A 113,657-nucleotide genomic window follows, 5' to 3' on the forward strand; every position below is an offset into this window, starting at 1 on the left:
CGATCCCCCGCCCACCACGATCAGGTCCCAGGTCTCGCTCGCCGCCCGGCTGATGCGCGGCAATAGGGCCAGTGCCGCCGCCGCGCCCGCCCCCGACAGCAATTCCCGCTTGTTTATCCGCAAGCCGGAATGAGGCCGCATAAGGTCTGTGAACGGCTCATTCATAATCGGTTCCTCGTCTTTGTTGCTCGATTCTACTCACGCTTATTCTCATGAAATTTCATGCCACGGCTTTGCATCGACGAATACTGAAAGATGCTTGACGTTGGTTGTCGCTACAACCACTTTCGCCGAACGAATCGTTGCGGCTTGCGCTGCGAGTATCACGTCGCCATCCAATGCCGCGTCCGCTGCCAGCGGTCGTCCTTGCCGGCGAGCCTGCGCCCAGTACTCTGCCGCCTTCCGCATTGCCGGGGTGGTGATTGCCAGGTAGTCGAGTTGCTCAATCAAGGCGTTCAGGCGCTCAAGACCTTCCTGCTTTCTTGCCCGAATCAATTCGCGACGCACTTCGTAATCTGCGATCTCCGGCACCATGACCGTTGCGCCGTCGCTCGCAACCTTTTGCAGCCATCGCCTGCAATTCACTGCAGCCGGCGATCCGCTGGGACTGGTTGTCAAACCGAGCGGGCCGCTGTCCAGCAATATCGTATGACTCACCAGGTCTTGCCCTTGAGTTCCGGCGGAAAAAGCTTGTAGCCCTCCGGCCGGTTCTCATCCAGGGCGTGAATCAGGTAATCGAGCGTTTCCTTTTGTTCTTCGACATCTCCGTCCTTGGCCCATGAATCCAGCAAGGCAAGAAGACCGTTCATATCCTTGTGCTGAATCAGATTGTTTCCCGCCAGTTCGGCGAGTTGCTGGTTTGTCAGATGCAGGCCGCTCGGCTCCTTGGCTCCCAGCATCCAAATCGCATTGTCAATGAACGCGATTCGTTTGTCCGCAGCATTGGCGATTTCTTCTACTTTGGCCATCGTTTGCCGCAGGATTTCTTTCTTCTTCGCAGGTGCCTCAAATTTTTTTCCCAGCGGCTCGATATCAATCAGACCGAAGACGGCTACGGCGCGGCAAACGTGTCTGTCCGGCTTGGCTACATCAAAGCCGAGATTCTTTAGTGCCTCAGCGGCCAGCGGCACGCCGAGAGACGGGAGCTTGTGCTCGCTGCCTTCCATGCCCAAGCACAATGCGACTTGCTTTGGATCGTCGTCGTGCTTTTTCATTAGCTGCGTAAAGTAGCTGTCCGCAGCCCCGTCATTCTTTTCGCAATGCTTGACGAGAATATCGGCCGCGCCGATCAGTTCGATGAGGCCATCCTTAAGGTAGGGAAATCCCGCTTTTCTCGTTTCGTCTTCGAACCAGGGAACGAGGATGTCGGTGACATAGGATTCCGATCTCCTTGCATATTTTTCTAGATCGAACCCAGAAAACCGTTCTTCGAGATCGGGCTTAATTGACTCAATTTTTGACCAGTCTCCCACCGATAAGACCGCCATCAAAAGGGCTCTAAAGACTTCTTGGTTGCTCCAGGCATTCCCCTCGTTTCTTGATTCGACGGCGCTTACTTGACCAAAGCGCGTAATGTCCTCCCGCCAATCCGGACGATCCTCATTAAGGCGAGACTCTACGTTCCGCCATAGTGTCTGCAGGTTCATCTTTGCTTACCGCAACTCAAAGCGAATCCAACGCCGCTGTCGGACCCGACTATTGATTGATGGTAACGCGCCGGGCGCAGCGAAGCTACTGTCAAATTGCTGCTCGACGCCTACAATTTCAGGTTCGCGCGGAAGAACGACGTAAGGAGTCGGAATTGAAGATAAAGGCGATCAGTTTCGATTGCTACGGGACATTGATCGACTGGGAGAGCGGCATTGCCGAAGAGTTATCGGCATGGGCGCGCCGGTGCGACAAGCAGTTGGACCGTGCCGAGCTGCTGGCGGCGTTCGGCGACGCCGAGCCCCGGGTGCAGAGCGCCCATCCAGAGATGGCGTATCCCGATGTGCTGGCCGAGGTGGCGCGAAGGATCGGTCGGCGATTTGATCTGCCGGTGACAGATGCCGACGCCGCTTCGTTCGGGGCGTCCATAGCTCGCTGGCCGCCATTTCCCGACACGACCTCTGCTCTTTCCCGTTTGCGCCAACGCTACCGCCTTGCGGTCCTATCGAACATTGATCGCAAGTCCTTTGCTGCGACGCGGGAGGCGCTCGGGGTTGAGTTCGACCTGGTTTGTACGGCCGAGGAGATCGGTTCGTACAAACCCGATCCGCGCAATTTCCGATTCCTTCTGGCGCGGCTGGCGGAACTGGGAATCGAACAGGGCGAATTGCTGCACGCCGCGCAAAGCCTTTTTCACGACATTGAGCCCGCCCGCGCGCAAGGGATCCGCACCGCCTGGGTGGACCGCTATGCGGGAGCCGCGGCCGGGGCGGCGCGCGCTCCGCAAGGCCGGATCGAGGCGGATATCCGGGTCTCCAGCCTGGACGAACTTGTCGAGTCGCTCCGGTAGCGCGACAGCACAACGGCGCCCGTCCCGTATCATGCGCGGGTCATGGAAGCGCGCCTGACCGAAGGCCCCGTCGGCCGTCATCTCTGGGAACTGATGGTCCCGATGATGATCGGGCTGCTGGCCATGATCTCGTTCGGACTGGTGGACGCCTGGTTCGTCAGCCGACTCGGTCCCCTGCCGCTGGCCGCCGTCAGTTTTACGCAGCCCGTGGGATTCGTCGTGGCCGCCGTGGCGATGGGCATCGGCGTAGGCGCCAGCTCCGTGATCGCGCGTCTGCTGGGCCAGGGCAACAGGCGCCGGGTGCGGCGCATCGCCACCCACGCGTTCATGCTGAGCGGAATGCTGGGCCTGGTGCTGCTGGCGGCGGGATGGGTCTTCATGGAAGACATCTTCGGCCTGATGGGCGCCGACGAGACCACGATGCCGCTGGTCCGCGACTACATGGAGATCTACCTGGTCGGCCTGGTCTTCGTGATTGGGCCCGCCATAGGCGGTTCGATCCTGCGCGCGCTGGGCGACGCCAAGTCGCCGGGCGTTCTGCTTGCCCTGACCGCCCTGGTCAATGCCGTCCTCGATCCCATCCTGATCTTCGGCCTGTTCGGGTTCCCGCGCATGGAAGTGCAGGGCGCGGCGCTTGCGACCGTGATTGCCAACCTGCTGTCGCTCGCGGCCATGCTGGTCATCGGCATCCGCCGCGACAAGTTCCTGACGCTGCGCGGCATGAAACTGATTCTCGATTCCTGGAAGCGCATCCTGCATGTGGGGCTTTCGGCTACCGCTTCCGGGTTGATGGCGCCCCTGACATCCGCTTTCGTGGTGGCGATGGTGGCGCGCTTCGGCCAGACGGCGGTGGCCGGCTTCGGTGTGGGAATCCGCACCGAGGCGATGGCGCTGTTGCCGTTCATGGCGCTGGGCGCCGCTATCGGTCCGTTCGTGGGCCAGAACGCTGGAGCGGAGCGGATGGACCGGGTGCGGGAGGCGCACAACTGGTGTCTGCGTTTCACGTCCATATACGGCCTGTCCGTGGCCGCCTTGCTGAGCATCTTCGCCGTACCGATCGTCGGACTCTTTACTCATGACGAGGGCGCCATGCGCGCGGCGGTGACGCAGCTTCGCATCCTGCCGTGGACCTATTGCCTGCTGGGCGTGACCATAGTCGCCAACACCTCGCTCAACGCGCTCGGCAAACCCCTGGCGGCGATGATGGTCTCGCTGTGCCGGACGCTGCTGGTTTACGTGCCGCTGTCGTGGCTGCTGGGCCTGTGGTTTGGGTTGATCGGGGTGTTCTTCGGCGGCGCCCTGGGCAACCTGGTGTCCGCGGCCGTCGGCTTTCTGCTCCTGCGGCGCGGGCTGCGCCAGGTGGAACTGACCGGCGCCCTGCCGGACATGGATCGTGGCAAGGCCGTCGCTTAAGGTGCTCGTCACCGCGCTCGCGCTGGCGGCTTGCGCGCCGGCCGCCGGCGAGGAGACGCTGACCCTGGTCAGTTCCTGGAACCGGCAGATCAACTTTTCGCAGCACGCTCAGCACTACATTGACGCGGTCAACGAACGCGGCCGCGGCGTCGTGCAGATCGAGTTCATCGGCGGCCCCGAGGTCATACCGCAGCGCCAGCTCTTTTACGCCCTCAGGCGGGGCGTGATCGACATGGCATTGGGAGGCATCACCTATTACCTCGGGCTGCTGCCGGAGGGCGACGCCATCTTCGCGTCCAACATCGACCCGATGCAGGCGCGCGCCAGCGGCGCGCTTGAGGCCCTGCAGCCATACTGGAAGAAACGCGCCAACGCCCACCTGATCGGCTGGATGCAGTCCGGCATCGGCATCAGCATCTACCTGGCGCGGCGCCCCGAGTTCACGCCCGAGGGAATGCCGGACCTTCGCGGTCTGAAGCTCCGCACCTCGCCGTCCAACCGGGAATTGCTTTACGCCTTCGGGGCCCGCCCGGTGCAGATTGCGCTGCGCGAAACCTATACCGCCCTGCAGCGCGGCATCGTCGATGGCCTGGCCTTTACCAGCGTGGGCCTCGCGGACCTGGGCGTGGAGGAGTTCGTCCGCTACCGCATCGATCCGGAAGTGCTGAACCTCTCCATCTGCCTGCAGATCAATCTTGATCGCTGGAACGCCTTGAGCGAAGAAGCGCGCCACATCCTGACCGACGAGGCGACGAAGTACGCGGTGGAGGCGAACCAATGGTTCCGCGAACTGCGCATTCGCGAATACGCGGAACTGGCCGAGACCGGATTTCAGAGCGTACCGGCGCCGGATCCGGAAGCCTTTCGGGACCTTGCCCACCAGGTGGTCTGGGAGCGCATGCAAAAGCGCGCTCCCGACTCGGTCGAGGCTCTGAAGCCACTGTTTTACCCCCAGAGCGACGAAGGGGCCCGGGCTGGAGGACGTCCCGTCCTCAATGATCCGTAGAGGAATGTCCAGGGATATGATTTCCAGGGCCTGGGACAAGCTCGTGAACGGCATGGTGCTGTTCGCCTGCGCGCTGATCGCCGCCGACTGCCTGCTGATCGTGGTGGACGTGACCCTGCGCAATTTTGGCCGGCAACCGCCTGCCTACACGGTGGCGCTTACCGAGTATTCGTTGCTCTACCTGACCATGGCCGCCGCGCCCTGGCTGGTGCGGGAGCGCGCCTGGATCGTGGTGGAAGTGATCTACCGGCGGACTTCACCGACTTTGCGTGGAAGACTCGACAAACTGATCTTCGGCCTCTGCACCCTCGTCAGCGTCATCGTGGCGGTGATGGCCGGCATCCTTGCGGTAGAGGGGGTCATGCGGGGCGAGGTCGAAATCCGCTCGCTGGACATGCCGCGCTGGGCGCTGTTTGCACCGGTGACGCTGGGCTTCTCCATGATGGCGGTGGAGTTCACGCGGTGCCTCATTCGCGGCGACAGCATGTCCCAGGCCGAGGCCGACCAGGCCTTCTGATCTTCCGCCATGACCGCAGGCCTCGCCGTGTTCTTTCTGGTCCTCGCCTTCATGGCGATGGGCGTGCCGGTGGCTTTCGCCTTCCTGGCCGCCAACCTCCTGGGCGCCTGGATACTCGTTGGCGACTGGTACGGCCCGCTTCAGGTCGTGGACAACTCGACCAGCCTGATCACGAGTTTCACGCTGGTCGCGGTGCCCATGTTCGTGTTCATGGGCGCCCTGCTGTTTCATTCGGGCTTGGCGCTTCGGGTGTTCGACGCGCTCGAGACGCTGTTCGGCCGGCTTCCCGCGCGCCTGAGCTACATCACCGTTGCCGGCGGCTCGACCTTTTCCACGCTCACCGGATCGACGATGGCCAACACCGCCATGCTCGGCTCGCTGATGATCCCCGAAATGACCCGCCGGGGGTATGCGCCGCACATGTCCATCGGACCCATCATAGGGACCGGCGGCCTGGCCATGCTGATTCCGCCCTCTTCTCTGGGCGTGTTGCTCGGCAGCCTCGCGGGACTAAACATCGGCGCGCTGCTGATCGCGGGAATCCTTCCCGGCCTGGTGCTGGCCGTCGGCTACAGCCTGGTCATCTATCTGCAGGCGCGCCTCAATCCGGCCAGCGCGCCCAGTTACGGCGTGCAAAGGGTTCCGGTCAAGCGCCGCGTGCAGCTCGTGGTGTTCAACATCATGCCGCTGGGGCTGGTGGTGTTCTGCGTCGTGGGTTTCATTGTGCTCGGCTGGGCCACGCCCTCGGAAGCCGCGGCCTTCGGCGCGCTCAGCGTGGCCGCGCTTGCGGCTTTTTCCCGCAGGCTCACGGTCAGGGCGCTGCGGGCGGCGCTGGCCAGCACGGTTCGAATCTCCGGCATGGTGTTCCTGCTGATCCTGAGTTCATCGGTGTTCAGCCAGTTGATGGCTTTCTCGGGCGCCAGCACCGCGGTGGTGGAATGGTCGATCGCCCTGGAGGCGGGACCGTACGCCAAGTTGCTGCTGATGTTCGCGTTGATGCTGGTGCTGGGCATGTTCATGGACCAGCTTTCGATCATGCTGCTGACCATCCCGGTGTTCTTTCCGCTGGCCACGCTGATGGGCTTCGACCCCATTTGGTTCGGCGTGGTGGTGCTGCTGGCCCTGGAGATGAGCCTGACGACGCCGCCGTTCGGGCTGCTGCTGTTCCTGATGCAGAGCGTCGCGCCGAAGGGGACGACGCTCGGGCAGGTCATCCGCGCGGCCTTGCCCTACCTGGCCTGCGACGCGCTGCTCCTGGGCGTGCTGATCCTGTTCCCCGCCATCACCCTCCGCTGATACCCGTCAGCCGCCGTTTCCCGTCTCCCGGTCTCGCGGGAGACGCATAAATCCATCCATGGAGCTTGGCGGCGACTCCCTGTCGCCGACACTCCCGCAAGACCGGGAGACGGGAAACGGCTCGTGCGCGCTATTCGACGGTGGGTTTTGTGAGCTTGTAGAGGACGCGGTCGGTTTTTCCGCGAATCGCGGGGTCGAACACCATGATGGTGCGATCGTCGTCGGGATTGCGCAGCAGGTCCGAACTCTCGATCTCAAAGCCCGCGGCCTCGATGATCGGCAGCGCCGTGGCCACGTTCAGGCGATGCAGCTGGGTGTTGTCCTTGTCCGGATCACCGTAGTGGTCGATCACGCCGAGCACGCCGCCCGGTTTGAGCAGGTCCCTGACCGCGGCCAGCAGGATGGCAACGTCCTCGTCGCTTCCGAAGTTGTGGCGGTCATGCAGATTCAGGGCGGTCAGCGCCGCGTCCAGCGAGCCGGGCTCAAGGCCGGTGTCGCCCTCATCGCCATCCACCCGGATCACGTTCGGGAGTCGGTTGTCCGCCAGGCGGGCCGTAATCGCCTTGTCGTAGGCGTTGTCATTGAAGCCCAGCAGCATGGGAGGATTCTGGGCATAGACGGTACCCTCCGGTCCCACGGCCACCGAAAGCACCTCGGTGTACCAGCCGCCCGAAGCCAGCAGGTCCATTACGGTCATTCCCGGCTCAACACCGAGAAAGGCGAGCACTTCGGCCGGCCTTCTGGCCTCGTCCCGCGCCTTGTCCTGATCCGAACGGCCGCTCGCCGCGAGTTGCTCCGCCAGGTCGGCGGACGCGGACATCGAGAACAGGGCCATCAGGGCCACCCCAAGCAGTTTCCTCATTACGGTTCCTCCACTCCCGATCCGGGGGCCGCAAAGTGTAACGCGTTCGTGACGTATATACCCGGAGGCGAAACGCAGCCTGATTGCCGTCAGGGCTGCATGAGCTGGCGGACGAGGTCGGCGTTTTCGAGGGTTGATACGTCCTGGTTGATTTCCTCGCCGCGGGCGATGGAGCGCAGCAGGCGGCGCATGATCTTGCCCGAGCGGGTCTTGGGGAGGGCCTCGACGATACGCAGATCGTCGGGGCGGGCGATGGGGCCGAGCTGTTCGTCGACCCAGGCGCGCAGTTCCTGCTCCATGGTGTTCTGTTTTGAGGGCGGGACGCCCTCGCTCCCGGACTTGAGCACCACGAAGGCGAAGATGGACTCGCCCTTGATCTCGTGCGGCCGGCTGACGACCGCGGCCTCGGCAACTGAAGGATGCGCTACCAGCGCCGATTCGACTTCCATCGTGCCGAGGCGGTGGCCGGACACGTTCACTACGTCGTCCAGCCGGCCCATGATCCAGAAATAGCCGTCGGCATCGCGCCGGGCGCTGTCGCCGGTGATGTAGCAGTCGTTCCCGAACTTGCCGAAGTAGGTCTCGCGGTAGCGCTCGCTGTCGCCCCAGATATTGCGCAGCATCGACGGCCAGGGGTGGCGGATCACGAGGTAGCCGCCGCGGTCGGGTTCGGTGATCTCCTCGCCGTTCTCGTCCACAATGGCCGCCTGCACGCCGGGCAGCGGCCGGGTGCAGGAGCCGGGCTTGGTGGAGGTGACGCCCGGCACCGGCGAAATCATGATGCCGCCGGTCTCGGTCTGCCACCAGGTGTCGACAATGGGGCAGTTGCCGTTGCCGATCACGCGGTGATACCACATCCAGGCTTCGGGGTTGATGGGCTCGCCCACGGTTCCCAGCAGCCGCAGGGCAGAAAGATCGTATTTCCCCGGCAGTTCGTCGCCCAGCTTCATCAGGGCGCGGATCGCGGTAGGCGCGGTATAGAAGACGGTCACGCCGTAGCGCTCGCAGATTTCCCAGAAACGGCCGCCGTGGGGCCAGGTCGGGGCGCCCTCGTAGATCACGACGGTGGCGCCGGAGGCCAGCGGCCCGTAGGCGACGTAGCTGTGGCCGGTGATCCAGCCCACGTCGGCGGTGCACCAGAACACGTCATCCTCGCGCAGGTCGAACACCCAGCGGCAGGTCAGCCTGGTGTGCAGCAGGTAGCCCGCCGTGGAGTGCTGTATGCCCTTGGGCTTGCCGGTGGAGCCGGAGGTGTAGAGCAGGAACAGCGGATGCTCCGCGTTCACGTAATCCGCCGGGCAGTCGCCCGCGGCGGCTTCGGTCAGTTTATGCGCCCAGCGGTCGCGGCTGTCATGCCAGGCGACGTCTTCCCCCGAGTGCCGGAAAACGATCACCCGGCGAACCGGATGCTCGCCGTAATCGAGCGCCCGGTCCACGGCATCCTTCAGGCGCACGAATTTGCCGCCGCGGCGTCCGGCATCGGCGGTAATGACGACTTCGGCGCTGGCGTCCACTACCCGGTCGTAGAGCGAGCGGGCCGAGAAGCCGCCGAACACGACCGAATGCACGGCGCCGATGCGCGCGCAGGCGTGCATGGCGACGATGGCTTCCGGACACATCGGCATGTAGATCACCACGCGGTCGCCGCTGGCCACGCCCTGTCCGCGCAGGGCGGCGCCCAGGCGTTCCACCGCTTCTCCCAGTTCGCGGTAACTGAGCGTGCGGCTGTCGCCCTGCTCGCCCTCGTAAACGATCGCCGGGCGGTCCGGGGCCTTCCGGATCCAGGGACCCAGGCAGGCTTCGCTGGCGTTCAGTTCACCATCGGAGAACCAGGCGAAGTGCGGCGCGTGCGAACGGTCGAGGGTGGCGGCGAACGGCTTGTGCCAGGTCAGCATCTCGCGGGCCAAATCGGCCCAGAGGCTTACCGGGTCGCTGTCGCCCCTCCGGCGAAGTTCGGCAAGCTGTTCCCGCTTGAGTTGTGCGCGGTTGGCGAAAGACTCGCCCGGGTCGAACCGGCGATCCTCGCTTAAGACGGATTCGATATTGCCCGTTGCCACGACGACCCGCCGTCCGGGTGATTCAGGCAGCCTGTTCGAAGCGGCTTTGCAGGCGGCTGTCGCGCGGAAAATGGGCCTTCAGGAACTCCATCTGGTCGGCCAGCACGCGCCGGCCCTTCAGATAGATGTACTCGGCATAGGTCGGCACGAAGGGCACGGCCAGCAACTGCATGCCGGCATCCTCGGGCAGACGGCCGCCCTTGAAATTGTTGCAGCGCTTGCAGGCCGCCACCACGTTGGCCCAGACGTCCGATCCGCCCTGGCTGATCGGGCGCACATGATCGCGCGTCAGGTCGCGCCTGAGGAAGCGCCCGCCGCAGTACATGCAGATCTGCGCATCGCGGCGGAACAGCGTGTGGTTGTTGAGCGGCGGCGTGTAATTGTCGAGACGCTTGTTGAGCCCTGCCGACACGCCCTGGGTGGCCACGATCGTATTCACGTCCACCTCGCTGCGGTTGCCGGTGAGCGCGCAGATACCGCCGCGAATCCGGAAAAGGGGCCGGCCGCAGTGATAGGCGACCTGGCCCGCGTGATAGAGCCGCACGGCATCGCGGTAGTCGATCCAGCCCAGGGGGCGGCCCGCCACGTCGGTGCGCAGCACCCACTGGCGCAAGTCCAAGGCGTCTTCAAGCAGCAGCATCACACGCTCCCTTTCAGGTGGCCTTATACATCTAAATTGCGAAATTTCAATGTCCGACGGGCAAAACCGGCGCGGCCGGTCGGCTAAAATGCGCGCCAACTCCCGCTTGCTGCGCAGTATTTCTTCTCCCAGATGCCCCTGACAATCGGCGTTTTGCGCGAGACCGCGCCAGGCGAAAAGCGCGTGGCCGTGGTGCCCAAGGTCTGGGCGCGAATGCAGGCTGCGGGGCTGCGCGTCGTCATGGAGAAGGGCGCGGGCCTTGCCGCAAGTTTCGCGGACAGCGACTACAAGGACATCGGTCTCGAGTCGTCGCCCGGCGCCGTGACCAGGGCATGCGATGCCCTGTTCTGCGTCGGGCCACCGGAGATCGAGCGCATCGCGGACCTGAAGAAGGGCGCGATGGTGATGGGCCTGCTGAATGCCTACACGCCGTCTGAAACGACCGACGCCCTGCGGGACTCCGGGGTAACGGCGTTTTCGATGGAACTGGTGCCGCGGATTGCCCGCGCCCAATCCATGGACGTGCTGTCCTCGCAGGCCTCGGTAGCGGGCTACAAGGCGGTCCTGATGGCGGCCGACGAATCGCAGAAGTTCCTGCCCATGCTGACCACCGCCGCCGGCACGATCAGTCCCGCGCGGGTCCTGGTTCTGGGCGCCGGCGTCGCGGGACTGCAGGCCATCGCCACCGCCCACCGGCTGGGCGCCGTGGTCGAGGCCTATGACGTGCGCGAGGAAACGCGCGAGCAGGTGGAGTCCCTGGGCGCCCGCTTCGTTGACTCCGGCGTAAGCGCGACCGGCGAAGGCGGCTATGCGCGTGAACTTACGGACGAGGAAAAGGCCATGCAGCAGGAGGCCCTAGATCGCCACATTGCCGCCTCCGACATACTGATCACCACGGCCGCGGTTCCGGGTCGGCCCTCGCCGCGCATCGTCAGCGCCGCCGCGGTGGAGCAGATGCGGCCGGGTTCGGTCATCGTGGACCTCGCCGCCGAGGGGGGCGGCAATTGCGAATTGAGCCGGCCGGGGGAGACGATCGACCACAATGGCGTGCGCATCATGGCGCCGTTGAAAGTGCCGGCGATGATGGCGCGCCACGCCAGCGCCATGTATTCCCGCAACCTGTTCAATTTCATCAAACCCGCCATCAACGGCGACGAGTTTTCGCTCGACCTTGACGACCCTGTATTCGCGGGCACGCTGCTGACCCATGAGGGCGAGATTCGTTACGCGGGAGCGAAGAGGGACTGAACCGCAATGATTGACGGCTTCGTAGCGTTGTACATCTTCATGCTGGCGGCCTTCGTCGGCTACGAGGTCATTTCGCGGGTGCCGGTGATCCTGCACACGCCGCTGATGTCCGGGTCGAACTTCATTCACGGCATCGTCCTGGTCGGCGCGATGGTGGCGCTGGGGTTCGCGGAAACGTTTCTGGAGAAGGCGATCGGCTTCGCGGGCGTGATGCTGGCCTCCGCCAACGCGGTGGGCGGCTATGTGGTCACCGAGCGGATGCTGGAGATGTTCAAGCGCAGCAAGGACGGCGATAGGGAAGACGAAGAGTGAGTCTGAACACTCTCATTGCCGCCAGCTACTTCCTGGCCGCTGTCCTGTTCATTCTTGGGCTGAAGGCGATGAGTTCGCCGGCCGGTGCAAGGCAGGGCATCGTCTGGGCCGGCGTGGGCATGGTGCTGGCCACGGTCGTGACGTTCTTCTGGCCGGGAATGAAGCCCGAGAATCTGCTGCTGATTGGGACGGCGATTGTCATTGGCGGTGCATGGGCCTGGATCAGCGGCCGCAGGGTGGCGATGACCGGCATGCCGCAGATGATCGCGCTCTACAACGGCATGGGCGGCGGCGCGGCGGCGGCGATCGCCTGGGTGGAGCTGCTTCGCGGCGGACATGGCGGCGAGGAGTTCGGCTGGACGGTGATCGCTCTGGCGGTCACCGGTGCGCTGATCGGCGCCGTTTCATTCTCCGGCAGCCTGCTGGCCTTCGCCAAGCTGCAAGGCTGGCTGAAACGCTCGCTGCGTTTCGCCGGACAGAACCTGCTCAACGTCGTGATCCTTCTGGCGGCGGTGGCTGCGGGAGTGCTCGTGATCCTGGGCGTAAGCGGGCCGTGGCTCACGGTGTTCATTGCCCTGGCGCTGTTGCTGGGGGTAACCCTCACCATGCCGATCGGCGGCGCCGACATGCCGGTGGTGATTTCGCTGTACAACGCGCTGACCGGTCTGGCGGTCGGCCTGGAAGGCCTGGTGCTGGATAACGCGGCCATGATCATTGCCGGCACCGTGGTCGGCGCGGCGGGCACGCTGCTGACCCAGTTGATGGCCAAGGCGATGAACCGGTCGCTGGGCAACGTGATGTTCAGCGCGTTCGGAGAGACCGCCGCCGAAGGCGACGAGATCGAGGGAACGATGAAGCCGGTGGAGGCCATAGACGCGGCGGTCATGCTCGGTTTCGCCCGCCAGGTCATCATCATCCCGGGTTACGGCATGGCCGTGGCGCAGGCCCAGCACAAGGTGTGGGAACTGGCCGAGGCGCTGATGAAGCGGGGCGTGCGGGTCAAGTTCGCGATCCACCCGGTGGCCGGCCGCATGCCGGGGCACATGAACGTGCTGCTGGCGGAAGCGGGCGTGCCCTACGACCTCATATTCGACGAGGCGGAAATCAACCCGGAATTTCCCAAGACCGACGTGGCGCTGGTGATCGGCGCCAACGATGTTGTCAACACGGCCGCCCGGACCGACACCGCCAGCCCCATCTACGGCATGCCGATACTGGACGCCGACAAGGCCAGCAACGCCATTGTGATCAAGCGCGGCAAGGGGACCGGCTTTTCCGGCATCGAGAACGCGCTGTTCTACGAGGACCGCACCCGTATGCTCTACGGCGACGGCCAGGCCATGTGCGCCGAACTGATCCGGGCGGTGCACGAAATCTAGCCGCCCGATCCTCAATGGGAGGACCACCGTGAACGACACGCCGCAAGTCAGCCGCCTGGTGCGCACCGCACTCTTTGTTTCCGACCTCGACCGGTCGTCGCGTTTCTACAGGCAGGGCCTGGGCTATCACGAGGTCTACAGCGGCGGGGAACTGACCCACAAGGTCGCGCACGCCCTGCTCGGCGTGCCGGAGGACTCGGCAATTCGCTACGAGATCGTCAAGGCGGAAGGTCCGAACTTCGGGATGATCGGCATGTTCGAGGTCAAGCCGTCGCCGCCGAGGGTCAGCCGCGCCAGCGGGGGCGTGAATATCGGAGAAGGCTGTCTGGTTCTCCTGACCACGGACATTCGCGCGGTCCGCGACCGCCTGGTGGACATGGGCGCGGAGATCGTATGCGAGCCGCAGCGTCTGGTCGTGCGGGGCACCGGTCCCGGGAGCCTGGAAATGACCTGCCGAGACCCCGACGGCATGCTGATCAACCTCATCGAGCGCCCGTCCGACTTCTAGCCAGAGAGCGAAGGCGTCCCGCCTTTCGCTGGGTGTCTTGCCCGGTCCTTCCGGGAGTGTTGGAGGCAGGGATGCCGGAACCAAGCTCCATGGATGGATTCATGCGTCTCCCGGAAGGACCGGGCAAGACACCCAGCGCGCCAGCAGCCGCTCGCTGTTTCGCGTTAATCTGGCGCCCTTGTTCTATGAGGGAGGTCCAACGTGAACGACACGCCACAAGTCAGCCGCATCGTGCGCACCGCCATCTTCGTATCCGACCTGGAAAAATCCGTTCGCTTCTACAGGGAAGCCCTCGGCTACCGCGAGGTCTACGCCAACGGAGTGCTTGAGCACAAGGTGGGGCATGCGCTGATCGGGGTCCCGGAAGACAGCGTGATCCGCTACGAGATCGTGAAGGCCGACGAACTCAACTTCGGAATGGTGGGCCTGTTCGAGGCGAAGCCCTCACCCCCCTCGTTCCGACGCGAGAACCGGGGAGCCAATCTGGGCGAAGGCTGCATGGTGTTCTTCGCAACGGACATTCACGCGGTGCGCGACCGCATCGTGGAACTGGGCGGCGAGGTCGTTTGCGAACCGCAACTGCTCGCGGTGCACACGCTGCGCCAGCTGGAAATGACCTGCCGCGATCCCGACGGCATGATGATCAACATCATCGAGCGTCCGACCGAAAACTGGAACGCGGACGTCGTGCAATAGGACGGAACGCGCCACCTTTTTGAACTGCACCAGCCGCACAGTCCGGGCTATGCTCGGGTCATGTCGTCCGGATCTCTCCTGAGGGTGGCGGTGGGGCCGCGTTTCGCGGCCCCCTTGCTGGACTATCTCGCGCCCGCCGAGGGTCCCGTCCCCCCTGTGGGGGCGCGTGTTTCGGCGCCGCTGGGCAAGGGGAGGCGCACCGGCTTTGTGCTCGAGCACCTCGACGCGTCGGACGTGCCGGCCGAACGACTGCGGCCGGTGCTGGACGTGCTGGATGCCGAGCCGCTCTGGGACCCGGTCACCCTGGACGTGTTGTGCTGGGCTGCGAACTACTACTGCCATCCTCTCGGCCAGGTTCTTGCCTACGCGCTGCCGAAACAGTTGCGCGGCGGCGGCAGGCTGCCATTTCCCCCGCTGCGCTGGCGGGTCTGCGAGAACGTCTCGGGCGAAGTGCCGAAACTGCTGTCGCGCGCGCCCAAGCAGCTTGAGCTACTCGAAGCATTGCTGGCGGCGGGGCGCAACGGCGTGGCGGAAGAAGCGCTTGTTTCGCTTACGTCGGGCTGGCGGAGGATTATTCGGATACTTGAGGAAAAGGAACTCGCCGAGTCTTTCGAGCCCGGGACTCCCGATCATGCGGACATGCTGCGCGAGGAACCGCTTGCGTTGAGCCCCGAGCAGTCCGCCGCGGTGAGCGCCATGCCGATGAGCCAGGGCTATGCCTGTCATCTCCTCGATGGCGTTACGGCCAGCGGCAAGACCGAGGTTTATCTCCACCTCGTGGAACAGGTGCTGGCCTCGGGCCGGCAATGCCTGCTGCTGGCCCCTGAAATCGGTCTGACTCCGCAGCTTGCCGATCGGTTGAAGGCCCGGTTCCGCGTGCCGGCGGCCGTGCTGCATTCGGGCCTGAATGACGGCGAGCGTCTGAACGCCTGGGCGGACGCCCGCGCCGGGCGGGCGCGGCTGGTGGTCGGCACCCGCTCCGCCGTGTTCGTGCCTTGTCGCGAACTCGGCCTGATCGTGGTCGACGAAGAGCACGATCCGTCCTACAAGCAGCAGGACGGCTTCCGCTACCAGGCGCGCGACCTGGCGGTCATGCGCGCGTCCAGGGCCCGGATTCCGGTCGTGCTGGGCTCCGCCACGCCGGCTCTGGAGTCCCTGCTGAACGTGCAAAGAGGGCGCTATACGCACCCGCGGCTGACGAAGAAGGTCACCGGGTCGCGGCCTCCGCTGGCCCGGCTGGTGGACCTCAACCGGCACCCGCCGGAGCATGGACTGAGCGCACCGCTTCTCCAGGCCATGTCCGAACAGCTCGATTCGGGTGCGCAAGTGCTGTTGTACCTCAACCGCCGCGGCTTCGCGCCGGTGCTGATGTGTCCGGATTGCCGTCGGACGGAAGAATGCAGCCATTGCGACGCCCGCCTGGTGTTCTATCGCAGGCGCGACCTGCTGCTCTGTCATCACTGCGGCGCCAGGCGCCGCCCGCCGCCCGTCTGCGAAAACTGCGGCTCGCCGCTTCAGACCATCGGTCGCGGAACGGAGCGGCTGGAGGAAGAACTACAGGCGCGCTTCGAGGACTACCCGGTGGCCCGTATGGACCGCGACAACGTGCGCGGCCGGCGCAGGCTGGAGAGCATCCTGGGCGGCATTCGCGAACGGCATTACCGGATCCTGCTCGGCACCCAGATGCTCACCAAGGGCCATGACTTCCCGAGCCTGGGGCTGGTGGGGGTGATCGACGCCGACCAGGGCATGTTTTCCCAGGAATTCCGCGGGCCCGAACGGCTGGCGCAGACGCTGGTGCAGGTTGCCGGCAGGGCGGGACGGCGCGAGCAGCCCGGCCTGCTGGTATTGCAGACACGCTTTCCCGAGCACCCCCTGCTTCGCCAGCTGCTGAAGGAGGGTTACGGCGGCTTTGCCGCCTCGGCGCTGGACCTGCGCCGGCTCAGCGGCTGGCCGCCGTTCGCGCACCTTGCGGTGCTGCGGGCCAACGCGCCCGAAGCGGCAAGCGTTCGCGAGTTCCTCGATCGAGCCAAAGCGGCCGTACCGGAAAACGCCGCCGGGTCCGCGGTGGAGGTGCTGGGTCCGGCCCCCGCCCTGATGGAGCGCCGGCGCGACCGCAACCACGCGCACCTGCTGGCGCGCTCGCCCGACCGCGCACGCCTTCAGGCTTTCCTGGGACGCTGGATACCGGCTGTTCGCGAACTCAAGCGTCCGCGCCGCGTCAGCTGGTCCGTCGACGTGGACCCCGCGGAAATCGGCTAGCGCGTTTCCTGCTCGAGGTAGTCGATCAATGCCGCGCGATCGGCGCCTCTCTCAATTCCTATGAAGACCATGGCGGTACCCGGAACGAGTTCGTAAGGGTCCGCCAGGAAACGGCTGAGGTTCTGCCGCGACCAGACGATTCCCGAATCCTTCAGGGAGTCCGTGTAGTTGTAGTCCGGCTTGTGGGCGGCCGGAGCCCCGATCACGCGATGAAGGTTGGGACCGACCTTGTGCGCCTCGCCCTCCTTCAGGGAATGACAGGCCGTGCATTGCAGAAACAGGATGCGCCCGCGCCGCATCGCCGCTGGATCCGACTGGGCTTGCGGCTGTTCCGAAGCGGCCTTGGGCGCCTCGGCGGACTCGCCCGCGACCGAATCGGAAGCCTGCCCCAGCGGCCCTGCGGCCGGGCCGGGCGCATCGGCGCCGGCGGTCAGCGCAAAGATCAGTCCGGCAATCAACACCGTCCTGGCGGTTTGGCCGAACACAGTCGGATAACGGTTCTTCTCAGGCATGTCAGCGCTCCCCGCCGGCTATCGCCAGCGCTTCCAGCGACTCGCGGAATTCGTAGCCGTCCCGGTAGCAGTACGCCAGCAGCTCTCCGGTATTCACGGCCAGCGAGCGCGAATCCGGGTCGTTGACGGTAAACACGACCGAAGCGAGTTCTCCCTTGCGGCGGATCGAGAAATAGATGAAATCCGGCCGGGTCGAGTAATACGGGTATTCCTTGTCGCGCATCAGGAGCGTGAACTCCTGGCCATCGCGTTCCCGCGTTACGTCGGCCGATCCACCCTGGCTGTGCAGCGGGATGTCCGTGATTTCCTGGGGCTCGGGGCTGCGCGGGTCGAATGTGATGCCGCAGGTAAAGCGTTTCACGCGGCGCAACTCGAAGGGTTGGTCCGCCGGCATCCCGATGTGGAGGCTGTCGTCGGCGACCAGGAAGGTGGAATCCACCCGCCAGTACTTGGCCTCGGAAAGATAGAGATCGTGGACCGAATAGCGGCGCAACTCGCCCTCGCCGAACACGCAGGCTTTCGGCCGCATGCCGCCTTCGAACTGCCCGGCCACGCGCTTCCAGTAGACGTCGCACTCGTCCAGGAAGAATGCGTCCTCCGCCTTGAGATCGTCGAAGACGCCGGGTTTGTGCTGGGCACCGAGAAAGCGCTCCGGCTCATTGAAGAAGCCCTGCCGCATGCGGATCCCGCCCTCCTCCGGGGCCGAAGAAAAGATCACCAGGCGCTGGCGGTAGACTCTCTCGGGGTCGTCGTGGGTGTACTCCTCCACGTAAAACACGTGCTCGCCGAAGTCCGGCGCGTCGATGCGCTTGTGCGTCGCGTGCACGCGCACATGCCGCTGGTCCTCGGGCGTGTTCGAACGCGGGTCGGCCTGAAACCAGCGCTGCTCCTCGTTGTCGAACTCGCCTTCGAACCAGTCGGTCAGTACGATCAGGTCCCGGGCGAACGGATCATTCTCGGGCGCCGCGGCCGCGGCCAACGGGGCGCACAAGAGCGCAAGAAGCAGAACTCTCATGGCGGGACTCAGGAACGGAGCAGCGCGTCCACCGCGGCGCGCTCGCCCGACTCGAAGGCGCCTTCCATGCCGCGCTCCATCAGGGCCGTGTGTTCTCCGGCGAAATGAATATTGCCGTGGGCTTCGCGCATGTGGGCGGCAAACTGCCCGACCTGGCCGGGACGCCAGAACACCCAGTCCCCGCCGCCGTGGACTTCGCGATGACAGGACTGGATCCCGATCGGTTCGAGCGCGCCCTTGAGCGAAGGCCGGACCCGCTCAAGTTCCCGCATCGTGTATTCGCTGACCTGCTCGTCGCTCATGAAGTCGTACTTGTAGGCCTCGTTGCCGTTGATGAAGGCGACCGCGGAAGTAGCCTCGCCGTTCGGACCGCGGTGATGGACGCCGAAGCGCTCGAACGGTTCGTCGGTCCACATGCTGCCGGGCATTTCGTCGAGCTCCCAGAAGTTCTTCCTGAGCAGGAAATGCACCTGTATGGAGGTGCCGTAGTCGATTTCGTCGATCGCCCGTTCCATCCGCGCCGGCAGGCGTGGCGTGAACTTGACCTTGCGCAGGACCGGCCAGGGCGTCGAACAGATGACCTGGCGGGCGGTATAGCGCGTGCCGTCCATGCAATGCACGGTCACCTCCTTGCCCTTGTCCTCGAAGGCGTAAACGGTCTTGTTCAGTTCCACCGGGTTGTCCAGGGATGCGGCCATGGCTTCCGGCAGGCGCGAGTTGCCGCCCTTGATCTGCACCCAGGCGGGCTGGCCGGCGTTGGCCAGGGCCCGCGAAGCATTGAATTCCCCCACCGCGTAGCGGCGCATTTCGTGCAGGGCCGAGGTGTTGTCCATGTGGTCGGTATGGATCACCACGTTCATGAGGCGGATCGTTTCGTCGTCGAAACCGAGATACTCCTTGAGGTAGTGCGTCTGGGGAATATCGAAGCGCGCGAACTCCGGCGTGATCCAGGCATCCAGGGGCTGGCCCGACAGCGGATTGTTCTTGTGCGACAGCTCGAACAGCATCCGGTGAGGCAGTATCCGGCGGTCATCGCCCTCCGTGGGGTTGAGCGGATGGCTTTCCCAGTCCGAGGCCAGGATGTACTCGCCGCGGATGCGGTAGCACCATTCGCGAATGTCGCTCGCTTCGTCCGGCCCCAGCATTTGCAGCCCGAGCCTTTGGGACGTGTCGATCATGCGGGCATAGTTGGCGCCCATCCATTCGCCGCCGGCTTCCGGCTTGCCCGGCACGTCCATCAGCGTATAAACACGGCCGCCGATCCGGTTGCGGCCTTCCAGCGTCATGACGTCAAGACCCTGTTCCTGCAGGATGCAGGCGGCGTGCAGGCCCGACAGGCCGGCGCCGACAACGATGACGTCATGACCCTTGTAGTTCGTGACCGCACGCGCAGCGGCCGGCAGCCCGGCCACCGCCAGCGCGCCCGCGCCGGCGCCGATGAAGCGCCTGCGCGAATAGCCGCTGGCGTCCATGGGCACCCGACGGGGTTTTCCGGGAAGTGCTTGCTCGGACATTCGCCACCTCCGGCGTAGAGCGATCCTGCGGGAAATATAACTGAAGGCTCCGAATGCCCCGCCGTAAAGCTTCAATTGGAAGGCGAGCCCGGGTTCGGGCGCTGGATTCATATCCGTCCATGGTGCAAACTCGACTCTCGATCATGAGGCCGACGAAGAACAAGGCAGCGCAACAGATCGTCGGGCGCTCTACGCGCCGGCGGTTTCTGGCCGGTGGGACCGCCCTGGCCGGCTCGTGGATGCTGCCGCGTGGCTTGCGGGGCGCGCAGACCGGCGCCGGCCTGGATGCGGAGGTGATCGTGATCGGCGCCGGCCTGGCCGGACTGAACGCGGCGCTGCTGCTTGAAGAACTGGGCGTGAGCGTGATGGTGGTGGAGGCCACGTCGCGTTTCGGCGGACGGCTCCACACCGTTGCCGACGACATCGTTCCCGGGTATCCGGAGCTTGGCGCAAACGGCGCCGGCGGGGGTTATGCGCGGCTGCTGAACGCGGCCCGGCAGTACGGCGTCGAGATCGGGCCCATGCGCCCGCGCACCGAGCCCCGCGAAGGCGAGATGCTGTTCTGCATCCAGGACCAGTTGATCAGCGAGGACGACTGGCCCGGTCATGCCCTGAATCCGTACCGGCAGGAGTGGGCCCGGCAAATGCCGCCGTCGCGGCCTCCCTATCGGATGTATGCCGAACTCAACCCGTTTCCGGAGGGGGACCTGGGCGCCTGGCGGCGGCCGGAGTTCGCCGACTGGGACCGGTCGGTCGGCGAGGTGCTTACGGAAGCGGGCCTGGCGGAGGCCAGCGTCGAACTCGGGTCGGGACTCAATTCGGGTTACGGCACCGATCATCACGACCTGTCCGCCCTGATGATGTTTCACACGATCAGTTTCGCGATCCATCAGGCCAACTGGCCGGGCCAGGGCGGGGCCGCAAAGGGCGGGAACCAGCGGATTCCGGAGGCGATGGCGCTCAATCTGACCGGCGACGTGCTGCTGAACAGCCCCGTTGCGGCGATCGCCGACGAGGGCGGCCGGGTGCGGATCAGCCTGGAGGACGGCCGCCGGCTTCATGCGTCGCGCGCGATCATCGCCATTCCCTTTGCGGCGCTGCGGAGGATCGCGCTCGATCCCGAACCGCCGGCCGTGCAGAGGGCCGCGATCGACAACCTCGGCTATACGCCGTGCACGCAGATCCACTACGCGGTGAAGCAACCCTATTGGGAACAGGACGGCATGGCGCCAAGCATGTGGACGGACGCACTCCCAGGACGGTTCATGGCGCTGAAGAACGACCCGGGCAGCCCCGACGCGGTGACCAGCTGCCTGGCCTACGTCAATGACCATTCGGCGTTGAAGCTTGCGCAGATGGAAGAGGAGGCCGCGATCGCCGAAGTGACGGCAGAGCTGATCCGGCTGCGGCCGTCACTCAAGGACGCGCTGGAACCTATCTACCTCTGGAAATGGTCCAACAATCCCTATGCCGGCGGCGCCTACGCCTACTGGAAGCCCGGTCAGGTCACCGCGTTCGCCCGGACGATCGCCGAGCCGCATGGCCGCATTCACTTTGCCGGAGAGCACACCGCGCAATTGAATCGCGGCATGGAGGGCGCAATGGAGTCCGGCGAACGCGCCGCGATCGAGATCCTCGAATACCTCTAGCCGATGCCGGGGAGGCCGCCGGAGCGGCGGCGCATCCAGTTGCGCAGGTTGGACTGCGATTCATAGAGTCCCGCGCTGGGCAGCAGAAGGACCTCGTCGTTCTCCTCGAGTCCCCCTAGCACGACCGAGTACTCGAAGTCGCTCAAGCCCGTGCGAACCCAGGACGGCGCCGGACCGTCGTCGCGCATGACCAGCACCCAGTATTCCGCCCTGAAGTCGTAATCCGGCCCCTGCTGCAGGAAGCGGCGCCCGGGACCGCCGCCCGGTCTCGCGCCGCCGGTCCAGGGCCGTCCCACGCGCCGCGGCTGATTGCGCATCGCGTCGCCCATGGCCCTGCGCATGGCCTGGCGCTGTTCGGGGCTGAGCTGCGGGCGCTGCCCGGTGCGATTCTGCTGGCGGGCGAAATCCCCGGAATCGAATCCAGAGGATGCCGCCGGATCCGCCTGCCCGCCGTCGCCGGTCTCTTCCCGCTCCTTCATGACCGCGTCGTGAAGATTGCTGTAAGGCCAGTTCAGCATGTGCGCCGTCGCCTCGATGTCGTCGATCGTGCGCAGCGCCGCCATCGGCACGGCGGGCGCTTCGAGTTCCTCGGCGATCTTGATCTGAACCTCGGCGTTCATGCCCGGCAGCAGCAGCGAGTCGGGGTTGTCGAGCAGGATCAGGACCGAGAACATCGTGACGTTCTGTTCGACTACGGCCAGCGGCTCGATCTTCTCCACATAACCGGTGAATTCGCGGGCGGGATAGGCCGCCACCCTGACCTGCGCCTGCATTCCGGCATTGATCTTGCCGATGTCGGTCTCGTCCACGCGGGTGCGCACCAGGACCCGGCCCAGATCGGCCATGCGCAACAGCAATGTGCCGCCCCCCACATCCTGGGTGGGCGATGAAATGACCTGTCCGGGCTCGACATTGCGCTCGATGATGGTTCCGTCGATCGGCGCCAGCACGTCGGTGTCGTCCAGCGCGATGTGGGCGTTTTCCACGTCCACGCGGGCGCGAACCAGTTGCGCCTCGGCTTCCGAGAGCGCCAGCGCCGTCTCTTCGAACTCGCTGTCGGTGATGGTGTTGTCGGCCACCAGCCTCTCCGCCCGCTCCATCTGCAACTTGGCGATGGACTGGCGCGACTCGGCGGCTTTCAGCGCCGCCTCGGCCTGGGCCAGGTTGTTGGTGGGGATGCGCTTGTCGATCCGCACCAGCAGGGCCGAACGCTCAACCGGGTCGCCGTTCTCGGCGTTGATTGCGAGTATCTCGCCGGAAGCCTTGGATTTCAGTTCGACGGTGCGCAGCGGTTCGACAGCGCCGGCGGCCTCCACGAACACGCGGATGTCGCGAAGCTCCACGGGCGCCTGGTCGTAGGCCTGCGGTTCGGGCGCCGGTTCCTCGGCGCAGCCGGCCATGACCAGCATCAGTCCGAAAGCCGCGCCGCCGCGCCACAGCGTTCTCGTGGTCCCTCGCCCGTGCTTGATTCCCCCTTTGCGTGGAGACGCATGAACCCGTCCATGGGGCTCGGCGGCGGCTGTCCTGCCGCCGACGCTCCACGTAAAGGGGGAATCACGCACGGGCTTCCGCTCCTGTGCCGGTGTCGGCCGTGATCCTGCCGTCCAACATCTCGATCCTGCGCTGTGCGCGCGCGGCGATGCCGGCGTCGTGGGTAACCACGATCAGCGTGTGGCCGTCACTGTGCAGGGAATCGAACAATGTCAGGACTTCCGCTCCGGTCGCGGAGTCCAGATTACCCGTGGGTTCGTCCGCCAGCAAGATGCTCGGGCGCGTAACCAGCGCGCGCGCAATCGCCACTCGTTGCCGCTGTCCCCCCGAGAGCTGGCTGGGCCGGTGCGCAAGGCGGTCGGCCAGCCCGACCCGTTCCAGGGCCTCGGTCGCCCGCTTCAGGCGTTCGCGGCGGCGCATCCGGGCATAGATCAGGGGCGCCTCCACGTTCTGCACGGCGCTGCAGCGCTCCAGCAGATTGAAGGTCTGAAACACGAAACCCACCTGCCGGTTGCGCACCCTGGCCAGCTCCCGGCCGCTCATGCGCGACACGTGCACGCCGTTCAGCCAATAGTCTCCCGCGGTGGGCGTCTCCAGGCAGCCGAGCAGGTTCATCAGCGTCGATTTTCCCGATCCGGACGGGCCCGTGACGGCCAGGTACTCGTTCGGCCGCACCGCCAGGCTGACATCGCACAGCGCCACCACCGTATCGGTCCCCATCCGGTAGGTCCGCGTCAACTCGCGCGTACGTATCGCCGAAGTACTCATCTACTACCGCACCCTTGCTCCATCGCTACCGTAGCCCTTCATTGCCCCCTTTTCCTCTGGGGGTATTGGAGCCAGGGATGGCGGAGCAAGCTACATGGATGTATTCATGCGTCCCCCGGAGGAAAAGGGGGCAATGAAGGGCGATATCGAAGCGCAATAGCATGCTGTTAGAGCCGCTCGCGCAGCATTTGATTGACGAGCTGCGGGTTGGCCTGACCCTTGGTCGCGCGCATCACCTGGCCGACCAGGAAACCGAACACCCGGGTATTGCCCTCCCGGTACTGTCGGACCTGTTCGTCGTGCCGCGCAATGACCTCTTCGATGACGCCTTCAAGCGCCCCGGCATCGGAAATCTGGCGCAGTCCGCGCTCTTTGATGACGTCGTCGGCGCTCCCTTCGCCAGCCCACATCGCCTGAAACACCTCCTTGCCCAGTTTGCCCGAAAGCGAACCGTCGCGCAGACGGGACAGCAACACTCCCAGATCGCCGGCGCTCACCCGGCTGTCGGCGATGTCCAGGCCATCGCGGTTCAGCGCGGCCGCCAGTTCGCCGCTGGTCCAGCGCGCCGCCAGCAGCATGTCCCCGCAGGCCTTGCCCGCCGTCTCGAAGTAGTCGGCCGTGGCTCGGCTTTCGCACAGCCGCCGGGCGTCTTCGGCGGGCAGACCGTAGTCGGTCTGGAACCGGTCGCGCCGTTGGTGCGGCAGTTCGGGAAGGGTTCCGCGCAAATCCTCGAGAAAGCCCGGCTCCAGCGCCAGCGGCGGCAGGTCCGGATCGGGAAAATAGCGATAGTCGTTGGCCTGCTCCTTGTCGCGCATCGGCCGGGTCGTATCCAGGGCCGAGTCGTAGAGGCGGGTCTCCTGCGCGATGGTTCCTCCCTGGCGCAGCACCTCGGCCTGGCGCAGGATTTCGCAGCGCAGCGCGCGTTCCACGAACCGGAAGGAATTGAGGTTCTTGATTTCGGTGCGGGTCCCCAGTTCCGTGGCTTCGGGCTTCTTGAGCGAGATATTGGCGTCGCAGCGCAACGAACCCTCCTGCATCGCGCCGTCGGAGATACCGATCCAGGTCACGAGCTGGTGGATGCCGCGCATGCATGCGGAGGCCTCCTCCGGGGACCGCAGTTGCGGCTCGGTCACGATTTCGAGAAGCGGCGCACCCGCACGGTTCAGGTCCACGCCGGTGGCGTTGGGCATGGCGTCGTGCAGGGACTTTCCGGCGTCCTCCTCGAGATGCGCGCGGGTCAGTTCGATCTGCCGGGCCGGCGAGCCGGGAACGGCCACCTTCACCGAACCGCCGCTCACGATGGGCAGCTCGAACTGGGAAATCTGGTAGCCCTTGGGCAGGTCGGGATAGAAGTAGTTCTTGCGCGCAAACACCGAACGGCGCGCAACCTGGCCGCCCGTCGCCAGTCCGAATCGGGCGGCCATGGCCACGGCCTCGCGGTTCGCGACCGGCAGCGTGCCCGGAAAACCGAGGTCCACCAGGCAGGCCTGGGTGTTGGGACTGGCACCGAACACCGTCGATGCGCCCGAGAACATCTTGCTGCGCGTGGCGAGCTGGACGTGTATTTCCAGCCCGATGACCACGTCGAATTCCATCCCGCGATCTCCCGTTAGCAGGGCGCCGACATGCCGGGGGGCCACAGGCGATGCCAGTCGGTCTCCAGTTGATAGGCGTGCGCGGCGCGCAATACGTCCGCTTCGGCAAACGGCCGGCCCATGAGCTGCAATCCCACCGGCAGCCCGTCCACCGTACCGGCGGGAATCGAAATGGCGGGGATTCCGGCCAGACTGGCGCCGATGGTATAGATGTCGTTGAGGTACATCTGGATCGGGTCGTCGATTTTTTCGCCGATTCCGAAAGCGGGCGCGGGCGCGGTCGGTCCCGCCAGCAGGTCCACCGTTTCGAAGGCCTTGCTGAAATCGTCCGCGACCAGCCGGCGCACGCGCTGGGCCTGAAGGTAATAGGCGTCGAAGTATCCCTTGGACAGCACCCAGCCGCCCACCAGTATGCGGCGCCGGACCTCCTCGCCGAAGCCCGCCCGGCGGGTCCTCGTATACAGTTCCTCCAGACTGTCGGCGCCCGCTTCGCGCAGACCGAATCGCACGCCGTCGAAGCGCGACAGGTTGGACGAGCACTCGGCGGGCGCGACGACGTAATAGACCGGAACCGAGAGCGGCAGCCGAGGCAGCGAAACTTCGGTAACGACCGCCCCCAGGCCGCGCAGCGTTTCCATGTTGTCCACGAAAACCTGCCGGCAGCGGGCGTCCAGCCCCTCGTCCATGAACTCCCTTACGATGCCCACGCGCACGCCCTTGAGGGCCTTGCCCTGCAGGTCCTGCAGGGGCCCCGAATAGTCCTCGCCGTCGCGCTCCGCGCAGGTCGAGTCGCGCGGATCGTGGCCAGCCATGCTGTCCAGCAGCAGGGCCGCGTCCTCGGCCGTGCGCGTAATCGAGCCGGCCTGGTCCAGGCTGGATGCGAACGCGATCATTCCGTAGCGCGAAACCCGCCCGTAGCTCGGCCGGAAGCCGGTAAGCCCGCACAGGGCGGCCGGCTGGCGCACCGACCCTCCGGTGTCCGTGCCGGTCGCCGCCGGAACCAGGCCGGCGGCGACGGCGGCGGCCGATCCGCCCGAGGAGCCTCCCGGCGAGCGGGAAAGGTCCCAGGGATTGCGCACCGGACCGGCATAGCTCGTTTCGTTGGACGAGCCCATCGCGAATTCGTCCATGTTGGTCTTGCCGATCAGCAACGCGCCGGCTTCCGCCAGCCGTTCCACGACGGTGGCGTCGTAGGGAGGAAGGAAATTGTCCAGAATTCCCGAACCCGCCGTAGTGCGTACGCCCCGGGTGCAGAAAATGTCCTTGTGGGCTATGGGTATCCCCGCCAGCGCGCCGCCGTTCGCGCGGCCGGCATCGGCCCGGCGCGCCCCGTCGAGCGCCGAGTCGCCGCACACGGTCAGGAAGGCGTTCAGTTCGGGGTTACGGTCCTCTATGCGGTCCAGGCATGCCTGGGTGAGTTCGACGCTGCCGATGTCGCCCGAGTCCAGGGCGCGTCGAAGACCGCTCAGGGAAAACTCGATCATGAGAGTCCGTTCCGGCTATTCGATGACTTTCGGCACACGGTACAGGCCGTCCACGACATCCGGCGCGCAGGCCTGGGCGTCCTCGCGCACGTCGGTCTCCGTCACTTCGTCGGCGCGCAGGGGGAGCACGAGATCCAGCGGGTGCACCATGGGTTCCACGCCCCCGGTGTCGAGTTGCTGCAATACCTGCACGAATCCGATGATCCGGCGCAGGGTGCCGACCAGCTCTTCCTTCTCGTCTTCCTCCAGCGCAAGCCGGGTCAACTGCGCCACGCGCAGCAATTCCTCGTCGGAGAAATCTCCGGCCGGCTGAGGGTCCCTTGGTGTCTGGAGGTTGTTCATTTTGAGGCGAATACTATAGGGCTGTTTTGCCTGATCTGCTATGATTTGCGGGATTTCAAGGGAGTGACCGCTCCCAGGGATGTGCTGCGCCGATGAGCAATTTTGTCCGTGGTTTCGTTGAGCGGCTGGCCGTGGATCTGGCCATAGATCTGGGCACCGCCAATACCCTTGTTTACGTCTGCGGAAGGGGAATCGTCCTGAACGAACCTTCCGTCGTCGCGCTTCGCCGTGGCGCCGATGTCGGTTCGGACGGCGTGCTGGCCATCGGCGCCGAAGCCTTCGGCATGCTGGGACGCACCCCGCGCGATCTGCAGATCGTCAAGCCCCTGAAGGATGGCGTGATCGCCAACTACGAAGTCGCCGAGCAGATGCTCAAGCACTTCATCATCAAGGCCCTGGGCCTGGGTTTCTTTCGCCCGGCCGTCAGGCGCCTGGTGATCTGCGTCCCGCACGGCGGCACGCCGGTGGATCGCCGGGCCATCGAGGAATCGGCCCGCGACGCGGGCGCGCGCGATGTATTCGTGGTGGACGAGCCCATCGTCGCGGCCATCGGCGCCGGTCTGCCGGTGCACCGGCCCTGCGGCAACATGGTGGTGGACATCGGGGGCGGCACCTCCGAAGTCGCGGTCCTGTCGATGTCAAGCGTGGTCTACGCGCGCTCCGTCAAGGCTGGGGGAACCCGGATGGACGACGCCATCGTGCAGTACGTGCGCCGCAACCACGGCATGTCGATCGGACCCAGCCAGGCCGAAGTGATCAAGCGCGAGGTGGCCAGCGCCTACCCGGGCGAGGAAATCAGCGAGATCAAGCTGCACGGACGCAGTCTTTCGCGCGGCCTGCATTCCCAGTTCACGCTGAACAGCAACGAGGTGCGTGACGCCCTGAACGACACCCTGGAGGAAATCGTCCAGGCGGTGCTGGACGTTCTCTCGCATACCCCGCCGGAGCTGGGCGCCGACATCAGCCAGCGGGGCCTGGTGCTGGCCGGCGGCGGCGCGCTGCTGCCCAAGCTGGATTCGCTCATCCGGGAGCGCGCGGCGGTTCCGGCCTTCGTGGCCGAAGATCCGTTGACCTGCGTGGTGCGCGGTTGCGGACACCTGGTGGAAACCCAGGGAACGGTGCGTTTCGCCAGCGAGATCGCCGGCCCGCGGTGGGACTAAGGGGTCAGAGCGGCAGCGTATTGGGTTATGAGGGCCTAGTGCCGTGAGCCGGTGGACCGCAACGCTCAGGGCGGATCGCTTTCGAAGGCGAAAAGGGCCGAGCCGCGCGGGCGAGTGCCTGCTGATCTGTCTTTTGAGTTTCGGCCTGCTGGTCGTGGAGGCGAACTTTCCCGCCGTCCAGAAGGTGCGCGGCATCGGTGAATTGATGCTTGTGCCGGTTCAGGCGACCGTGCGTCTCGTGTCCGGAGGCTTTCGCGGGGTTCAGGACTATTTCCGCGATCAGTCGTCCCTGATGCGCGAAAACCAGGAACTGCGTACGCGGCTGTTGCTCCAGGATGTGGACCTGCAGCAGATGTCGGCGCTGAAATCCGAGAATGAAGAACTGCGATCGCTGCACACGCTGAACGCCCAGCTCGGTTCGAACAATCTGACCGCCGAGACCCTGCCCGGAAATCCGGATCCCTCCCGCCACCGCGTGACGCTGAACAAGGGCAGCCGGCAGGGGGCGTATATCGGTCAGCCGGTCGTCGATTCCGGAGGTGTGCTCGGCCAGGTGACCCGCGACTACCTGGTCACTTCGGAGGCGCTGCTGATCAGCGACGCCAATCATGCCCTGAACGTGATGTTCGAGCGCACGGGACTGCAGGCGATCGCCCTGGGCACCGGCCGCAGGGACCATCGTCTGCTGCTGCCTTTCGTGCCGGCCCATGCCGACGTGATCCAGGGAGATACCGTGGTCAGCTCAGGCACCGGCGGCCTGTTCCCTGCGGGATTGCGGGTCGGCGTGGTGGAGGATGTGCGCAACTCTTCGGGCGAGGCTTTCCTGGAGGCGTTCGTGTCGCCCTCGGCCAACCTCGAAAATCCCCGCCAGGTGTTGTTGCTGCGTTCGGAGCCGCCACCGCCGGACACAGAACCGGGACCGGTCAACGCGGAATCGACCGCCGCCGCCGCAGGATCATGACGGAAGGCGCCGTTGCGCGGAATTACGCGCTGCTAGGCGCGGCCCTGCTGATCAGCGTCGTGCCGCTGCCGCAGCTGGTGGGCTTGTGGCAGCCTCCCTGGCTGGCGGTCGCGCTGATCTGGCTGGTCATTGTCGCTCCCGAGGACGCACGGCTTGCGGTGGCGGCCGTTGCCGGACTGCTTCAGGACCTGCTGGTGGGCTCGCCTCTGGGTCTGCACGCCCTGGCGGCCACCGTGCTGGTTTTTCTTGCCGCCAATATGCGCCACTGGGTCGTCTCCTCGCCTCCCTGGCTCAGGTTTCTCCTGGCGATGCTGATGATGACGGCGTACCTGGGTGTCGTGGCGCTGATCGGGGGCTGGTTCGATTACGCCGGCTCCTGGGCCGGGCTTGCAAGCAGCCTGATGAGCGGGGGCGTGCTGATCCTGATCGCGTTCCTGTTCGTCAGAATCTGAACGCGCATGGCGACCCGGCCGGCAAGCCAGCACGTCGAGCATGGAACGCTCCTCCGGCGGGCCACCTATCTGGTTTTTCTGCTGGGGCTCCTGACGTGCGTGCTGCTGGCCCGGCTGAGCTATCTGCAATTGATCCAGCACGGCTATTACGCCGGTCAGGCCCTGGGCAATCAGGTGCAGGGCCGCAAGGTGGCGCCGCGCCGCGGCGTCATCCTCGACCGCAACGGGGAAGTGATCGTGGCCAACCGGGCCGGATTCCGCCTGACCATGGTGCCGGAACAGGTCGATGACCTGGCCGGCACGCTGGAGCGTCTGGCGCATTCCGGAATCCTCGATGCGGACACCCAGCCCGAGCTGATCGAATCCTCGCGACGTTCACAGCCCTTCGAAGCCATTCCGATACGGACCCGCCTGAGCGACGATCTGGTCGCCAGGTTTGCGGTCGTGCGCCACCGGTACGCGGGCGTGGACATCGAGGGATTGCTGCTCAGGGAATACCCCCTGGGGGCGGCCGGCGCTCACGGACTGGGCTACGTGACCGCGGTGAGCGCCGAGGACAAGGAACGCCTGGAACCGGAGGAGTACGCCGGAATCTCCCACCTCGGCAAGACCGGCGTGGAAGGCAGTTACGAGGACTATCTGCGCGGAAGTGCGGGCAGCGAGCGAGTCGTTACAAACGCATACGGGCGTCCGCTTTCGCGGACGCGCGAACTGGAGCCCGAACCGGGGGCCGACCTGCTGCTGGCGCTGGACAGGGGCCTTCAGGCGGAGGCCTATGCCGCCATGGATTCGCGCCGGGGCGCGGTAGTCGCAATCGATCCCAGGGACGGCGGCGTGCTGGTCCTGGTCAGCAGCCCGGCTTTCGACCCCAATGATTTCGTTGCCGGCATGGACAGCGACGCCTTTGCCGACCTGAACCGCAATACCGACCGGCCCATGTTCAACCGGGCAGTGCGCGGAACTTACCCGCCAGGCTCGACGATCAAGCCGATGCTGGCGTTCTCCGCGCTGGCGGCCGGTCACCGCGAGGCCGACCATACAATCAACTGCTGGGGTAGTTTCCGGCTGCCCGGCGCCCGGCGTCCCTTCCGGGACTGGAAGCGGGAAGGCCATGGCGCGGTGAGCCTTCACGACGCCATCGAGCAGTCCTGCGACGTCTACTTCTACCAACTGGCGCGCGACATGAATGTCGAGGGCTTGCACGACAGTCTCGTTCAATTCGGCTTCGGCACGCCGACCGGCCTGGACGTGGCCGGCGAAAGTGCCGGAATCGTGCCCTCCAGAGCCTGGAAGCGCGCCAATTTCAGCGATCCCGCACAGCAGCCCTGGTTCCCGGGCGACACCGTTGTGGCGGGCATTGGACAAGGCTACCTGACGGTGACGCCCCTGCAGCTCGCGCAGGCGGTCGCGCAGATTGCGATGCGGGGGCGGCGCTACAGGCCGCGGCTGGTGGAAGCCATCCGCGATCCGGCCAGCGGCAACCTGGTGCGGATGCCGCCGGTGCAGACCGGCACGCTCGCACCGGAAGCGGCGGCGCACTGGCGCATGGTCGTCGATTCCATGGTAGCCGTCGTTCACGGTCCGCGCGGAACCGCCAGGGCGACCGGCGCGCAGCTTGACTTCCGGATCGCGGGCAAGACCGGAACCTCGCAGGTGCGGGCGATGCCGGAGGACGACGAGGAGATACCCGAAGAAGTCGAGGAGCGCTTCAGGGACCATTCGCTGTTCGTGGCCTTTGCCCCGGTCCACGATCCCGTTATCGCGATAGCCGTGATCGTGGAGAACGGCGGTTCGGGCTCCGGCCCCGCCGCCGAGGTGGCCAGCCGCCTCCTGGAGACCTACCTGGCGGGCAATGCTCCGCCGGACCTGGTAGCCCGCGGCGAAACCCCGCATCGCGCCGGTCGAACGCAGCGGGACTTTCGCCGCGTGCTGCCAGGGGCCCGCGCGCAATGAACCTGCCGGTGGCTCAGCAGGGCATGGGGGTGCTGCAGCATCTCAAGCTGGACGGCTGGCTGCTGGTGTGGGTCATGCTGCTGATTGCGGGCGGTCTGGCCGTTCTGTACAGCGCGTCCGGCGGCAGCGGCGATATTGTGCTTTTTCAGGCTTCGCGCCTGGTGATCGGGCTCGGGCTGATGCTGGTTCTCGCCCAGATCAGCCCTCGATTCATGATCCGCGCAACGCCCTGGGTATACGGCGCGGTAGTGGTCTTGCTGGCCCTGGTGCTGGTGATCGGTGAAGAAGGCGGCGGGGCCCGCCGCTGGCTTGATCTCGGGATCCGCTTTCAGCCGTCCGAGTTCGCCAAGCTGGCGGTTCCGCTGATGGTGGCCTGCCTGTTCCATGGCTCGCGGGAACGTCCCGGTTTCATGAAGACTCTCGCGGCCCTGCTGCTGATCGTGGCGCCGGCTGTACTGGTCAGTCGTCAGCCCGACCTGGGAACCACCGTCGTGATCGGCTGTTTCGGTTTCATCGCGCTGCTGCTGGCCGGCCTGAACCGCAAGTTCATTTACGGCGGGGCGGCGATGGGCGTTCTGGCGATTCCGGCGCTGTGGGTGAGTCTGCATGACTATCAGCGCCAGAGAATACTGAGCGTGCTGAATCCGGAGTCCGACCCGCTGGGCGCCGGCTACCACATCATTCAGTCGAAGATCGCCATCGGTTCCGGCGGCGCTTTCGGCAAGGGCTTCATGCAGAGCAGCCAGGCGCAGTTCGGTTTTCTCCCCGAACCGACGACGGACTTCATATTCGCGGTGATCAGCGAGGAATTCGGCTTTGTGGGCGTCGTCGTGGCGATGCTGCTGTTCATCGCCATTACGGTGCGCATGCTGCAGATCGCATTCGCCGCGCAATGGCGCTACTCCCGCATCGTGGCCGCCAGCCTGGCACTGGGATTCTTCTTCAGCTTTGCCCTGAACGCGGCCATGACGACCGGGCTGTTGCCGGTGGTAGGATTGCCGCTGCCGCTGGTCAGCGTTGCCGGAAGCGCAAATGTGACTTTCCTGGCCGGCTTCGGTATCCTCATGGCCATTCGTTCCGATAGACGTTATCTCGCCCGTTAGTCAGTCCGTGTTGCGCAAATACTTCCTTCTGGCCGCCCTGTGCGCGCCGCTCGCGGCGGGCGCCATCGACGTGGATGAACCCGAGGTCAGTGCGTTCATCGACGAACTGGTGCGCGATGAGGGCCTGGACCGGGAGGATGCCAGCAAACTGCTCGCGTCGGCGGAGTTCCGCCCCGAAGTGATCGAGGCCATGAGCCGCGCTCCGGAGCGCACGGTCGAATGGAGCGATTACCGGGCGATATTCATGGACTCGGGAAGGATTTCCTCGGGGAAGGCCTTCGGGCGCCTGCACGCCGAGTCGCTGGCGAAGGTGGAAAGCGATACCGGGGTCCCGGCTTCGGTGGTGCTGGGCATTCTCGGTGTCGAAACCCGCTACGGGCGGATCACCGGCAGGCACCTGGTGCTGGACTCGTTGGCCACGCTGGCGTTTCATCATCCCCGGCGCGGCGATTTTTTCCGCCGCGAACTGAAGGACTTTCTGGTGTTGCACAGCGAGAATGCGCTCGATGCGGCGCAGGTCCTGGGGTCTTATGCCGGCGCAATGGGACGCGCCCAGTTCATACCGTCCAGCTACCGCCGCTATGCGGTTGACGGCGACGGCGACGGCCGGCGCGACCTGTTCTCCAACTGGCGCGACGTGCTCAGCAGCGTGGCCGGCTACCTGAGCGATCACGGCTGGCGCCGCGGGGGGGCGGTCGCGATGCCCGCAAGGCTGGCCGCGAACAGCCGGGCCGCGCCCCAGGAACGGGGCCTGTCTCCACCCACGACGCTCGGGGCCCTGCGCTCGGAAGGCGTTCTGTTCGACAGCGACCTGCCGGACGAAACTCCTGCCGGGCTGCTGCTGATGAACGGCGGGTCCGGCCCCGAATACTGGCTGGCGCTGCCCAACTTCTACGTGATCACGCGCTACAACCGCAGCTATATGTATGCCCTCGTCGTGCATCAACTCGGACAGGCAATAGTCTCCGCGGACACAGGATGAAACCCGTCCGCTTGCTGCTCCTTGCGGGCTGCATGAGTCTTGCGGCGGGGTGTTCGGCAATCGTGGGCATGGTCGGCGGACCCTGGGGCGGCTCGTCCGGCGGCCGTCCCGGCCAGGATTGCTACACCCAGTTCGGCAAGACCTATTGCCCGCTGATCTCGGCCGAAGGATTCGTGGAAACCGGGATCGCGTCCTGGTACGGCGAGGACTTTCACGGCAGGCCCACCGCGCTTGGCGAGCCGTACAACATGTACGCGATGACCGCCGCGCACAAGACGCTGCCCCTTCCGACGCGCGTTCGGGTAACCAATCTCGAAAACGGCCGCAGCGCCGAATTGCGGGTGAACGACCGCGGCCCGTTCGTGGACGACAGGGTGATCGACCTGTCGTACAGCGCCGCGAGGGAGCTGGGCGTATATCGGCGCGGAACGGCCAGGGTGCGCGTCGAGGCACTGGAGGCGGGCGGTTCGCCGGCGCCGTCGTCCGCGGCGGGCGGCTACGCCTACCTGCAGACCGGCGCGTTCGCCTATCGCGACAACGCGGACAAGCTCTATAGCCGGATTCGGCAGGCCGGTATATCCGGAGTGTATGTGCGCCGCAAGGGGAATGGCGTGTATGCCGTATGGGTGGGTCCGCTCGAAAACGGAAGCCACACGGCCAGGCTCAGGCGCCAGCTGGCGGAAATCGGCATTTCGAGGACCGTCAGGGTACGGGGCGTCGCGCCGCCCGGCTGAAACGGAAAAAACACATGAGAAGAATTCAATGAAAAGGACCAGCGCATTCGCTATCTTGCTCGCCGCTGTCTTTGCCGCGGGTCCCGCCGCCGCCCAGTCGCCGCGGCCGGTCGCCGGACTGCCCAGCCCGCCCGGCCTGAACGTATCGTCGTTCGTGCTGATGGAGCAGGAAACCGGAACGATTCTGGCCTCGCTGGAACCGGAGCTCCGGGTCGAGCCCGCCAGCATCACCAAGATCATGAGCGCGTACGCCGTGTTCGAGGCGCTGGCCGCGGGCGAAACCTCGATGGACGAAGAGGCGGTCATCAGCGAAACGGCCTGGCGCATGCAGGGCTCGAGGACTTTCCTGGACCTCAACAGCCGGGTCAGCGTGGAGGACCTGCTGCTCGGAATGATCGTCCAGTCCGGCAACGACGCCAGCGTTGCCCTGGCCGAGCATCTCGCCGGCGCCGAGGAGGACTTCGCGGTCCTGATGAACTCGATCGCCCAGCGCCTGGAGATGACCGGCACGAATTTCGAGAACTCCACGGGCTGGCCCGGCGAAAACCATTACACGACCGCGCTGGACACCGCGATTCTTACCCGGGCCATGGTCCGGGACTACCCGACGCTGTACGGCATGCATGCCCTGCGCGAGTTCACCTGGAACGGCATCCGGCAACCGAACCGCAACACGCTGCTGGCCCGCGACGCGACGGTGGACGGCGTCAAGACCGGGCACACCGAGTCGGCCGGCTACTGCCTGGTGGCCTCGTCGGTGCGCGACGGCATGCGCCTGATCGCGGTCGTCATGGGAGCGGCCAGCGAGGCGCAGCGGGCCCAGGACGCGTTGCGGCTGCTGAGCTACGGATTCCGCTACTTCGAGACTCGCAAGCTGCTCGAAGCCGGCGCCGATTTCGGATCGGCGCGCGTATGGAAGGGCGAAGAGACCGTCGTCGGCCTGACGGTGGAGGACGACGTGGTCATGACCCTGCCCAAGCGCGCAAGCGAAGGGATGGAGACCCGGGTGACGGTGAACGAGCCCCTGATTGCGCCGCTGGAGGCGGGCCAGCCGGTCGGTCGGGTGGCACTGATCCGGGACGGCGAGACGCTCGCGGAACTTCCGCTGGTCCCGGAACGCGCCGTGCCGTCCGGAGGCTTGTGGCAGCGCACCCGCGACTCCGTCCTGTTGTGGTTCGAGTAAGCGACGCAGGTACCGCTCGAATCAGGTGGCTGGGGCGCCTGCCCTGGAGGGAAGCCGTCGAGCGCATGCAGCGGTTTACCGGCGAACGGGGCGACCGCACGAACGACGAGATCTGGTTCTGCGAGCATCCGCCGGTCTTCACCCTGGGCGTCAAGACCGAACCTTCCCATCTCCTCGATCCCGGCGATATTCCCGTGGAACAGTCCGATCGCGGCGGTCAGGTGACCTACCACGGCCCCGGGCAATTGATGGTCTACCCGCTGGTGTCGCTGCGTCGCGCCGGGCTTGGGCCACGGACCCTGGTCTGCGCCCTGGAAGCCTCGGTGATGGATTGCGCCGCGGCATACGGAATCGAGGCGTCGCGCCGGCCCGGCGCTCCCGGCGTATACGTGGACGGCGCCAAGCTGGCCGCGATCGGCCTGCGCATACGGCGCGGATGTTCGTATCACGGCATGGCGCTGAATGTCTGTGCCGACCTGGGTCCGTTCTCCCGGATCAATCCCTGCGGCTTTGAGGGTCTGGACGCGGTCAATTTCGCGAGCCTTGGCGGCCCGGATAACCTCGCCGACGCAGCCGCCGAACTGCAGCCTTGGCTGCTGTCCCGCCTCTACGCTTCGGGCGGCCGGCGCCGGATCGCTTCCAGTCGATCGACCGTGCCGGCGTCCGCCCAGTAGCCTTCGTAAAGCGCGCCCGAAACGCGTCCCTCATCGGCGGCTGCGCGCAACAGCGGGGCGAGGCCGAAAATTTCCTCTCCGGCGTCCCGGAACAGTTCGGGGGACAGCACGCTCACGCCGCCGAAGGTGTAGCGGGGGCCGTCCTTTCCGACCCGCTTCTCCCGCAGGTGGAAATCGCCTGCCGGATTGTGCGCGGGATTGGGCACCAGCATCAGCCAGGCCAGATCGCGCGCGCGGCGATTGCTCACCGAAAACGGGAACGACGTCCGGATGTCGGCGTTGACAACCCAAAAGGGCTCCTCTCCAAGCAAGGGCAGCGCCCTCCGTATGCCGCCGCCCGTATCAAGGGCCGTATCGCCCTCTTCGCTGTAGCGAATTCTCAAGCGATGCCGGGAACCGTCGCCGAGCCGGGCGCGGATCATCCCTCCGAGCCAGGAAAGATTGACGACGGCCTCCCGCACGCCCGCGGCGGCCAGGGCCGTCAGCAGATGTTCGATCAGCGGCTTCCCTTCAACCTCCATCAGGACCTTTGGCAAGCGGTCGCTCAAGGGCCGCAGGCGCTGGCCGCGGCCGGCCGCCAGAATCATCGCCCTCGTGGGCCGAAACTCGTTTCGCGCGCTCGTCATGGTCTCCCGGGTGGCGATTTTCGCATGCCGAAAAGCCCGCGCCGCGCCGGAAAGCTGCCTTCGCATCGGCGCCGGCAGACCGCACACGGAGCCGGCTTTTGGTTAAAGTGAGGAGCAGCCCATGAAAGCAAATCCGTATTCCCGCGCCGCTGCGGCGCTGCCTGCCTGACCATCGGGGACCATCCGCGTGCCGGTTTCATTGCTCGCCCCACTGGCCGCAGCCTGCATTGCGCCGGCCCAGGCAGGCATCTGGGAGGAGAGCCCCGGCGCCGACCTGGCCTGCGAGATTGCCGCGCAGCGGTCGGACACCACGATCGTCCTTACCGCGCAGAACGGCATACGCTGGCAGGTCGGCGATCGCGTGGATTTCCTGGGCGATGTGTCCTTCTGCCTGGGCAACAACAGGCTGGACGTGCGGAACGCCAGCCTGTTGCAGGACAGCAACCGGGTGGAATTCGGCGGCGAAGTGGTGTATTCGGGGGACTCGGTCCGGGTGCGGGCCACGGACGCCTTGCTCGACCTGAATCAGGACAGGCTCCGGTTCGGCTCCGCCGAGTACGCGCTGCGGGACAGCCTGGCGCGGGGCAGCGCCGAGGAAATCGTTCTGGACGCGCAGCAGGACCGGGTGCGCATGGAGGAAGTCAGCTATACGAGTTGCCTGCCCGGCCGCAACCATTGGGAACTGCGCGCCGGTTCCATAGAAGTGGAGCAGGAGAGTGGCTTCGGCCAAGCGCGGCGGATCCGCCTGGAATTGCTGGACGTGCCGATCCTGTATCTGCCTTCGCTGTCCTTTTCAGCCCGGGGCGCCCGCAAGTCGGGGTTCCTGGTGCCGGAGATCGGCAGTTCCAGCCGCCGGGGGCTGGAACTGGACGCGCCCTGGTACTGGAACATCGCGCCCAACATGGACGCCACCTTTACGCCGCGTTACCTGTCGCGCCTGGGCTTTTTTGCCGGCGCCGAATACCGTTACCTCACGCGCAATTCGTCCGGCCGCATCGAACTCGGCTACCTGCCCCAGGACAAGCTGCGCAACCGCTCGCGCTACGACGTCAACCTGGAGATGCAGACAACCATTTCCGAGAGATGGAGTGTGCTCGCCGATGGCCGCTGGGTGTCCGACGATCTCTATATCGAGGACATCGGGCGGGGTTTCTGGGAACAGGCTCAGACCCACCTGCGCCGGGAACTGGCGGCCGTCTACAGCGGCGAGCGCATGGATGTGCTGTTCCGGGTGACCGGACACCAGGTCGTGCATCCGGACGTGGAGCGGCTGTTTCGCCCGCATGTGCGGCTGCCCGAGATTCGATTGCATGGCCGGTGGCCGGAACTGCTGCCCCGGGTGGACGGGCGCCTGTGGATGGAATCGGGCTGGTTCGAGCATTCGCAAAGGACTTCGGGCGCCCGGGTCCATTTCGAACCGGAGTTGACCGGCCGCTACCGCGCGGGTCCGGTCGAGATCAATCCGTCGCTGTCCATGATGGTGACCGGCTACCACGTGAAAGAGCCGTTTCGCAATGAGGCCGACAACTACTACCGGTTGCTGCCGATCGCGACCGTGGACGCCAGCGCCGGCCTATGGCGGCGTTTCGGGTCGCAGGCGCTGGACGTGACGCTGCGTCCGCGAGCCATGCTGAGCATCATTCCCACGGTCAACCAGGACTACCTCCCGGTTTTCGACACGATCATTCCGGACTTCAACTACGTTCAGCTTTTCCGTCCCAATCGCTACCTGGGGTTCGACCGGGTCGGCGACTCGGTGCACCTGAGCGCGGGGGTCCAGGGCGTGCTGCAGCGCGGCGCCGACGGCAAGGAACTGTTGCGCTTTACCCTGGGACAGCGCTACAACTTCCGCGGACGCAAGGTCAGTCTCGAAGGGCTGAGTTCCCACGAGGACGCGGCCTCGGATTACATCGCCGAGTTCGCCTACGGCCTGGGCAAGGACTGGCAGGTGGACATGCGCTACCTGTGGGACGCCGAAATCGACAACGCCAGCCGATCCGAAATCGCCGTGCTCTACAGAAAGGACCCGCGCCGGACCGTGCGCCTGGCCTACCGCAGCCGCTGGGCCCGGACCGAAAATCTGGACCTGGCATTCCGGTGGGCCGTCAATGACCGGTGGACCGCGGTGGGCCGCTACAACTATTCCTTTGCCGAGGATGTGGAGCTGGAGCGCTACCTGGGATTCGAATACGAGTCCTGCTGCATTAACGTCGCTTTGCTATGGCGCAGGCATGTCGAGCGCGACGCCACGCTGGGCGGTGCGTCGGTCTATCTGCAGGTCACGCTGAAGGGCCTGACAAGCCTTGGAGGGGACGCCAGGGCGATGATCGAGCGTGGTATGCTCGGCTACCCCAGCCGATGAGTAGTCTTCCGAAACGCGCCGCGCCCGCCATGCTGCTCGCCGTTTGTCTGGCGGTGGTTGCGGGGCCGGTGGGGGCGCAGCTCAGCGATGATGGCGAGTTTCTCGACGGCATCGCCGCCGTCGTCAATGACGGCGTCGTCCTTACCAGCGAACTGGACCAGGAACTGGCCGGCGTGCGCGCCAGCATTCGCGCCCAGGGTCTGCGGTCCCCGCCGTCCGCGGAGCTCGAAAAGCAAGTGCTGGAGCGGCTGGTCCTGCGGGAGATACAGCTGCAGCGCGCCAGCCGGCTGGGCATCGAGATTTCCGACGAGCAGGTCAACCGGGCGCTCGGCTTCGTGGCCCAGCAGAACGGGGTCGAGTTGAGCGATCTTCCGGACGTGCTGGCCGAGCAGGGCATCGAGTACGCCCGCTACCGCGAGGAATTGAGGGCGCAGATCGAACTGGACACGCTCAGGCAGCGCGACGTGCGCGTATTCCTGAACCCCAGGGAAGTGGACGATTTCCTGCGCGGCGCCGAAGGCGGGGAGGAGGCCAACCGGGAATACCTGGTATCGCACATTCTGATCGGCACGCCGCTCAACGCCACCGCGGGTCAGCGCGAAGCGGCCCGCGAGCGTGCGGACAGGTTGCGTGAACGCGTGCTGGAAGGGGAGAGCTTCGCCGAACTGGCAATCGCCTATTCGGAGGCGCAGAACGCTCTGCAGGGCGGCAGCCTGGGCTGGCGCAAACGCAATGCGCTGCCCACCGCATTCGTCGCGCATGTCATTCAACTCGAACCCGGCGACGTGGCCGAGCTGATCACGACGGGCAGCGGAGTAAACGTGGTGCGCCTGGACGAAACGCGCGGCGGGGACGCCATCATTCAGGAGCAGTGGGAACTCAAACACATACTGCTTCAGCCGAACGAGATACGCGACGACGACGCGACTCGCGGCGAGATTGCCGAAATTCGCGAGCAGATCCTGGCAGGAGAAAGCTTCGGCGCCCTGGCCCGCGCTTACTCGGCCGACCCCGGTTCCGCCGGCGAGGGCGGCATGCTCGGCTGGGTTTCTCCCGAGGACCTCGATCCCGCATTCGCCGCCGGCGTGGCGGAACTCGAAAGTGACGAGATCAGCGAACCCATACGCAGCTCCTTCGGCTGGCATATCGCGCAACGCTCCGGCACCCGCATGCAGGACGTGAGCGAGGACGTGCGCCGACGGCGCGCCGAACTGGCCTTGCGGGAACGCAAGGTGCAGGAGGAAACCCAGCTTTGGCTGCAAAGGCTGCGGGCCGAGGCGTTCGTGGAATACAAGAAGTAGCCAGGACCCTGTTTTGACAGGCCCAAGGCTCGCGATCAGCGTGGGCGAACCGGCCGGAATCGGGCCGGACATCGTGATCAAGGCGGCCCGTGAACTGAGCCGGTTCAATACCGTGCTGCTCGCCGATCCGTCGGTGCTGCACGAACGCGCGGAGATGCTGGAACTCGACTTCCCGGCGGATTCGTACGATCCAGGCGACCGCGCACGCGGCCTGAGCATCGCGCCCATGCCGTTGGCTCATCTCTGCCGGGCGGGTCGGGCGGATGCCCGCAACGCGCCGGCCGTGCTCGCGGCCCTGGAACTGGGGGTCAAGGGCTGCCTGAGCGGCGAGTTCGATGCGCTGGTGACCGGCCCGGTCAACAAGGCGCTGATGCGCAAGGCCGGACTCGATTTCATGGGTCATACCGAGTACCTGGCGCGGCTCAGCGGCGCGCCAACGCCCGTCATGGTGCTGGCCGGCGAGACGGGGCCCGGGCGCACGCCGCTGAGGGTGGCCCTGGCCACGACTCATATTCCGTTAAGCGCGGTGCCCGGGGCCGTCACCCGCGAGCGTCTGGCCGCCGTTCTTGAGGTGCTGGTGCAGGGACTGAAGCGCGATTTCGGAATAGGCGAACCGCGGGTCGCCGTTTTCGGCCTCAATCCGCATGCCGGGGAGGATGGCGAACTCGGCAGCGAGGACCGCGATGTCGTGGCGCGGGCGATCGCCGAGTTCGGCGATCCGGGCGTGACCGGTCCCTGGCCGGCCGACACGGCCTTCACGCGGAGCAATCTCGCCGGACAGGACGCTGTGCTGGCGATGTATCACGATCAGGGCCTGCCGGTCGTCAAGCACGCCGGCTTCGGCGCGACCGTGAACGTGACGCTGGGCCTGCCGTTCGTCCGCACGTCTGTGGACCATGGCACGGCGTTCGATCTCGCCGGCACCGGCAGGGCCGACGAAGGCAGCCTGGTCCAGGCCGTGGCGGCGGCCGCGCGAATGGTGCGGCGCAGATCGGGTAATCCGGAACAATGAAGCCCCGGCTCGGGCAGCACTTCCTTACCGACCCCTCGGTCATTCAGCAAATCGTCTCGACGGCGGCGCCCACGGCCGGCGAACACTTCGTGGAGATCGGGCCGGGCCGGGGGGCGCTGACCGGGCCCCTGCTCTCGAAAGGGGCGATCGTTCACGCGGTCGAGATCGATCCGGCGCTGGCGCAGGAACTGCGCGAGCGTTTTCCTCACGAGCGGCTGAGCGTGCACCTGGCGGACGCACTCGAGTTCGACTACTCGGCGCTCGACGGCATCGGGGTTCCCGATGCGGGCCTCCGCCTGATCGGCAATCTGCCCTATTACCTGAGCACGCCACTGCTGTTCCGCCTGCTTGAGAGCGCGGCCGGGTTCCGCGACATGACCGTCATGCTGCAGCGCGAAGTGGCCGAGCGGCTGTGCGCGCCACCAGGCAGCCGCCGCTACGGCCGCCTGTCGGTCACGGCGGCGGTCCGCTGCCGCGCCGAACCATGCTTTTCGGTTGCGCCCGGCGCGTTCGAGCCCCGCCCCAAGGTGCATTCGATGGTGGTCCGGCTGACGCCCGATTCGCGCTACCGCATCCTCCGCCCGGACGTCTTCGAGCGCGTCGTGCGCCAGGCCTTCTCACAACGCCGCAAGACCATCGCCAACGCCCTGCGCGGCCTCGCGAACAAAGAGCAGATCACCACCGCCGGCATCGACCCCACCCTACGCCCCGAACAAATCCCCGTCCAAGCCTACCTCCGCCTCTCCGAACACCTGGACTAGCCAGCTTGAGCCGGTTTTGTGCCCCCTTCCTCCGGGGGCGGCGGCGGCAGGAGCCGCCGCCGAGCCCCATGGATGGGTTCATGCGTCCCCCGGAGGAAGGGGGCACAAAATCGGCGGGATCGAAGCGTCAGAGACCGGGAACACTGACGGACTGGAGTGGGCCGTCCAGCCGGACCGCGGAGAGCGATCCGCCCCAGACGCAACCCGAATCCAGCGCGATATGCCGATCGGTCACGAAGCACCCCAGCGCCGACCAGTGCCCGAACACGACCCGGCAGCCGGGCGACAGTTTTCCCGGGCGCGTGAACCAGGGAGCGAGATACGGCGGCTGTTCGCCAGGCGGTCCCTTGTAGGAAAAGTCCAGGCGCCCCCGCGCATCCAGCATCCGCATCCGCGTGAAGGCGTTGACGATCATCCGCAGGCGAGGGGTACCCGAGAGCTCGTCCTGCCAGCAATTGGGCACATTGCCGTACATGTCGGCGAGGAAATCCCGGTAATGCGCGTCCCTTAGCACGCTCTCCACCTCCGCGGCCCGCGCCAGCGTCTGCTCCAGGCCCCAGCCGGGCAAGACCCCGGCGTGCACCAGCAGGCAGTTCAGGTCCCGGTCGAAATGCGCCAGCGGCTGCCGGCGCAGCCATTCGGCGTGTGCGCGCACTTCGGGGTCCTGTTCGTGCGCCTGTTGCGCCAGCCAGTGCAGGTCGTGGTTGCCGAGCACGACGACGGCCGCGTCCTCAAGTTCGCGAACCCGAGTCAGTACGCCCGCCGAGTCCGGCCCGCGGTTGACCAGGTCGCCGCAGAACCAGAGCCGGTCGCGCCCCGGCTCGAACCCGATCCGATCCAGCAGCGCATCCAGGGGCTTAAGACACCCCTGCACATCCCCCACCGCCCACACCGCCATCGGCCGGGCTACCTCATTAGTGCAGGACGCCGGGAGTCTGAAGGCGGAAGATGGGGATCGGCGCCTTGAAGTCCTGGCCGCCGTCCGTGACCATGCCGTAGCTGCCCTGCATCGTCCCGAACGGCGTATCGATGATTGCGCCGCTGGTGTAGCGGTGACTCTCGCCCGGCAGCAGCCGGGGCTGCTCGCCCACCACGCCGTCCCCGAACACCTCCTCCACGTGCCCGTTGCCGTCGGTGATGATCCAGTGCCGCGTGAGCAGCCGGGCCGGTTCCCCGCCGCGGTTCGAGATCGTGATCGTGTAGCTGAATACGTAGCGGTCGCCCTGCGCATCCTGTCCCAGGTAGGCCGGCTCCACCTCGACGTGTATGTCGTTGCCCGAGATCATTCTTCCGGCTCGACCGTGGCGGGCGTCCGGTTCTTGATGAACTCCTTCATGTCGTCCCTCACCTCGGTCCAGTTCTCGAGATCGAACATTTCCGGCGCGTGTTCCTCCAGGGTGTCGCGCAGGCTGGCGGGCATCTCCTCGAGACTGTCCAGTTTGCAGCCGTAGCCGCGGGAGAGCTGCCGCCCGGGCCGCTGGCCCATGAGCATCCAGTGGTTCCAGTTCAGGGTTTCCTGGTAGTGGCTGATCGCCGGCGCCCTGGACAATTCCGGGTTCTCGACGTCGGCGAGTTCCGCCATCAGGAACATGAACGAGTCCCAGTGAAAGATGGGCCCCACGGAAGCCTTGGGCCAGACTTCCGGACGCAGTGGGTTGGGGAACCGGAATTGCGAGCGAATCGGAATGAACAGCCTGCCGCCCACCGTCCACCATTCCATGTTCTTCGGCTTCATCGTTGCGGTCTCGTCGGTAATCGTTCCTTCCAGCGTGTTCTCGACGGTGATCGGCCCGGTGAAGTAGTGCTGTACTTCGACCGTTTCCCCGGTGTAGATGTTGTCCCAGTGGTCGATCACCTCGTCCGTGTCGAAACGGGTAAAGAGCGCCGTTTCGTTCATCGTGGCCACGAACTTGTGTTCTTCCGCCTGCCGCCACCGGGTCACGTTGTAGTTGATCATGCTGAACAACGGCTCGAGGTTGCCCTCGTGGACATAGCCCCAGACATGACCGCGCGAGACGCGGTGCACCGTTTCCTCGGCCAGCGAACCGAACACCTTGACTCGCGCGCGAAAGCGCGAAACGGGATCGTCGAGGTCCAGCGGTTCGCGCGGAACGCCTTGCTCGGCCGCGCATCCGGACAGCGCCGACGCTCCCAGCGCGCCCGCGCCCAGGCCCTTCAGGACCGTGCGCCTGTCGAGGCCGGACTGGTTCACGGGGTCTGGCTCGTTGCTCATCTTGTTCTCCTTTCTGATGCGCCTCATACCGAAATCGGCGCCGGAATATGGGGGTGCGGATCGTAGCCGATCAGTTCGAAGTCGCTTTCCACGTAGTCGTCGATTGATTTCCGTCCCGCCCTGATCTGCAGTTCGGGAAGGGGGCGCGGCTCGCGGGACAGTTGCTCGCGGGCCTGTTCGTAGTGGTTGCTGTAGAGGTGGCAGTCGCCGCCGGTCCAGACGAAATCCCCGGGCTCGAGCGCCGTCTGTTCGGCCATCATGGAAAGCAGCAGGGCATACGATGCGATATTGAAGGGAACGCCCAGGAACAGGTCGGCGCTGCGCTGGTAGAGCTGGCCCGACAGCCTTCCTCCGCTGACGTGCAGCTGCAGCATCATGTGGCAGGGCGGAAGTTTCATTCGCGGGATCTCGGCTACGTTCCAGGCGTTGATGATGATTCTTCGGGAGTGAGGGTCGCTTCGGATCATTTCCAGAGCCTGGTCCACCTGGTCGATCGCGCCGCCGTTGCCGTCCGGCCAGCGCCGCCATTGCGCCCCGTAAACCGGCCCCAGGTTGCCGTCCTCGTCGGCCCACTCGTTCCAGATATTCACGTCGCGCTCCTGCAGCCAGCGCACGTTGGTGCCGCCGCGCAGAAACCACAGCAGCTCCACCGCGATCACCCGCAGCGGAAGCCTTTTGGTCGTGAGCATCGGAAAGCCCTCGGCCAGGTCGAAGCGAATCTGCCGCCCGAACAGCGCCCGGGTGCCGGTGCCGGTGCGGTCGTGGCGCTCGGTTCCGGTTTCCAGTACCTCCTCGAGAAGACTGAGGTATTGCCGCATGCGCCTGGTGCCGGCAGGTCCTAACCCGGCTGCGGCGCGCGCCGGGCGAGCAGCCAGAGGCCGAAGCCGATCATCGGCAGGCTCAAAAGCTGCCCCATGGTCAGCCAGTTGAAGGCAAGGTAGCCGATGTGCGCGTCCGGCACGCGCAGGAACTCCACCAGGAGCCGGAAAATTCCGTAGCCGGCCAGGAACAGTCCGGTGGCGCGTCCCAGGTCGCGCCGTGCGCCGGACGGCAAGGGCCGGGCCGTATACCACCAAAGCACGACAAACAGCACCAGTCCCTCAAGAAAAGCCTCGTACAACTGGGTTGGATGCCGGCCGACGCCGTCCACGATGAACGCCCACGGCGCGTCGCTGGGCTTGCCCCAGAGCTCGCCGTTGATGAAATTTCCGATACGCCCCGCGCCCAGGCCGATCGGCACCAGCGGAACGACGAAATCCGCGGTTTCGACGAACGTCTTCGAGTGCTTGCGGGCAAACAACAGAACGGCGGCGCACACTCCCAGCAGCCCGCCGTGAAACGACATGCCGCCTTCCCAGATCCGCACGATGTAGAGCGGATCGTCGAAAATCTGCTGCCAGCCGTAGAAGACGAGATAGCCCAGGCGCCCGCCCGCGATCACGCCCAGGCAGGAGTAGAAGATCAGGTCCTGGACCATGACCGGCGTGAACGTGCTTTCGGGCCGGCGCGCCTGCCGTTGCGCGAGCCACCACGCAGCGACGAAACCGAAGAGGTACATCAGCCCGTACCACCGTATCGCCAGCGAACCGATGCGCAACGCTACAGGATCGAACTGCGGATATTCGATCATCTTCGCCGAAGTCTAGCAGCCCGCCAGACGCACTTTCCGCCCGCCCGGTAAAGGCGAGGGAAAGCGCTATTCTGGATCGTCGATGCGCAAAACCTGGTTGCACTCGTAGAAGTAGCCGTCCGGATCGAATATCGCGCACCCCAGCAAATGACGCGTCTCGCCCTTGGATCCCGTGACCTTGAAGGTCCTCTCCGGCGTATGCACCCGCGTGCCCAGCTCGCCGGCCCGGCGCGCAACCTCCGCCGCGTCTTCCGTATCGACCACGAAGACCGGCGTCCCGTAACCCACCGACGTCGGGATTTCCGGCGCCGGCAGCGGCGGATCCACCCACTGCAGAAGACCGATCATGCCGATGCGCGGATCCTCGCACTTCATGATTACCAGGTGCGTGACGTCGCCTTTCTTCCCGGCTGCAATGCCCTTGCCCGAAAGCGTATAAGGCATATCGATCCAAGTCTCCATGCCCAGCACGTACTCGTACCAGCGGCGGCTCTTCTCCATGTCCCGGACGATCAGCGTGGTGCGCTTGACGATGTTCCGGATGCGGGGTGCTGAATTCATGAGTTGGACTCCCTTGCTTGAAGTGCGCGTTTATACCACGCCGGGGGCGGGGATCAGCAGGTTCCGTCCAGGCGGCAGGAATTGGGGCGAAGCCACTCGTCCAGCGCCAGGCACAGCGCCGTGTGCGACAGCGGATGCTGGCTCATGTGCTCCCAGCCGGTCCTCAGCGTGCGCTCCGCGGCGGCCGCATGGCGCATGCCCGGCGTGACCTGCGAAAGCCTGAGCAGCGCCCGCGCCGCGACCGCCGCGCCCGAGGGAAGCGCGTCGTCGGAAAGCGAACGCGGCCGGTGGATCAGCCGCTCGTGGTCCGGAGAGGTAAAGAAAAACCCGCCGTTGTCCGCATCCTCGAAGCCGTCCAGCATGGTCCGCGCCAGCGCCTCGGCCGTGGCCCGCCTCTCGCCGCCCAGCTCCAGCAAGGCGTCGATGAAGAACGCGTAGTCGTCCAGAAAACCCTCGCCGCCGGCGCGCCCGTCGGTCCAGCAGGCGAGCAGCCGGCCGTCGCGCATCATTTCGGCGATGATGAAGTCGGCCGCTTCCTCGGCCGCCGAGGTCAGGTCGGGGCGTTCGAGGCAACGCCCCGCGATCGCCAGCCCGCGCACCGCCATCGCATTCCAGGCGGTCAGCAGCTTCTCGTCGCGCATCGGGCGCTCGCGCCGGGCGCGCGCCTCGAGCAGGCGTTGCCGCGCCGCGGAAAAGTCCGCTTCGGCGAAGTCCGGCGCGGGGCGCTCCACGAGGTGCCAGGCACTTTCCTCGAAATTGGGCCGCCGTTTCAGTCCGTAGCGGGCCGCAAAGCCGTCGTATTCGTCTTCCGGCAGCAGTTCCCTCACCTGTTCGGGCGTCCACAGGTAGTAGAGGCCTTCCTCGCCCTCGGAATCGGCGTCCAGGGCGGCGAAGAACGCCCCGCCCTCGTGGCGCATCTCCCGCATGAGCCAGCCGGCCGTGGCGTCGGCCACGTCGGCATAGCGTTGCTTGCCGGTGAACTGCCAGGCCAGGGCGTAGGCCGACAACAGCGCCGCGTTGTCGTAGAGCATCTTCTCGAAATGCGGGATCTCCCAGCGCGCGTCCACCGAGTAGCGGAAGAATCCGCCCCCCAGGTGGTCGTTGAGCCCGCCCGCAGCCATTGCGTCGAGCGTGGTCTCGAGCATTTCGCGGGCCGGCTCGCCGTCCGGCTGCGAGGCGCGCCGGATCAGCAGTTCCATGTCCGCCGGCCGGGGGAACTTCGGCGCGCCCTGGGTGCCCCCGTGCACGGGATCGAAAGCCGAGCGCATCTGTTCGAACGCGTTGGTCAGCGGTTGCTCGTCGATTTCGCCGGCGAAGGACGCGCCGGGCGCCGCGATCCGCGCCAGCATTTCCCGGACCGCCTTGCCATTGCCGTGCGCCTCCTCGCGCCGGCCCGCGTAGTAGGCGGCGACGTTCCGGAGCAGGTCCGTGAAGGCCGGCATTCCGAGGCGCGGAGCCTTGGGGAAATAGGTTCCGGCGAAGAACGGAAGCAGTTCGTCGTGGGTCAGGAACACCGTCAGCGGCCAGCCCCCGGCGCGGCGCGTCAGCAACTGATGGCTGGTCTGGTACACCTTGTCCAGGTCCGGGCGCTCCTCGCGATCCACCTTCACGTTCACGAACAGTTCGTTCATGACTTCGGCGGTGGCGTCGTCCTCGAAGGACTCGTGGGCCATGACGTGGCACCAGTGGCAGGCCGAATAGCCCACCGAAAGCAGGATCGGACGCCCGGATTCGCGCGCGGCGCGCAGGGCCTGTTCGTCCCAGGGGTGCCAGTGCACCGGGTTGTCCGCGTGCTGCAGCAGGTACGGACTGCTTGCTTCCCCCAGACGATTCATGCTTTCCCAACCTCAAGGCTGCGCTCGCCTCAGTCTATGCCAGCGGCGCGGTATTTCCATGGTGTGCGAATACAATCCCGTCTTTCTCGGGTCCGAACGACTGCTTGGATGATCGCGTGAACAGGGGCAAGGCGGCAACGGCCGGCGCTTCGCCTGCGTCCGGCCCCGCAATACTCGAGCGGATTGCGGACGGCGACCCGCTCGCCATGACCGAACTCGTCGACCAGTACGGCGACCTGGTCTGGTCGCTGGCGCGGCGCTACTTCGGCGCCTCCCCGATCGCCCAGGAGTCGGTGCAGGAAGCCTTCCTGTCGCTTTGGTCCAGCGCGGGACGGTTCCGCCCCGATCGCGGCAGCGAACTGACCTTCGTGCTCACGGTTGCGCGCCGGAGGATCGTGGACCAGGTCCGGCACGAGGCCCGTTTTTCCGGCGGCGTGCCGCTGGTCGGCGACGAGGTGGACCAGAACAGCAGCGACCAGGCCCGGCTCGACGCGCAGCTCGAAATGACGCGGGTCGAACCGCTGCTGCGCGAACTGTCCGGGAACGAAAGGGAAATCCTTTCGCTGTCCCTTTACGAAGGCTATTCACATAGCGAGATCGCGAAACGCCTGAATATGCCCTTGGGAACCGTCAAGACGCGTATCCGCCGCAGCCTCATCCGTCTGCGGGCGGCGCTCAAGGTGGAGCGCGGGGAGGTTGACAGTGGCGCCCGCTGACAGAATCCGCGAACTGCTCGCCGCCGAGGCTGCCGGGGAGCGGCTCGACGACGCGGAGTTCGGCGAGTTGCAGCAATTGCTCGGCGACATGCCGGCGGCGGAACGCATCCGCGAACGCGATGCCATGCACGAAGCCGCGGCCCTGGGGCAGGCCGCCTTACTGGCGGAGGACCGCGAGGCCTGGCGGCGCATGCCCGGGGACTTGCGCGAACGCTTGCTGGGCATGGCCCGCGCCCGGGCCGTGGACAGCGCCCCGCGGGCAGGACGGCCCAATTGGCCGGCCCGCTGGGGATGGGCCGCGGCCACGGCCATGGTTCTCGTCTGGATCGTCAGCACCGTGCTGCTTCCGCGTCAGCCGGCCGTGCCGGACAGCGTGTCGGTGCAGACGGCTCCGGACGTCGTCAGGCTGCCATGGCGCTCGGACATCAGCGGTTACGAGGAGGTGCGCGGCGAAATCGTCTGGAGCGATACGCTGCAGGCTGGCGAGATGCGATTCGCCGGGCTGCCGCCCAATGATCCCGAACTGCAGCAATACCAGTTGTGGATCGTGGACCCGGACCGCTATGAGCATCCGGTGGACGGCGGCGTGTTTGACGCCTCCGCCGATGGCGATATCGTTGTCCCCGTGGACGCGAAGCTGAACGTGGTTGAGCCGGTGGCCTTCGCCGTGACGCTGGAGCAGCGCGGCGGCGTGGTGGTGTCCGAAGGACCGCTGCTGCTGGTGGCCGCCGAAGGCCCGCGCCCGGGACAATCCCTTTGAGGATTCTGCGCGGTATTTTTCTGGCGCTCGTCTGGACCGCCGGCGGGCTGGTCGCTCTCGCGCTGATCGGGTTTGGCGTCGCCGCCTGGACCTGGCGGGACATCCCGGCCGAGACGCTCGAAGCCCGCTACGGCACGCCGGCGTCGCAATTTGCCGAGATCGACGGGGCCCGCATCCACTACCGCGACGAGGGCCAGGGACCGGCGGTGGTGCTGATCCACGCCAACTTCGCCAGCCTGATCGGCTGGGACCCCTGGGTGGACGCGCTGAAGGACCGCTATCGCGTCGTTCGCTTCGACATGACCAGTCACGGCCTGTCCGGCGCCGACGCGACCGGCGACTACAGCCTTCCCCGCACGGTGGACCTGATGGAGCGGCTGCTGGATCGCCTGGGCGTGGAGCGCTGCGCGATCGTCGGAACTTCGCTGGGCGGCACCGTCGCCATTCACTACACGGTCCGCAACCCGGACAAGGTGGCCGGCCTGGGCCTGATTTCGCCCGGCTCGCTGGAGCCCGGCGTTCGCGGCCGGCAGGCGCCGCCGCGCATGTCGCCGGTTACGGCCCTGGTGCGCTGGATCACTCCCCGCGCGCTGCCGGAATTCATGCTCAAGGGCGGATTCAGCGATCCGCAACGGGTTTCGCCGGAACTGGTCGACCGCTGGCATGACCTGTGGCGGCTGGAAGGACAGCGGCCGGCGCAACTGGCACGTCTGCGTCAGTACATTTCCGGCAACATCGAGGAACTGATCGGGCAGGTGTCGGCGCCCGTCCTGATCCAATGGGGCGAGGACAATCCACAGGTGCACGTGGAACTGGCCGCCGAATTGGCCCGGCTGCTGACGAGCGCGCCTTCGATTGAGACTATCATTTATCCCGGCGTGGGGCACATGGCGATACAGGAAGCGCCGCGCGAAACCTCCGTTGACGCGCGCGCCTGGCTGGACCGCGTGCAGTTCGCCCCCACCGCCGGTTAATTTCGCGCACAGCGGGAGTTGCAACGATGAAAAAACTGCTGAAGGTGCTGGTCGTGGCCGTCATCGCGGTCTTCACGCTCGCGGTGGCCGGCTTCGGCGCGTTTCAGTACATGAACCGCACTCCGCCGCAGCTGGCGGAGCCGAACTATTTCGCGTACTACAAGGACCAGGACACGGTGCCCGAGGGCCGCGTGGGGATCTTCATTTCGCACCTCATCCAGCCGGAGGAGCTGCGTTTCGAGGACTACTACGTGCTGTCGCAAAAAAGCCTGCAGTACATCCCCTGGCCGATCCGCAACTTCGCCGGGACCGATCGGGGCGTGGTGCTCATGGATGCCGAGCGCTACTACGAATTCGAGGAATTCACTCCCACCCGGCTGATCGATCACATGGGGCGCGATACGGATTTCGACGGCGTACCGTACGCGGACAAGTACCTGACCGGCGAAGTCGTCTGGTCGCCGCCCTCCACCGCAACCTACATGTCTCAGGGGTTCTTCCTGCTTCCCGGCCGCAAGGCCGGCATGCCCACTTCCGCGGCCAGGCTGATCACCAAGTGCCGGGTGTTTTACTACGCACCCGGCAAGGGTTTCATGGACGGCCGGATACCCCACGAGGAAGGCAGCCGCCTCCTCGCCGAGGACGCGATGCAGCGGGTGCATGAAAAGTACGGCGACATTCCCTGGGCTTGGGTGACCGCCGAACACTTCGGCATGGCGCGCCAGGCCATGTACGAGCTGCTGGACACCGGGGTGGACACGGTATTGCTGGCCATACCGCGGCCGGTCTATTCGCACCACGAGGAATTCAACAGCAGCGTCAAGCACGCCATGCACTACATCCACGAGTGGGAGGAGCGCAACGACAAGCACATCAAGGTGATCATCACTCCGCAACTCGGCGACATCCCGGTCATCCGCACCGCCTACATCAACATGCTGAGGGACCGGCTGGACACGTTTTCGCCCGCGGATTCCGTAAATGTTGTGATATCGAGCCATGGAATGCCCTGGGACAACGTTCCGCACGAGGCCTGGCTGGAACTGGGGCCGCCGTATCTCAAGGCGATTAAGGACGATGTCCGCGAAGTGCTGGACAGTTACGGCTTTTCCCGCAGCGAAGTGGTGGTGAGCCAGGAGAATTTCGCCGATCCGCTCAACGATCCCGACGACGACTACCTGTCCACCAACGAGGCTTACTGGAACGGCATCAACGCCGGCTACGACTACGTCGTGAACCTGCCCGTGTCGTTCTTCGCCGAGAACACCGACACCGCCTTCGGCCACGCGATGGTCAATTACGAGGGATTCGACGAGTACAGCCGCTACGATCCCATCGACTATCCCGACTGGAACGAGCCCCTGGTGCGCGAGTTCGTGCAGGACGGGACGCGGGTCATCTACAACGGCACGCCGGTGGGCCGCTACGGCGAACCGATCGTCGAGGCGTTTTTCCAGGCCATGGATATGATCCTGTCGCAGCATGAGGCCGATCCGGCCGGCGACGCACCAGCGATTCGGGCCGCCGGCGCCCAGCCCGGCGCTCAATGAGCGAGCCCGGCGACCGCCCAAGCCTCGAGGGGCTGCGCATTCCGCGGGATGAGCAGCCCCCGGAAAGCCGCCTGAAGCGATTCCTGTGGCCGTCCATCGGCACGGTCTGCGTGGTCGGCGTGCTTGCGCTGCTGGCCGCCTGGTTCTGGCCCGACTCGGCGACGGCCGTGCGGGTCGAAACGGTGAGTTCGTCGTCGGCCGGCGCTGCCGCCAGCGTGCTGGACGCCAGCGGCTACGTGACCGCACGGCGCGCCGCCACCGTTTCTTCCCAGCGCACCGGAAGAATCCGCAGGGTGCTCGTGGAGGAAGGCATGACCGTCGACGAGGGTCAGGTAGTGGCCGAGCTGGACGACGCGGCGGAACTCGCGCAGCTGCGCCTGGCCGAAGCGCAACTGACCTCGGCGCGCAGCGCCCTGGGCGAGACCCGCGCCGAGCTGCACGAAGCCGAACTGTCCTTCGCCCGGCTGTCGGAGCTGCACGACCGGGGACTGGCCAGCGAAGCCGAAATGGACGCCGCCACGGCCGCCCGCGACCGGCTGAGCGCCCGACTTGAGTCGAACGACGCGGCCGTGACGGTCGCGGAGCGCGCGGTGGCGGTGCAGCGGCAGGCGCACAGCGAAACGGTCATACGCGCACCCTTTGCCGGCGTGGTCATCGACAAGAACGCACAGCCCGGCGAAATGGTTTCGCCGGTTTCCGCGGGCGGCGGATTCACCCGCACGGGCATCTGCACGCTGGTGGACATGGAATCGCTGGAAATCGAGGTGGACGTGAACGAGGCCTACCTGCAGCGCGTGCGTCCCGGAGGCGCGGTGACGGCGCGACTGGACGCCTATCCTTCCTGGCGCATTCCCGCGGAGGTGATCGCGATCGTGCCGGCGGCCAACCGCGAGAAGGCCACGGTCCGGGTGCGGGTGGGCATTCTCCAGCGGGACCCTCGCATTCTTCCGGACATGGGCGCAAAGGTATCGTTCATCGAGGCGGGACAACCAGCGCCGGCAGCCGTGGCCGGCCCGGACCGGCTGAGCATCGCCTCGTCGGCCCTGCAGGGACAGGCGGACGATCACTGGGTTTACGTGGCGGAAGACGGACGGGCCGTGCGCCGCAGCGTCGCGGCGGGCGAGCGCGACGGCCGGAGAGTGGTGGTTCTTTCCGGACTGTCGCCGGGCGACAGGGTCATCCTCGATCCGCCCGCGGGGCTATCCGACGGAGCGGAAATTCAATATCCTTGACCCGGCACCGAATACGAGAGCGCGATTCATGGCCCGAGAATTGATCCGTTTGACGGACGTCAGCAAGAATTACCGCAAGGGGCGCGAGCTCGTGCGCGTGCTGGACGGCATCTCGCTGGCCATCGAAAATGGCGATTTCGTGGGCCTGATGGGCCCGTCGGGGTCCGGCAAGACCACGCTCCTGAACCTGCTGGGCGGTCTCGACAAGCCGACCAAAGGCGACGTCGAGGTGGACGGCAGGAACATCAGTAGGCTGTCGACGGGTGCGCTGGCGAAGTGGCGGGCGAGCAACATCGGGTTCATCTTCCAGTTCTATAACCTGCTGCCCGTGCTGACCGCCGCCCGCAACGTGGGCCTGCCGTTGCTGCTGACTTCCCTTTCGGCCTCGCAGCGCAGGAAGCACGTCAACACCGCGCTGCAACTGGTGGGCCTGGCGGACCGGGCCAAACACTATCCGCGCGAGCTGTCGGGCGGCCAGGAGCAGCGGGTGGCGATAGCGCGCGCCATCGTGTCCGATCCGCCCATATTGCTGTGCGACGAGCCCACCGGCGACCTGGACCGTGCGACCGCCGACGAAATCATGAGTTTGCTGCAACGGCTGAACCGCCACTACGGCAAGACCATCGTCATGGTCACGCACGATCCGCGCGCCGCGTCCTTCGCCCACCGAGTGCTGCACCTGGACAAGGGCGAGTTGGGCGCCGCGCCGGAGGAGATCCACTGATGAACCGCTTCACGCTGATCTGGCGCAACCTGTGGCGCAAGCCCATCCGCACCGTGTTCACGATGCTGGCGGTGCTCGTGGTGTTCTTTCTCTTTACCCTGCTTGAGGGCCTGCGGATCGCGTTCTCGCTGAGCGATGTCGGCGTCGAAGCGCAGGAGCGGCTGCTGACCTCGCACAAGGTTTCGCTGATCATGATGCTGCCCGTGGCCTACCAGTCGCGGATCGCGCGTCTGCCCGGCGTCGACGCGGTGTCCCACGGAACCTGGTTCGGCGCCCGCTACCAGGACAATCCCGAATTCGCCCAGTACCCGGTCGTGGCCGAGGAATACCTGGCGCTCAATCCCGAAATCAAGCTGGACGAGGAACAGAGGCAGGCCTGGCTGGCCAATCGGGGCGGAGCCATCGTGGGCCGGCCGGTGGCCACGCAGTACGGCTGGGAAATCGGCGACCTCGTTCCGCTGAGGTCCAGCATATGGACGCGAAACAACGGCAGCGACGTCTGGGAATTCGAAATCGAAGGCATATTCGACGACACCGACGCCGGCATGAATGCAGGTGTGGTGCTGTTCCATTACGACTATTTCGACGAGGCACGGGCCTTCGGCAAGGGCACCGTCGGCTGGTACGTTTCCAAGGGTAACGGCTCGATGCCGATCGAGGACCTGATGGCCTCGATCGACGCGGAATTCGAGAATTCGCCGGCCGAGACCAAGACCAACACCGAGGCGGCCTTCGCCCAGGCATACGCGCAGCAGTTCGGCAACATCGGCCTGATCGTGACGCTGATCCTGGCGGCGGTCGTGTTCATGATCCTGCTCGTGACCGGCCACACGATGGCGCAGTCGGTGCGCGAGCGGATTCACGAAATGGGCGTGCTCAAGACGCTGGGCTTCACCTCCGGGAGCATCTTCCGGCTGACGGTCCTGGAGGGCCTGCTGCTGGTTCTGCCCGTGGGCATCCTGGCAATGGCGCTGGGATGGGGCGCCCTCACGGTCGTGGCCGGGATCATGGGCGCCGTGTTCCCTGCCGGCCTGCAAATCGGCACATTTTCCATAACGCTGGGCCTGGCGCTGATGCTGGCGATCAGCCTGGGATCCGTGCTTCCGCCGGTCATCCGGGCGCTCCGGCTGGACATCGTGGCGCTGTTGCGCACCACGTAGTGCCGTGTTCGGCTGGCTGACGCAGACGGCGGCCCTCTCGGCCCTGAACCTCCGCAGCCTGCCGCGCAGGCCCGGCACGGCCGCGGTGGCCATGTCCGGTATCGCCGCGCTGACCGGCGTGTTCGCGGGCGTTCTGTCCATGGCGTCGGGATTCGAGAAGACCATGGAAGGGACCGGTCAGGAAGACGTGGCCCTGGTCCTGCGCAGTGGCTCGACCGCGGAACTCAACAGCCGCTTCTCCGGAGAGCAGGCGGACGTGATTCGTTACGCCCCGGGCATCTCCAGGGACGCGGAGGGAGAACCCGAGGTTTCCGCGGAACTGTTCTGGATCGTCAATGCCGTGGGCAAGTCGTCCGGGACGGAGGCCAACATCGCGCTGCGCGGCATACAGCCCCCCGGCTATGCGCTGCGCAAGGACTATCGGCTGACGGAGGGTTCGGAATTCACTCCGGGACGGTTTGAACTGATCGTCGGCCGCGGCGCGCGCAACCAGTTCGTGGGCCTGGAGCCCGGGCAGACCATCCGATTCGGGAAGACCGAATGGCTCGTGACCGGAGTGTTCGAGACCGGCGGCTCCGTTTTCGAATCCGAACTCTGGTGCGACGTCAACGTGCTCCAGTCGGCATATCAGCTCGGCAACGGCTTTCAGGTGGTGCGCGCCCGCGTGGACGGCGCGGAAGGACGTACGCGACTGGAGGAGGCGCTGGGCGATGATCAGCGGCTGGCCGTCGACGTCTGGAGCGAGAAGCAGTTCTACTCCGAGCAGGCCGAGGACACGGCCTCGCTGATCCGCTGGATCGCAGTTCCGGTTTCGGTGCTGATGGCAATCGGCGCCGTGTTTGCCGCACTGAACGCCATGTATGCATCCATTTCCGCCCGGGCGCGCGAGCTGGCCACGCTGCGGGCGGTCGGCTTCGGTTCCTTTCCCACCGCCCTGGCGACCCTGCTGGAGTCGGTGGTGCTGGCGTTTCTCGGGGGCGTGCTCGGCTGCGCCATCGCCTGGTTCGCCCTGAACGGCTTTCAGGCGTCCACCCTGGCCGCCAGTTTCAGCCAGGTCGTGTTCAATTTCGCCGTTACGCCGGACCTCCTCGGACAGGGAATCGCGGCGGCCCTGATAGTGGGCCTGGTGGGCGGGTTCTTTCCCGCCGTGCGGGCGGCGACCACGCAGGTCACCGCGGCCCTGCGCGAGCTCTAGCGCCGTGTCCCGCCCGCGTCGCCGCCCGACACCCGTGTCGCGGCGCGGTGCGCCGCCGGGCTGATCCGATGCGGGCGGGCCGCATGATCCGGGGAATCGCAACGGCCATCGGCGCCGTTGTTCTGCTGGCCGTCGCCACGGCGGACGAACAAGGCATGATCGATTACCGCAAGGACGTCATGCTGAGCATGGCGGCGCACCTGACGGCGCTGACGGAGTTGCTGGCCGGCAACCTGGAAGTGAATGAACGTCACGTCGAAACCCAGGCCACCTCGCTCGGACTCAACGCGCAACTGGTCAGTTCGTTGTTTCCGCCGGGATCCGACGAAGGCGACACATCGGCCCTGCCGGGCATCTGGCAAAGGCCCGAACAGTTTCTGAACCGGGCCGAGGCGGCCGAGCGCGAGGGGCGTAACCTGGTTGCCGCGGCCGGGTCCGGAGACCGTGAGTTCATGGTGCAGTCGCTGAAGCGGCTGGCCGACGCCTGCCGGGACTGCCACCGCGATTTCCGGCACGAGGAAGAGGACTAGCTGCTCGACACGGCGCCGGCCTCGCGGGACAGATACAATTTCTGTTCTCATGAACCTGCGCGAAACTTCCCTTGGCCTGCTTGCCGCCCTGGCGGCGGCGGCCGGTGCGATTTCGGGATGCGGCGGAGAGGCGCCGGAGGAGGAGCCGGTGGCCATTGCCGAACCCGGGTGGGAACGATTCACCGGGGAATTCATCGACGACCTGTACGCCGCCGAGCCGACGCGCGCCGTGTGGGCCGGCCGCCACGAATTCGACGGGCAGCTTCCGGACATGAGCGCGCGGGCGATTCGCGAGCGCGGCGACATGCTGCGGCAGTACGTCCGAAGGGCGCAGGAGGAGTTTCCCTCGGAATCCCTGAGTCCGGAACAGGACCTTGAGCGCAGTCATCTCCTTGCCTCCATCGAGAGCATGCTGTTCAGCGTGGAGGTGGCGGAGTATCACCTGCGCAACCCGGCCTGGTACGCGGGGCGCCTGAGCCCCAGCGTCTACGTATCGCGCGAATACGCACGCAAGGACGAGCGGCTCGCGGCACTGACCGCCCACCTGCAGAAAATCCCGGCTTATCTGGAGCAGATGCGCGGCGCGCTCGAGCCGCCTTTTGCGCGGCCGTTCGTTCGCACCGCTCTGGTCAACTTCGGCGGACTGGCGTCGCATCTCGAGGGCGACGCGCCCGGCCTGTTCGCCGATGTCGAGGACGAGGACCTCCAGGCGGCGTTTGCCGAAGCGCTGGCACCCGCCGTGCAGGCCCTGCGTGAAGTCGAGACCTGGCTGGAGCTGCGCCTCGAGGATGCGAGCGGCGACTTCGCCCTCGGCGAAGAACGCTACCGGGAACTGCTCTGGCGCCGTTACCGGATCGACCTGGACTGGAAGACGCTGAAGGGCGTGGCGCAGGCTGACCTGGCGCGCAATCTGGAGCTCCTGCGATCGACCTGCAAGCTGGTCGATCCGGAAATCACGATTGCCGAATGCGCCGCCATGGTGCGCGACGACAAACCCGAACAGGGCGCCGTGGCCCGCGCCAACGAACAGTTGCCGGAGCTGAAGGAGTTCCTGGTCCAAGCGGACATCGTCGGCATTCCCAGCGACGAGACCGCCTTCGTGGCGGAGGCGCCCGCCTACCGGCGCACCAATTCCGCCTACATCGAGATTCCCGGCGCCTACGAGGAAGGCCTGCCCGCCATCTACTACATCGCCGGCCCGGACCCGGAATGGCCGCCCGAAGTGCAGCGGCAGTACGTGCCCGGCGAAGCCGACCTGCTCAACACCTCGGTGCATGAAGTCTGGCCCGGGCATTTCCTGCATTCGCTCTATATCAAGCGCTCGGCCAACCGGATGGGCAAGATCTTCTGGAACGCCATGCTGAGCGAGGGCTGGGCCCACTACACCGAGGAGCTGATGCAGGAAGCGGGGCTGGGCGAAGGAAAGCCGCTGCTCAGGGTGGGTCAGATCCTCGACGCGCTGATGCGCGACGTGCGCTTCCTGTCATCCATCGGATTGCACGTGGAGGGTATGGACGTCGAGACCTCGCAGCGGATGTTCGCGGAACTGGCCTACCTGGACCCGGGCAACGCGCAGCAGCAGGCGCTCAGGGGCACCTACGATCCCGACTACTTCGTCTACACGCTGGGCAAGCTCATCATCGTGAAGATGCGCGAGGACTGGACCGCGGACCGCGGCGGGCGCGCGGCCTGGAAGGAGTTTCACGAGCAACTGCTGTCGCTCGGCAACGCGCCGCTGCCGGCGCTGCGCGAAGCGATGATGGGCTCCGACGACCCCGGCTCCCTCCTCTGATCAACCAATAACGAAATCGCGGATTGCGCCGACCTTGCGGGCCAGGAAGTCCGGGTCCTCGTAGGGAGGCATGTTGACGAAGCGCGCGCGCGGTGCAAGCGCAGCAGCCACGCGGGTGTGTTCGAGCAGCGGGTCCTGCTCGTCGCAGATCGCCAGCGCCTCGCAGGTCAAAAGCGGCATGCGCTCGCGAACCCGGTGCGAGAAGGCCGCCCGGTACGCCTTGTGATAGGTCGTGAGCGCCTTCAGCACCTCCACCGTCGCCTTGTGCAGCAGTTCCGGCGCCACGATGCCCGTGCCGCGCAGATGCTCCTTGTCGCGCTTGAACCAGGGGAAGAAGATGTTCTGGTCGCGCATGAACTGGAACGCCCAGAGGTAGTGCCGGCCTTCCAGGTCCGGGTGCACCTCCGGCGCGTAGTTGCTCAGCATGTCCTGGCGCTCCTCGCCTTCGAACAGCGCAATCCCGTCCAGGATGACCTTGCCGATCCGCTCCGGCGCGGTGATCCCCAGTTCGATGGCCGTGTGCGCGCCGGTATGGCTGCCGTAGGCCGAGGCGCTTTCGATTCCCAGCGTGTCGAGCAGCGCCAGCATGGAAACGGCGAAGTCCTCGATGCGGGGCTGCTCCATCGGCAGCGCGTCCGAGTCGCCGTTGCCCGGCGTGTCCGGGCAAACCACGTTCAGGGTCTCGGCCAACGCCCCGCCCAGCGTGCGCATGCTCCACGACGACGTAGGCGAGGCATGCAGCATGAGCAGCGTGCCCTTCGCCGAGCCCGGAAAGTGGTAACGGTAGTGAATGCGGCCCTTGGCCGTGTCGGCGAAAGCGCGGCTCAAGCGCAGCGGTGGAGCGTTTGACATGGACTTACCCTTTTTCGTTGCCGGAGGCGAACCGGTGTCGCGGCGCGACGCCGGAGAGCGCATATTGCCTCAAAGCGGCGGGGCTGTGGTAAATTCCCGCACCCTGTCCGACGCGCGGGCAGGGGTTCCGGCAAGAGGGGTTCAGCATGGTCATCATCAAGAGAATACTGATCGGCATCGTGGCGCTGCTGGTGTTGTTTTTCGTCGTCGGCTTCCTGCTTCCGAAGGACGTTCGCGTGGAACGCTCGATGGAAATCGACGCGCCGCCGCAGGCCGTGTTCGAGATGGTCAACGACTTCCGGCAGTTCAACAGCTGGCAGCCGTGGGCACTGATCGATCCCGACACGCGCTATGTTTACGAGGGACCCGCGACCGGCGCGGGGTCGCGCATGATGTGGTACAGCGATCACCCGGAAGTGGGCGACGGCATCCAGGAGATCATCGAGAGCAAGCCGTATTCGCTGGTTCGCACCAACCTGGATTTCGGCGCGCAGGGCTTGGCCGTTGCGGACTACCTGATCGACGAGGCCGACGGAGGCTCGGTCCTGACCTGGACACTCGAGACGAACATGGGCGGGAGCCCGTTCATGGGCTACGTGGCGCTGATGATGGACGGTATGGTCGGTTCGGCGTATGAGCAGGGTCTGGCCAACCTGAAGGAGATCCTGGAAAATCCGCCCGAACCTGAACCTGAACTCGAGCCCGGGCCGGCGATCATGGACGCCCCGGGCGACCCGGAAGATTCCGGCGAAGCACAACCGGAAAGCCAGGCCACCTAGGTCGCCCCTTCGAGTACAGCCGAGGACTGCCAAGCATGACCCATCCATCCACCGCTTCCATCCGCAACATCGTTCTCCTCGGCCATTCCGGCGCCGGCAAGACCGTGCTGGCCGAGAAGCTGCTGGCGGCTTCCGGCGCGATCAAGACGCCCGGCAGCATCGAACGCGGCACCACGGTGTGCGACTACCGCCCCGAAGAGAAGCGCCTGCAGTATTCCGCCGACGTCGCGCTTTGCCATTTCGAGCACGACGGCGCCAACGTCAACCTGATCGACACGCCGGGTTCGGCCGATTTCGCCGGGCGGGCGCTGAGCGTGCTGCCGGCCGCGGAGACCGCCATGGTGGTCATCAACGCCGCGGCCGGCATCGAACTGATGACCCGCCGCGCGATGGACGCGGCCGGGGAAATGAAGCTGGCCCGTTTCATCGTGGTCAGCCATATTGATAGCGAGACCGCCGACCTGCCCGGCCTGATGGAACAGATCCGCGAGTCCTTCGGGCGCGAGTGCATCCCGCTGAACCTGCCGGCCGACAACGCCGCGCGGGTGGCCGACTGCTATTTCAATCCGGAAGACGCGGACACCGACTTCGATTCCGTCGCCGGGGCGCACACCGCCATCGTCGACCAGGTCGTGGAACTGGACGACGACCTGATGGAGCTGTACCTGGAAGAGGGCGAGGACATGAACCCGGAGCAGTTGCACGGCGCATTCGAACGCGCGCTGCGCCGCGGCCACCTGGTGCCGGTGTGTTTCGTATCCGCCGCCACCGGGTCCGGCATCAACCAGCTGCTCAATGCGATGAACCAGCTTGCGCCGTCGCCCCGCGAGGGCAATTCGCCGGCCTGCTCGCTGAACGGCGAGGCGGTCGCGCTGAAGGCGGACAAGGACGCCGACGCGGTCGCGCTGCTGGTCAAGATCAACGTCGATCCGTACGTCGGCAAGATGGGCGTTTTCCGCGTCTTTCAGGGCCAGGTGAACGTGGGCGATTCGCTTTATCTCGACGACCAGCGCAAGGCGATCAAGGCGGCGCACCTGTACGCGCTTCAGGGCGCCGAGTCGCAGGAAGTCCAGTCGGTCGGCCCCGGCGGCATCGCCGCACTGTCGAAGATCAACGAACTCTCTTACGGGGGCGTCCTGCACGCGGAACACGCGCACGACCGGCTCGAGTTCGCGGACGCGCCACTGCCGGCGCCGATGCACGGCGTCGTGCTGGAACTGACCCGGCGCGGCGACGAGAAGAAGCTGTCCGACGCGCTCGCCAAGCTGACCGCCGAGGACCCCAGCCTGCTGCTGGAGTTCGATACGCAGGCCAACGAGACCGTCCTGCGCGGCATGGGCGAACTGCACCTGCGGGTCATCCTCGACCGCATGAGCGAGGAGTTCAACCTCGAGGTCGAGACCCGTCAGCCGCGCATCGCCTATCGCGAGACGGTAACGCGCAAGGCCGAAGGGCATCACCGTCACAAGAAGCAGACCGGCGGCGCGGGCCAGTTCGGCGAAGTATTCCTGAACATCGAACCGTTGCCACGCGGCGGCGGCTTCGAGTTCGTCGACAAGGTGGTGGGCGGCGTGATCCCGTCACAGTTCATGCCGGCGGTCGAGAAGGGGGTGCGCCAGGTGCTGCTGGAAGGCGCGGTGGCCGGCTACCCGCTGCAGGACATCCGCGTGACCGTGTATGACGGCAAGCACCATCCGGTCGATTCCAAGGAAGTCGCCTTCGTCGCCGCCGGCAAGAAGGCCTTCCTGAACGCGATCGGCAAGGCCCGGCCCATCGTGCTCGAGCCGATCGCGAAGATCGAGGTCACGACGCCCGGCCAGCACATGGGCGACATCGCCGGCCACCTGTCCGGATCGCGCGGCCGCATCAGCGGCAACAACTCCATCCCCGGCAACCAGGTGATCATTTCCGCCGAGGCGCCGATCGGCGAACTCGGCGATTTCCAGACCCGGCTCAAGTCAATGACCGGAGGCGAGGGCGCCTACACAATGGAATTCGACCACTACGCCACCGCTCCGCCCCCGATCCAAAAGGCCCTCGAAGAAGCCTTCAAACCCAGCGACGACTAGCCCGGGAGCGAGGGCGTCCCGCCCTCTCGATTCGGATCATCGAATTCCCGTTTCCCGGGCACTGCCGATTTGCTCGGCCTTGTCATGCAAGTTGTATTGCGGCGCCCGCAGATGTTTCCGCGGAAACACCCCGACGACGACCCGCATTGCCGCCGTGCTGGGATGCGGCGCCGGAAAGTGTTTCCGCGGAAACACCTCTTCGCAACAGCAGTCAGCGGCGCGCGGCCTGCCCATCTCCCGCGACACCGCCTCTTGTTCCGTACGTCGCGAGTTTCAGGAAATTTTCAGGTACGATTGAACACTGCATGGTCAATCTGTTCTGGCGAAACATTGGCATAACGCCGATCATCACCATCGCTTGGTGGGCATTCGCTTTGCTGGCCGGTGGAATCACACTCCTTGGCGGCTTTTGGGTACTGCTGTACGGCTATGTCTGCTGGCGTATAGCGGTGTCTTTTCGCGGTGCGATCGAAAAGGGTGAAGGACATCGCTATACCACGAACCAGCTGCACCTGAGACTTACCGGTCTGACTCTGGCCGTGCTCTTGGCGCAGGTGATCCTGCTCACGCTCGCCGTGTCATACGTGGAAGGCAATGAGATCGCCGGACCTGCTTTCTTGAAATTCATTGGAATCGCGGGGACCGCGAGCCTGCTGGTTCCGGTCTATTTTTGGTTCCCTAGCCGGAGCGGGCTTCAATCCCTGGCTTCGTTTCTTGTATTTGCCGGGTTTATTGTCTGGTGGGAAGTTGTGCGGAATCTGTGGCCCGATGAACTGCTCCTGGGACCGGCGATCGGGCTCGCGTCCTTCCTGCTCAGCATTTTTCTCCTTCGTTGGCCATTGAGTTTGCGGGCGCCGAATCGAACCACCCGGAAGGCCATGGACGAATTGGAGCAGGGCAAGGGGAAGCGTTTCGGCAGCGCCGACGAGTTGTTCGAGGATCTCGGCGTATGAGGCGCTGACGCCGGTTCGGTCCGGCCGATTTAGGGCGATAGCAAAGAAACGCGTTTAGGCGGCGGACGTCGATCGCCTTGCTTCGTCCAACTGTATATGTTAAATATACACACCAGAATGAGTGTGCCGAACGACGTCGCCCACCGGATCGGTCCGATTTCGCCCGCCGCATCGGGCGCGCTGTATCAGCAGATAGTCAACGGCTTCAAGCGCGAGATCGGGGAAGGTCGGCTACCCGGCGGCACTCCGCTCCCCTCCTTCCGCCTGCTTGCGGAGAAACTATTGGTCAGCATCATCACGGTTCGCCGCGCCTATGAGGAGCTGGAGCGCGAAGGAATCATTTTTCGGCGCCAGGGCCTGGGGACGTTTGTCGCGACCGACGGACGCAAGCGCAGCCGTGAAGCCAAGCGCCGGAGTGCGGAGGCGTTGATTCGTTCCGCCGTTCAGGAAGCAACCGAATCGGGCCTGAATCCACGACAGGCCAGGTCCTTCGTCAACCGAATTACAAGCGAAACCCTCTCCGAGGAAGAAGAATGCAAAACGCCATCGAAATCCGCGGCCTGAGCAAGAGCTTTCCGGGCTTCCAACTGGGCCCTCTGGACCTCAGCGTGCCCTCCGGCGCCATCTACGGCCTGGTGGGCCCCAACGGCGCCGGAAAGACGACCACGTTGGATCTCATCTTCGGTCTGGGATTGCCCCAGGCCGGTGAAATCCGGGTCCTCGGGTGCGACCACATGAAGGATGAAGTCGCCATGAAGCAGGCCGCGGCCTACGTGAGCCCGCAGACCAGCTATGTGCCGTGGAAATACGTGCGGCGCGCCGTCCGGTTTATCGGCGCCTTTTACCCCGATTGGGACCAGGACTATTGCGACGATCTGCTCAAGCGCTTCAGGATCGACCCGGACGCGAAGATCGCGACGCTGTCGCTGGGTAACAACATAAAACTCGGGTTGGTCCTGGCGCTCGCGCGCCGCCCGCGGGTCCTCATCATGGACGAACCCACCATCGGGCTGGACCCGCTGTCGAAGAAAGACCTGTTCGCCGAACTGCTCGCATTGATGCGTGACCAGAACCACACGGTCCTGATTTCGTCGCATAACCTCACCGATCTCGAGCGGTTTACCGACCATATCGGCGTCATTCACGAAGGCAGGCTGTTGCTGGAGGGCCGCACCGATCACCTGCTGGAGACCCACCGCCAGGTCAGCTTTTCGCTGGACGGCGCCCCGCCGCCCGGCGCACGTGTCATCGAACGCGACGGCGACAGGCAGCGTGTACTTACCGAGTCGGCGGACGAATACCGCGAGTCCCTCGCCGGCTGCGGCGCCAAGGGAATTTCCGTTAAGCCGGTGACCCTCGAAGAACTTTTCACCGCGCTGGTCGAATGATGGTTGGCCTGTGATGAATCGCCCGGTCGAACTGAGTCTTTTACGCCTGCCGCTTGGTGTCATGGGGTACGTGGCACTTCTCGTGCTGCCCCTGGGCGGCATGGCCCGGAATTCGGACCTCCACGAAACGAGTATTTTTTCTTGGATCCTGGCGGGTTTGTTTTTCTATGCGCCGCTTGTCGGCAGCTTGCTGGGCAGGGAATGTTCTCTTGCGTGGGGGCGGGCCACGGCTCTGTTGCCGGTGTCGGCAAGGGTCCGAATGATTGTGATCTGGTGGCGAAGAGTGATCGCTCCAGCGATCCTGGTCTGGGTTCTCAGCGTGTTGTATGCGCTTCTATCCCCAGTGGATTCTCTTTCCTGGGGCACCGCGCTTACCGGTCTGGCCCTGCCTTTCGCCGGCTGTTCCTGCTGGTTTCTCGCCGCCGCCTCATCGGGCGCCGGATTCTGGACTTACAGAAGCCGGAGGCGGGCGAAAGCCGGTTTCCTTGCCATTCTCGGATATGTCGCTTTTCTGGCCATCCCGTTCGCGACGCTTCGCTGGATTGACCTGGAACAGACCGGGGTCCGGTATCCGATACTGCTTCTGCTCTTGGGGGTGGTCCTGTCGCTACTGGCACTGAGTCGGCTCTACTCGGTATGCCGGGCGGACTCAAACACCGTGGCCGATGCGCGGCCCGCAATTCGGCAAGAAAAAAGGCGCATTCGAATAGGAAGCGGCTTGACTGGATTCCGGCTGTTTGCAGTGCATTTTTTCCTCTACAGCGCCGGTGCAGCATTTCTCCTTAACCTTATGTTTTTTCTTCCCTGGAAGATGCTGGAACTGTTGTCGGATTTTCCTGCTGCTGAGATGGAGATATTCCTCCTGCGCGTCTTTCCGGCCACAAATCTATTGCTGCTTGGCGCATTCCTGGCAACGAAACTCTCCTGTCTCAGGGTCTTGAGGACCCTGCCCCTGAGCGCAAACCAGATCAGTATTCGGCTGACTGTCATGGTGGCCCTGGCCATGCTGTTGTCTTGCCTGATGACCGCTTTCCTGGCGTTACAGTTTTACGGCAGTCATTCCGTTGTTCCCGTTTTTCTGTTCAGCATGGGTGCTGCGGGAATCGCGAGTTGCATTCTTGTCCCTGGTTACTTGCACCTGACTCCTGAAGCGACTTTCTCGAAGCAGGCTTGGATGATCGTTCCGGCATTTGCGGCAACAGGGTTGTGGATTGCGGTTTCACTGTTCTTTTTCGCCGATTACCTGGAGTTGCCGGCGGCTGCCGTAGGCGTCACCGGGATCGTGTTGACCTGGATACTGGTAAGGGAAGTGCTCATGAACTCATCCCGCGCATACCGAACCCGCTGGCCGCTCGACCCGGCGGAAGAGCACGGCTATTTCCCCTGAACCCCCCAACTGCTTCGCGCGGCTGTCAGGCTTTCCAGACCAGCGGGTACTGGTCGCTGTCGAGACGGTCGCCGTCCGTGAGCAGGCTGTTGCGCAACGCACGGTTGGTGCCGGGGTGGCTGGAATAGATGACGTCGTCGCCCGTATACCGGGCCGTGTAGCCGCGCCGGCGGACCTGGTCACTGGTGTTGCCGCCGGCGCCGTGCAGCACCAGCGCATGGAAGGCGTACACGTCCCCGGGTTCGAGATCGAAGCTGACGATGTCGTAGTCGTCCCTCGCCGATTCGATATCGGGCACCGTTACGTAGTCCGGGTTCCTTTCATATTTTTCGACGTTGGCCCGCCCGAACACCTCCGGCTGGTAGAACCGCCCCCAGCGGTGGGAGCCGCGCACGAACTCGAGCGCGCCGGTCTCGGCGGTGGTGGGATCGAGGGCCACCCAGAACGACAGGATCTGGTAGCCGGTGACGGGCCAGTAGGGCTGGTCGTTGTGCCAGCGGGTGCGATTGGCCGTGCCGGGTTCCTTGACGAAGAGCTGGTCGTAGAGCAGGTTGATCCGGCTGCAGTCGAGGATCCGCGCGGCGATGCGCGGAAGGGGCGATTCGAAACAGAAACGCCGGAAGCCGTCGTGGAATTCCCAGGTGCGCAGGTTGCCGTGAAAGCGTCCCTTCCCGTCCTCCGGCTCATAGCCGTGAAAGTAGGGCGCCGGGTTCGCGATGTCGGCCTCGATGGCGTCGGCAATGACTCGCCGCCACTCCGCGTCCACGACGCCGCGCAAGGGTACGACTCCATCCGCGTGAAACGCTTCGATGTCTTTGGAGCTCAGATTCATTTCCATCATTTCCAATCCAGTCGCAGTTCCGAAAGGGGGTCAAGGGTGTCGATGGCTTCAATGCCCAGAGCACGGTCCCATGCGAACTGCCGGACCGTCAGTCCGTCGGGATCGATATCCAGGATCGTGAAGCCGTTTCTTTCCACCGGCTCCATGTGTTCGTGCGTCAGCACATTATCGGGCGGCGACGCGCCGACCCCGCGGGCGGCGCTGGGCCAACCGTTCCCCGTACCGATCGAACCGGAGAGAAAGACGTTGACGGGCGAGCCAAGGCCCATCCCGCCGCTCTCGAGTATTCGGCCGGCCGCGACCGCATGCAAATCGCCCGACACGACCATCGGCAGCCTCGATTTCTGTCCACCGATCGCCGACAGCAGCCGCTGGTGCTGACTGAACCATCCCGATTGCCAATACGGTTTGGCTTGCTCCACTCCGAGGCTGCCGTCCGGCTGCAGAACATCCGGGTACCACTCGCCCCACTTGCCCGCCGTCCAGCCGAAAGGAGTGGATGGAACGTGCACGAGGTGGCGAACGGCCGTCTCATCCCGGGTGCGGGCCGTGATCCATCGTTCGGCGTCCTCTTCGACGAATCTTGCCGACGGTCCGGCAAGGGACATGAACCGGCGGCAGTCGTAGAGCAGGAACTCGGCCAGCTGCCCCCAGCGGCAGGACCCGTACGATTCGCTGATGCCGTCGGCATGCGAACCGGCGAGGTGGACCGGGCGATCGGGGTCAGGCAGGAACTCCGGGAAATACAGGCTCTGCTGCGCCCGTCCGAGACGGGCGCTGAAGTTGCCGGGCGGAAAGGTCACGAATTCGTCCGTTCCCTCGTCGTTCTCGAAATAATCGTGGTCATCCTGAGTCAGGATGAGCGGAATCGAGCGAAAGTCGGTTCCGTAGAGGCTCGCGATCTGTTCGTCCAGGCACCGGGTCAGCACGATCTCGTTGTTCGATCCGTATAGCGGCCTGTCGCGGTCGAATTTTCCGTACCGGCCGTAGATTCGCTCGCGGTTCGCCGCGTGCTGCCCGCCGCGCTTGCGGGGCGAAATCCACTGGTCGAAATAGGTTTGATCGCCGATACCGATCGCGATATCGGGCCTGAAGTCCAGCGCCCGTCGCAGGAGTCTCCGGCGGGTGGCGACCGGCAGGAATCGCCATTCCCCGCTCAGCCATTGCGCGTTGTCCGGACCGCCCGCGCAGGTGTAGAGCAGCACCCGCAGGTGCTCCTTCGACGCATCCGGGGCGGGCGCGGTTCGCAGCGGCCAGCTTTCCGCCAATCGGCCGCCTCCGCCGGTTTGCAGTTCCAACTCGTACTCCGTGTCGCTTTCCAGCCCAGTCGCATGGAACGACCAGAAGCGACCCTGGCTGTCACGTTGCCGGCTCGGAAACGTCGTAGAGCTGATCTTCAGATGCGGCCCGGACTGCGGTTCGGCAAACGACGCCTTGATCCGAATGCTATCGTGGTTCGATAGCGGAATCAGGTGCCTGATCCGGCCTTCTGACCATTGCGAATCGGCAGCGGCCGGCATCCCGACCCACGCCGCAGCGGAGAACAGGCCCGCCTTGTGAAGAAATTCCCTGCGGTCCACGCTACTTCCCCGATTTCAGCAGGGTCTGCCGATAATCCTCGGGAATGAATTCGACGTCCTCGTTGCGCAGGAGGAAAGCCAGTTTCGCGCTTTCTTCCACTTCCTCGATGCCGAACACGGCGGCCCGCAGCGACCGGGCGGCTACGACCGGCCCGTGATTGGCGATGATGATTCCGGAATGGGTCCGGGCCTTTTCTTCGATGACCGGGCCCAGCGCTTCGTCGCCGGGCGGGAAGAACGGGACCCTCGCCACCCGGCCGACCTTCATCAGCACGTAGGGAGTAATCGGCGGAAGCATGTCCTCGGTATCCAGATCGCGAAGACAGGACAGGCACACGGAGTAGGTCGAATGCAGGTGGGCGACGGCTTGCCTGTCCGCGTCAGCGCGATACATCGAAAGGTGCAGGAATCCTTCCTTGGTCGGCTTGTCGCCGTCGATCCAGTTGCCTTGGGAATCGAGCCGCGACAGCCTGGCCGGGTCGAGAAAGCCCAGGCTGGTGTCGGTGGGCGTCACAAGGTAGCCGCCGTCCAGGCGCGCGGACAAGTTTCCGGTGCTGCCGGACGTCAGCCCGCGCTCGAACAGCGACCGGCCGAGCCGGGCGATTTCGTCCCGCAGCCTGTTTTCAGGATTCATGGCGCTATTGTCCCGCCATTACGGCCAGGGCCTTCTCGAAAAAGTCCGGCGCCCCGAAATTGCCCGACTTCAAGGCAATCGCATAGCCATCGCCCGCATCCGGCGAGTACAAGGCCGGCACGCCCGGGTCGATTTCCCGGCCCACCGCGAGCCGCGCCGGGGCCAGTGCGTCGATCACCGCGCCCGATGTCTCGCCGCCGGCCACCACGATGCGTTCGAAGCCTGCCTGTCTGAGCATAAGCGCCGTACTCCCGAACAGATCGTCCAGCTTCGCGGCGATGCTTTCCACGCCGTACCGATTCTGGAGCCGGGACACGCTGTCCGGCGCGTCGCTCGAATAGGCCACCGGCGATCTGCCGCGGTATCGCTCAAGCGACGCAAAAAGTTCGGCAGCCGCAAAGCGGCCCTCCATCACGGCGGCAACGTCGATGGCGATGGACGGGTGTTCCCCGGCATGGTTTTCGACCTGCATGCGCGTGGCGTTCGAGCAACTTCCGGCCAGCACCACGCCCGGTCCATTGACCGCACCCGCGGCGTCCATGGCCCCCGGGCTACGCGCGCTGTCCGGAAAGTTGCGGGGCAGGGCGGCCGCTATGGCGGAACCTCCCGTGACCAGGGGCGCCTGTTTGACGGCATCGCCGAGTATCGCGAGATCGCCGTCTTCGATTGCGTCGGCGATGACCAGCACGTTGCCGGAATTGGCGCATTCGTCCAGGGCCCGCGACGCCTCCGCCGGTCCCTTGCGAATGGTGTCCAGGGGCAAGTGGCCCACGGGCGCCTGAGTCTGGGCGCGAAGCCAGCGCCGGATGTCCGGGTCCGTCATCGGGTTGAGCGGGTGGTTTTCCATCCCGGACTCGTTGAGAAACCGGTCCTGGACGAACAGGTGGCCCTGGTACACCGTGCGGCCGTTCTCGGGGAAAGCGGGGCAGGCCACGACGCCCTTGACGCCCAGGGCGTCGGCGAGCGCTTCGCCGACCGGGCCGATATTGCCCTGCGGGGTTGAATCGAAGGTGGAGCAATACTTGAAGAAAATCTGGCTTGCGCCCTGCGACAGAAGCCATTCGAGGGCCCGCAACGATTCGCCGACGGCACGGCCCGCCGGTATCGATCGGCTCTTCAGCGCCACGACGCCGGCATCGACCGCCCGCGTATCGGCGCCTTCCGGCACGCCCAGGTAAATCGTCGCCGCCAGTCCGTCGTCGCCAGTCATGCCGCGCGAGATGGCGTTGGCGATATCGCTGGCGCCGGTGAAATCGTCGGCGATGACTCCGAGCAGCATGTCGCGTCGCCTCAGTTACCGTGGAGGAGAGAGCGAAGCTGCCCGACGGCCGCGTCCGGGCTGGTGAAGACCGGAACGCTGGCGGCGCTTTCGCAATCCGCGTTCGCACAGGCCATGGAGAACTGGCCCAGCATGATGGCGTCGGCGCCCGATACCCGGCCGGCGGCGGCCGCAATCAGCGAGTTGTGCTTCGATTCGTCGCCGCGCCGCAAGGTGTCGAGCGCACCGGGAACGTAAACGGTCGTCAGGCGCGCCGAGGGTTGCGCGCGGTTCGCCAGTTCCCCGAACTCGGCGGCCATCGCCGGACCCGCCGGCTCGAAGGTGACGAGCAGCGCCAGTTCGTCGCCGCAGTCCAGCGCGGCGCGAAACATCGCTTCGTTCGGCTTGAGAACGGGAATGGCCAGCCGCCGCGCCGCCGCCTCGATCGCGTCGCCGAACGCCGAGCAGGCGAAGAGCACCGCCTCGGCGCCGCAGTCGGCGGCATAGGCCGCGAGCCTGTGAATTCTCCGGCGAAGGTCGTCCGTCAGCTGCGGCTGGCGCTGCCGGTCCCGCGACAGGCCGTCGTCGAGGATATGGGTCAGCTCGGCCTCGCTCCAGTTCCGGTCGAACGCATCGGTAACGGGCGCCATCGACGCTTCGGTCGCGTGAATGACGGTGATTCGCCGAGGGTCCATGGTGCGGCGCTCTGGCTCAGATCACGTTTGTGACTGCCTCCGAGAAGGCGGCGGTCGATGCGCCGCCGCCGAGATCTCTTGTCCTGGTATTCGGGTCTTCCAGCGCCTTGTCCACGGCGGCTGTCATGACCGCTCCCGCTTCAAGATACTTCGGCCGGTCGCGATGCTCGCCGATCCAGGACAGCAGCATCGCAATCGAGAGCATCATCGACGCGGGGTTGGCGATATTCCTGCCGGCGATGTCCGGTGCGGACCCGTGCTGCGCCTGGGCGCAGCACAGCGTATCGCTGGCCATGACCGATCCCGCGAGTCCGAGGCTGCCGGACAGTTCGCTGGTAAGGTCACTCAGAATGTCGCCGTAGAAATTGGTGGTGACCAGCACATCGAACGACTCCGGAGTACGCACCAGGTGAGCCGCCGCCGCATCGACCAGAAGCTCCTCGAGTTCCACTTCCGGGAATTCCCGGCCGACGTCGCGGACCGCCTCGAGAAACAGGCCGTCGGTCATGTGAAAACTGTTGGCCTTGTGGATCGCCGTGACCTTCTTCCTGCGCTTCATCGCCCATGCAAACGCCTGGCGGGCAATGCGCTCGCTGCAGTGGCGCGTGATCTTGCGTGTCGACAAGGCCATGTCCGGACTCGGCATGACTTCGCCCCAGCCCCGCGTCATGTTGCGGTCCGGGTAGAAGCCCTCGGTTGCCTCGCGCATGATCACGAGGTCCATGGTCTTGCCGTCAGCGAGATTGGAAGGGAGAAACGGCCGCGTGCGTGCGGGCCGGATATTGGCGTAGAGGTCCAGCCCGACCCTGAATCCGGCGGACACGTTTCGCCCGCCTTTCTCGGGAGGCGGATAGTCGGCATGCGACTGGGTTCCGAGGATGACGCCGTCGCAATTCCCCGCCTTTTCCAGCACCTCGTCCCGCAGGGTCGTCCCATGTTTTTCAAGACTCGCAAAGCCGACTTCGTCATACTCGTATTCCAGTTCCAGCCCGAATTTGCGGTCCAGTGCGCGGAGCACCGTCATCGAAGCTTCCATGATTTCCGGTCCGATGCCGTCGCAAGGTAATACCAGGAAATTCATAGTGATTCGCGCCGTTGGCCGTGACGAAGCGTTACATATTGGCTAAATGTGTGACAAAATGCAATATCGGTGCCAAGAGAAGGAATTTCTGGGACAGTTGTGTATTTTGTCGTGCAAAAACCCATAATCGATTGGACATGTACCGCCTCGCACTGATCCTTGCCCTGGCGTGCGCGTGGGCCGATGCCGGCGCGGACTCCGAGTACCCGGCCAGGCCATTGACCTATACGGTTGCGTTCGGTCCCGGTGGCGGCAACGACCTGATGTCGCGCACCGTCGTTGACATCATCAGGCAGTACAAATTGTACGGCGACCAGCACATTCGGGTGGAGAATCGCCCCGGCGGCAGCGGCGCGATCGGATACGGACGCGTAGCGCGACAGGCCGGGAACGCCTATGTCATTACATCGACCAGCGGCAGCTTCCTGACCACGCCCATCGTGTCGGAAACCAGCTGGACCTGGCGCGATTTCACGCCGATCGCGCTGCTTGCCCTCGACGCGATGTTCCTGGTCGTGCGCACCGACTCTCCGTTTGTCTCGATGGACGAGTTCGTCACTCGCGCCAGGCAGTCCGACATGAAGATCGGCGGCAACGGGGCGACCGGACCGGACCGGGTCGTTGCGGGTCTGCTCGCCGAATCGGCCGGAATCGAATTCACCTACGTTCCGTTTCAGAACGGATCGGGGCTGCTGACCGGCCTCACGTCCGCCAGTCTCCACGCCCTCGTCTCGAATCCATCGGAGGTCATGGGCCAGGTCGCCGCCGGCAACTTCAGAGTGCTTGCGTACTCGGCGGATTCCCGGAGCACGGTCTATCCGGAGGTTCCGACCTTCGTCGAGCAGGGCTACGAGGTCGAATTCGCGGTGCCGCGCGGCATCGTCATGCCCGCCGGCGTTCCGGCCGACGTCCGGGACTGGTGGATTGCCGTGCTCAAGAAGGTCGTCGCCACCCCGGAATGGCAGAACTACCTGGAAACCAGGGGGCTGTCGGGCGCCGTGCTCTGGGGGGACGACTTCGGGGACTATCTTGGCCGGACGGACTCGGAATATCGCCGCATCCTGAATTCGTTCGGCTCTATCCACTGACCAGGCGCCCGGGTCCGCGATGCGTTTTCTCTTTTCGATGGCCCTGCTTGCGTTTTCCCTGTCGTATACGGGATACGCACTGTATTCACTGGACCTGCTCGACAGGGCGGACCGCCTTGGCCCGGGTTTCTTCCCCGCGATCGTGGGCGTCCTGCTGATTGCCACGACCGCCGCCAACGCTATCCGCGAGTATCGCAGGCAACGGGAAGCGGCGACGGCGCTTCAGCCACTCTGGCGCGACGTCGCCGAAGTAACGGGACTGATCGCCCTTTTCCTTGCATTGCTGCCGTACGCCGGCAGCCTGTTGACGATACTCGCGTTTACCTTCCTTTACCTGTATCGGTTCAATCGCGTCCGGGGCTGGTTCAACGCCGTCTACGCTGTGGCCTTCTCGGCCGCGGTCTACCTGTTGTTCGAAGTCGTGTTGCAGGCCGGACTTCCGCAGGGCGTGCTGGCGCCCTTGTACTGATGGAAGACCTCTTTGCCAATCTTGCGTCGGGCCTCGCCCTGGCCTTGTCGCTCGAGAACCTGGTCTTCCTCGTTGTGGGCGTGTGCGTGGGAATGCTGGTCGGCCTGTTTCCCGGATTCGGGCCTGCCGCCGGAATCGCGATCCTGATTCCGATGACCCTGGGGCTGGACCCCACCGCGGGGATCATCCTGCTGGCCGGCATCTACTACGGGGCCATGTACGGCGGGACCATCACTTCGATTCTGATCAACACGCCGGGCGAGTCCGCCACCGTGGCCTCCACCCTCGACGGCTATCCTCTGGCGCAGGCCGGCCGGGCCGGACCGGCGCTCGTGATGCAGGCGGTCGCCTCTTTTGTCGGGGGCGCGGTCGGCGTCGTCCTGATATGCGCATTCGCGCCCGCACTCTCGAGTTTCGCCGCGTCATTCGGCCCTTCGGAGTACTTCCTCATCGTTTTCCTGGGGCTGCTGCTGCTGGCCACGCTGATGGGCGACAGCCTGCTCAAGGGCATCATCTCCGCGCTTTTGGGGTTCGCCATATCAACCGTCGGCGTGGACGTCATCAGCGGCGCGCAGCGGTTCACGTTCGGTTCGCCGGAACTGATAGACGGCATCTACTTCGTTCCGGTGGCCATCGGGCTGTTCGGGATCGGCGAGCTCCTGAATTGCATCTACACAGGCGAGCACAAAAAGCCCGCGAAACGCATCAGCGTGACGATATTTTCCAGGGCGTTCTGGCCGCGGGCCGGGGACTTCCGGATTTCGCGCTTGACGTTCGCGCGCGGGTCGCTGATCGGTTTCATCGCCGGCGTGCTGCCGGGCTCCGGGGCGACGATAGGTTCGATTCTTGCCTATTCGGTCGAGAAGAGAGTGGCCAGGGACCCCGGCGAATTCGGCAAAGGCGACATCCGCGGACTGGTGGCCCCGGAGGCGGCCAACAATGCGGCCTCCGCGGGGGCGATGGTGCCGCTGATTTCTCTCGGAATCCCGGGCTCGGGAGCCACGGCGGTCCTGCTCGGCGCCCTGCTGATGTGGGGCCTGCAGCCGGGACCGATGCTCATCGTCGATAACCCGGAATTCGTCTGGGGTCTGATCGGCAGCATGTACCTGGGCAACCTGATGCTGGTGCTGATGAGCGTGGTGGCCATTCCGCTGTTCATCAAGTTTCTCGACGTGCCCTATCGCCTGGTCGTGCCCGTGATCGTGACGCTGTGTATTGTCGGAACGTTCGCGCTTCATTCGAGCATGATCGAAACGTGGATCCTGCTCGCGACGGGGCTGCTGGGTTTCGGCATGAAGCGCTTCGGTTATTCGCCGGCGGCCACGGTTCTTGCCGTCGTGCTCGGAGGCATGGCGGAGAATGCTTTCCTTCAGTCTCTGCTGATCGGCGACGGAAGCCTCGGGATCTTCATTACCCGGCCGATCTCGCTGGCATTGACCGCCGTAGTGGTAGCGATCTTCGTGGCCGCCGCCGTAGTCCGCCTGCGCGCGCTCCGCTAGAAGTCGACGAGGTCGGGGCGGCGCGAGGCGGTCTTCTTCGCGAGCGCTCCCTGCAGGTGCTTCTTCAACGCATAGGACGCTTCGATGAGTTCGCCCTCGGCCAGAAGGTCGATGATCTCGATGTGCTGCCTGCACTGCGAATAGAGTCTGTCCGCGTCCAGTTTCGCCCGGTACTCGAGAAGCCGGCGCATGCGGTTGGCCCGGACCAGCGACATGTGGAAGAAGGGGTTGCCGGACAGTTGGATGAGACTCTCGTGAAAGTCGGAGCCGGTGTTCAGAAGCCGTTCCAGGCGCAGCTTCTCGACGTCGGTCTCCAATAGTCGTTCCTGGTCGTCGCGCAGTTCCGTCAATCGTTTGCGGTCGGGGGTAAACGTGGGCTCGAGTATCGCGGCGGGTTCGATCGTCATGCGTAGGCGGTAGATCTGCTCGAACGCCTGCGGCGTCTTGGCCACCGGAAGGAACCGCCAGCCGTATCCCTTCTTGCGTTCCGCCCAGCCTTCCCGCGTGGCGCGCAGCAGGATGTCCTTCAGCTCGGCCTTGGTCAGGTCGTAGCGCGTCTGCAGGAAAAGCTCCGTCACCTCTTCGTCGATCGCGTCGGCAAGCCAGTCCTCGGCGATCCGTCGATAGACGTCCCGGTCCTCGAGGTTTTGCGTCGACGCCTCCACCAGCTTCTCGATCCGGCCGGGCCATTTGTCGCTCGCGAAAAAGCCGCGGTTCCTGCGCTGCTCGAGAACACCCTTGTCGGACAGCAACTGCATGGCGTCGCGCACCGGCGATCGGGAAACGCCGAACTTGTCGGCCAGCAACTGCGATCGGAGGTGGTCTCCTGGCTTGATGTCGCCGGACTGGATCATGACCAGGATCTCGTGCGCCGTCCTGCGCGCGAGATCCCCGTTTCTCAGTTCGGCCATGCGGGCATCCTGGTATTGGTCATGAATTGCGCCGATTGGCTAAGTAATACAAAGTTCAGTTTACCAATTCCCCGATGTTGTTTCAGGATTGGATTTTGGATTAGAATAATCCAAAACGCTTTTGGGGACAAAATCATGCGTCATTCGAGAATTTTGAGGCTGTTCGGCGCCGTCGGCGCCCTGCTCCTGGGATTGGCCTTGGTCCAGACCGCGTCGGCCCAGGCGGAGCTGGAGGAAATCATCGTCACGGCCCAGAAACGCGAACAAAGTCTTCAGGACGTTCCCGTCGCCGTAACGGCATTCACGAGCGAGGAGCTCGCGGATCGTACGATCAGCAACCTGTTCAGCATCGCGGAGTCAACGCCCAATCTGCAGATCGGAACGTCGGGCACCGGCTCGCAGAACGCCATCGTTTTCATTCGGGGAATCGGGCAGACCTCCAACCGCGTCAATCTCGACCAGGGCGTGGGTACCTATGTGGACGGAATCTACCGGACCAACGTCTGGGGCGGCCTTTTCGACCTGCTCGACGTCGAGCGCATCGAAGTGCTGCGCGGACCGCAGGGGACCCTGTACGGCAAGAATGCGCTGGGCGGCGCGATCAACGTGATCTCGAAACGTCCGAGCACGGCCGAAACGGGCGGTGAAGTTTCCGTTACTCTCGGCAGTTACAGCCGGGTCGATGGCAGGGCCTCGGTGAATATTCCCCTGATCCAGGATCAGCTTGCTATCCAGTTGTCGGCCGTTTCCCGAAATGCCGACGGCTACATAGAAACACCGAACGACAAGGACTTCGGTAGTCAGTCCAATACGGGTTTTCGCATTGCCGCACTCTGGAACCTCTCGGATACGGCGACCTGGTTGCTGAGCGCCGACCAGATGAGCACGGACTCCAACGGATCGCCGATTTACCACGCCTGGGTCAACCCGAACGCGCGGCTTCCGGCGCAATACAACGCGCTGGTGGACGGCGGCCATATTCCGGGTCCGCGCTACGAAGCATCATCCATAGCCACCGATCCATTCAGTTCCAATGCCACCGACCCGCTGGCGCGCAACAAGACCGACCAGGAGTCCGTCACCAGCCGGCTGGAATTCGAATTCGGCGCCACAACGATTGTTTCGCTTACCTCGTTCAAGACTTACGAAACTTCGGATGGCTTCGACGCCGACGGTTCGGTCCTGGAGGTGTCGAACAACCGGCGCTGGCTGGACGGCGAGGCGTTCAGCCAGGAATTTCAGTTGAATGGCGTTTACATGCAGGACCGGCTGAACCTGACGACCGGCGTCTACTACCTGCGCGACGAGCTGGATTTCGGTGCGGCGGCCGGCAACTCGAATTCGGCCATTCCGTTTGTCGGGATCGTGCCCCGCATTCGGGATTACAACACGGGCAACTCGATTCAGCAGGATCTCGACAGCTACGCGTTCTACGCCAGCGGCACTTATTCCTTGACCGAACGCGCGCGGGTGACGCTCGGCCTTCGTTACATGAACGAGGAGAAGTCGCAAGCCAGTTCGTCGACCCGCGGGCGCAGCACCAGGCCGGCTACCGTCAGCGCATCGGCAAAGGGCGACTGGTCCAATACGTCGCCCCGGGTTTCTCTTGAGTACGACCTAAACGACGCGACCATGCTGTATGTCACCGCCGCGCAGGCGTTCAAGTCGGGAGGGATCGGCGACACCGTTCTCCGGGACAGCCAGGGCAACAATTTCCTGCTCCCGTTCAACGAAGAGACGCTCTGGTCGTACGAAGTGGGTATGAAGGCGGACTGGGCGGACGGCCGCGTTCGTGCCAATCTGGCGGCCTTCTTCATGGATTACGAGGACCTCCATGTCCGCACCACGCTGTTCGATCCGAACAGCGGATCCCAGGTCCGCACATTCTTCAATGCCGGCAGCGCCGAGGCCAGCGGATTCGAGGCCGAGCTTTCGGCGCTCGCGAGCGACAGGTTCGTCATTCAGGCCAGCGTCGGGTTCCTCGATACGCAGTACAACGAGGACGTTGTCGACGAATTCCGCGGCGACGTGCTGCTGGTGGTCGGCGAAGCGCTCCCGTTCGCGCCGGAGCTCTCGTACTCGCTGTCGGCGATTTATTCCGCGCCGCTGGCGAACGGCCACGAGCTGCGGCTGCGAGCCGACTACTCCTGGCGCGACGAATTGCTGTGGGACGCAACCGGCGCAGTCGATGAGCGCGACGGCGAGGATTCCTATGGTCTCTTGAATGTGAGCGCCACCTACGAATTCGACCGCTGGTCGATCACGGCCTTCGGCCGCAACGTGACCGACGAGGTCTACGCCATGAACGGCTTCGTGAACAGCCGGGTCGTGGGCGCCAACTGGCGCCAGCGGGGCCGACCGGCGGAGTGGGGACTGCGGGCCACCGCCCAGTTCTGAGGCGCCATTCGTAAACGGCGGATACGGCGATGCAAGGTCGCCGTATCCGCTTTTTTTGCGACAATACAGGCCTGATACGACACCAGGACAATGCGGCCTACCACTGACCTGTCCGACGACTACGAGGACACCAGTTCGACTTGTGCGACCCAGTTTCGCGATTTCGGCGGCCGTACCCGGTTTGCCGGACGGATTCGAACGGTCCGGTGTTTCGAGGACAACTCGCGCTTCCGGGAGATGCTCGGAGAGCCGGGTAATGGCGGCGTCCTGGTAGTCGACGGTGGCGCTTCAATGGCCAGGGCGCTCATGGGCGACATGCTGGCCGCCCGGGCCGCGGCAAACGGCTGGTCCGGCGTGATCATCAACGGGGCGGTTCGGGATTCGTCGGAAATCGCCAGGGTGGACGTGGGCGTAAAGGCCCTGGGCGTGAACCCCGCCAGGAGCGCCAAGATGGGCGCCGGAGAGGTGGATGTCCCGGTCGAGTTCGGCGGCGTTCGGTTCCAGCCGGGCCACTGGGTCTATTGCGACGAAGACGGCGTTCTCGTCTCCGCGACGCAACTGAAGTAGGGCCCGCTGACACAATGACCGGCCGGCTGCCAGTCGCAAGATACGGCAAGGGCGTCGGCGGCGGAATCGCCCTGCTGATCGGCGCGGCCTGGCCGCTGGCCTCGTGCGAAGCACCCGGGGAGAACCTGCCCGCCGATCCGCCTTACGTGATCGCCGAGCGCGAGTACCAGACGGACTACATGCGCGGGATGCCGCCGCCGCCCGACAGGCTCATTGACAGCGATCACTCCTGGGCGCTCGACCCGGACAAGGGCAAGTGGTCCTTCCAGAACATAAGCAAGATCCTCCCTACGGAATTTGTCAGCCGCGGCGCCGGGCCGGTTCTCCCGCTGGCCTACGAACGGACCGGTCTCCTGCAACAGTCGTTCACGGCGCCCGATTCGACCCGCGCGCCGCTGCAGCAGATTCTCAAGGGCATGGGAGTCGACGGGTTCATTTTTCTGAAAGACGGCGTCGTGCGGACCGAGGTGTATTTCAATGGTTTCGGGCCGACCCGCCGCCACATCGGGTTCTCGGTCACCAAGTCGCTGGTCGGCTCGCTGATGGGCATCCTGGTTCACGAAGGCCGCGTGGACCTGGCGCAGACGGTCGCGCATTACCTGCCGGAACTGGCGGGTTCCGGTTACGGCGACGCGACCATTCGCCAGGTACTGGACATGACCACCAGCGTGGTCTGGAACCACGACCGGGAGGATCCCACTTCACAGGTGGACCTCAATTCCAGGGCCGGCGGCTTTCAGTCGCGGCCCGCCGATTTTCCCTATCGGAACACGCTCGAGTTTCTGCAGTCGGTGGAGAAGGCCGGAACGCACGGCGAAGTCGGCCTCTACAACCCGGGCAACACCGAATCGCTCGGCTGGATCATCTCGAGGCTGGAAGGCAGGAACTGGCAGGAGGCGTTTGCCGAGCGCATCTGGTCCCGGTTGGGCGCCGAGCATGACGCGCTGATCACGGTCGATCCGGGCGGGCACGGATTCGCCACGGCCGGGTTCAGCGCCACGCTTCGCGATTTCGCCCGCTTCGGCCTGATGCTGGAGCAGGAAGGGCGTTGGAACGGCGAGCAGATCCTGCCCGCGGAGTGGTTGCTTGACGTTCGCACGGGCGACGCCGGGGCGCTGGCGGCCTGGCAGGCCTCCGAGGACGCGGCGAAGCGACCCCACGTCGCTTTCTACCGCAATCACTTCCGGGTGCTGAACGGCGAGCGCGGCGAGTTCGTCGCCCAGGGGCACATGGGGCAACGCATTTACGTGAACATGGAGTCGAATGTCGTTGCCGTGTTTCTGTCGGTGACCCCGTCCAGGCCGTTGCGCAATTTTCAGGTCGACCTGATCCGGGAAATCGACGCAGCCCTCGCAAGCTCAGGGCGGGATCGAAGCGCCGCCCAGTCTAAGGCCTCGAGCTGCGGCCCGGAACGGCTCGAAATCGCGAACCGGTCGCCTTACATGCGCGGCGTGCCCGTCGCACAGGACCGGATCGTTACGGACGGACTGGCCTGGGCGCGGGACTACGAGCAGGTGCTGTGGTCGCACCAGAACGTGTCCAAGATCCTGAGAGTCGATCCCATCAGTCGCGGCGAAGGGCCCGTCAGCGCGCTTCCCTATGGCGACTGCACGCTCGCGACGGCGTCATTCACCGGAAAAGACGGCGAACCTGCGCCACTGAAGGAGATCCTGGCCGGAATCGGCACCGACGGCTTCATCGTGGTCCATCAGGGCGCGATCCTGGCCGAGCTCTACTACAACGGCTTTGCGCCGGATGCGCGCCATCAGCTCAATTCGGTGTCCAAGTCGTTCGTCGGTCTGCTCGCCGGCATAGCCCATGCGGAAGGCCGCCTGGACCTTGAGCAGCCTCTCGGCGACGCGCTGCCCGAACTGGCGGGCGCCGGCGTGGCGAACGCCGTTCTTCAGCACGCCCTCGACATGGCCCTGGGCGTCGAGACATTGATGAGCTGGGACGATCCGCGTTCCTATCGGCTCCTCAACTTCATGGCGGGCGGTTTCCATCGCCGCTTCGAGGAATTTCCCTACCGCAATACGCTCGAGTTGGCCGCCACGGTTCCTTCCACCGGTGAGCACGGCAGCCGTTTCTTCTACTCGCCCGCGAATACGGAGATCGTCGCCTGGTCCATTTCGCGCGCCTACCGGCGCAACTGGCAGGAGGTGCTGGCGGAGAAGCTCTGGTCCAGGCTGGGCGCGGAACGCGACGCCATCGTTATCGTCGATCCGGCCGGGCATGGATTCGCGACCGCCGGGACAGGCGCCGCATTGCGCGACCTGGCCCGGCTCGGACTGATGATCGAGGGCGACGGGCATTTCTTCGACCGGCAGATCGTTCCCCGGTCCTGGATCCGGCGGACGATAGCGGGCAATGACGGCGTTCGTCAGGCGATGAGCGACGAAGAGGAGCTGACCCGGTTCGGAAACGAGGTCTTCTACCATAATCAGTTCCGCGTGCCGAGCAGTTCCGAAGGCGAACTGATTGCGTCGGGCGGGCTCGGACAGATGATTTACGTGAACCAGCAGCACGATCTCGTCGCGGTGTTCCTGGCGACCACGTTCGACGACGCGGACCGGGCGCACCAGGTCAAGCTGCTGCGGCAGATACGCGACCACCTGAAGAGGTCCTGAGCACACCGTGCCGACAGCAGGAGCGCCACCGGCAAGCGTGATTTCGCGGCGCGATCTGCTGAGGTATTTCTCGGCCGCCGCCGGCTGCTTCGTGGTCGGCGCGGCCCCCGCGGCGCTGGGCGGCTGCGCCGGGCCGCGCGGCCGGCCGTCGCGGTTCTCGTTCCCGCAGGGCGTTGCATCGGCCGATCCCCAGTCCGACGCTGTCGTGATCTGGACCCGGGTTGAAGGGGACACGGATGCCGTGCGCCTGACCGCGCAAATGGCGACGGACCCGTCATTCGACTCCGTTATCGCCGAGACCGGGATCGACGCGCTGCCCGAACTGGACCATACGGTTCGGGGCCTGATCACGGACCTCGAGCCCGACCGGTTCTACTACTACCGCTTCATCGACCCCGACGGCGGAGCCAGCCGCACGGGAAGGACCCGGACGGCGCCGCTCGGAACGGCAAGACAGCTCAATATCGCGGTGTTTTCCTGCCAGGACTACGAACAGGGCTACTTCACCGCTTATCGGCGGCTGATTCTCGACGACCAGGCCGCGCGGCCCGAAGACCGGATCGACTTCGTGATGCACGTCGGCGACTTCATCTACCAATCGATTCGAGGACCGGACACGATCGCGGAACCGGACCACAACGGCAACCGACTGAAGCTCATGAACCGCGACGGGAGCGTGCGCCGGTGCGAGCCGTTTCCGTCCGGCGGGCGAGTGGCGGGACGAAACTGGATCGCGCCCGTCGATCTGGACGACTACCGCTGGCTGTACAAGAGGTACCTGACGGACCCCGATCTGCAGGAGGCCAGGGCGCTCTATCCGTTCGTGCAGATCTGGGACGACCATGAACTGCTGAACGACTACTGGCAGAGCTACTATCGGGAGCAGTCCATCGCCGAACTGAAGGTCGCGTCCAACCAGGCATGGTTCGAATACGTGCCCGCGGCCCTGAGCGCCGGGGGCCGCGACAGCGACGTATCGCATGCGAGCGATTTCGAGCCGATTGACGTGACCGCGGCGCCCGCGGGCAACTTTGACGATCACTACCTCAGCCAAGAGCCCAACAATCTCGCGGCGATCAACTCGATGACGATCTATCGCTCGCTGAAATGGGGCGATCTCGCGGAACTGTTTCTTGTCGACGGCCGCAGCTACCGGGGACCCCGCGGCCTGCCCCAGGAACTGCTTTCGATCGGTCGGCACCCCTATCCGGAAGGGCCGGTGGACCCGTTGCTGATCCGGACCCTGAACGCGGGCCGCACCGCAAACGGCGGCAATCCGCCGGACGAAGTGGTTTACCTCGGCAGGACATTACCGAATCCGCGCAAGGACATGCCGATGGGCTCGATGCTCGGCCGGCGCCAGAAGGCCTGGCTGAAGAACGGCCTGAAGAACAGCGGCGCCAGTTGGAAGCTGATGGGATTGAACGGGGGTCTGATTCGTCATGGTTTCGACGACAGCTTTCGCGGAGGCGGCCACAAGAACGGCTCGCTCTGGACCGACGGCTGGGACGGCTACCCGGTCGAACGAACCGAGATCTGTTCCTTCATTCGGGACGAGCGGATCACCAATGTCGTTTCCCTGACCGGCGACCGTCACGCCCACCTGGCGGGGGTCATTCACGACGACTTCGACGGCGACGGTCCGGTGGCCGTAATGCCGGAGTTCGCGGGCGGCGCGGTCAGCGCGGTCAGCCGGATGATTATCCAGAGGGAACTGTCCGCCCACGATCCCCAGGTCAGCAAACTCGTGACCTTCGACGGCAATGCGCAGGGCTACGAACAGGCGATCATGCCTTCACTGAACGCGTGGATGCTGCACGGCGCCGCGTCCGCCGAAGCCGTGTTCAGCGGAGAAGACCGGGAGGAGGTTCTCCGGGCGTCCGATCCCGAGGTGAATCCGTACATGAACTACGTGGACGCGGACGCGCACGGCTTCCTCGTCGCGCGCATAACGCCGGATCGATGCGACGTTCAGTACGTGTCTGTATTCGAGCCGGTGAGTCTCGCCGGCAACGAGGAAGCGGGCGTTCGCCGCCGCGTAAACCTCCACGTCGAAGCCTGGCCGGAAGGGCGGGAGCCCGGAATCGTGCTTGGCGAAGTCGAGGGCGAACGGCCGCTCTACGGGCTGAAGGCCTGACCCCGGGTGCGAGGGCGTCCCGCCCTCGGTGCCGCAATTTCGGCTAGGGAGCCAGCAGGCGGTCGCCGGGCTTTACGCCCCAGCGCTTCACCGAGCCGGCCTTGAGTTCAAGGACGCGGGAAACGGGCTCGCCGGAGCGGATGGATTCGAGGCTCAGCGGTTGCGTGTCGGTCGCGATGCTGGCGATGCTGCCGTCGGCGCGGATGAACAGCATGTCCAGCGAAACGTAGGTGTTCTTCATCCACATGCTCAGTTCCTGTTCGCGTCCGTAGACGAACAGCATCCCCCAGCCGTCGGGCAGGTCGCGCACGTGCATCAGGCCCTGGCGCTTCTGCTCGCGGGTCCGCGCCAGCCACAGATCCAGGAACACGCACTGGCCCGCGGATGCCGCCAGCACGCCCTTCGCCTGCGCCAGCCGGTCGAGACTCTGCCCGCCGGCCGCTTGCCAGGCCAGCAGCAACACAGCCAATGCCAATGCCCTGATTCCCACGGCGCAAGTATGTACCCGCTACAATCGGGCGCGCATGACTTTTCGTGGACGAGACTGAGATGACACCCGCCGAACCCGCGCCGCGGGAAATCGCGCAACTGCCGCTGGCCACGCTGCGCCGGCGCATGGAAGCGCGCGTGCTGGGCCAGGAGGAGTTCATCGAGCACATGCTCATCGCGCTGCTGGCCGGCGGCCACCTGCTGGTGGAGGGCGTGCCGGGATTGGCCAAGACAAGAGCCGTGAAGGTGCTGGGCCGTTGCCTCAAGGCCAGCTTCCACCGGGTCCAGTTCACGCCCGACCTGCTGCCTTCGGACCTTACCGGCACCGACATCTTCCGGCCGCAAACCGGCGAGTTCGAGTTTCGCGCCGGGCCGATCTTCCACAACCTCGTGCTGGCGGACGAAATCAACCGCGCCTCGGCCAAGGTGCAGTCCGCCCTGCTCGAGGCGATGGAGGAGCGGCAGGTCACGGTGGCCGAGAAGAGCTGGCCGCTGCCGGAGCCATTCCTGGTCATGGCCACGCAAAACCCCATCGAACAGGAGGGCGCCTATCCGCTCCCTGAGTCCCAGCTCGACCGCTTCCTGATGAAGACCCGGATCAGCTATCCGAGCGCCGGGCAGGAGCAGCGGATACTGGAACTCACGCGCCGGGAAGCGTCGGCGGGCGTGCCCGGCGGAAGCAAGGCCGATGACGGCTACTCGGTCGAGGAAGTCATGAAGGACCGGGCGCGGGTGCTCGAACTGCACCTGGCCGAGCGCCTCGAGCGCTATATTGTCGAACTGGTCCGTGCCACGCGGGCACCGCAGAAATACGACGAGGAGCTGGCCGGCCTGGTGAGCTACGGCGCCAGCCCGCGCGCCTCGATCGCGCTGGACCGCTGCAGCCGGGCCCGCGCCTACCTCCGCGGCCGGGACTTCGTCACGCCCGGCGACATCCAGGCGGTGGCCCCGCCGGTCCTGCGCCACCGGATCATTCTCACCTACGAGGCCGAGGCCGAAGGCCGCAGTTCCGAGGAGGTCGTCAGCCGTCTGCTGGACTGCGTGGCGGTGCCGTAGTGTGGGGGACAGCACACTAGTGCAGGACGCCGCAGCGGGAGCGATTCCCGGTCGCGGGCGCACCTGGATCGGACTGCCGGAACTGCTGGCCCTGCGGCACACGCCGTTCGGGGCCTGGTTCCAGTTCGGCGGCGACGTTCGTTCGGGGCCGGCAAGGCTGGCGCCGCTGCGCGCCCGCGGAATGGAGTTTGACGAAGTGCGCGCCTGGCAGCCGGGCGACGATCCGCGCCACATGCACTGGAAGGCCACGGCCCGCACCGGCCGTCCCTACACCAAGCTCTACCAGGAGGAAAGCGAGCGCCCCACGCTGGTCTGCGCGGACCTTGGCGCACGCATGCATTTTGCGACGGTGGGCGTTTTCAAGTCGGTGCTCGCGGCGCGGGTCGCGATGATGATTGCCTGGGCGGCGGTGGCCGCGCGCGACCGCGTGTCGGGCCTGGTGCTGTCGTCGGCGGGCTTCGACATCACGCCGCCGCTGCCCGGACGCCGCGGAGCCCAGCGGCTGGCCCGCGCGCTGGCCGGCGCCTTCCGGAGCGCGGGCGGCGCCGGCGACCGGGCGGAGCTGATCGACGCGGTCCCCGCGCTGCAGCGCCACGCGCCCTCCGGAAGCCGCCTGGTGCTGGTAAGCGATTTCATGGGAGCGGGATGCATCGACGCCGCACGGCAACTGGCGGCGCGCCGTCCGCTGCTGATCGTGCGCGTTTACGATCCGCTCGATCGCGACCTGCCGCCGCCCGGACGCTACGCCGTTCGCGACGCGCGCGGGGAAGCGGTTTTCCATACCGGCGACGACACAGCCCGCCGGCGCTGGCATGACGATTTCGTGCGCGGGTCGCAGTCGCTGGCGGAGATCGCCCGCACGCACGGCGGGGCTTACGTGCAGTTCCGCACCGATGAGGATCCCGCCGAACGCCGCCACGCCCCACCGCTTCGGACACGCCGCCCGCGCGCATCGGCCCGGAGAGCGTCGCGGTGAACGGCAGCGGCGATCTTGCGTCCCTGTTGCGCGACATCCACCTGCCGCAGGCGCCGGCGTGGTGGCCACCCCGGCCCGGCTGGTGGCTGGTCGCGCTGGTTTTGCTGGCGGCGGTCCTTTGGTGGCTGCGGCGCATGCCGGCTTGGAAACGCGAGGCGCTGGCGCGGCTCAAGTCGGCCGAGGCGGACTACGCCCGGCATGGCGACGCGGCCCGCCTGCTGGCGGACGTCTCGATGCTGCTGCGGGCCTGCGCGCTCAAGCTGCGGGATCGCGCGGAGGTCGCCGGCCTGACCGGACAGGCTTGGATTGAATGCCTGCGGGAACTCGGCCGGGGCGCCTGCCCCGGGCCTGAGGAAGCCCTGATTGAAGGCGCCTACCGGAAGCGTGCCGAGCTGGATGCGGCCGCCTTCGCCCGCAGCGCCGCGGCCTGGATCCGGCGCGCGCGCAGCACCAAGGACGGATCGAGGTGAGGCTGGCTTTCGAGTGGGCCTGGGCGTGGCTCCTGCTGCCCCTTCCGCTGCTCGCGTATCGCTTTGTGGCGCCGCTCAGGCGGGGCGCCGGCCGGGCCCTCAGGGTGCCGGAGCGCGACCGCTTTTCGCGCGCCGGTACGGCCCCCGGGACCCGACCGCGCTTCAGTCCGGACTGGCTCCTCGCCGCGTTCATGTGGCTGTGCCTGTTGTTCGCCGCCGCCCGTCCCCTGCTGCTGGATACCGAGCTCACGGCCCCGGCCACCGGGCGCGACCTGATGCTGGCGGTGGACCTGTCGGGAAGCATGGAGGTTCGCGACGCGCGGCTGGCGGGACGGCCCCGGTCAAGGCTCACCGCGATCAAGTCCGTGGCCGGTGATTTCATAGAGCGGCGCGTGGGCGACCGGGTGGGCCTCATATTGTTTGGCGGACAGGCCTATCTGCAGGCGCCGCTGAGTTTTGACCGGGCGACGGTGCGGGCGTTCCTGGACGAGTCCTCCGTGGGCCTGGCCGGGCGCCAGACCGCGCTGGGCGACGCGATCGGTCTGGCCGTCAAGCGCATGTCGGACGAGGGCCCCGCGCCCGAGCATCGGGTGCTGGTGCTGTTGACCGACGGCGCCGCCACGGCCGGTGTGCTCACGCCGTTGAAGGCGGCGCAACTGGCGCGCGAGGCGGGGCTGAAGATTTACACGATCGGCATCGGCTCGTCCCGCGGCTCGCAGCCCGGCATTTCCTCGGAACTCGACGAGGCAACCCTGCTGGCTATCGCCAACCTGACCGGCGGGCGTTATTTCAGGGCCGCGGCAACCGACCGGCTGGAACAGATTTACGCGGAACTGGATCTGCTGGAGCCGGCGGAACTGGACGAGCTGGCGCTGCGCTCGGGCCGCCCGGCGCACTTGCCGGCGCTGGTGCTGGCCCTGCTCCTGGGTCTGGCGCTGGCCTGGCGGGCGCGTCGAGCATAGGGAAGGCGCCCATGGAACTCGACCTGCACTGGATCCGCCCCCTGTGGCTGCTGGCGCTGCCGCTGGCCGCGCTGCCCTGGCTCGGGGGCAGACGTGCCCGGGGGCCGTGGGCAAAGGTCCTGGATCCGGCGCTGGCGACGTTTCTGATCGAACGCCGCCGGACCGGGGCCGGATCGAACTGGCGGCTGATCTGTTCCCTGGCACTGGCTCTTTGCCTGCTGGCGCTTGCGGGGCCGGCCTATCGGCAAGTGGCGGTGACGGCCGACCGCGGCGGCGATGCGCTGGTGGCGGTGCTCGACGTGTCCCGTTCGATGCTGGCGGCCGACCTCACGCCCAGCCGCCTTGACCGCGCCCGGCTGAAGATCAAGGAGGGCCTGCGCATGCGCGCCGCCGGCCAGAACGGGCTTGTGGCCTTTTCCGGTCACGCCTTCACCGTCGCCCCGGTCACGACCGACGCGGCCACGCTGGTCAATCTGCTCGACGTGCTGGCGCCGGACGTGATGCCCAGCCGCGGCAGCGACGTGGCCGCGGCCCTCGTGAGGGGCCACCGCCTGCTGAACCAGGCGGACGCCCGCGAAGGCACGGTGCTGCTGGTAACCGACGGGTCCGGCGGCCGCAGGGCCGTGGACGCGGCCCGCGCGCTACGCGCCGACGGCCACATGCTGCTGGTCCTGGGCGCCGCCACTTCCGAAGGCGCCCCGGTTCCCGACATGCGCGGCGGGTTTCTGCGCGACGACTGGGCGGGCCTGGTGGTGAGCCGGCCGGATGAAGACGAAATGCTGCGACTGGCGCGCGAGGGCGGGGGCGGCTACCGCCGGATGACGGCCGACAACGGCGACCTGCGCGACCTGCTGAGCCGCGTGCGAAGCGCCGGCGCCGGCGGCAGCGACGAGGGGTTGCAGGCCACGCGGTGGCGCGACGAGGGGCCGCTGCTGCTGCTGTTCCTGCTGCCGCTCGCGGCGCTGGCCTTCCGCCGAGGCTGGATCCTGGCATTGGCGTTTGCCATGCCGCTCGGCGGCTACGCGGCGGATGGCTGGTTCACGACTTCGGACCAACAGGGCATGCGCGCTTTTTCGAACAGCGACTTTGCGCGGGCTGCCGAGCTGTTCGACGATCCCGAGTGGCAGGCTGCCGCCCTGCACCGCCAGGGCCGCTTTATTGAGAGTGCGCAGGTCCTGCGGGGACTGAACGCGGTTTCGGCGCGTTACAACCGGGCCACGGCCCTGGCCCTGGCCGGAAATATCGAGAGCGCCATTCGCCTTTACGAAGAACTGCTGCTGGACCAGCCCGACCACGCCGACGCGCGTCATAACCTGGAGGTTCTCAAGCAGCTTGTCGACCCGGCGGCGGGCGTCGGCGAGCAAGCGGCCCAGACACCGGCCGAGGCGCTGGAGGACCCGGCCGACCAGGACGGGGGCGAGCAGGAAGCCATGCCGCTGGCAGGAGACGAGGAGCTTCCCGAAGGCGAGTTGCTTCCCGAAAGCTCGCAAAGCTGGCTGTTGCAGGTTCCGGACGATCCCGGCGGATTGTTGAGACGCAAGTTCCTGCGTCAGTACAGGGCCGAAGGCGTGGACCAGGACGGCAACCCGCTGTGGCCGGGCGGCGAGGCCGAGCCATGGTAGGCAGGCGCGCGGGACTGCCTCTCCTGGCCCTGGCGGCATGGCCGCTGCTGGGCGCGAAGGCGCAGACTCCGGCTGACGAGAACCCGTTCGTGGTGCGGGCCGAGATCAGTTCCCGCAGCCCCTGGGAACGCTCGCAGGTGCTCTACACGGTGCGCGTTTTCCGCACGGCCGGCGCGCGCCGCTTCGGGCGCATCCGGCGGCTGAACGACCCCGTTCTGCTGAAGGGCGAGGCGCTGATCGAGCAGCTCGGAAACGACCGGCAGTACAACTTCCGGTCGGAAGACGCCGATTCCCTGGTGCTGGAGCGGCGCTACGCGCTGTACCCTCAGTCGACGGGTGAAATGCTGCTTCAGCCCGCGAGCCTGCAATGGATCGGCGAGGATTTCGGGTTTCGGACGCGCAGTTTCGTTCCGGACGCCGGGCCGGAGAGTATTGTGGTCCGGGCCGTGCCCTCGCCCCCCGCCGGTCGATGGCTGGCGGCGGCCGACGTGGCCATCTGGGAGGAGTTCGAGCGCGAGCCCGGCGAACTGGTCGCGGGCGAGCCGCTGATCCGGCTGCTGGGAGTGCGGGTGGAGGGCCAGCCCGCTCGCCAGATACCCGAACTCAGGCCCGGCGACGGGCCGAACTTTCGCCACTTTGTCGAACGCGCCCGGTTCGAAGACACCGTTACCACCGACGGACTGGTGGGCGTGCGCCGCCAGCGCGCGGCGCTGCTCGCCCTGCGCGCGGGCGACGTCGTGCTGCCGCCAATCCGCCTGAATTGGTGGAACACCACGAGCGAGCGCTGGGAGACCGCCGAATTGCCCCGGCGCATCCTGCAGGCGCAAGCGCCGATCGGGCAGTTCGTTCCGCCGCCGGATGAATCGCCGCCGGAACCCGCCGGGCCTGCCGGCTGGCTGGCGCCCCTGCTGGCGCTGGGCTGGTTTCTGACCGGAGTTGCATGGTGGATTACGCACCGTCTGGGCGCGCACCGCCTTGTCCGCAGAAGATTCCGGTCGGCCCTGGACCGCGAGTCCCGCCGCCGGGATGCCCTGGCCGGCCCCCTGGCTGCGCTTGCCACGGCATGCCGGGGCAATGACGCCCGGCAGGTTGAAGAGGCCCTGCTGGCCTGGGCGCGATCGTATTGGTCCGGCGACGCGCCGCGCGACCTGGCCGAACTGGGGCGGCGCTTCGGCGAACCGGCTGTAACCGAATGCCGGCGCCTGTCCGCGGCCCTGTACGGTCCGGGCAGGTCGGATTGGAATCCCGAAGTGTTGCTGCGGGCTGCGCGCCGTCCGCCGTCCCTGGCGAAGGGAACGGAACCGGACGAGAGCAGGCTTCCGCCGCTTTGGCCGGGAAGCGCGGCCGAAAGCGGATAAACTTGAGCAATCATTACTGTTCGAAATAATCGCCATGCGCAAGATCGATCTCGTTCCTCCCACTGTTCAAGCCCGCCTTGAAGACCGCGACCGGACGCCCGCCCGGGGCCGCTCCCTGACCGCGGGGTTCGCCTCCAGCCCGCTCGGCAGGCTGATGCTGGCGGAGGTGGACGGCGCCCTGTGCCGCGTCGGTTACGTCGATGGGGACGAGGACCGGCACTGGCAACGGCTGGCCCGTCGCTGGCCCGGGGCCCGCCTTCAGCGCGACGACGAGTGGGCGCAGGGCAGGGCGGACGGCCTGTTCTCCTCCGGCGGCGGTTCGGTGGAAGTCCTGTTGCGCGGAACGGCGTTCCAGCTCGCAGTCTGGCAGGCGCTGCTGGGGGTCCCGGCCGGCAGCACCGAGTCCTACGGGGGGCTCGCCCGGCGCGCTCGCAAGCCGGGCGCCTCGCGGGCCGTGGGCGGGGCCATGAACGCCAATCCGGTTGCCTGGCTGGTGCCCTGCCATCGCATCGTGGCCGGCGACGGCGGTCTGTGCGGCTACGGCGGCGGTCTCCGCCGCAAGCGCCGTCTGCTGGCCGCCGAAGGAATCGCTTCCGCATGACCTTACCCGGCGGGGCGCACAATGCCTTGGCCGCGATACCGGTGGTAAGCGGCGAGAAATACCGCACGCCGCAGGGATTCAGCGCCGTCAGAAACGGCATGAAGCGCCGCGCAAGCCCGGAACCGGACCGCGCCGGGCGCAAACCGCGCTGGCTGCGGGCGAAATTGCCGTCGGGGGCGCGGTATCTGCGTCTGAAGGGCCTGATGCGGAAGCATCGGCTGGCCACCGTCTGCGAGGAATCGCATTGCCCCAACATCGGCGAATGCTGGAACGCCGGCACGGCCACGCTGATGGTGATGGGCGGCGTGTGCACGCGCGCCTGCCGCTTCTGCGCGGTGGACACGGGCAATCCCTCCGGCTGGCTCGACGCCGAGGAGCCGGACAATGCCGCCAAGACCGTTCGCATCATGGACCTGGGCTATGTGGTGCTGACCTCGGTTGACCGCGACGACCTGCCCGACGGCGGCGCATCGCATTTCGCAAGCTGCGTTCGCGCGATCCGCCGCCGCAGTCCGAAGACGGCCGTGGAAGTGCTGACCCCGGACTTCCGTGGCAGCGAGGAGGCCGTGCGCACGGTGCTCGCATCGAAACCCGCGGTATTCGCCCATAACGTCGAAACCGTTCGCCGGCTGACGCCGCGGGTGCGCGATCCGCGAGCAGGCTACGACCAGTCGCTTGAGGTGCTCGGCGCCGCCGCCCGCCACGGCGACGGGATCCTGACCAAGTCCGGCATCATGCTGGGGCTGGGCGAGCGCCCGGATGAAATCGGCCGGACGATGCGCGACCTGCGTCTGCAGGGCGTGTCGCTGCTGACGCTGGGGCAGTACCTGCGCCCCACCCGGCACCATCTGCCGGTGGAGCGTTACGTGCCGCCCGAGGAATTTGCCGACTGGCGCGAGTACGGATTGGCCGCGGGCTTCACCGAGGTCGTGGCGGGCCCGCTCGTGCGCTCGAGTTACCGGGCCGAGCGCGCCCTGATGGGAAATAATGCAGGGGTGGAATTGCATACGATGAATCCTGCGTTCTCCCGGTGCCCTGTCTGACACGGCACTGGTCCCGAGACGCGGAGAAGGAGCAGCAAATGAAAAAACTGGCAGTAATTGTTCTGGCGCTGGCCGCGGTAGGCTGCGTCAGCGAGTCGTCGCTGCGCGTGGAAGCCAACACGCAGTTCCAGCAGATGCGCCGGCAGATGCCGATCTCGGCGGATCCGGCCGAGCGCGCCTACATATTCTGCGTGGCGCAGTCCGTGTTGCGCGTGGTCGAGGAGCCCTACGCCAGCCGCGCCTGGGAAATCGAGGTGTTCGACATGCCCGACGCCAATGCCTTCGCCATGCCGGGCGGCAAGATCGGCGTGTTCAACGGCATCCTTGACGTGGCCCAGGACCAGGATCAGCTTGCCGCCGTGATCGGGCACGAAATAGCCCACGTGACGCGCGAGCACCAGGTGGCGCAGGTCAACCGGGGGATGATGACCACCGGGGCGGCGGCTATGGCCGGGGCTGCGGCGCGCTTGCCGCAGCATGAAATACAGCAGATCGCGCAAATCGGCCTGACCCTGCCGTTCAGCCGCAAGCACGAGCGGGAAGCCGACGACCAGGGACTCTTGTACATGGCCGATGCGGGATTCGATCCGCGCGCCAGCGTCACCCTCTGGAAGAACATGGAGGCGAAGTCGGGCAGCGTGCGCCCGCCGCAGTTCCTGTCCACGCATCCGGCCCCCGAGGACCGCATGGGCAACCTGATTTCCCACATGAGCGCGGCGCTGGAGCGGTATAACGCGGCCCTGGGGCGCGGCATGCGTCCCGTTTGCGAGTAAACGGCGCCGGCGCTGAACAAACCGAAAAACCCGCGGAATGATTCCGCTGAGCGATGAAAACAGGACCCGCCGCACGCCGGTCGTAAGTTACGCGCTGCTCGGCGCGATCGTCCTCGCCTTTCTGTGGCAGTTGCAGGCCGGCAACGCAGCGGTCTACGCATTCGGACTGATTCCGGCGCGCCTCGTTCACGGCGCCCTTCTGCCGCCGCAGCTCGAGTGGGCGCCGGCCTGGGCCACCGTCTTCACCTCGATGTTCCTGCACGGCGGCTGGATGCACCTTGGCGGCAATCTCCTGTACCTGTGGATCTTCGGCGACAACGTGGAGGACGCGCTGGGCCGGGGGCGCTTCGTCGCCTTCTACCTTCTCTGCGGGGTGGCGGCGGCGCTGGTGCAGACGGTTTCCGAGACGACGTCCATCGTTCCGATGATCGGCGCCAGCGGCGCCATATCCGGAGTGCTTGGCGCCTACCTGCGGCTTTTTCCGCACGCCCAGGTCCGGGTGCTGGTTCCGCTGTTCATCGTGTTCTATACGATTCGCGTGCCCGCATGGGTGGTGCTGGGGCTCTGGTTCCTGTTTCAACTGGCTTCCAGCGCCATGATTCAGCCGGGACAGGGCGGGGTCGCGTTCTTCGCCCACATCGGCGGCTTTCTTTCCGGGCTGATTCTGGTAGGCTTGTTGATGCCGCGTCGCAAAGCGCGGCTTTGATTTCTTGGGTAACAACTCTGGAGGAACACCATGGTCCGATTGAACCTGGTACTTGTGTCCGCAGCCCTGGCGCTGGCGGCTTGTGGAGGGGGCGCTCCGTCGGACGACGGCGCCGCGGCCGATGACGGCGCTGCGGAGGAGAGCGTGCCGATGGAGGAGGTGGCTCCCGCGGAAACGATGCCCGCCGAGGAACTGGAAGCGGCCGAAGAGGTGTCGGATGAGATGCCCGCCACCGATCTCGAGGGTGCGGAGACCATGCCCGCCACCGATCTTGAGGAAGCGAGCGACGGCGGCGAAGATGCCGGCGGCGAAGGCGACGACGGCTAGGTAGATTGTTGCCTGCATGGGCGCCGATACGCCCATGCAGACTCGCCAAGGGAAGGGGGCTGGCGCGCGCGTCGCAGCCCGGTTACCGGGCTGGACCGGGGCGCGTATGTCATGCCCGGCTTTCGCGATTGAAATGGCGTCGAAAGGGGTGCGCAAAGACCCCTTGTCATATGAGAATGAAATTCTGACATTGGAGATCCGAAGATGAACCGATCCGTTATTGCCGCTGCAGCGGCCCTTGTATTCGTTACCGCTCCCGCTTCGGCGCCGGCCGAGGATGCGGGCGCTTCCTGGGACGACGCCATGGCCGCCGTGCTGGCGGGCGATCATCGCGGGGCCAGCCGCAGCGGCGTGCCGAATTCGTCCCGCGACGGCGCGCGCAATCCTGCCGAGACCCTCAAGTTCTTCGGGCTTCAGCCCGATTCCAGCGTTGTGGAGATCTGGCCTTCCGGCGGTTGGTACACCGAGATCATTGCGCCCTTCGTCGCCGAAAATGGGCAGTTCTATGGAGCGCATTTCCCGGGCGGCACCGATATGGAGTTCTTCAATCGGGCTCGTGACGCCTACAAGGCCAAGCTGGAAGCCAATCCCGAGGTTTACGGCAACGCTCAGATCACGGCGATGTACACGGACATGATGGACCTGGCGCCGGAACCCGTGGACATGGTGCTGACGTTCCGCAACGTGCACAACTGGATGTCCCGCGACTTTCAGGACGAGGTCATGCAGGCTTTCTACGACGTCCTCAAGCCCGGCGGCGTTCTGGGAATCGTCGAGCACCGCGCTGCTCCCGGCAGCGAACAGGATCCGAAGGCCGAATCCGGATACGTGACCGAGGAATACACGATCGCGCTGGCCGAGAAGGCCGGCTTCGTGCTGGACGGGCAGTCCGAGATCAATGCGAACCCCAGGGACACGCGCGATCATCCCGAAGGCGTCTGGACGCTTCCGCCCACGCTGCGCCTGGGCGACGAGGACCGCGAGAAATACGTGGAGATCGGCGAGAGCGACCGCTACACGCTGCGCTTCCGCAAACCCGAAGCCTAGATTCACTCCCGTTTGCCGCGGCTTTCTCCAGGCCGCTACGGCAATCGCCGTAAAATACCGCGGCCATGATTCGTGCGGAGTCGCTGAGCAAACACTACGGCGCGATCAGAGCGGTTGACGGAATCTCCTTCGCGATAGAGCCGGGGGAGATCGTCGGACTGCTCGGTCCCAACGGCGCCGGCAAGACCACCACCATGCGCATGTGCGCCGGCTACCTGGCGCCCACGTCCGGCAGCGTGCAGGTGCACGGCTTTGACCTGCTGACCGACACCATCGCCGCCCGCAAGACCTTCGGCTACCTGCCCGAGGGAGCGCCGCTGTGGGGCGAAATGACGCCGCGCGCGTTCCTCGACTTCATCGCGGACGTGCGCGAACTTCAGGGCGAGCGGCGCGCGCAGCGCATCGGCGAGGTGACGGGCCTGCTGCAACTGGAATCGGTGCTCGATCAGCGGATCGAGACCCTTTCGAAGGGATTCCGCCGCCGCGTCGGCCTGGCCCAGGCCATCCTGCACGACCCGCCGGTGCTGCTGCTCGACGAACCGACCGACGGCCTGGATCCGAACCAGAAACACGAAGTGCGCGAACTCATTCGCGGCATGTCCAGCGACAAGATCGTCGTGATCTCCACCCACATACTCGAGGAAGTGGAGGCGGTGTGCAGCCGCGCCATCATCATCGCGGCCGGGCGCATCGTCGCCGACGACAGCCCCGCGGCGCTGGCCGCGCAGTCCGAGACCAACCGTCTCGATCGCGTTTTCCGCCGGATCACCACCGGCCAGTCGCGCGCCGGCGCGGATCGGGATCAACCATGAACCACGTGTGGACCATTGCCCGCCGCGAGCTGCGCGCCTACTTCGCGACGCCGGTCGCCTATGTCTTCATCGTGATCTTCGTGGCGCTGAGCGGTGTGTTCACGTTCTATCTCGGCAATTTCTTCGAGCGCGAACAGGCCGACCTCACGCCGTTCTTCGGCTTTCATCCCTGGCTGCACCTGGTGCTGGCGCCGGCCGTGTCCATGCGCCTGTGGGCCGAGGAGCGCCAGTCGGGCAGCGTGGAACTCCTGATGACGCTGCCGATCGCGCCCTGGCAGGCGGTGCTGGGCAAGTTCCTGGCGGCCTGGTGCTTCATCGCCGTGGCGCTGGCGCTGACCTTCCCCACCTGGATCACAGTCAACTACCTCGGCGATCCGGACAACGGCGTGATCCTCGCCGCCTATTGCGGCAGCGTCCTGATGGCCGGCGCCTACCTGGCGATCGGCGCCTGCATCTCGGCCGCCTGCCGCAGCCAGGTCGTGGCGTTCGTGACCACGGTGGTCGTCTGCTTCGGGTTCCTTCTGGCCGGCTTCCCTCTGGTCCTGGACGCGTTCGCCGGCTGGGCCCCCGACGTGCTGGTGGACACGATCGCCTCGCTGGGCTTCCTCACGCATTTCAACGCGATCAGCAAGGGCGTCCTGGATGCCCGCGACATCCTGTATTTCCTGCTCGTGATCGCCGCCTTCCTCTACGCCAACGCCATCGTCCTCGACCTTGGCAGGGGCAACTAGGGACGGCAGACGAATGACCCGCAGTATCAGACCGCGCTACGGGCAGCTCGGACTCGGCGTCCTGCTGCTGGTGTTCCTGGCCGCCGTGGCGCTGGTCAACGTCGTCTTCCGCGGCGCGCGCCTTGACCTCACGGAGGCCGGCCTCTACACCCTCTCGGAGGGCACTCAAAGGGTGCTGGAAGGCATTCCCGAGCCGGTGCGGCTGTACTTCTTCATTTCCCGCGGCGGGCTGTCCGACAGCCCCGGCCTGCGCGCCTGGGCCGACCGCGTGGAGGACATGCTCAACGAGTTCGAAGCCCATTCCGACGGCCGGCTGGACGTGAGCATCATCGATCCCGCGCCGTTTTCCGAAGACGAGGACCGCGCCGCGGCCTTCGGCCTGCAGGCCGTGCGCCTGCAGGTCAGCGACGATCCGCTGTATTTCGGCGTGGCCGGCTCGAACGCCGTCGGCGACGAGGAGTTCATCGCCTTCATGAATCCGCAGCGCGAGCAGTTCCTCGAGTACGACCTCGCCAAGCTCGTCCATTCGCTGTCGCGCACCGACGAGCCGGTCGTGGGCCTGGTGAGCAGCCTGCCCCTGACCGGCGGCTTCGATCCGATGCAGACGGCCGTGACGGAGCCCTGGATCATCACGTCCCCGATCAGCGACATGTTCGATCTCAGGGACCTCGACATCATCGAGGACGAGATCGACGACGAAGTCGACGTGCTGATGCTCGTGCATCCCAAGGGCGCCACGCCCCGGCAGTCGTACGCGTTCGAGCAGTACCTGTTCCGCGGCGGCCGGGCGCTGGTCTTCATCGATCCCCTGGCCGAGGCCGATCCCGCGGCCCCGCCCGGCGGCCCGATGGCCGGCATGCCCGCCGACCGCTCGTCCAACCTGGAATTCCTGCTCGGCCATTGGGGCGTTGAAATGCCCGCGGAAACCGTGGTCGGGGACGGCCGCTACGCGCTGCGGGTCAGCGAGATCGACGGCACTCTGGCACGCCACCCCGCCTATATCGGTGTGGACCTCGCCGAGACGGACTCCGCCGAGGTGGTGACCGCCGAACTGGATGTGCTGAACCTGGGTTTCGCCGGCTACCTCAAGGCAAGCGAGGACGCCGCCGTCGAAGTAACGCCCCTGGTGCGCACGAGCGCCGACGCCGGGTTCCTGGACCCCAACCTGCTGGCCTTCACGCCGGACATCAACAGTCTTTGGTCCGGATTCAACCCGCAGGGCGAGGCCGTGACCCTGGCGGCCCGGCTGAGCGGCACGGTGGCAAGCGCCTTCCCGGAAGGGCGGCCCGAGGCGCCCAAGGATGAGGCGGACGGCGAAGAGGACGACGCGAACCCGTTTGCCGAAGCGATGGGGGAGGGCGGGACGCCTTCTGTCCCGGGAGAGGGGGAGGAGCAGGAGCTGCCGGAGCATATTGCCGAGGGTGAAGTGCAGCTCATCGTGGTGGCCGACACCGACCTGCTGTCGGACCGGATGTGGGCGCAGGCGCAAAGCCTGTTCGGCCAGCTCATGGTGACCGAGTTCGCCAGCAACGGCGACTTTGTCGTCAACGCCCTGGACCAGTTGGCCGGAAGCTCCGACCTCATGAGCCTGCGCGGGCGGGCCGCCTTTTCCCGGCCGTTCGACCGCGTCGACGAGTTGCGCCTCGAGGCGGAAGCGCAGTTCCGGCTCACCGAGGACCGGTTGCAGCAGGAACTGATCGAAACGGAGAACCGGCTGTCCGAATTGCAGGAAGCGCGACCTGACCAGTTCGCGCTCAGCCCCACGCCGGAACAAGAAGCGGAACTGGAGAAATTCACCGACCAGCGCCTGCGCATACGCCGCGAGCTGCGCGAGGTCCGCCGCAACCTCGATGCCAGCATCCAGCGCCTGGGCGCCTTTCTCAAAATCATCAATATCGGGCTTATTCCGCTGCTGATCGGTCTCGGCGGACTGGCGGTGGCGCTGCTGCGCCGCCGCAACCGTAAAGGGCTCGGATCGTGACCCGGCGCTCGCTCATCGTGCTGGGCGTCGTGGGCGCCGCACTGGTGGCGGTCCTGCTCCTGACGCGGCTGGACTTCTCAGGGGACGACTCGCTGGGAGTGCTGCACGCGCCGGGCCTGGCCGACCGGCTGGGCGAGCTGGAATCGCTGCGGGTGACGCGCGCCGGCAACGAGGTCGTAGCCACGATCGAACGCACCGATCGGGGCTGGGGAGTGGTCGAGAGGGGCGGGCACCCGGTGGACTTCGACCGCTTCCGGGGCAGCCTGCTCGCGCTGTCCGAGGCCCGCCGGGTGGAGAGGAAGACCGCGCTGGCCGAGTTCTACCCGCGGATCGGCGTCGAGGACGTCGGTGCTCCGGACGCCGGCGGCTACCTGTTGGAACTCGGCTACGGCGGCGGGCGCCCGGAGGATCGTTTCATCCTGGGCCACCGGGCCGGCACGGGAATGATCTACATCCGCACCGCCGGCAAGGAGCAGAGCTGGATGGTGAGCGCCGAGCTGAGCCTTTCCGACGAGACGCGCGACTGGGTGGACCGGGACATCATCGATCTGGGTTCCGGAGAAGTGCGCCGGGTCGCGCTGGATCGCGGCGAAGGCGACATGCTCGAGATCGCAAAGGACGACCGGGACGATATCAATTTCACGCCCCGGGACATTCCCGAGGGTAGGGAGTTGAGCTACGGCAGCGTGGCCAACAGTATCGCCGGCGCGCTGGCCAACGTCGAGGCGAACGACGTGCGTCCCGCCGCGGAAGTGGCCGCCCTGCCGCGCGCGGTTCTGGCCCGCTACGAGACCTTCGAAGGGCTGGAGCTGGAGCTGGACGTGCGCGAGGAACAGCCGGCCGGTGACGACGCCGACCCGCGCTACTGGGCGCTGTTCAGCGCCACGGCTGCTGAAGCTGCCGTTCCCGAAGAGCCGGCCGTCGGCGCCGAGGACGCGGGGCCGGACACGTCGCCCGTTACGGCCGAAGAGCGGGCCGGCGAACTGAACGCCGCCCTCGCGGGATGGGCCTACGAGCTTCCCGGCTACAAGAGCGATCAGTGGTTCAAGAAGATGGACGATCTGCTCAAGGAAGAATAGGCTTTAACTCCCCATGGAATCGCTGCCGAACCTGATCTACGGACTGTCCATCTGGATCGTCCCGCTGCTGCTCGCCATCACGCTGCACGAGGCCGCGCACGGCTACGCGGCGCTCAGGCTGGGCGACGACACGGCCCAGCGCATGGGCCGCATTTCCATCAATCCCCTGCGTCACATCGACCCGGTCGGCACCGTGGCCATACCCCTGATCCTGCTGGCGCTGTCCGGCGGCCGCTTCATGTTCGGCTACGCCAAGCCGGTCCCGGTGGCCTTCCACCGCCTGCGCAATCCGCGCATCGACATGGTCAAGGTCGCCGCGGCGGGCCCCGCGTGCAACCTGCTGCAGGCCTGGGTCGCGGCCCTGCTGCTGCACGCCGCCGGCGGGCCGCTGTCCTCCGCCCTCGACGCCTGGCTGGTGGACGTGCTGCAGATGGCCATCTACTTCAACGTCCTGCTGGCCGTCTTCAACATGCTGCCCCTGCCGCCGCTCGACGGCGGCCGGGTGGCCGTGGGCCTGCTGCCGAACTCGCTGGCCGCGCCCCTGGCGCGCCTGGAGCGGCACGGCTTCGCGATTCTGTTGCTGCTGTTGTTCGTCCTTCCATGGCTGGGCGCCCAGATGGGCAGGAACTGGAGCATTTTCGAGACCGTCATCATTCCCGTTACCCGATCGATCCGGCAACTGGTCCTGCTGCTGGCCGGCCACTTCTGAGCACGGCCTGTGCAGACCCCGCCTTCCCGCGATGAGGACCTGACGCTAACGGTCCAAGATCGCATCAACCATTACGCGGCGTTGCCCTTTCCCCAAAGTCTGTATATAGGGGAAGACGGGCGCTTGCTTGGTATGTGGATCATGGGCAACAACTACCAGGTTCGCAGTGGCTATTACGGCGGTTATCCCGCCGGGTATCTGAGGCGGATCAAGGCCCTTTTCCCGGAAAAGCACAAGGTTCTTCACCTGTTCTCGGGGCGGGTGGATCTATCCGTTCTCCCGGGCGATACCGTGGATCTGAATCCGGAACTCGACCCGACCTATCTTGACGACGCTCAAAAGCTGGCGGGCGTTCCCGTTGACAAGTACGATCTGATTCTCGCCGATCCACCCTACTCCATAGAGGATGCGGACCACTATCAGCCCACGATGGTGAAGCGCAATCTGGTGATGCGCGCGCTCGGGCGGAAGGCATCGCCGGGAACGCATGTCGTGTGGCTTGACCAGGTGCTGCCGATGTATCGGAAAGACCAATGGCGCATTGTCGGCCTGATCGGGATGGTCAAGAGCACGAATCACCGTTTTCGCGTCGTTGTGATCTTCGAGAAGATATGACACTGCTGATACTGGAATTTACATGGCGGTATGCGAGGCCATTGGCAGCAATGGCCCGGTGAATCCGAAATCCGCAAATCGGGCGAATTTCACCTTGCGCGGGCTGCGCTACAATCAGATACCCGACCTTCTTCAAGGAGGCAGATCATGTATATCAATTTCTGGTACGCCGCTGAGCGTTCCGAGAAGCTCACTGCCGAGAAGCCGATTCGCGTTCGCATGCTCAGCCACGAGTTCGTGCTGTTCCGCGACTCCAAGGGCAAAGCCCACTGCCTGAGCGACACCTGTATCCACCGCGGGGCGGCGCTGTCCGGCGGCAAGGTAATGGGCGACTGCGTGCAGTGCCCGTATCACGGCTGGCAGTACGACGGCAGCGGACGCTGCGTTAGCATCCCCTCGCTCGGTCCCAAGGGTCGCAAGAAGGTGCCGCCGCGTGGCCAGGTGGACGGCTATCCCACCGAGGAACGCTACGGCCTGATCTTCGTGTTCCTGGGCGACCTCCCGAAAGAGGAACGCCCGCCCATCATGCCGATTCCCGAGTGGGACAAGGACGGCTGGCGGGCCAACACGATGGACTACCACTGGAACGCGAACTACGAGCGCGCCGTGGAGAACGGCCTGGACCCGGCCCACAACGAATTCGTGCATCCCACCCACGGCTACTCCGGCGAGCGTGCGGAGTACAAGGTCAACGAGTTGCGGATCGATCACCATGATCATGGATTCGAGTTCATGCACACCTTCCAGTCGCCGCCGCTCAAGAACTGGCTGATGAAGAGGATCCGCAACTACGACGGTCCGCTGGACGCAGGCTCGGGCCACCATGGACCGAACGGCCTTTACACCTACATCCACCTCACGCCCACCAAGTGGTTCCACCAGTACGTCTGGGAGACCCCGGTGGACGAGCACTACCTGCACACCTTCCTGGTGTCCATGCGCAACTGCATGATCCCGAAGAACAAGTGGTTCCTGAAGATCGCCGACGACAACATGGACAAGCGCAACTTCGCGATCGCCGAGCAGGACCGCACCGTGATCGAGAAGCTCGACCCGGTGTGCACGCCGGCCGAGCGCAGCACCCGCGAGTTGCTGATGCCGGCCGACAAGGTGATCTGGCTTTACCGGGAGCGGCTGCAGCAGTGGGACGACATGGGCTGGCGTATCGACGCCGACGAGCTCAAGCGCATGCGGGCGAAACGCAACGTGGTTTATGCGATTCCGTCGCCGGCGCGGCGCGAGTCGCAGGCCTGGGTGCTGGATCCGGTGCCTTTGGTCGAACCTCGACCCACGGCGCAGCCGTTGAGAGCTGTCGGCGCGTAAGAGCTTTAGCTGTCGGCTTCGAAGAGTTCGCGGCCGATGAGCATGCGGCGGATTTCGGAGGTGCCGGCGCCGATTTCGTAGAGTTTGGCGTCGCGCAGCAGGCGCCCGGTCGGATACTCATTGACGTAGCCGTTGCCGCCCAATAGCTGGATCGCGTCCAGCGCGACGCGCGTGGCCCGCTCGGAAACGAACAGAATGCAGGCCGCCGCGTCCTTGCGCGCCGCGTCGCCGCGATCGCAGGCCCTGGCGATTTCGTACGCATAGGCGCGGCAGGCGCCGGTCGCCGCGTACATGTCCGCGAGCTTGCCCTGCACGAGCTGAAACGAACCTATGGGCTCGCCGAATTGCCTGCGTTCGCGGGTATAAGGCACCGCCACGTCCAGGCAGGCCTGCATGATGCCCACGGACCCGGCGGCCAGGATCGCGCGTTCGTAGTCCAGGCCCGACATCAGGATCCCCACGCCCTGGTTGATTTCACCGAGAAGGTTTTCCCCGGGCACGACGCAGTCTTCGAACACGAGCTCGCAGGTGTCGGAGCCGCGCATGCCGAGCTTGTCCAGCTTCTGCGCGGTCGAGAACCCCGTAAAGCCCCTCTCGACAATGAATGCGGATATACCGTGCGAGCCCGCTTCGGGATCCGTCCTGGCATAGACGATCAGGGTGTCGGCCACCGGGCCGTTCGTTATCCACATCTTGTTGCCGTTGAGGAGAAAATGGTCCGACTTCCTTTCGGCCCGCAGCTTCATCGACACCACGTCGGAGCCCGCGCCCGCCTCGGACATGGCCAGCGCCCCCACGTGCTCTCCGGAAATCAGCTTCGGAAGGTATTTCGCTTTCTGCGCGCGGGTGCCGTGCAGGCTGAGCTGATTGACGCAGAGGTTCGAATGCGCGCCGTAGGACAGCCCCACCGAGCCCGAACCGCGGGATATCTCCTCCATGACCACGCTGTGGGCCAGATAGCCGAGCCCGGCGCCGCCGTATTCCTCTTCCGCCGTAATGCCCAGGACCCCCAGCTCGCCCAGTCCCGGCCACAGATCGCGCGGAAATTCATTTTCGGAATCGATCTGCGCGGCCCGCGGCGCCAGCCGCTTCGCTACCCACCTCGCGACAACGTCGCGCATCTCCTCGATCATCACTCCGGTATCAGCTTTCATCTCTCACTATTTCCTCGTTACGCCACACCATCATTTCGTACTAAGGCTTTCCAACTACATGCTAATCATAATGCCCCAACACTCCCGGAAGGGAGGGGTGATTGAACGGCGGGATCGAAGCGCGAACTAGCCCGTCAAGGAAGCGGGACGCGCGTCCGGTTGCCGGCGCGCGCGGCGGACGCGGGACCACCGACTCAGGTCACCGCCGATCGCCATGACGCAGGGCACGTAAACCAGCACCAGCGGCGGCGCCAGCGCCAGACCGAACACCAGCGTGATCGCCAGCGGCTGCACAAGCTGCGCCTGAAGGCTGCCTTCGAACAGGATGGGCGTAACGCCCACGATCGTCGTCATGCTGGTCATCAGCACCGGCCGCAAGCGCTCCTGCGCGCCGTGCAGCAGCGCATCCATCAGCGGTTCGCCTTCGTCGCGATGGCGCTGCACCGCCGAAACCAGGATGATCGAGTCGTTCACCAGCACGCCGGCCAGCCCCAGCAGCGCGACCAGGCTGAACATGCTCAGGTTGAAGCCGAACGCCAGGTGGCCCAGGATCGCCCCCACCAGGCCGAAGGGGATCACGCTCATCACGACCAGCGGCATTGCATAGCGGGCGAACACCCAGGCCAGCACGATGTAGATGCTGCCCAGGGCCACCATCGCCGCCATCTGGAAGTCCTCCAGCGCCATCTGCTGCTGCTCGGCGCGCCCGAGGAAATTGATCGCGACGCCGTATTGTTCCCGTATCGTGCGCATGACGCCCTGTTCCTGCATGGCGCGAATCACCTGCCCGCTGGTCGTCATGGTGGGATTGATGTCGGCCGACACCGTGACCTGGCGCACGCCGTCGGTGCGCCGGATCTGGGAGAAGCCCACCCGCTGGCGCAGATCGACGACTTCGGTCAGCGGCGCCTCCACGCCCGAGCGGGACCTGAGGTAGAGACTGCGCAGGCCGGCCTCGCCCGGTCCCGCTTCCGGCAGCTTCACCAGCACCCGCAATTCTTCCTCGTCGCGCGGGACCCGGTCGGCCAGCGCCCCTTCGTAGGCGTTGCGCACCTGGCGCGCGACCTCGGCCGCGCTGAATCCCATGGCTTCTCCGGCCGGCGTGATCTCCAGCAGGACTTCCTGCTTGCCGCGCGGCAGGTCGTCGTCCACGGAGTCCACGCCCGGCACCGCCGACAGCCATCCGGCCGCATAGACGGCGGCCGCCTTCATGTCCTCCAGGCTGGCGCCGGAAAGGCTCAGTTCCACGTCATTGCCCGGCGGCCCCGCCACCTGCCGGGAAAAGAAAATCAGTTTCTCGACTCCCGGAGAACGCGTGATCTCGCGCTTCCATGCCTCGATGAACGCCTCGTTGCGCACCTCGCGCGTATCGCCGGGCGCCAGTTCGATCGTGTAGACGCCCAGGTGGTCGGCGCTGACCTCCAGCGGCGCGTTGCCCACGCCGGGGTCGCGCGTGGCCACCGAGCCCACGCCGAAGTAGATCAATTCGCCGGGCGCATAGCCGAGGCTGCGCTCGGCGGCGCGCGAGGATCTGCCGAGTTCGGCCACCATGATTTCGGACTCCCGCCGCGGAGCGCCGGGGGTGAAGGAGAAATTGGCGAACACCAGGTCGGACTCCGGCGCCGGGAAGAAGTCGAAACCCAGTCTTCCGGTGGCCATCATGGTGATCGACAGAAGGAACAGGCACACGGCAGTAGTGACGCTGGCGTAGCGTTGCCGCAGGGCAGTCTGAAGCATTCGCGTGAACGCGCCCTGGCGGAAACGTGCGAAGCCCTCGTCGAAGCGGATGCGCCAGGGCGCCGGCTTGCCCTGCTTGGTCAAGGCGGTGCGCAGGTGCATGGGCAGGACCAGGAAGCACTCCACCAGGCTGGCCGCAATCACGAAGCCCAGCGTGAGCGGCAGTTCCTTGACGACGCTGCCGACTTCCTCCTGGACCAGCAGTATCGGCAGGAATGCCGCCAGCGTGGTGAGCGATGCGGCCAGGACCGGCGGGAACATGACGCGCGCCGCCCGCTCGGCCGCCTTGCCTCCGGGCACGCCGGAGTTGTAGAGGGTGCCGGCGTGTTCGGACACGACGATCGCGTCGTCCACGATGATGCCGATGCCCATGATCAGCGCGAACATGCTGATCATGTTGAGGCTCAGACCGATGGCCGCCATGCCGGCCATCGCCGCGAGGAAGGAGATCGGGATGCCGATGGCGACCCAGAACGCCGGCCGGCCGCCCAGGAACACGTAGAGCACCGCCAGCACCAGCAGCAGCCCGCCGGCGCCGTTGACCAGCAGCATGTTCACGCGCTGGGTCACCTGGTCGGCGAAGACGTCGAACAGTTCCACCTTGAGGCTGGCGGGAGCGGTGGCGCGGAATTCGTCCAGGTACGACTCCACCCCCTGCTGCGCCAGCATCGAATCCACGCCGCGGCTGCGCCTGACGTTCATGTTGATCGAGGCATGCTCTCCGACCCGCCGCTCCACTTCGCCGTCGGCCGCGGTTTCGTGGATCCGCGCGATATCCTTCAGTTGAAGCCGTTCGCCGGACTCGTTGGAAAGGACCTCCAGTTCGCCGAGTTCGCCTGCCGTGCGGGCCCGCCGCTCGCTGCGGATCTGGCGCGAGATGCGGTCGGTATCCAGCGTCCCGCCGGGCAGGTCGAGGCTGGAGCGCGCGATGCGCTGGGCAATTTCGTCCAGCGTCAGGTCAAGCCGCCGCAGGGTCTCCGCGGGCACTTCCACCCTGAGTTCGCTCTTGCGCAGGCCGCTCATGCGGATCGAACTGACGCCCCGCTGCAGCAGGGCGTTGCGGATTTCCCAGGCGTACGCCTTCAGCGCGCTCTCCGTGAACGGGCCGGAAATCTCGATATTGCAGATGACCTCGGTGGGCGTCAGCAGCCGGACTATGGGCCGTTCCATTTCCTGCGGGAAGGTCGCCACCCGCGCCACCGACGACTGCACGTCGGTGAGGGCCTTGGCCATGTTGCTGCCGTAATCGAAATCCAGCTGGACCACGGCGCGTCCCTCGAAGGAGGTGGCGTAGACCCGGTCCAGGTTGTCCAGAAGCATGAACTCGCGTTCCATGGGCTCGATAACGTTCGACTCGATGTCCTGGGTGCTGGCGCCGGGCCAGGTGATGTCGATCTGGATCTGTTCCAGCGTGAAATCGGGCATGAGCTGGCGGTTGAGCTGGGTCAGGCCAAGCAGCCCGAACAGGATCATCAGCGCCATCAGCAAGTTGCCGGCCACTTTGTGGCGGGCGAAGAAAACGAGCATGCGGTTGGCGGCCATGCCGGCTCGGCCCGATTACTCGACGACGACCGCGCGGGCGTTCTCGCCGGCTTCGCGGAGCTGCGTGATCACGACCTGCTCGCCGTCGGCGAGTGCGTTCTCCGGCGCCTTGCCCAGCAGCATCAATTCGCCGTCGTAGCCGTGCAGTTCGACGCGCCGGGACTTCAGCAGGCCGTTCTCGACCACGAAAACCCGGTCCTCGCCGTACAGCGCGGTCTCCGGTATCGCCGCGACCGCGGGATAGAGCCGGTCGTCGAGTTCGATGCGCACGAAGGCGCCGGGCCGAAGCGGGGTGTCGATCGAGGTGTCGAGCAATTCCGCGAAAACCCGCACGCCGCCGCTGGCCGCGGCGATCTCGCCGCCCAGCCGTTCGATGCGCGCGCCGAATTCCAGTTCGACTTCGCCGACCTTCCAGAAGATCCGCGCCGCCCGGCCCATCAGGCTGCCCTCGGACATCAGCCGCCCGTACTGCTCGTTGGAAAGCGGGAATCCCACCTCCAGCGAAGCCGGATCGACGATGCGCGCCACGCGGTCCGAAGTGGACAGCTGTTTGCCCAGGTTGGCGTTCACGTCCACCAGCACGCCGTCATAGGGCGCGACCAGCCGGGTGTCGCGCAAGTCCCGCTCGGCCCGCCGGGCGGCCGCCCTGCTGCGCTCCAGGCCGGCGCGCGCCATTTCCAGTTCCAGCTCCGCGGTGTCCCGCTGCTGGGCCGAGACGTTGCCCTCGGCGTAGAGCGCCTGGATGCGCTCCATGTCCTGCTCCTTCAGGCGCAACTGCGCTTCGGCCTCGGCCGCGGCGGCGCTCTGCTCCGCCAGCGCGATCTCGTAGTCGAACGGATCGACGCGCACCAGCAGTTCGCCCTCTTCCACCCGGGCGCCTTCCCGGAAGTTCTCCCCGACCACAGCGATCGGCCCCGGCGTGAGGGCCCGGAGTTCGCTCTCGCGTCCGGCGACGATTTCGCCGTAGAGTTCGAGCACCGGGCGCAGGTCCTGGAAGCGGGCGACGGCGACCCGCACCGGCCACCGGATTTCCGCCTGCTCCACCGGCGCCATGCTGGGGCGCGTGATTACCAGCAGGGCGATGAGTCCGGCAGTGATCATCGCGATCAGCAGCGGAAGGGTTATGCGTCGCATGGGGCCTTATTTTCCACCATATCCACGGTGAAAATTCGACAATCGCCGCCCGGCGGATTCCAGCCCCGCCTTTCGGCGTGGTCCGGACTATGCGTGGGTTGACTCGATAAAACTGTTGTGAGATGATGGGCCGTTACGTCCACGGAGGGGTACCCAAGCGGTCAACGGGGGCAGACTGTAAATCTGCTGGCTCAGCCTTCGTAGGTTCGAATCCTACCCCCTCCATTTGCGAGGTGGTGGCTCCCCTGGATCTCTTGAGTACCCGGCCGGGAATGGACACAACAGGGCTTGCGGAGCATTGCGGGCGTAGTTCAATGGTAGAACCTCAGCCTTCCAAGCTGATGATGTGGGTTCAATTCCCATCGTCCGCTCCAATCGGAAGGGGGTATACGTCGCCCACATAGCTCAGTCGGTAGAGCACTTCCTTGGTAAGGAAGAGGTCACCGGTTCAAGTCCGGTTGTGGGCTTTTTTTGCAACCTGATCAACACGCTACGCGCGGGCGCGCGCGATCCGGAAAGGAGAAGTCATGGCCAAGGCGAAATTTGAGCGTACCAAGCCGCACGTGAACGTGGGGACGATTGGTCACGTGGATCATGGGAAGACGACGTTGACGGCGGCGTTGACGAAGATCATGGCGGCGAGTCACGGTGGTGAGGTCAAGGCGTTTGACGAGATTGACAATGCGCCGGAGGAGCGCGAGCGCGGGATCACGATTGCGACGGCGCACGTGGAGTATGAGAGCGACAATCGTCACTATGCGCACGTGGACTGTCCGGGTCATGCGGACTATGTGAAGAACATGATCACGGGCGCGGCGCAGATGGACGGTGCGGTGCTGGTGGTGAGCGCGGCGGACGGTCCGATGCCGCAGACGCGCGAGCATATCTTGCTGGCCCGCCAGGTGGGCGTTCCCTATATCGTCGTGTATCTGAACAAGTCCGACATGGTTGACGACGAGGAGCTGCTGGAGCTGGTCGAGCTGGAAGTCAGGGATTTGCTTTCGCAGTATGACTTTCCGGGCGACGACACGCCGGTGATCGTGGGCAGCGCGTTGCAGGCGCTGGAGGGCCAGGAGGGCGACCGCGGCGTCGGCAGCGTGCGTGCCTTGGTCGAGGCCATGGACAGCTATATCCCCGAGCCCGAGCGGGCCATTGACGGTGCCTTTTTGATGCCGATCGAGGACGTGTTCTCGATTGCCGGGCGGGGCACCGTGGTGACCGGGAGAGTGGAGCGCGGCGTGGTCAAGGTGGGCGAGGAGGTCGAGATCGTGGGGATCAAGGACACCTCGAAGACCACCTGCACCGGAGTCGAGATGTTCCGCAAGCTTTTGGACGAGGGACAGGCGGGCGACAACGTGGGCGTATTGCTTCGTGGCGTGAAGCGCACCGAGGTCGAAAGAGGCCAGGTGTTGTCGCGTCCCGGTTCGATCACGCCGCACACCCGGTTCAACGCCGAGGTGTATGTCTTGACCAAGGAGGAGGGCGGCCGACACACGCCGTTTTTCAAGGGGTATCGCCCGCAGTTTTATTTTCGGACCACGGACGTGACGGGTGCGGTGAAGTTGCCCCAGGACATGGAGATGGTGATGCCGGGCGACAACGTGCGCATGGAGGTGGACCTGATTGCGCCGATCGCGATGGAGGACGGTCTGCGCTTTGCGATTCGCGAAGGCGGCCGCACCGTCGGCGCCGGCGTGGTCGCGAGCGTGGTTGAATAGGCGGCGCTTCGAAAACATTGAAACACAACAGGCCAGTAGCTCAATTTGGCAGAGCAGCGGTCTCCAAAACCGCAGGTTGGGGGTTCGAGTCCCTCCTGGCCTGCCAGCAAACCAACGCATGACAGGCGATGAAAGACAACAACCCCATCAAGACCGGCAGATCCTCCGACATGGCGTGGACGCTGATCGCCGCGCTGTTGCTGGTGGCCGGGGTCTACGCCTACTACGCCTTCGAGGAACTGCCGGTCTTCGTGCGTTTGGCCGGCGTGCTGGTGAGCCTGGCGCTGGCCGCCGTGGTCCTGCTCAGGACCTCCCGCGGCCAGAACGCCTGGCAGTTCGTCCAGAGCGCGCGCGCCGAACTGCGCAAGGTGGTCTGGCCCAACCGCCAGGAAACCATGCAGACCACCGCCACCGTGCTGGTCATCGTGCTGATTCTGTGCGTGTTCTTCTGGCTGCTGGACATGGGCCTGGCCGCCATCACCCGCCAGCTGACCGGCGGCTGAGAGAGGGATAGGGCGCCATGCACTGGTACATCGTCCAGTCGTACTCCAACTACGAGGAGAAGGTGAAGGCCGCCCTCCAGGAGCGCATCGAGCGCGAAAACATGCAGGACAAGTTCGGCCGCGTGATGGTGCCCACCGAGGAAGTCGTGGAAATGCGCGACGGTCAGAAGCGCCGGTCCTCGCGACGGTTCTTCCCGGGCTACGTGCTGGTGGAAATGGACCTTGACGAGAGCTCCTGGTACCTGGTCAACAGCGTTCCGCGGGTGCTCGGCTTCGTGGGAGGCACCAGCGAGCATCCCGAGCCGATCACCGACGAGGAGGCCGACCGCATCCTGCAGCAGGTCGAGGAAGGCTCCGAGAAGCCGCGTCCCAAGGTGTTGTACGAACCCGGCGAAGTGGTGCGGGTCGTCGATGGGCCGTTCAACGACTTCAACGGCGTGGTCGAGCAGGTCAACTACGAAAAGAACCGGCTTCGGGTGGCGGTGCAGATACTCGGCCGCTCCACGCCGGTCGATCTCAGTTTCGGTCAGGTGCGCAAGGCATAGGGAGGGCGGTAGGTTATGGCGAAGAACGTAATGACAGTGGTCAAGATGCAGGTCGGGGCCGGGCAGGCCAGCCCCAGTCCGCCGGTCGGCCCGGCGCTGGGCCAGCACGGCGTGAACCTGATGGAGTTCTGCAAGGCCTTCAACGCCCAGACCGCCAACCAGGAGCCCGGCATGACCACGCCCGTCGTGGTCACGATCTACAACGACCGCAGCTTCACCTTCATCACCAAGACCCCGCCGGCCGCCGTGCTCCTGCGCCGCGCCGCCGGCGTGGACAAGGGCAGCGGCGTGCCCAACCTGGAAAAGGTGGGCGAGGTGACCCGCGCCCAGCTCGAGGAAATCGTGCGCACCAAGGATCCGGACCTCACCGCCGCCGACATGGACGCCGCCGTGCGCACCATCGCCGGCACCGCGCGCAGCATGGGGCTGACCGTGGCCGGAGGGGAGGTTTAGCCATGGGCCGCTTGAGCAAGAGACAGAAGGCCATGCGCGAGACGTCGGGACGCCGGGACCCGCTGCCCATCGACGAGGCCATCCGCGTCGTGCGAGAGAGCGTGCCGGCGAAGTTCGGCGAATCGGTGGACGTGGCCGTGAACCTCAACGTCGATCCGCGCAAGGCCGACCAGATCGTGCGCGGTTCCACCGTGCTGCCGCACGGACTGGGCAAGGAAATCCGGGTGGCCGTGTTCGCCGATGGCGAAGCCGCCGAGGCCGCCGTGGAAGCGGGCGCCGACGCCGTGGGCCTCAGCGACCTGGCCGACGAAATCAAGGGCGGCAAGATCGAACACGACGTGTATATCGCCGCGCCCAGCGCCATGCGGGTCGTGGGTGCGCTCGGCAAGGTGCTGGGCCCGCGCGGGCTGATGCCCAACCCCAAGTCCGGCACCGTGACGCCCAATGTGGGCGAGGCGGTCCGCAACGCCAAGGCCGGCCAGGTGCGCTACCGCACCGACAAGTCCGGGATCATCCACTGCTCGATCGGCAAGAAGAATTTCAGCCAGGAAGCCATCCTCGAAAACCTTACGGCGCTTTTGAACGAACTGGTAAAGGCCAAGCCGCCCGCGGCCAAGGGCGTTTACATGCAGCGCATCACCCTGTCCTCCACGATGGGACCGGGCGTGCGCATCGACCAGTCGAGCATAAAGCTGCAATAGCGATCACGGAAAGCGAAGTCATGCCTCTTAACCTTCAACAGAAGAAAGAGCTGGTCGAAGACCTGCGTTCCGCCGCCGAGGGCGCGGTGGTTTCGGCGGCGGCCGACTACCGTGGCCTGAACGTCAAGGAAATGACCGACCTGAGGCGCCGGGCGCGCGGCGCCGGCGTGACGTTGCGCGTGGTCAAGAACACGCTGTCGCGGCGCGCGGTAAAGGACACGCCCTGCGAGAGCCTCACCGAGGCGCTGAACGGCCCCACGCTGCTGGCGTTCTCGGATGACGACCCCGGTTCGATCGCCAGACTTTTCAAGGACTTCGCCAAACAGCACGAGGCGCTTCAACCGCGCGGCTTCGTGCTCGACGGCGTGCTGTATTCCGGCGATCAAACCGACCGGATCGCCACTTTGCCGACGCTGGACGAGGCGCGCGCGAAGTTTCTGGGCGCGCTCAAGGCGCCGATGCAGAAACTGGTCGCCACCATCGCCGAGCCGCAGGCGCGCCTGGCGCGGCTGCTGGCCGCGCGGCAGGAACAAGCGGAAGCCGAATGAGCCGGCTTTTGCATATCCACTATCGATTCATTCCCCCAAGGAGCAAGCCATGACCGCAGGAAGAGCAGAAATCCGCGAAGCACTGGGCAAGATGCCGGTGCTTGAACTGGTAGAACTGATCAAGGAACTCGAGGAAGAGTGGGGCGTCAGCGCGGCCGCGGCCGTCGTTGCCGGTCCCGCCGCGGGCCCGGCCGAGGAGGCCGCCGCCGAGGAGGAGCAGACCGAATTCACGGTCGTGCTGCAAGGCTTCGGCGAGTCCAAGGTCAAGGTCATCAAGGCCCTGCGTTCGCTGACCACCCTCGGTCTCAAGGAGGCCAAGGACCTGGTCGAGAGCGCTCCCGCTCCCGTATCCGAAGGCGTGTCGAAAGAAGACGCCGAGAAATTCAAGACCACGCTCGAAGAAGCCGGCGCCACGGTAGAAGTCAAGTAGTTGGGCATTCGCCGGCCCACTGGAGCGAGGGCGTCCCGCCCTCCCGCCGCTATGTACGACTTTCGCGCCCGCCAATCTAAG

Annotated in this window: 107 protein-coding genes and 4 tRNA genes; 78 read left to right on the forward strand and 33 right to left on the reverse strand. The window is 65.7% G+C overall.

What is annotated here, in order from left to right; genetic code table 11:
• Positions 1-210: 210 nt before the first annotated feature.
• A complete protein-coding gene (locus F4Y72_07650; GenBank protein MXZ28166.1) occupies positions 211-657 on the reverse strand; it encodes a type II toxin-antitoxin system VapC family toxin in 447 nt (148 codons plus the stop codon).
• Positions 654-1,646 carry a hypothetical protein gene (locus F4Y72_07655; GenBank protein ID MXZ28167.1) on the reverse strand — a complete coding sequence of 331 codons (993 nt, stop codon included), beginning with the start codon at positions 1,644-1,646 and terminating at the stop codon, positions 654-656. The genes F4Y72_07650 and F4Y72_07655 overlap by 4 nt, the downstream gene beginning before the upstream one ends.
• A gap of 59 nt (positions 1,647-1,705) precedes the next feature.
• Between F4Y72_07655 and F4Y72_07660 the strand changes: the two genes are divergently transcribed.
• Genes F4Y72_07660 through F4Y72_07680 form a run of 5 tightly spaced genes read left to right on the forward strand, consistent with a single transcriptional unit; the run spans position 1,706 to position 6,729 of the window.
• Positions 1,706-2,497, forward strand: a complete 792-nt coding sequence (locus tag F4Y72_07660; protein MXZ28168.1) for a haloacid dehalogenase type II — start codon at positions 1,706-1,708, stop codon at positions 2,495-2,497.
• A gap of 42 nt (positions 2,498-2,539) precedes the next feature.
• Positions 2,540-3,910: an MATE family efflux transporter gene (locus tag F4Y72_07665; protein ID MXZ28169.1), complete on the forward strand. Its 1,371-nt coding sequence runs from the start codon at positions 2,540-2,542 to the stop codon at positions 3,908-3,910.
• Positions 3,888-4,916 carry a hypothetical protein gene (locus F4Y72_07670; GenBank protein MXZ28170.1) on the forward strand — a complete coding sequence of 343 codons (1,029 nt, stop codon included), beginning with the start codon at positions 3,888-3,890 and terminating at the stop codon, positions 4,914-4,916. Before F4Y72_07665 ends, F4Y72_07670 begins: the two co-directional genes overlap by 23 nt.
• Complete coding sequence (locus F4Y72_07675; protein MXZ28171.1) at positions 4,906-5,433, forward strand: TRAP transporter small permease; 528 nt, start codon at positions 4,906-4,908, stop codon at positions 5,431-5,433. Before F4Y72_07670 ends, F4Y72_07675 begins: the two co-directional genes overlap by 11 nt.
• Positions 5,434-5,442: 9 nt before the next feature.
• The gene (locus tag F4Y72_07680) at positions 5,443-6,729 is read left to right on the forward strand and encodes a TRAP transporter large permease (protein MXZ28172.1); all 1,287 of its coding nucleotides are present in this window, start codon (positions 5,443-5,445) and stop codon (positions 6,727-6,729) included.
• Positions 6,730-6,859: 130 nt separating this feature from the next.
• On the opposite strand, the gene F4Y72_07685 is transcribed toward F4Y72_07680, so the two are convergent.
• The 3 genes from F4Y72_07685 to F4Y72_07695 form a co-directional block, all read right to left on the reverse strand.
• Positions 6,860-7,591, reverse strand: coding sequence for a class I SAM-dependent methyltransferase (locus tag F4Y72_07685; protein MXZ28173.1), 732 nt, complete (start codon positions 7,589-7,591; stop codon positions 6,860-6,862).
• A gap of 89 nt (positions 7,592-7,680) precedes the next feature.
• A complete protein-coding gene (acs, locus tag F4Y72_07690) occupies positions 7,681-9,648 on the reverse strand; it encodes an acetate--CoA ligase (protein ID MXZ28174.1) in 1,968 nt (655 codons plus the stop codon).
• A 22-nt stretch (positions 9,649-9,670) separates the two neighbouring features.
• Entirely contained in the window at positions 9,671-10,288 is a 618-nt protein-coding gene (locus F4Y72_07695; protein MXZ28175.1) for an HNH endonuclease, read from the reverse strand.
• Positions 10,289-10,420: 132 nt separating this feature from the next.
• Between F4Y72_07695 and F4Y72_07700 the strand changes: the two genes are divergently transcribed.
• The 6 genes from F4Y72_07700 to F4Y72_07725 all read left to right on the forward strand — a co-directional run bounded on the left by F4Y72_07700 (position 10,421) and on the right by F4Y72_07725 (position 16,693).
• A complete protein-coding gene (locus tag F4Y72_07700) occupies positions 10,421-11,536 on the forward strand; it encodes an NAD(P) transhydrogenase subunit alpha (GenBank protein ID MXZ28176.1) in 1,116 nt (371 codons plus the stop codon).
• Between the two features lie 6 nt (positions 11,537-11,542).
• Positions 11,543-11,848 carry an NAD(P) transhydrogenase subunit alpha gene (locus F4Y72_07705; protein ID MXZ28177.1) on the forward strand — a complete coding sequence of 102 codons (306 nt, stop codon included), beginning with the start codon at positions 11,543-11,545 and terminating at the stop codon, positions 11,846-11,848.
• Between the two features lie 2 nt (positions 11,849-11,850).
• A complete protein-coding gene (locus F4Y72_07710; protein ID MXZ28178.1) occupies positions 11,851-13,227 on the forward strand; it encodes an NAD(P)(+) transhydrogenase (Re/Si-specific) subunit beta in 1,377 nt (458 codons plus the stop codon).
• Between the two features lie 7 nt (positions 13,228-13,234).
• A complete protein-coding gene (locus tag F4Y72_07715) occupies positions 13,235-13,735 on the forward strand; it encodes a VOC family protein (protein ID MXZ28179.1) in 501 nt (166 codons plus the stop codon).
• Between the two features lie 201 nt (positions 13,736-13,936).
• A complete protein-coding gene (locus F4Y72_07720) occupies positions 13,937-14,431 on the forward strand; it encodes a VOC family protein (protein ID MXZ28180.1) in 495 nt (164 codons plus the stop codon).
• Positions 14,432-14,491: 60 nt separating this feature from the next.
• Positions 14,492-16,693 carry a primosomal protein N' gene (locus tag F4Y72_07725; GenBank protein ID MXZ28181.1) on the forward strand — a complete coding sequence of 734 codons (2,202 nt, stop codon included), beginning with the start codon at positions 14,492-14,494 and terminating at the stop codon, positions 16,691-16,693.
• On the opposite strand, the gene F4Y72_07730 is transcribed toward F4Y72_07725, so the two are convergent.
• From F4Y72_07730 to F4Y72_07740, 3 genes are read right to left on the reverse strand one after another with little or no spacing between them, the layout of a single operon-like run.
• Entirely contained in the window at positions 16,690-17,205 is a 516-nt protein-coding gene (locus F4Y72_07730) for a c-type cytochrome (GenBank protein ID MXZ28182.1), read from the reverse strand. The two genes, F4Y72_07725 and F4Y72_07730, sit on opposite strands and share 4 nt — an antisense overlap.
• Before the next feature lies 1 nt (position 17,206).
• Positions 17,207-18,220 carry a hypothetical protein gene (locus F4Y72_07735; GenBank protein ID MXZ28183.1) on the reverse strand — a complete coding sequence of 338 codons (1,014 nt, stop codon included), beginning with the start codon at positions 18,218-18,220 and terminating at the stop codon, positions 17,207-17,209.
• Between the two features lie 8 nt (positions 18,221-18,228).
• On the reverse strand, positions 18,229-19,845 hold the full coding sequence (locus tag F4Y72_07740) for an FAD-dependent oxidoreductase (protein ID MXZ28184.1): 1,617 nt from the start codon (positions 19,843-19,845) through the stop codon (positions 18,229-18,231).
• Here F4Y72_07740 and F4Y72_07745 point away from each other — a divergent pair.
• Positions 19,788-21,383 (forward strand): FAD-dependent oxidoreductase, encoded by a 1,596-nt coding sequence (locus F4Y72_07745; protein ID MXZ28185.1) that lies wholly within the window; start codon positions 19,788-19,790, stop codon positions 21,381-21,383. The genes F4Y72_07740 and F4Y72_07745 overlap by 58 nt on opposite strands.
• On the opposite strand, the gene F4Y72_07750 is transcribed toward F4Y72_07745, so the two are convergent.
• From F4Y72_07750 to gatC, 5 genes are all read right to left on the reverse strand, one after another.
• Positions 21,380-22,945 carry an efflux RND transporter periplasmic adaptor subunit gene (locus tag F4Y72_07750; GenBank protein MXZ28186.1) on the reverse strand — a complete coding sequence of 522 codons (1,566 nt, stop codon included), beginning with the start codon at positions 22,943-22,945 and terminating at the stop codon, positions 21,380-21,382. The two genes, F4Y72_07745 and F4Y72_07750, sit on opposite strands and share 4 nt — an antisense overlap.
• Positions 22,938-23,642: an ABC transporter ATP-binding protein gene (locus F4Y72_07755; GenBank protein MXZ28187.1), complete on the reverse strand. Its 705-nt coding sequence runs from the start codon at positions 23,640-23,642 to the stop codon at positions 22,938-22,940. Before F4Y72_07755 ends, F4Y72_07750 begins: the two co-directional genes overlap by 8 nt.
• Before the next feature lie 167 nt (positions 23,643-23,809).
• Positions 23,810-25,237, reverse strand: coding sequence for an Asp-tRNA(Asn)/Glu-tRNA(Gln) amidotransferase subunit GatB (gene gatB, locus F4Y72_07760; GenBank protein ID MXZ28188.1), 1,428 nt, complete (start codon positions 25,235-25,237; stop codon positions 23,810-23,812).
• Between the two features lie 14 nt (positions 25,238-25,251).
• A complete protein-coding gene (gene gatA / locus F4Y72_07765; protein ID MXZ28189.1) occupies positions 25,252-26,721 on the reverse strand; it encodes an Asp-tRNA(Asn)/Glu-tRNA(Gln) amidotransferase subunit GatA in 1,470 nt (489 codons plus the stop codon).
• A 15-nt stretch (positions 26,722-26,736) separates the two neighbouring features.
• A complete protein-coding gene (gene gatC / locus F4Y72_07770; protein ID MXZ28190.1) occupies positions 26,737-27,063 on the reverse strand; it encodes an Asp-tRNA(Asn)/Glu-tRNA(Gln) amidotransferase subunit GatC in 327 nt (108 codons plus the stop codon).
• A gap of 92 nt (positions 27,064-27,155) precedes the next feature.
• Here gatC and F4Y72_07775 point away from each other — a divergent pair, with 92 nt between their 5' ends.
• From F4Y72_07775 to lipB, 9 genes are read left to right on the forward strand one after another with little or no spacing between them, the layout of a single operon-like run.
• Positions 27,156-28,223, forward strand: a complete 1,068-nt coding sequence (locus F4Y72_07775; protein ID MXZ28191.1) for a rod shape-determining protein — start codon at positions 27,156-27,158, stop codon at positions 28,221-28,223.
• A gap of 43 nt (positions 28,224-28,266) precedes the next feature.
• Entirely contained in the window at positions 28,267-29,184 is a 918-nt protein-coding gene (mreC, locus tag F4Y72_07780) for a rod shape-determining protein MreC (GenBank protein ID MXZ28192.1), read from the forward strand.
• A complete protein-coding gene (mreD, locus tag F4Y72_07785; protein ID MXZ28193.1) occupies positions 29,181-29,636 on the forward strand; it encodes a rod shape-determining protein MreD in 456 nt (151 codons plus the stop codon). Before mreC ends, mreD begins: the two co-directional genes overlap by 4 nt.
• Before the next feature lie 6 nt (positions 29,637-29,642).
• Positions 29,643-31,589, forward strand: coding sequence for a penicillin-binding protein 2 (mrdA, locus tag F4Y72_07790; GenBank protein MXZ28194.1), 1,947 nt, complete (start codon positions 29,643-29,645; stop codon positions 31,587-31,589).
• A complete protein-coding gene (rodA, locus tag F4Y72_07795) occupies positions 31,586-32,692 on the forward strand; it encodes a rod shape-determining protein RodA (GenBank protein MXZ28195.1) in 1,107 nt (368 codons plus the stop codon). Before mrdA ends, rodA begins: the two co-directional genes overlap by 4 nt.
• A gap of 7 nt (positions 32,693-32,699) precedes the next feature.
• Positions 32,700-33,674 (forward strand): lytic murein transglycosylase B, encoded by a 975-nt coding sequence (gene mltB, locus F4Y72_07800; protein ID MXZ28196.1) that lies wholly within the window; start codon positions 32,700-32,702, stop codon positions 33,672-33,674.
• Complete coding sequence (locus tag F4Y72_07805) at positions 33,671-34,408, forward strand: septal ring lytic transglycosylase RlpA family protein (protein MXZ28197.1); 738 nt, start codon at positions 33,671-33,673, stop codon at positions 34,406-34,408. Before mltB ends, F4Y72_07805 begins: the two co-directional genes overlap by 4 nt.
• Positions 34,263-35,591: a D-alanyl-D-alanine carboxypeptidase gene (locus F4Y72_07810; GenBank protein MXZ28198.1), complete on the forward strand. Its 1,329-nt coding sequence runs from the start codon at positions 34,263-34,265 to the stop codon at positions 35,589-35,591. Before F4Y72_07805 ends, F4Y72_07810 begins: the two co-directional genes overlap by 146 nt.
• Positions 35,592-35,611: 20 nt before the next feature.
• Positions 35,612-36,265 carry a lipoyl(octanoyl) transferase LipB gene (gene lipB, locus F4Y72_07815; protein ID MXZ28199.1) on the forward strand — a complete coding sequence of 218 codons (654 nt, stop codon included), beginning with the start codon at positions 35,612-35,614 and terminating at the stop codon, positions 36,263-36,265.
• Here the strand turns inward: lipB and F4Y72_07820 are convergent.
• Entirely contained in the window at positions 36,199-36,852 is a 654-nt protein-coding gene (locus F4Y72_07820; GenBank protein ID MXZ28200.1) for a nucleotidyltransferase family protein, read from the reverse strand. The genes lipB and F4Y72_07820 overlap by 67 nt on opposite strands.
• A 226-nt stretch (positions 36,853-37,078) precedes the next feature.
• Between F4Y72_07820 and F4Y72_07825 the strand changes: the two genes are divergently transcribed.
• From F4Y72_07825 to rsmA, 4 genes are read left to right on the forward strand one after another with little or no spacing between them, the layout of a single operon-like run.
• Positions 37,079-39,253, forward strand: coding sequence for an LPS-assembly protein LptD (locus F4Y72_07825; GenBank protein ID MXZ28201.1), 2,175 nt, complete (start codon positions 37,079-37,081; stop codon positions 39,251-39,253).
• Positions 39,112-40,554: a hypothetical protein gene (locus F4Y72_07830; protein MXZ28202.1), complete on the forward strand. Its 1,443-nt coding sequence runs from the start codon at positions 39,112-39,114 to the stop codon at positions 40,552-40,554. The genes F4Y72_07825 and F4Y72_07830 overlap by 142 nt, the downstream gene beginning before the upstream one ends.
• 13 nt (positions 40,555-40,567) lie before the next feature.
• On the forward strand, positions 40,568-41,566 hold the full coding sequence (gene pdxA / locus F4Y72_07835; protein MXZ28203.1) for a 4-hydroxythreonine-4-phosphate dehydrogenase PdxA: 999 nt from the start codon (positions 40,568-40,570) through the stop codon (positions 41,564-41,566).
• Positions 41,563-42,327 carry a 16S rRNA (adenine(1518)-N(6)/adenine(1519)-N(6))-dimethyltransferase RsmA gene (gene rsmA, locus F4Y72_07840; GenBank protein MXZ28204.1) on the forward strand — a complete coding sequence of 255 codons (765 nt, stop codon included), beginning with the start codon at positions 41,563-41,565 and terminating at the stop codon, positions 42,325-42,327. Before pdxA ends, rsmA begins: the two co-directional genes overlap by 4 nt.
• Positions 42,328-42,454: 127 nt before the next feature.
• Here the strand turns inward: rsmA and F4Y72_07845 are convergent, their stop codons facing one another.
• The 7 genes from F4Y72_07845 to F4Y72_07875 form a co-directional block, all read right to left on the reverse strand.
• Positions 42,455-43,225 (reverse strand): symmetrical bis(5'-nucleosyl)-tetraphosphatase, encoded by a 771-nt coding sequence (locus F4Y72_07845; GenBank protein MXZ28205.1) that lies wholly within the window; start codon positions 43,223-43,225, stop codon positions 42,455-42,457.
• Positions 43,226-43,241: 16 nt separating this feature from the next.
• Positions 43,242-43,613, reverse strand: coding sequence for a Co2+/Mg2+ efflux protein ApaG (gene apaG, locus F4Y72_07850; GenBank protein ID MXZ28206.1), 372 nt, complete (start codon positions 43,611-43,613; stop codon positions 43,242-43,244).
• On the reverse strand, positions 43,610-44,587 hold the full coding sequence (locus tag F4Y72_07855) for a DUF1838 domain-containing protein (protein ID MXZ28207.1): 978 nt from the start codon (positions 44,585-44,587) through the stop codon (positions 43,610-43,612). The genes apaG and F4Y72_07855 overlap by 4 nt, the downstream gene beginning before the upstream one ends.
• Positions 44,584-45,378 carry a thymidylate synthase gene (locus F4Y72_07860; protein ID MXZ28208.1) on the reverse strand — a complete coding sequence of 265 codons (795 nt, stop codon included), beginning with the start codon at positions 45,376-45,378 and terminating at the stop codon, positions 44,584-44,586. Before F4Y72_07860 ends, F4Y72_07855 begins: the two co-directional genes overlap by 4 nt.
• Positions 45,379-45,398: 20 nt before the next feature.
• Positions 45,399-46,190 carry a prolipoprotein diacylglyceryl transferase gene (locus tag F4Y72_07865; GenBank protein MXZ28209.1) on the reverse strand — a complete coding sequence of 264 codons (792 nt, stop codon included), beginning with the start codon at positions 46,188-46,190 and terminating at the stop codon, positions 45,399-45,401.
• 66 nt (positions 46,191-46,256) lie between these two features.
• Positions 46,257-46,751, reverse strand: coding sequence for a VOC family protein (locus F4Y72_07870; protein MXZ28210.1), 495 nt, complete (start codon positions 46,749-46,751; stop codon positions 46,257-46,259).
• A gap of 53 nt (positions 46,752-46,804) precedes the next feature.
• The gene (locus F4Y72_07875) at positions 46,805-48,586 is read right to left on the reverse strand and encodes a thioredoxin domain-containing protein (GenBank protein MXZ28211.1); all 1,782 of its coding nucleotides are present in this window, start codon (positions 48,584-48,586) and stop codon (positions 46,805-46,807) included.
• Between the two features lie 116 nt (positions 48,587-48,702).
• On the opposite strand from F4Y72_07875, the gene F4Y72_07880 reads away from it, so the two are divergent.
• The 10 genes from F4Y72_07880 to F4Y72_07925 all read left to right on the forward strand — a co-directional run bounded on the left by F4Y72_07880 (position 48,703) and on the right by F4Y72_07925 (position 59,219).
• Positions 48,703-49,302 carry a sigma-70 family RNA polymerase sigma factor gene (locus F4Y72_07880; GenBank protein MXZ28212.1) on the forward strand — a complete coding sequence of 200 codons (600 nt, stop codon included), beginning with the start codon at positions 48,703-48,705 and terminating at the stop codon, positions 49,300-49,302.
• The gene (locus F4Y72_07885) at positions 49,289-50,062 is read left to right on the forward strand and encodes an anti-sigma factor (protein MXZ28213.1); all 774 of its coding nucleotides are present in this window, start codon (positions 49,289-49,291) and stop codon (positions 50,060-50,062) included. The genes F4Y72_07880 and F4Y72_07885 overlap by 14 nt, the downstream gene beginning before the upstream one ends.
• Positions 50,053-51,036: an alpha/beta hydrolase gene (locus tag F4Y72_07890; protein ID MXZ28214.1), complete on the forward strand. Its 984-nt coding sequence runs from the start codon at positions 50,053-50,055 to the stop codon at positions 51,034-51,036. The genes F4Y72_07885 and F4Y72_07890 overlap by 10 nt, the downstream gene beginning before the upstream one ends.
• Positions 51,037-51,062: 26 nt before the next feature.
• Positions 51,063-52,586 (forward strand): hypothetical protein, encoded by a 1,524-nt coding sequence (locus tag F4Y72_07895; protein ID MXZ28215.1) that lies wholly within the window; start codon positions 51,063-51,065, stop codon positions 52,584-52,586.
• Positions 52,583-53,818, forward strand: a complete 1,236-nt coding sequence (locus F4Y72_07900) for an efflux RND transporter periplasmic adaptor subunit (GenBank protein ID MXZ28216.1) — start codon at positions 52,583-52,585, stop codon at positions 53,816-53,818. The genes F4Y72_07895 and F4Y72_07900 overlap by 4 nt, the downstream gene beginning before the upstream one ends.
• A gap of 28 nt (positions 53,819-53,846) precedes the next feature.
• On the forward strand, positions 53,847-54,542 hold the full coding sequence (locus tag F4Y72_07905) for an ABC transporter ATP-binding protein (GenBank protein MXZ28217.1): 696 nt from the start codon (positions 53,847-53,849) through the stop codon (positions 54,540-54,542).
• Positions 54,542-55,702: an ABC transporter permease gene (locus F4Y72_07910; protein MXZ28218.1), complete on the forward strand. Its 1,161-nt coding sequence runs from the start codon at positions 54,542-54,544 to the stop codon at positions 55,700-55,702. The genes F4Y72_07905 and F4Y72_07910 overlap by 1 nt, the downstream gene beginning before the upstream one ends.
• A 4-nt stretch (positions 55,703-55,706) precedes the next feature.
• Positions 55,707-56,897 carry an ABC transporter permease gene (locus F4Y72_07915; GenBank protein ID MXZ28219.1) on the forward strand — a complete coding sequence of 397 codons (1,191 nt, stop codon included), beginning with the start codon at positions 55,707-55,709 and terminating at the stop codon, positions 56,895-56,897.
• A gap of 68 nt (positions 56,898-56,965) precedes the next feature.
• Entirely contained in the window at positions 56,966-57,427 is a 462-nt protein-coding gene (locus F4Y72_07920) for a cytochrome c (GenBank protein ID MXZ28220.1), read from the forward strand.
• Between the two features lie 49 nt (positions 57,428-57,476).
• Positions 57,477-59,219, forward strand: a complete 1,743-nt coding sequence (locus F4Y72_07925; GenBank protein ID MXZ28221.1) for a DUF885 domain-containing protein — start codon at positions 57,477-57,479, stop codon at positions 59,217-59,219.
• On the opposite strand, the gene F4Y72_07930 is transcribed toward F4Y72_07925, so the two are convergent.
• Complete coding sequence (locus F4Y72_07930; GenBank protein MXZ28222.1) at positions 59,220-60,134, reverse strand: alpha/beta hydrolase; 915 nt, start codon at positions 60,132-60,134, stop codon at positions 59,220-59,222. It abuts the gene before it with no gap.
• Between the two features lie 83 nt (positions 60,135-60,217).
• Between F4Y72_07930 and F4Y72_07935 the strand changes: the two genes are divergently transcribed.
• The 6 genes from F4Y72_07935 (at position 60,218) to F4Y72_07960 (ending at position 66,647) form a co-directional block, all read left to right on the forward strand.
• Positions 60,218-60,850 (forward strand): SRPBCC family protein, encoded by a 633-nt coding sequence (locus F4Y72_07935; protein ID MXZ28223.1) that lies wholly within the window; start codon positions 60,218-60,220, stop codon positions 60,848-60,850.
• Between the two features lie 35 nt (positions 60,851-60,885).
• Positions 60,886-62,919 carry an elongation factor G gene (locus tag F4Y72_07940; protein ID MXZ28224.1) on the forward strand — a complete coding sequence of 678 codons (2,034 nt, stop codon included), beginning with the start codon at positions 60,886-60,888 and terminating at the stop codon, positions 62,917-62,919.
• Between the two features lie 305 nt (positions 62,920-63,224).
• Positions 63,225-63,872 (forward strand): hypothetical protein, encoded by a 648-nt coding sequence (locus F4Y72_07945; GenBank protein ID MXZ28225.1) that lies wholly within the window; start codon positions 63,225-63,227, stop codon positions 63,870-63,872.
• Between the two features lie 96 nt (positions 63,873-63,968).
• Positions 63,969-64,436 (forward strand): GntR family transcriptional regulator, encoded by a 468-nt coding sequence (locus F4Y72_07950; GenBank protein ID MXZ28226.1) that lies wholly within the window; start codon positions 63,969-63,971, stop codon positions 64,434-64,436.
• Complete coding sequence (locus F4Y72_07955) at positions 64,406-65,260, forward strand: ABC transporter ATP-binding protein (protein ID MXZ28227.1); 855 nt, start codon at positions 64,406-64,408, stop codon at positions 65,258-65,260. The genes F4Y72_07950 and F4Y72_07955 overlap by 31 nt, the downstream gene beginning before the upstream one ends.
• Positions 65,261-65,273: 13 nt before the next feature.
• Positions 65,274-66,647: a hypothetical protein gene (locus F4Y72_07960; GenBank protein MXZ28228.1), complete on the forward strand. Its 1,374-nt coding sequence runs from the start codon at positions 65,274-65,276 to the stop codon at positions 66,645-66,647.
• A 25-nt stretch (positions 66,648-66,672) separates the two neighbouring features.
• On the opposite strand, the gene F4Y72_07965 is transcribed toward F4Y72_07960, so the two are convergent.
• From F4Y72_07965 to F4Y72_07990, 6 genes are read right to left on the reverse strand one after another with little or no spacing between them, the layout of a single operon-like run.
• Entirely contained in the window at positions 66,673-67,488 is an 816-nt protein-coding gene (locus F4Y72_07965) for a phytanoyl-CoA dioxygenase family protein (protein MXZ28229.1), read from the reverse strand.
• Positions 67,485-69,068 carry a hypothetical protein gene (locus F4Y72_07970; protein MXZ28230.1) on the reverse strand — a complete coding sequence of 528 codons (1,584 nt, stop codon included), beginning with the start codon at positions 69,066-69,068 and terminating at the stop codon, positions 67,485-67,487. The genes F4Y72_07965 and F4Y72_07970 overlap by 4 nt, the downstream gene beginning before the upstream one ends.
• 1 nt (position 69,069) lies before the next feature.
• Complete coding sequence (locus tag F4Y72_07975; GenBank protein ID MXZ28231.1) at positions 69,070-69,702, reverse strand: aldolase; 633 nt, start codon at positions 69,700-69,702, stop codon at positions 69,070-69,072.
• A 4-nt stretch (positions 69,703-69,706) separates the two neighbouring features.
• Entirely contained in the window at positions 69,707-70,981 is a 1,275-nt protein-coding gene (locus tag F4Y72_07980; GenBank protein ID MXZ28232.1) for a four-carbon acid sugar kinase family protein, read from the reverse strand.
• Between the two features lie 11 nt (positions 70,982-70,992).
• The gene (locus tag F4Y72_07985; protein MXZ28233.1) at positions 70,993-71,655 is read right to left on the reverse strand and encodes an arylsulfatase; all 663 of its coding nucleotides are present in this window, start codon (positions 71,653-71,655) and stop codon (positions 70,993-70,995) included.
• Between the two features lie 16 nt (positions 71,656-71,671).
• On the reverse strand, positions 71,672-72,736 hold the full coding sequence (locus F4Y72_07990; GenBank protein ID MXZ28234.1) for an isocitrate/isopropylmalate dehydrogenase family protein: 1,065 nt from the start codon (positions 72,734-72,736) through the stop codon (positions 71,672-71,674).
• A 137-nt stretch (positions 72,737-72,873) separates the two neighbouring features.
• On the opposite strand from F4Y72_07990, the gene F4Y72_07995 reads away from it, so the two are divergent.
• From F4Y72_07995 to F4Y72_08005, 3 genes are read left to right on the forward strand one after another with little or no spacing between them, the layout of a single operon-like run.
• A complete protein-coding gene (locus tag F4Y72_07995) occupies positions 72,874-73,824 on the forward strand; it encodes a tripartite tricarboxylate transporter substrate binding protein (protein ID MXZ28235.1) in 951 nt (316 codons plus the stop codon).
• A 19-nt stretch (positions 73,825-73,843) separates the two neighbouring features.
• On the forward strand, positions 73,844-74,293 hold the full coding sequence (locus F4Y72_08000) for a tripartite tricarboxylate transporter TctB family protein (protein ID MXZ28236.1): 450 nt from the start codon (positions 73,844-73,846) through the stop codon (positions 74,291-74,293).
• A complete protein-coding gene (locus F4Y72_08005; protein ID MXZ28237.1) occupies positions 74,293-75,792 on the forward strand; it encodes a tripartite tricarboxylate transporter permease in 1,500 nt (499 codons plus the stop codon). The genes F4Y72_08000 and F4Y72_08005 overlap by 1 nt, the downstream gene beginning before the upstream one ends.
• Here the strand turns inward: F4Y72_08005 and F4Y72_08010 are convergent.
• Positions 75,789-76,703, reverse strand: a complete 915-nt coding sequence (locus F4Y72_08010) for a GntR family transcriptional regulator (GenBank protein MXZ28238.1) — start codon at positions 76,701-76,703, stop codon at positions 75,789-75,791. The two genes, F4Y72_08005 and F4Y72_08010, sit on opposite strands and share 4 nt — an antisense overlap.
• Here F4Y72_08010 and F4Y72_08015 point away from each other — a divergent pair.
• The 4 genes from F4Y72_08015 (at position 76,659) to F4Y72_08030 (ending at position 84,431) form a co-directional block, all read left to right on the forward strand.
• Positions 76,659-79,100 (forward strand): TonB-dependent receptor, encoded by a 2,442-nt coding sequence (locus F4Y72_08015; GenBank protein MXZ28239.1) that lies wholly within the window; start codon positions 76,659-76,661, stop codon positions 79,098-79,100. The genes F4Y72_08010 and F4Y72_08015 overlap by 45 nt on opposite strands.
• 90 nt (positions 79,101-79,190) lie before the next feature.
• Positions 79,191-79,667, forward strand: a complete 477-nt coding sequence (locus F4Y72_08020) for an RraA family protein (protein ID MXZ28240.1) — start codon at positions 79,191-79,193, stop codon at positions 79,665-79,667.
• 14 nt (positions 79,668-79,681) lie between these two features.
• Positions 79,682-82,294, forward strand: a complete 2,613-nt coding sequence (locus F4Y72_08025; protein MXZ28241.1) for a serine hydrolase — start codon at positions 79,682-79,684, stop codon at positions 82,292-82,294.
• Positions 82,295-82,301: 7 nt separating this feature from the next.
• The gene (locus F4Y72_08030; GenBank protein MXZ28242.1) at positions 82,302-84,431 is read left to right on the forward strand and encodes a hypothetical protein; all 2,130 of its coding nucleotides are present in this window, start codon (positions 82,302-82,304) and stop codon (positions 84,429-84,431) included.
• A 43-nt stretch (positions 84,432-84,474) separates the two neighbouring features.
• Here F4Y72_08030 and F4Y72_08035 read toward each other — a convergent pair whose 3' ends face one another.
• A complete protein-coding gene (locus F4Y72_08035; protein MXZ28243.1) occupies positions 84,475-84,921 on the reverse strand; it encodes a DUF192 domain-containing protein in 447 nt (148 codons plus the stop codon).
• Between the two features lie 59 nt (positions 84,922-84,980).
• On the opposite strand from F4Y72_08035, the gene F4Y72_08040 reads away from it, so the two are divergent.
• From F4Y72_08040 to F4Y72_08130, 19 genes are all read left to right on the forward strand, one after another.
• Positions 84,981-85,976 carry a MoxR family ATPase gene (locus tag F4Y72_08040; protein ID MXZ28244.1) on the forward strand — a complete coding sequence of 332 codons (996 nt, stop codon included), beginning with the start codon at positions 84,981-84,983 and terminating at the stop codon, positions 85,974-85,976.
• Between the two features lie 19 nt (positions 85,977-85,995).
• The gene (locus F4Y72_08045) at positions 85,996-86,952 is read left to right on the forward strand and encodes a DUF58 domain-containing protein (GenBank protein MXZ28245.1); all 957 of its coding nucleotides are present in this window, start codon (positions 85,996-85,998) and stop codon (positions 86,950-86,952) included.
• On the forward strand, positions 86,928-87,422 hold the full coding sequence (locus F4Y72_08050; protein ID MXZ28246.1) for a DUF4381 domain-containing protein: 495 nt from the start codon (positions 86,928-86,930) through the stop codon (positions 87,420-87,422). The genes F4Y72_08045 and F4Y72_08050 overlap by 25 nt, the downstream gene beginning before the upstream one ends.
• A 191-nt stretch (positions 87,423-87,613) precedes the next feature.
• On the forward strand, positions 87,614-88,384 hold the full coding sequence (locus tag F4Y72_08055) for a VWA domain-containing protein (GenBank protein MXZ28247.1): 771 nt from the start codon (positions 87,614-87,616) through the stop codon (positions 88,382-88,384).
• An 11-nt stretch (positions 88,385-88,395) separates the two neighbouring features.
• Complete coding sequence (locus F4Y72_08060; GenBank protein ID MXZ28248.1) at positions 88,396-90,006, forward strand: VWA domain-containing protein; 1,611 nt, start codon at positions 88,396-88,398, stop codon at positions 90,004-90,006.
• Positions 90,000-91,364: a protein BatD gene (locus F4Y72_08065; protein MXZ28249.1), complete on the forward strand. Its 1,365-nt coding sequence runs from the start codon at positions 90,000-90,002 to the stop codon at positions 91,362-91,364. Before F4Y72_08060 ends, F4Y72_08065 begins: the two co-directional genes overlap by 7 nt.
• A gap of 34 nt (positions 91,365-91,398) precedes the next feature.
• The gene (locus F4Y72_08070) at positions 91,399-91,965 is read left to right on the forward strand and encodes a methylated-DNA--[protein]-cysteine S-methyltransferase (protein MXZ28250.1); all 567 of its coding nucleotides are present in this window, start codon (positions 91,399-91,401) and stop codon (positions 91,963-91,965) included.
• On the forward strand, positions 91,962-93,008 hold the full coding sequence (lipA, locus tag F4Y72_08075; protein MXZ28251.1) for a lipoyl synthase: 1,047 nt from the start codon (positions 91,962-91,964) through the stop codon (positions 93,006-93,008). Before F4Y72_08070 ends, lipA begins: the two co-directional genes overlap by 4 nt.
• A gap of 38 nt (positions 93,009-93,046) precedes the next feature.
• Complete coding sequence (locus tag F4Y72_08080; protein MXZ28252.1) at positions 93,047-93,781, forward strand: M48 family metallopeptidase; 735 nt, start codon at positions 93,047-93,049, stop codon at positions 93,779-93,781.
• 37 nt (positions 93,782-93,818) lie between these two features.
• Positions 93,819-94,487, forward strand: coding sequence for a rhomboid family intramembrane serine protease (locus tag F4Y72_08085; protein MXZ28253.1), 669 nt, complete (start codon positions 93,819-93,821; stop codon positions 94,485-94,487).
• Positions 94,488-94,517: 30 nt separating this feature from the next.
• The gene (locus F4Y72_08090; GenBank protein MXZ28254.1) at positions 94,518-94,814 is read left to right on the forward strand and encodes a hypothetical protein; all 297 of its coding nucleotides are present in this window, start codon (positions 94,518-94,520) and stop codon (positions 94,812-94,814) included.
• Positions 94,815-95,018: 204 nt separating this feature from the next.
• A complete protein-coding gene (locus F4Y72_08095; protein MXZ28255.1) occupies positions 95,019-95,861 on the forward strand; it encodes a class I SAM-dependent methyltransferase in 843 nt (280 codons plus the stop codon).
• Positions 95,862-95,926: 65 nt separating this feature from the next.
• Complete coding sequence (locus F4Y72_08100; protein MXZ28256.1) at positions 95,927-96,673, forward strand: ATP-binding cassette domain-containing protein; 747 nt, start codon at positions 95,927-95,929, stop codon at positions 96,671-96,673.
• Positions 96,670-97,404: an ABC transporter permease subunit gene (locus tag F4Y72_08105; GenBank protein MXZ28257.1), complete on the forward strand. Its 735-nt coding sequence runs from the start codon at positions 96,670-96,672 to the stop codon at positions 97,402-97,404. The genes F4Y72_08100 and F4Y72_08105 overlap by 4 nt, the downstream gene beginning before the upstream one ends.
• Positions 97,405-97,417: 13 nt before the next feature.
• Complete coding sequence (locus F4Y72_08110; GenBank protein ID MXZ28258.1) at positions 97,418-99,385, forward strand: hypothetical protein; 1,968 nt, start codon at positions 97,418-97,420, stop codon at positions 99,383-99,385.
• Positions 99,382-100,464 carry a DUF4340 domain-containing protein gene (locus F4Y72_08115; GenBank protein MXZ28259.1) on the forward strand — a complete coding sequence of 361 codons (1,083 nt, stop codon included), beginning with the start codon at positions 99,382-99,384 and terminating at the stop codon, positions 100,462-100,464. Before F4Y72_08110 ends, F4Y72_08115 begins: the two co-directional genes overlap by 4 nt.
• Positions 100,465-100,477: 13 nt before the next feature.
• Positions 100,478-101,173, forward strand: a complete 696-nt coding sequence (locus tag F4Y72_08120; GenBank protein MXZ28260.1) for a site-2 protease family protein — start codon at positions 100,478-100,480, stop codon at positions 101,171-101,173.
• Positions 101,174-101,314: 141 nt separating this feature from the next.
• A complete protein-coding gene (locus F4Y72_08125) occupies positions 101,315-101,788 on the forward strand; it encodes a hypothetical protein (protein MXZ28261.1) in 474 nt (157 codons plus the stop codon).
• 30 nt (positions 101,789-101,818) lie between these two features.
• Positions 101,819-103,111: an aromatic ring-hydroxylating dioxygenase subunit alpha gene (locus F4Y72_08130; GenBank protein ID MXZ28262.1), complete on the forward strand. Its 1,293-nt coding sequence runs from the start codon at positions 101,819-101,821 to the stop codon at positions 103,109-103,111.
• 5 nt (positions 103,112-103,116) lie between these two features.
• On the opposite strand, the gene F4Y72_08135 is transcribed toward F4Y72_08130, so the two are convergent.
• The 3 genes from F4Y72_08135 to F4Y72_08145 all read right to left on the reverse strand — a co-directional run bounded on the left by F4Y72_08135 (position 103,117) and on the right by F4Y72_08145 (position 108,678).
• Entirely contained in the window at positions 103,117-104,265 is a 1,149-nt protein-coding gene (locus tag F4Y72_08135) for an isovaleryl-CoA dehydrogenase (protein MXZ28263.1), read from the reverse strand.
• A 126-nt stretch (positions 104,266-104,391) separates the two neighbouring features.
• Positions 104,392-107,544 carry an efflux RND transporter permease subunit gene (locus F4Y72_08140; GenBank protein MXZ28264.1) on the reverse strand — a complete coding sequence of 1,051 codons (3,153 nt, stop codon included), beginning with the start codon at positions 107,542-107,544 and terminating at the stop codon, positions 104,392-104,394.
• 15 nt (positions 107,545-107,559) lie between these two features.
• The gene (locus F4Y72_08145) at positions 107,560-108,678 is read right to left on the reverse strand and encodes an efflux RND transporter periplasmic adaptor subunit (GenBank protein MXZ28265.1); all 1,119 of its coding nucleotides are present in this window, start codon (positions 108,676-108,678) and stop codon (positions 107,560-107,562) included.
• A gap of 143 nt (positions 108,679-108,821) precedes the next feature.
• On the opposite strand from F4Y72_08145, the gene F4Y72_08150 reads away from it, so the two are divergent.
• The 11 genes from F4Y72_08150 (at position 108,822) to F4Y72_08200 (ending at position 113,576) form a co-directional block, all read left to right on the forward strand.
• Positions 108,822-108,903: transfer RNA gene (locus tag F4Y72_08150), tRNA-Tyr, on the forward strand.
• 75 nt (positions 108,904-108,978) lie between these two features.
• Positions 108,979-109,052: transfer RNA gene (locus F4Y72_08155), tRNA-Gly, on the forward strand.
• A gap of 20 nt (positions 109,053-109,072) precedes the next feature.
• A tRNA-Thr gene (locus F4Y72_08160) sits at positions 109,073-109,145 on the forward strand.
• A 60-nt stretch (positions 109,146-109,205) separates the two neighbouring features.
• A complete protein-coding gene (gene tuf / locus F4Y72_08165) occupies positions 109,206-110,396 on the forward strand; it encodes an elongation factor Tu (GenBank protein MXZ28266.1) in 1,191 nt (396 codons plus the stop codon).
• Between the two features lie 29 nt (positions 110,397-110,425).
• Positions 110,426-110,502, forward strand: a tRNA-Trp gene (locus F4Y72_08170).
• A gap of 64 nt (positions 110,503-110,566) precedes the next feature.
• Positions 110,567-110,899, forward strand: a complete 333-nt coding sequence (gene secE / locus F4Y72_08175; GenBank protein ID MXZ28267.1) for a preprotein translocase subunit SecE — start codon at positions 110,567-110,569, stop codon at positions 110,897-110,899.
• Between the two features lie 17 nt (positions 110,900-110,916).
• Positions 110,917-111,444, forward strand: coding sequence for a transcription termination/antitermination protein NusG (gene nusG, locus F4Y72_08180; GenBank protein ID MXZ28268.1), 528 nt, complete (start codon positions 110,917-110,919; stop codon positions 111,442-111,444).
• Between the two features lie 15 nt (positions 111,445-111,459).
• The gene (gene rplK, locus F4Y72_08185) at positions 111,460-111,897 is read left to right on the forward strand and encodes a 50S ribosomal protein L11 (GenBank protein ID MXZ28269.1); all 438 of its coding nucleotides are present in this window, start codon (positions 111,460-111,462) and stop codon (positions 111,895-111,897) included.
• A gap of 2 nt (positions 111,898-111,899) precedes the next feature.
• Positions 111,900-112,598 (forward strand): 50S ribosomal protein L1, encoded by a 699-nt coding sequence (gene rplA / locus F4Y72_08190; GenBank protein MXZ28270.1) that lies wholly within the window; start codon positions 111,900-111,902, stop codon positions 112,596-112,598.
• Between the two features lie 20 nt (positions 112,599-112,618).
• A complete protein-coding gene (locus tag F4Y72_08195; protein ID MXZ28271.1) occupies positions 112,619-113,146 on the forward strand; it encodes a 50S ribosomal protein L10 in 528 nt (175 codons plus the stop codon).
• A 49-nt stretch (positions 113,147-113,195) separates the two neighbouring features.
• A complete protein-coding gene (locus F4Y72_08200) occupies positions 113,196-113,576 on the forward strand; it encodes a 50S ribosomal protein L7/L12 (GenBank protein ID MXZ28272.1) in 381 nt (126 codons plus the stop codon).
• Positions 113,577-113,657 lie beyond the last annotated feature (81 nt).

The sequence above is a fragment of the Gammaproteobacteria bacterium genome (assembly GCA_009838035.1).
Taxonomy (GTDB): Bacteria; Pseudomonadota; Gammaproteobacteria; order Steroidobacterales; family Foliamicaceae; genus Foliamicus.

What these genes read in the sequence shown, in the direction of transcription:
- F4Y72_07655 (MXZ28167.1), bottom strand. Translation starts at nt 1,646, where the DNA reads ATGAACCTGCAGACACTATGGCGGAACGTAGAGTCTCGCCTTAATGAG.
- F4Y72_07660 (MXZ28168.1), top strand. Translation starts at nt 1,706, where the DNA reads ATGGTAACGCGCCGGGCGCAGCGAAGCTACTGTCAAATTGCTGCTCGA.
- F4Y72_07665 (MXZ28169.1), top strand. Translation starts at nt 2,540, where the DNA reads ATGGAAGCGCGCCTGACCGAAGGCCCCGTCGGCCGTCATCTCTGGGAA.
- F4Y72_07675 (MXZ28171.1), top strand. Translation starts at nt 4,906, where the DNA reads ATGATCCGTAGAGGAATGTCCAGGGATATGATTTCCAGGGCCTGGGAC.
- F4Y72_07680 (MXZ28172.1), top strand. Translation starts at nt 5,443, where the DNA reads ATGACCGCAGGCCTCGCCGTGTTCTTTCTGGTCCTCGCCTTCATGGCG.
- F4Y72_07685 (MXZ28173.1), bottom strand. Translation starts at nt 7,591, where the DNA reads ATGAGGAAACTGCTTGGGGTGGCCCTGATGGCCCTGTTCTCGATGTCC.
- F4Y72_07695 (MXZ28175.1), bottom strand. Translation starts at nt 10,288, where the DNA reads ATGCTGCTGCTTGAAGACGCCTTGGACTTGCGCCAGTGGGTGCTGCGC.
- F4Y72_07700 (MXZ28176.1), top strand. Translation starts at nt 10,421, where the DNA reads ATGCCCCTGACAATCGGCGTTTTGCGCGAGACCGCGCCAGGCGAAAAG.
- F4Y72_07705 (MXZ28177.1), top strand. Translation starts at nt 11,543, where the DNA reads ATGATTGACGGCTTCGTAGCGTTGTACATCTTCATGCTGGCGGCCTTC.
- F4Y72_07725 (MXZ28181.1), top strand. Translation starts at nt 14,492, where the DNA reads ATGTCGTCCGGATCTCTCCTGAGGGTGGCGGTGGGGCCGCGTTTCGCG.
- F4Y72_07730 (MXZ28182.1), bottom strand. Translation starts at nt 17,205, where the DNA reads ATGCCTGAGAAGAACCGTTATCCGACTGTGTTCGGCCAAACCGCCAGG.
- F4Y72_07735 (MXZ28183.1), bottom strand. Translation starts at nt 18,220, where the DNA reads ATGAGAGTTCTGCTTCTTGCGCTCTTGTGCGCCCCGTTGGCCGCGGCC.
- F4Y72_07745 (MXZ28185.1), top strand. Translation starts at nt 19,788, where the DNA reads ATGCCCCGCCGTAAAGCTTCAATTGGAAGGCGAGCCCGGGTTCGGGCG.
- F4Y72_07740 (MXZ28184.1), bottom strand. Translation starts at nt 19,845, where the DNA reads ATGAATCCAGCGCCCGAACCCGGGCTCGCCTTCCAATTGAAGCTTTAC.
- F4Y72_07755 (MXZ28187.1), bottom strand. Translation starts at nt 23,642, where the DNA reads ATGAGTACTTCGGCGATACGTACGCGCGAGTTGACGCGGACCTACCGG.
- gatB (MXZ28188.1), bottom strand. Translation starts at nt 25,237, where the DNA reads ATGGAATTCGACGTGGTCATCGGGCTGGAAATACACGTCCAGCTCGCC.
- gatA (MXZ28189.1), bottom strand. Translation starts at nt 26,721, where the DNA reads ATGATCGAGTTTTCCCTGAGCGGTCTTCGACGCGCCCTGGACTCGGGC.
- gatC (MXZ28190.1), bottom strand. Translation starts at nt 27,063, where the DNA reads ATGAACAACCTCCAGACACCAAGGGACCCTCAGCCGGCCGGAGATTTC.
- F4Y72_07775 (MXZ28191.1), top strand. Translation starts at nt 27,156, where the DNA reads ATGAGCAATTTTGTCCGTGGTTTCGTTGAGCGGCTGGCCGTGGATCTG.
- mreD (MXZ28193.1), top strand. Translation starts at nt 29,181, where the DNA reads ATGACGGAAGGCGCCGTTGCGCGGAATTACGCGCTGCTAGGCGCGGCC.
- mrdA (MXZ28194.1), top strand. Translation starts at nt 29,643, where the DNA reads ATGGCGACCCGGCCGGCAAGCCAGCACGTCGAGCATGGAACGCTCCTC.
- rodA (MXZ28195.1), top strand. Translation starts at nt 31,586, where the DNA reads ATGAACCTGCCGGTGGCTCAGCAGGGCATGGGGGTGCTGCAGCATCTC.
- F4Y72_07805 (MXZ28197.1), top strand. Translation starts at nt 33,671, where the DNA reads ATGAAACCCGTCCGCTTGCTGCTCCTTGCGGGCTGCATGAGTCTTGCG.
- F4Y72_07810 (MXZ28198.1), top strand. Translation starts at nt 34,263, where the DNA reads ATGTGCGCCGCAAGGGGAATGGCGTGTATGCCGTATGGGTGGGTCCGC.
- F4Y72_07820 (MXZ28200.1), bottom strand. Translation starts at nt 36,852, where the DNA reads ATGATTCTGGCGGCCGGCCGCGGCCAGCGCCTGCGGCCCTTGAGCGAC.
- F4Y72_07830 (MXZ28202.1), top strand. Translation starts at nt 39,112, where the DNA reads ATGGCGCAGGCATGTCGAGCGCGACGCCACGCTGGGCGGTGCGTCGGT.
- rsmA (MXZ28204.1), top strand. Translation starts at nt 41,563, where the DNA reads ATGAAGCCCCGGCTCGGGCAGCACTTCCTTACCGACCCCTCGGTCATT.
- F4Y72_07845 (MXZ28205.1), bottom strand. Translation starts at nt 43,225, where the DNA reads ATGGCGGTGTGGGCGGTGGGGGATGTGCAGGGGTGTCTTAAGCCCCTG.
- apaG (MXZ28206.1), bottom strand. Translation starts at nt 43,613, where the DNA reads ATGATCTCGGGCAACGACATACACGTCGAGGTGGAGCCGGCCTACCTG.
- F4Y72_07855 (MXZ28207.1), bottom strand. Translation starts at nt 44,587, where the DNA reads ATGAGGCGCATCAGAAAGGAGAACAAGATGAGCAACGAGCCAGACCCC.
- F4Y72_07860 (MXZ28208.1), bottom strand. Translation starts at nt 45,378, where the DNA reads ATGCGGCAATACCTCAGTCTTCTCGAGGAGGTACTGGAAACCGGAACC.
- F4Y72_07865 (MXZ28209.1), bottom strand. Translation starts at nt 46,190, where the DNA reads ATGATCGAATATCCGCAGTTCGATCCTGTAGCGTTGCGCATCGGTTCG.
- F4Y72_07870 (MXZ28210.1), bottom strand. Translation starts at nt 46,751, where the DNA reads ATGAATTCAGCACCCCGCATCCGGAACATCGTCAAGCGCACCACGCTG.
- F4Y72_07875 (MXZ28211.1), bottom strand. Translation starts at nt 48,586, where the DNA reads ATGAATCGTCTGGGGGAAGCAAGCAGTCCGTACCTGCTGCAGCACGCG.
- F4Y72_07895 (MXZ28215.1), top strand. Translation starts at nt 51,063, where the DNA reads ATGAAAAAACTGCTGAAGGTGCTGGTCGTGGCCGTCATCGCGGTCTTC.
- F4Y72_07900 (MXZ28216.1), top strand. Translation starts at nt 52,583, where the DNA reads ATGAGCGAGCCCGGCGACCGCCCAAGCCTCGAGGGGCTGCGCATTCCG.
- F4Y72_07905 (MXZ28217.1), top strand. Translation starts at nt 53,847, where the DNA reads ATGGCCCGAGAATTGATCCGTTTGACGGACGTCAGCAAGAATTACCGC.
- F4Y72_07910 (MXZ28218.1), top strand. Translation starts at nt 54,542, where the DNA reads ATGAACCGCTTCACGCTGATCTGGCGCAACCTGTGGCGCAAGCCCATC.
- F4Y72_07920 (MXZ28220.1), top strand. Translation starts at nt 56,966, where the DNA reads ATGCGGGCGGGCCGCATGATCCGGGGAATCGCAACGGCCATCGGCGCC.
- F4Y72_07925 (MXZ28221.1), top strand. Translation starts at nt 57,477, where the DNA reads ATGAACCTGCGCGAAACTTCCCTTGGCCTGCTTGCCGCCCTGGCGGCG.
- F4Y72_07930 (MXZ28222.1), bottom strand. Translation starts at nt 60,134, where the DNA reads ATGCGCTCTCCGGCGTCGCGCCGCGACACCGGTTCGCCTCCGGCAACG.
- F4Y72_07935 (MXZ28223.1), top strand. Translation starts at nt 60,218, where the DNA reads ATGGTCATCATCAAGAGAATACTGATCGGCATCGTGGCGCTGCTGGTG.
- F4Y72_07940 (MXZ28224.1), top strand. Translation starts at nt 60,886, where the DNA reads ATGACCCATCCATCCACCGCTTCCATCCGCAACATCGTTCTCCTCGGC.
- F4Y72_07945 (MXZ28225.1), top strand. Translation starts at nt 63,225, where the DNA reads ATGGTCAATCTGTTCTGGCGAAACATTGGCATAACGCCGATCATCACC.
- F4Y72_07950 (MXZ28226.1), top strand. Translation starts at nt 63,969, where the DNA reads ATGTTAAATATACACACCAGAATGAGTGTGCCGAACGACGTCGCCCAC.
- F4Y72_07955 (MXZ28227.1), top strand. Translation starts at nt 64,406, where the DNA reads ATGCAAAACGCCATCGAAATCCGCGGCCTGAGCAAGAGCTTTCCGGGC.
- F4Y72_07960 (MXZ28228.1), top strand. Translation starts at nt 65,274, where the DNA reads ATGAATCGCCCGGTCGAACTGAGTCTTTTACGCCTGCCGCTTGGTGTC.
- F4Y72_07965 (MXZ28229.1), bottom strand. Translation starts at nt 67,488, where the DNA reads ATGATGGAAATGAATCTGAGCTCCAAAGACATCGAAGCGTTTCACGCG.
- F4Y72_07975 (MXZ28231.1), bottom strand. Translation starts at nt 69,702, where the DNA reads ATGAATCCTGAAAACAGGCTGCGGGACGAAATCGCCCGGCTCGGCCGG.
- F4Y72_07980 (MXZ28232.1), bottom strand. Translation starts at nt 70,981, where the DNA reads ATGCTGCTCGGAGTCATCGCCGACGATTTCACCGGCGCCAGCGATATC.
- F4Y72_07985 (MXZ28233.1), bottom strand. Translation starts at nt 71,655, where the DNA reads ATGGACCCTCGGCGAATCACCGTCATTCACGCGACCGAAGCGTCGATG.
- F4Y72_07990 (MXZ28234.1), bottom strand. Translation starts at nt 72,736, where the DNA reads ATGAATTTCCTGGTATTACCTTGCGACGGCATCGGACCGGAAATCATG.
- F4Y72_07995 (MXZ28235.1), top strand. Translation starts at nt 72,874, where the DNA reads ATGTACCGCCTCGCACTGATCCTTGCCCTGGCGTGCGCGTGGGCCGAT.
- F4Y72_08000 (MXZ28236.1), top strand. Translation starts at nt 73,844, where the DNA reads ATGCGTTTTCTCTTTTCGATGGCCCTGCTTGCGTTTTCCCTGTCGTAT.
- F4Y72_08005 (MXZ28237.1), top strand. Translation starts at nt 74,293, where the DNA reads ATGGAAGACCTCTTTGCCAATCTTGCGTCGGGCCTCGCCCTGGCCTTG.
- F4Y72_08010 (MXZ28238.1), bottom strand. Translation starts at nt 76,703, where the DNA reads ATGGCCGAACTGAGAAACGGGGATCTCGCGCGCAGGACGGCGCACGAG.
- F4Y72_08020 (MXZ28240.1), top strand. Translation starts at nt 79,191, where the DNA reads ATGCGGCCTACCACTGACCTGTCCGACGACTACGAGGACACCAGTTCG.
- F4Y72_08025 (MXZ28241.1), top strand. Translation starts at nt 79,682, where the DNA reads ATGACCGGCCGGCTGCCAGTCGCAAGATACGGCAAGGGCGTCGGCGGC.
- F4Y72_08040 (MXZ28244.1), top strand. Translation starts at nt 84,981, where the DNA reads ATGACACCCGCCGAACCCGCGCCGCGGGAAATCGCGCAACTGCCGCTG.
- F4Y72_08055 (MXZ28247.1), top strand. Translation starts at nt 87,614, where the DNA reads ATGTGGCTGTGCCTGTTGTTCGCCGCCGCCCGTCCCCTGCTGCTGGAT.
- F4Y72_08060 (MXZ28248.1), top strand. Translation starts at nt 88,396, where the DNA reads ATGGAACTCGACCTGCACTGGATCCGCCCCCTGTGGCTGCTGGCGCTG.
- F4Y72_08065 (MXZ28249.1), top strand. Translation starts at nt 90,000, where the DNA reads ATGGTAGGCAGGCGCGCGGGACTGCCTCTCCTGGCCCTGGCGGCATGG.
- F4Y72_08070 (MXZ28250.1), top strand. Translation starts at nt 91,399, where the DNA reads ATGCGCAAGATCGATCTCGTTCCTCCCACTGTTCAAGCCCGCCTTGAA.
- lipA (MXZ28251.1), top strand. Translation starts at nt 91,962, where the DNA reads ATGACCTTACCCGGCGGGGCGCACAATGCCTTGGCCGCGATACCGGTG.
- F4Y72_08080 (MXZ28252.1), top strand. Translation starts at nt 93,047, where the DNA reads ATGAAAAAACTGGCAGTAATTGTTCTGGCGCTGGCCGCGGTAGGCTGC.
- F4Y72_08085 (MXZ28253.1), top strand. Translation starts at nt 93,819, where the DNA reads ATGATTCCGCTGAGCGATGAAAACAGGACCCGCCGCACGCCGGTCGTA.
- F4Y72_08090 (MXZ28254.1), top strand. Translation starts at nt 94,518, where the DNA reads ATGGTCCGATTGAACCTGGTACTTGTGTCCGCAGCCCTGGCGCTGGCG.
- F4Y72_08095 (MXZ28255.1), top strand. Translation starts at nt 95,019, where the DNA reads ATGAACCGATCCGTTATTGCCGCTGCAGCGGCCCTTGTATTCGTTACC.
- F4Y72_08100 (MXZ28256.1), top strand. Translation starts at nt 95,927, where the DNA reads ATGATTCGTGCGGAGTCGCTGAGCAAACACTACGGCGCGATCAGAGCG.
- F4Y72_08105 (MXZ28257.1), top strand. Translation starts at nt 96,670, where the DNA reads ATGAACCACGTGTGGACCATTGCCCGCCGCGAGCTGCGCGCCTACTTC.
- F4Y72_08110 (MXZ28258.1), top strand. Translation starts at nt 97,418, where the DNA reads ATGACCCGCAGTATCAGACCGCGCTACGGGCAGCTCGGACTCGGCGTC.
- F4Y72_08120 (MXZ28260.1), top strand. Translation starts at nt 100,478, where the DNA reads ATGGAATCGCTGCCGAACCTGATCTACGGACTGTCCATCTGGATCGTC.
- F4Y72_08125 (MXZ28261.1), top strand. Translation starts at nt 101,315, where the DNA reads ATGGGCAACAACTACCAGGTTCGCAGTGGCTATTACGGCGGTTATCCC.
- F4Y72_08130 (MXZ28262.1), top strand. Translation starts at nt 101,819, where the DNA reads ATGCGAGGCCATTGGCAGCAATGGCCCGGTGAATCCGAAATCCGCAAA.
- F4Y72_08135 (MXZ28263.1), bottom strand. Translation starts at nt 104,265, where the DNA reads ATGAAAGCTGATACCGGAGTGATGATCGAGGAGATGCGCGACGTTGTC.
- F4Y72_08140 (MXZ28264.1), bottom strand. Translation starts at nt 107,544, where the DNA reads ATGGCCGCCAACCGCATGCTCGTTTTCTTCGCCCGCCACAAAGTGGCC.
- F4Y72_08145 (MXZ28265.1), bottom strand. Translation starts at nt 108,678, where the DNA reads ATGCGACGCATAACCCTTCCGCTGCTGATCGCGATGATCACTGCCGGA.
- tuf (MXZ28266.1), top strand. Translation starts at nt 109,206, where the DNA reads ATGGCCAAGGCGAAATTTGAGCGTACCAAGCCGCACGTGAACGTGGGG.
- secE (MXZ28267.1), top strand. Translation starts at nt 110,567, where the DNA reads ATGGCGTGGACGCTGATCGCCGCGCTGTTGCTGGTGGCCGGGGTCTAC.
- nusG (MXZ28268.1), top strand. Translation starts at nt 110,917, where the DNA reads ATGCACTGGTACATCGTCCAGTCGTACTCCAACTACGAGGAGAAGGTG.
- rplK (MXZ28269.1), top strand. Translation starts at nt 111,460, where the DNA reads ATGGCGAAGAACGTAATGACAGTGGTCAAGATGCAGGTCGGGGCCGGG.
- rplA (MXZ28270.1), top strand. Translation starts at nt 111,900, where the DNA reads ATGGGCCGCTTGAGCAAGAGACAGAAGGCCATGCGCGAGACGTCGGGA.
- F4Y72_08195 (MXZ28271.1), top strand. Translation starts at nt 112,619, where the DNA reads ATGCCTCTTAACCTTCAACAGAAGAAAGAGCTGGTCGAAGACCTGCGT.
- F4Y72_08200 (MXZ28272.1), top strand. Translation starts at nt 113,196, where the DNA reads ATGACCGCAGGAAGAGCAGAAATCCGCGAAGCACTGGGCAAGATGCCG.